This is a genomic window from Variovorax sp. GW821-FHT09B05, from assembly GCF_059418265.1.
In genome coordinates this window covers 1-113830 of sequence record NZ_JBWKPN010000010.1, presented here as the reverse complement: position 1 = coordinate 113830, position 113830 = coordinate 1, and the positions used below count along the sequence as shown (strand labels likewise).

The window sequence follows — 113830 nt, the reverse complement described above, 5'->3', positions numbered from 1 at the left end:
CTCTTTTATGGCTTGTTCGTGGCGCGTCGGCCCGATGTGATCTATGCCTACCATCCGCCGCTCACGGTAGGCGTCACGGCCGGGTTGCTGCGGCTTTTGCGCCGCATCCCGGTGGTCTATGACATCCAGGACATGTGGCCGGACACGCTGCGTGCCACAGGCATGGTCAACAATGCCCGGGCGCTGGGCATCGTGGCTGCGGTATGTCGCTGGGTGTATCGGCGAATGGACCACATCGCAGTGCTTTCACCGGGTTTCATGGGCCTGCTATTGCAGCGTGGTGTGCCCGAAAGCAAGGTGGACGTGATCTATAACTGGGCCGACGAAGTCGCGCTGGGGTCACCCCAAGGTCATCCTCCGGCGAGCTTCCCGGGTCCGGAGCGGCTCCGCATCCTTTTTGCAGGGAACATGGGCAAGGCTCAGGCGCTGGATACCGTGCTCGACGCGGCTGCTCTCCTGCAGGCGCGCAACGTCCAAGTGTGCTTCGTGCTGCTGGGCGGCGGCGTCGAGGTGGCTCGACTGAAGCAGCGGGCTATGGATTTGCAGCTACAGAACGCGATCTTCTTGCCACCCGTGCCCATGTCGGAAGTCGGCGCCTTGCTAAATGCGGCCGAGGTTTTGCTTGTTCATCTGCGCAAGGATCCGCTGTTCGAGATCACGATTCCTTCGAAGACGCAGGCTTACATGGCAGTGGGCAAACCGCTGCTGATGGCGGTCGATGGCGATGCGGCCAGGTTGGTTTCGCAGTCGGGCGGTGGTCTGGTGGTTGAATCCGAAAACACCCAAGCGCTCGCCGATGCGGCGGAAGCACTGGCGGCAATGCCGCGCGATGCCTTGGCTACCATGGGACGCCGGGCGCAGCGCTACTACCGTGAGCAACTGGCCTTGCAAGTCGGCGTGTCAAAGTTCGGTGCCATCTTCAAGCGACTGGCAGCGGGGTGATACCGAAATGAAGCGTCTTTTCGACATCGTGCTTGCCAGCCTTGCATTGCTACTCCTCAGTCTTCCGCTGCTGTTCTTGACTTGGCAGGTGCGTCGGAAGCTGGGCAAGCCCGCGTTCTTTCGCCAGATGCGGCCGGGCCTGGGTGGGCGGCCGTTTAACATGGTGAAGTTCCGCACGATGACTGATGCGCGCGACGCCAGTGGTGAATTGCTGTCCGACGCGGACAGGTTGACTTCCTTCGGCCGTTTCCTGCGTGCCAGCAGTCTCGACGAGTTGCCCGAACTGTGGAACGTGCTCAAGGGCGACATGAGCCTAGTCGGGCCGCGTCCCCTGTTGATGGACTACCTATCGCTGTACTCCGCGGAGCAGTCTCGCCGCCATGAAGTGCGCCCCGGCATCACGGGCTGGGCACAGATCAACGGGCGCAATGCGTTGAGCTGGGATGAGAAGTTTCAACTCGACGTCTGGTACGTCGACAATAGTTCGTTCTGGCTGGACATCAAGATCCTGTGGCTGACAGTGCGCAAGGTGCTCGTGCGCGATGGCATCAGTGCGACGGGCGAAGCAACAATGCCTCGATTCGTAGGCTCGCGAACTGGAGACAAAAAGTGACCCTTCCTCTTTTTGCTGTTTATGGTGCCAGCGGCTATGGCCGTGAAGTGATGCCGCTTGCGCGTGAACAAATATTGCGCCAGGGCGTACCAGCCAAGCAGTTGGTGTTTGTCGACGATCATTGCGAGATGCGCACGGTCAATGGTCAGCGAGTGCTCAGCTATGAAGAATTCGTGCTGGCCGAAGCCAGCGCGCGGCACGCGGTGCTGGCCATCGCCGACAGTAAGGTACGGGAACAGTTGGCCGCACGTTGTGCAGCAAACGAGGTGCTTCCATGGACGGTGGTTGCACCCAACGTTGTAATGCTCGACGACGCCGTCGTGGGAGAGGGCGCCATACTGAGTCCCTTTGCCATGCTCACGTCCAATCTTCGCATCGGGCGGCACTTTCACGCCAACATCTACAGCTACGTTGCGCACGACTGCGTAATCGGCGACTTCGTGACCTTTGCACCCGGTGTGAAATGCAATGGCAATGTCGTTGTTGAAGATCACGCCTATGTTGGAACCGGTGCGGTCATCAAGCAAGGAAAGCCCGGCCAGCCTTTAGTTATTGGTCGCGGGGCAGTGATTGGCATGGGCGCCGTCGTCACGCGCGATGTGCCTCCCGGCACCACCGTGGTTGGAAATCCCGCCAAACAGTTTCTCAAAGGTTGATCCTCTGTGTTGAACACTCCTTTCTCCCCCTGGCCTAGTTTCACCGTCGAAGAGGCCGATGCCGTGCAGCGCGTGCTCTTGTCCAACAGGGTCAATTATTGGACGGGGCAGGAATGCCGGATGTTTGAAAAGGAGTTCGCCGCTTGGGCGGGCACCAGGCATGCGCTGGCACTTGCCAACGGCACGCTGGCCCTGGATGTAATCCTCAAGGGCATGGGTATCGGCCCGGGCGATGAGGTGGTTGTTACACCGCGTACCTTCATCGCCAGCGTGTCTTGCGTTGTGAATGCAGGGGCGACGCCGGTGTTTGCCGACGTCGATGCGGAAAGCGGAAATCTTTCGGCCGAGACCATTGCGCAGGTTGTCACGTCCCGTACCAAAGCTGTCATTTGCGTACATCTGGCGGGCTGGCCCTGCGACATGGATCCGATCATGGTGCTGGCTGATAGGCACGGTTTCAAGGTGATCGAAGATTGTGCTCAGGCGCACGGTGCACGCTACAAAGGTCGTTCAGTCGGATCCATCGGCCATGCAAGTGCTTGGTCGTTCTGCCAAGACAAGGTAATGACCACCGGCGGCGAAGGTGGCATGGTTACCACCAACGATGATTTGCTGTGGCGCGCCATGTGGGAGTACAAGGATCATGGCAAGAGCTACGAGGCCGTATACGAGCGCGAGCACCCGCCAGGCTTTCGCTGGTTGCACGAGAGCTTCGGCACCAATTGGCGCATGCTCGAGATTCAAGCCGTTATTGGCCGTATCCAGCTGCAGCGAATGGCGGAATGGACGGCCATTCGCACGCGCCATGCGCAAGCATTGTGGAATGCGGCGCGTCCCTATGCCGCAGTTCGGACTCCCGATTTCGCGAGCCGCGCCGCGGCCGGGAGTGCTCATGCGCACTACAAGTGCTACCTGTATGTGCAACCAGAGCGGTTGGCGAAAAACTGGACGCGTGACCGTATCATCGATGCCATTCAGGAAAACGGCGTTCCCTGCTATCAGGGGTCGTGCTCCGAGGTGTACCTGGAACGCGCGTTCGAAGGCACAAATTGGCGGCCGTTGCAGCCGCTGCCCGTCGCACATGTCCTCGGTGAGACGAGCCTTATGTTCCTGGTGCATCCAACGTTGACATCCCTTGAGGTCGACAAGAGCTGCAGCGTGCTCTCGGAGGTGCTGGCGGAGGCGACGGCTTGAACGGTATGCTGGGCGCACGATTTTGAGGGAGCGATATCGATGCACGCATTGCGAAGCAGTTGCCCCGACCATTGTGTGGCTGGAGCCCGCTCGGAAGATGTCTTGTTGCTTGGAGCTATGGCAGCACAGCTTGTCAAGAGTTATACCGATCGAACACCTTGACAAGTCGATTTTGTCGAAGTCAGCGCATGACAGTGAACAACTAAAATGTAAAACAGGGACGCAAATTATTGTGGTTGATTCTTCAACGCGGCTGCGAGCCGCCCTCAAATCCGCAGGTTATCGCACGCCATGAGGTCCGTACTTGTCGTATGCATAGGCAATATCTGTCGTAGTCCGATGGGCGAAGCGCTGATTGCTGCCGCATTGCCGCACTTGAAGGTCGGATCTGCTGGTATTGGTGCGCTCGTAGGGCAGCCGGCGGATCCTTTGGCACGTGCCCTGATGGCTGAACGAGGCATCGATATCGAGGCGCACCGTGCGCGACAGTTGACCACCCTGATGTGCCAAGAAGCCGACTTGATTTTGGTCATGGACGAAGAGCAGCGTCTGCATGTCAATCAGCGTCATCCATTCGCCCGCGGTAAGTTATTTCGCTTGGGTGAGGTCGCCCGCGTAGATATCCCCGACCCCTATCGCTTGGGCCGACCGGCCTTCGATCAAGCCCTGCAACTCATCGAGGCCGGCGCGAACGCCTGGACCGAGCGCATAAAGAAACTTTCATGAACGCCTTCGTTACCTCATCTGCCTCTTCCGCTAGTGTTGCGGCGCCTTCGCACGACGACGACGACGCCATTCGCTTGTCAGAATATCTGGACATACTAATTGATCGCAGATGGCTGGTGGCGGGCATCACCGCTGTTGCCGTCGCGCTCGGTGTGGCATATGCATTGCTCTCCACGCCGGTCTATCAGTCCAACCTTTTGATTCAGGTTGAAGACTCTGCGCCAGATGCAAAGAACTTTCTTGGCGACACGGCCAATTTGTTCGATGTAAAAACACCTGCATCCGGTGAAATCCAAATTATTCGGTCACGCATGATCATGAGTGGCGCAGTGGAAGCCACGCGGCTTTATATACATGCACGCCCACGCTACATACCAATTATTGGGGAATGGCTTGCGCGACGCGCCAAGGGGGTCTCTGAGCCTGGATTTCTTGGGATGAGCGGATATGTTTCTGGAAAGGAGGTCATCAATATCGCAAAATTTGATGTGCCTCCGGTGTTTGAGGATCAAGCTCCTTTTACGATTACCGCTCAGTCTGACGACCAGTACACTCTCACGCATCCTGATCTTGATGAGCCAATAACCGGGAGCATTGGGAAGGTATTGACCCAGCAATTGCCCGGAGGGGTTCTCGAACTGCTCGTATCACAACTCGATGGCAAGCCTGGTGCGCAATTTCTTGTCTCGCGCGCGTCTTTGCTGGCGACCACGGAAGATTTGCAAAGGCGCGTACAACTCAATGAGCAGGGCAAGCAGTCCAATGTAATTAGCGCAACATTGGAAGACAGTGATCGCGATAGGCTGCGTCGCATTCTCGACGAAATTGGTACGCAGTATGTGCGCCAGAATGTAGATCGCAAGGCTGCGGAGGCAGAGAAAACTCTGCAATTTCTTGATAAGCAATTGCCTGACTTCAAAAAGCAACTCGAAAATTCGGAAGACGCGTATGCGGATTTTCGAAATAAAAACGGCACGATTGCTTTTGATGAAGAGGCCAAGGCGATTCTCGGTCAGGCCGTGCAGTTGCAATCCAAGCTGCTTGAGTCGGAGCAGCTTCGCCGCGACCTTCTTTCCCGTTTCACTGAAACGAACCCCAAGGTTCGGGTCATCGATGGTCAGATTGCGGCCTTCCGGCACGAGCTCGATGGTGTAGATCGCCGAGTGAGTGCAATGCCCGTACTTCAACGCGATGCACTGCGTCTTGAGAGAGATGTACGGGTTAACGGGGAGCTCTACAAGTCGCTTCTCAATAGTTCGCTTCAACTGCGGCTTGTGAAAGAGGGCAAGGTGGGTAATGTTCGCTTGCTTGACAAAGCAACTGAGCCCAAAAGGCCTGTGAAGCCGCAAAAGCCGCTTGTGGTCGCGTTGTCATTGGTGTTGGGGCTATTGTCCGGCATTGCGCTGGCGATTGTGCGCAGCAAGATGGCCAGTGGTATTCACAATCCGCAAGAGATCGAAGATCGTCTGGGGTTGAGCGTCTACTCGGTGGTACCGCAAGCACTCGAACAGGATGCCCTTCTGCAACTGATCGCCACTGGCGCCGGCGGAGCTCAGGTCCTGGCCGTGACCGCGCCTGAAAGCCTTGCCATTGAAAGTTTGAGAAATCTACGCATTTCTCTACAACTTGCGTTGATGGAGTCTGGAAGCAATCGAGTATTGGTAACCGGCGCAACGCCGGGAGTTGGCAAGAGCTTTGTTTCGAGCAACTACGCTGTCATCATGGCTCAGGCCGGCAAGCGGGTGCTGCTGATCGATGCGGACTTGCGCAAAGGTCATATCAACAAGTCCTTCGGTCTTTCGCGTCAGGGCGGTCTTGCAGATGTCTTGGCTGGAGACATGGCTTTTGAGCAGGCCATCCATCCGCAGGTGCTTCCGAACCTCGACGTTCTTACGACTGGAAATTACCCCTTCAACCCGGCCAACATGATGCTGTCGTCGGCCCTGGGAGACATCTTGGACGGAGCATCACAGCGGTACGATCTGGTTGTGATCGACAGCCCTCCTGTTCTTGTGGCTGCTGATGCGGCGGCAGTGTCTGCCCATGTTGGTGCCATCTTGCTGGTTGCTCGCGACGGATTGACTCAAATCGGTGAACTTAGCGAGAGCGTCAAGCGGTTGGCACACGCCAATCAACGCGTGAGCGGGGTTGTGTTCAACGGAATGGACCTTTCGCGCAGGCACTACGGCAGCTATGGATACAAGTACGGCGGCTACCGCTATACAGAATACAAGTACAAACAAGCGGATTGAAGTTGTTAGAGTGGTGAGCACTGGCTTCAGGCACGGGGCGCTTACCTCTCCCTCGTTGGGGAGCGAACCTCCTATGTCTTTTGAGGGGTCGTCTACAAACGTGGTAGTTAGTACACTTTCTAACAATCAAATTTCTTGAGGGTGAAGAGTGATATGCGGCATGAGGGGCACAATCCTCCGCAATGTCCGGGTGTGACTCGGGTAGGAGTTCCTGCGTGATCAATCGTCTGGCAGAGCAGTTGCTCGGGCTGCCTAGACCTGCCAAACGGTTACTGGCGTTGTGCGTGGACGCGCTCGTGTGCGTGCTGTGCGTCTGCTTTGCGTTGAGCCTTCGTTTTGAACAATGGATGCTCCCTCGCGGATCACAATGGTGGGCTGCGGCGATAGCGGCGCTGATTGCGCTCCCGTTGTTCACTGTGTTTGGTCTATACCGCGCGATATTCCGATATGCGGGCGCGCCTGCGGTCTTGGCTATCCTGCGAGCGTGTGCGTTGTTCGGGCTGGCCTATGCTGCGCTCTTCACGCTCGTCGGCATCAGCACCGTGCCGCGCACAGTCGGACTGGTGGTTCCGCTGCTGCTCTTCATGTGTATCGGCGGACTGCGCATGCTTGCGCGCTACTGGCTCGGTGGCATGTATATGAGTGCGGTCCAGCGCAAGTCATTGCCTCAGGTCGTCATCTATGGGGCTGGCGGTGCGGGGCTGCAACTCGCAGCTGCACTCGCGCAAAGTCGCGACATGCTGGTGCGAGCCTTCATCGATGATGCCAAGCACCTTCACGGCAGTACTCTCAACGGCGTCAGAATTCAACCGCCGGGCTGGTTGCGGGATAACGCCGCAATGCTCGGAATTTCGGATGTCTTGCTGGCAATGCCCTCCACGAGCAGGGCAAGGCGCGCGGAGATCCTGCATGATCTGTTGCCGCTTCATCTGCACGTGCGCACGCTGCCCGCGCTCGCAGATCTGGCCAATGGCCGCGTGCAGGTTCACGATCTGGTCGAAGTCGATATCGAGGATCTGCTGGGCCGTGATCCTGTCGCGCCGGTCGACGATCTGTTGCACAAGCACATACGGCATCAAGTGGTGCTGGTCACTGGCGCTGGCGGCTCGATCGGCAGCGAACTTTGCCGGCAGATCATCAAGCTTGCGCCCTCGAAGCTGCTATTGGTGGAGTTGACGGAATTCGCGCTTTACGCGATCCATCAAGAATTGGAGGCGATGTGCCCCGATGTCCAAGTGATTCCCCTCCTGGCTTCGGTGCGTGATCCGGCGCGTCTGCGCGAGATCATGCGCACTTGGCGGCCCGATACCGTCTATCACGCGGCCGCCTACAAGCATGTACCGCTCGTGGAGCACAACCCCGTTGAAGGGGTGCGAAACAATTCACTGGGTACGCTCATGGCGGCCCAAGTCGCGATGGAGTGTCAAGTTCGCCGATTCGTGCTGGTAAGTACCGACAAGGCGGTGCGGCCGACCAACATCATGGGAGCCAGCAAGCGCTTGGCCGAGCTTGCTTTGCAAGGATTGGCACAACAACCTTCGGGCACCTGCTTTTCGATGGTGCGCTTCGGCAATGTGCTGGGCTCCAGTGGTTCTGTGGTTCCGCTGTTCCGCCGGCAGATCGAGGCCGGTGGTCCGATTACCCTGACGCACGCTGACATCACCCGTTATTTCATGACGATCCCCGAGGCGGCGCAACTGGTGATCCAGGCTGGCGCCATGGCGCAAGGCGGAGACGTCTTCGTTCTCGACATGGGTGAGCCGGTTCGGATCATCGATTTGGCCCGAAGACTGGTGGAGCTTTCGGGGCGAACCGTTCGCGACGAGAACGCCCCTGACGGAGACATCGAACTTCGCATTACAGGCCTGCGACCAGGTGAAAAGCTTTATGAAGAACTTCTCATCGGGAACAACGCGATGCAGACCAGTCACTCTCGGGTGATGAAGGCCCACGAGCCTTGCCCACCGGCCGAGGAGCTATGGCGGCAGTTCGCAATGTTGGGAGCCATCCTCGATCGCAACGATGTGCCAGCACTCAAGCATGCGCTGGCGCAGATGCTGCCTGGATACCAACCGCATGCGGAGGTGGTCGACTGGGTGCATCTAGAAAGGCACTCGGCAAACGCGGTGCTGTTGCGTGACGTCGATGAAGATTCGAACATCGTTGGTGATGAGGTACTGCTGGATAGCTCGACTCGGGTTGCCGGAGCCGTTCTGGTGGCCTGAATCGGATTGCTTGATCCACTCAGGACGACTGACGGCAAGCGACAAGGCCGCCCATTGCATTAGCAATGGGCGGCCTTGTTTCTGATGTGAATACCTTCGAGCATGCTGCGGAGAGGACCACGGTGCTTTGCCTGCTCCTCAGCCTGAGGTAGCACATCTTCCGTCTCAGCGAGCACCCTCGAAGTTCAGAATATTGTCCCCCGCCCGCGGCGGATTGCTCTCCGGCGCCCCGACCGAGAAAGCCTTGGGATCCCTGATCGAAGTCATGTCGTACAGCGGATTGATCCGGCCCAGCTTCGCACCACCATCCCGAATGAGCGGCGACCAATTGAAGGCCGCGGTGAACTTGCTCGACTTCGGCAGGAAGGCGTCGAAAGGCACCGCCACGTAAATGCCCTTGTCGAAGCTGCCTTCGCCAAACTCTCGCGAAGACACGTTCGTCTTGGTTGCATAAGCACCGAGCACGACGCCGTTGTCGAAGCTTTTGCTGACGTTGAGCGTGACGCCCTTGTCGCCAGCGAGGTACTGGCCCACGCTGACGGTCGCGCGAACGCCGTTCCAGCCCGTGTCCCAGTACAGCGTGGCGTGGCCCGTGTTGACCTTGTAGTCGCGCAGGCCGAAGTCCTGGGCGAAGTCGCGCTGGCGTACATGATTGATGTCGATGCCGAAAGCGACACGGCTGCGTGACGGGCGATAGAGCCATTCGGCGCCGACGCCTGCAAACATGGGCTCGAGCGCGCCGCCGTAGACGCTGTAGTACTGATCCTCTGCCAGACGGCCCACATGCGTGAGCTGGAACACCGGCAGGGTGAGCCGTTTCGTCGTGGCGTACTCACGCTGGAAGGTCCGTACGCGCGGCAGATTGCTGGGCGCCGTATAGCTGAACTTGTCGAAGTTATCGAACATGCGCCAGTTGAGGGCGCCGTTGAACCAAGTGCTGTCGGTGAACCGGTACTCGAGAACTGCTTGAATGCCGATCTGGTAGAGCAGGAAGGCGTCTGGCCCACCGACGATCTGCGAGGTGCTGGGCGTGATGCCGAAGGTGTAGCGTTCGCGCTTGCGTTCCCATGGTGCCATCGGCGGCGTGGCCGTTGCAGCTGTGGTGGTGGCGACACCGGTCGGCGAGCCATTCCCCGCATTCTGCGGCGCATTGACGGATGCGCTTGCCGCCGTGGCAGCCACTGCTCGCAGCGGCTGCATGTCTTCGCTGCTGTCCACGTTGGGCGCGTATTCGCGCTGGCCGACAGCACGCTTCTCGCTCGGCGTCATTGCCCTATAGTGCTCGTTGACCCATTCGTCGCGATTGATCACTTGCGCATGCAGCGAGAGCCCGCGTTCGCGGTAGTGGAGGACGAAGTACTTGATCGACGCTGGCGCATCGCGATGCAGCAACGCGGTGATGGTCTCGACGCGCGCTTCGCGATAGACCGTCAGGCTCTCGCTGATCCAGACATGCAGCTTGTCGTCTTGCGGGGCGATGCGCTGCACGGTCCATTCGGTGCGGGCCTCGATGTCGGCTGCGGTGGTCGGCCAACCAGGTGGCGCCTTGGGTGCATCGGGCGTGAAGCGCGGCAGCGGCGCATCGGCCACTTTGGGAGACTGGAGTTTGGCGAGATTGGTCGAGAGCGATACGCCCAGCATGACCTTGTCGCCGCGCTCGAATCCCAGGGAGAACGACAGCCCGGGCGCGTAGCGGTACTCGAGCCCCACATTGAAAGGGGTGCGCTGGCGCTGATTGATGCCCGAAGGCTCGTGCTGATAGTCGTTGCCGTCGTATTCGAGCTTCAGGGTCAGCGGGTCCCAGGGAGTACGCCATTCGACGCCGCCGAAAAGCGCGGCAGGTCCGCGGAAGAAGCTGTTGAAGTTGGCCTGGCCGCCGGTAGTGGCTGTGCTGCCGGGGCGTGTTCTGAAGCGACTGCTGATGGCAATCAGCGGATTCTTGATGTTGCCGCTGCTGCCCATGTAGCCCCAGCCGATACCGAGGCTGAAATCGAAGTCGCCGTAGCGTTTGCTGGCGACGAGGTATTCGGATGAGAACAAGCCGGTACCGCCGAAGTCGCGGAATCCGAGAGCGAGCTCCGGCACGTAGGCCGACTCCTTGGCGAGCCGGACCTTGAAATCGATACTCTTGTCCTTGTTCGATTGGCCTGTGGTGCTCGCGGCGTAGGCCTGGTTGCTGATCGAGGTGTAGCGAAAGCCCGCTTCGAGCCAGTCCAGCGGCTGGAACATGAAGTTCAGCCGCGAGTAGGGATAGACATTGGTGAGCGAGAGCCGGAAGTCCCCGAGCTCGCCCATGCGGGCCGTGGGCGTTTGGAGCAGGCCGGTTTCGCCCCAATCGTTGGCGCTGGTCCTGAAGACCTTGGGCGTGGGCACCGGCTCGGGCAGCACCGAGCGCACGAGCGCGTAGTGGGTTGCGTCGACGCCTTTGCGTGCGTCGAGGGAGGTGGTCAGCGGCGTGTGCTTGTCGGCGGCGGGGACCAACGCAACAGCATCGAGCGCCGCGGCATCCAGCACCTGGGGCGAGGGGCCCTGGGTCGCCAGAAATTTGATCATCCCCTCCGACGCCGCGACCAGATCCGGCATCGCTCGCGGCGCAGCCCAGATCCAGGATCCAGGCGCGGGTTCGTCCGATGGTTGCGCATTCCAGGGCGCCACTGCGACGCGCGCAGTGCGACCATCGGGCTGCGCCACCCAGGCCCAATCGGCGGCGGGAAGATCGCAGGCCTTGGCATAGTCCCAGGCGCTGCGGCCGGCCTCATGGCGGACATGGCAGAGCTCGCCGTTGGGACGCACCAGGGCGATGGTCTTCAGTTCAGGCGGGCCCGGCACGAATTGCTGGCCGGCTGACAGGACGGGATCCTCCGCGGGATGCGTCTCGAGCCAGCGGGGATCGACGATGCCGAGGGCCACGCGGCCGGTCACGGGCAGGCCTTGCAGCCAAGTGATCAGCGCCAGCCGGTCGACCTGGTTCTCGCGCGGGGCGCGGCGAGCTTCCGCCTCGAGGCGGACCAGCAGAGTGTTCTTCAGAAACTGCTGGGCCAGCCGCTCCTCTGGAACGCGCCACGAAAGCCCCGGAGAGGCCGTCTCCGGCGGTTGCCGGAGCAACCATGTACTGAAGCGTTCGCCGGCGCGAACATCGGCGTCTGAGCGAGGGGCCTGGCCGCTTGACGGCGCCGGATTGGGTTGCTGCGCCCAGGCGCTGCAAGTGACGATCAGCGCGCATGCCGCCGCGATATGACGAGGCCAGTGGGAATGCCGGTGGTGCGGACCTCGCGAGGTCATGTCCCAGCGCTCGCCGGGGCGCCGGCTGCCGGCGTGGGGGGTGTCCAGCGCTCGAAGCTCATACACAGATTGTTGGAGATGCACTGCTCGGAATAGATGACAACAGGTGTGCCTGTCTTGTTCGAGATTCCGAACCGGGCGGCAGGAAGAGAGGCGTTCGCCGGGCGCGAGACGCTGCGCTCCTCATACCACTGCAGCGACTTCGGATCCGTGCCGGCAATCGCGCTGTCGCCGGGTGCCGGTATGGAGATGCGGGTGATTTCGTCGTTGATGCCGAAGCGATAGCCAGGCATGACGTCGCGCTCGCGTTCGTAGCGCTGCACGGGAGCGCTGCCGGCGTTCGAGGCTGTGGTGGGCCATGCGGGCCAGTCGGCAATGCGAACCGCGCGCCAGTCCGTGGAAAGCCCGGTGGTGCCGATCAGACGGCCATTCAACAGCCGAATGACTTCGCCGCCGCCGCTGTACCAGACTTCGACAGCGCCCTCGGGTCGCTGATCCAGGTAGCCAAGCACCATGTAAACGGTGCGGCCCGAGATGTTGGCGCGCAGGTAGGCGAAATTGGGGTTGAAAGTCGGCGGCGGGGCCGATGATTGCCCTCGATAGAGGGCGCGTGCTGTATCCAGCATCGCGGAAGAACCGGAAGAACAACCGCCAACGCCCAAAAAAAACGTTGCCAAAAGGCAACATTTTATAAGTCGCGTGGCGATACCGACGCGGGGACTTTTCAGCGAATGCCCTCCGTCAAGGAGGGCTCGCGGCATCAGCGCGTGGTGCCAGTCGTACCGGTGGTGCCGGTGCCGGGGATCAGGCCGAAGCCGCCGCCCGAATTGCCACCATTGCCGCTGACGGCAGCGACGAACAGAGCCGCGCCTGCACCGGCAGCGATCTTCTCTTCAGTCGTGAAGCTGCCTTGCGCATTGTTGGTGGCGTTGGTGCCGCCAGCAGGAGCGGTCTGAGCGAACACAGACGAAACCGCCAGGGCGGACAGAGCGACAGCTGCAACCAGTTGGTTGGTTTTCATAAGGGATCCTCTCAAAGATTTTTATGCAATCGATTCGAGAGTAGCAGCATTGAAAGTGGGTCGCAACCCGTTTGCACTCGGTTTCTTCTTTGTTACCCGGTGCGGGCCATGTCCGTGAAAAAGGTTACACATCTGATGTTACGTAGCGACAGGCGTGACGTCGGCCGTAACGAGGCCTCCGAAACGCCCGAAATCCACCGTGTTCCGGGGGCGGTTGAGCAAATCCTCCTGAAAAAAGACTAATGAAATCAACCGCTTAGTCGTCGTGAACTCCGGTTGCCGGCTGCGGCGATCCACGCAGGCATCGATCCTGCGTTTGCGTAAACCAACGTTAACTTTTTTCAGACCCGCAACCCAGTTGCCGCACCGGGAGACTCAAGGTGGAAATTCTGTTGGAAAAGACCGACGCCAGCGTGATGGCGAGGAATTCGAAGTTCCAGAGCGTGCTGATCGTCCATGACGATCTTCAGGTGGCCGAACGTCTGCGCAGCGTGGTGTCGGTGCTCGAGCCCCGAGCCCGCGTGCTGGTCGCCCGCTCCTGCGCCCAGGCCCGCGAGATCCTGGCGCGCAGTTCCTGCTCGCTGGCGCTGGTCGGCATGGACCTGCCCGAGGACGGCGGCGTCTCGACCATCCTGCATCTGCGCGAGGCGCATCCGCACATGGAGCGCATCGCCGTCTCGGCCCTGCCCGATACGCAGCGCGTGCGCGCCGCGGTCTCGGCCGGCGTGGCGGGCTACCTCCTCACCGATGCGCTCGATACCGAGCTGGTCTTCCTGCTGCGCTCGCTCGAGCGCGGCGGTGCGGCCATGGATCCCCGCGTCGCGCGCTGCGTGCTCGAGCGCATGTTCGGCACCGCGCGCCGCGCGCCGGCCACCAGCAGCACGCAAGTGCCGTCGGCCGCCGCCGAAACCGAGGCGCCGAAGTCGGTGCTCTCGGTCAGCGAGCTCAAGGTGCTGAACCTGATCGCGCAGGGCTGGAGCAATCGCCAGATCGCCGAGGCCTTCTATCTCTCGATCAACACGATCGAGTTCCACGCCAAGAGCATCTACCGCAAGCTCGCGGTCAAGTCGCGCACGCAAGCCGTTCGCGAAGCGATGCAGCACGGCCTGCTGAACTGAATCTCCCCTCGTGAAGCGCCCGCGGTCCCAAGCCGCGGGCGCTTTCGCGCGCGCTCGTTCCGTCCATCGACGAAGCGTCGATGACACGCGGACGGCGCCCCGCCGATGTCGGATCGGAGCGTCATTCGCGCGACCGCGCGGTCTTGCAACCGTTGAATTCGCACGTTGCGCCCCGCTACAATCGTCGGTTGACCCTGCTCCAGCGAAGAAGATAGAGGATCCCCATGAGTGACATGACCGCCGGCTCCCCCCGGATCGACACAAGCAAGCGGACCTGGTTGATCGCGTCCGGCTGTGCCGGTGCAGTGGGAGGCGTGGCCACCGCGATTCCCTTTGTCAGCACGTTCCAGCCCTCCGAAAAGGCCAAGGCCGCCGGCGCTGCCGTCGAGGTCGACATCTCCGGCCTGAAGGTCGGCGAGAAAGTCACCGTCGAGTGGCGCGGCAAGCCGGTCTGGATCCTCAAGCGCTCCCCGGAGCAGATCGCCGAGCTGCCGAAGCTCGATGCGCAGCTCGCGGACCCGCAGTCCAAGCGTCATCCCGACGAATTCACGCCCAAGTACGCCCAGAACGAGCACCGCTCGATCAAGCCCGACGTGCTGGTCGTGGTCGGCATCTGCACCCACCTCGGCTGCTCGCCGGTGGACCGCCTGCAGTCCGGCCCGCAGCCCTCGCTGCCCAACGACTGGGAAGGCGGCTTCCTCTGCCCTTGCCACGGTTCCACGTTCGACCTGGCCGGCCGCGTCTTCAAGAACAAGCCCGCGCCCGACAACCTGCCTGTGCCGCCGCACATGTACCTGTCGGACACCAAGCTCCTGATCGGTGAAGACTCCAAGAAGGCCTGAGGCAGAAGAAGAACATGGCTGAATTCCACGAAATCTCCCCCAACGCCCCGGCCAGCGCCAAGCTGTTGAACTGGGTCGACAACCGTTTCCCGCTGACCAAGCTCTGGAACGATCAGTGGGGCAAGTACTACGCGCCGAAGAACTTCAACTTCTGGTACATCTTCGGCTCGCTGGCGATGCTGGTCCTCGTGATCCAGATCGTCACCGGCATCTTCCTCGTCATGCACTACAAGCCCGACGCGAACCAGGCGTTCGCATCGGTCGAGTACATCATGCGCGACGTGCCATGGGGCTGGCTGATCCGCTACATCCACTCGACGGGGGCCTCCGCGTTCTTCGTGGTGGTCTACCTGCACATGTTCCGCGGCCTCATGTACGGCAGCTACCGCAAGCCGCGCGAGCTGATCTGGGTGTTCGGCTGCGCGATCTTCCTGTGCCTGATGGCCGAAGCCTTCATGGGCTACCTGCTGCCCTGGGGCCAGATGTCCTACTGGGGCGCCCAGGTGATCGTGAACCTGTTCGCCGCCATCCCGTTCATCGGTCCTGACCTGGCCCTGCTGATCCGTGGCGACTACGTGGTGAGCGACGCCACGCTGAACCGCTTCTTCAGCTTCCACGTGATCGCCGTGCCGCTGGTGCTGCTCGGTCTGGTGGTGGCCCACCTGATCGCGCTGCACGAAGTGGGTTCGAACAACCCCGATGGCATCGAGATCAAGGCCAAGCGCGGTCCCGACGGCCATCCGCTCGACGGCATCCCGTCGCACCCGTACTACACGGTGCACGACATCTTCGGCGTGGTGGTGTTCCTCACGATCTTCTCGGCGGTGATCTTCTTCGCCCCCGAAGCCGGTGGCTACTTCCTGGAGTACAACAACTTCATCCCGGCCGATTCGCTGAAGACGCCGAACCACATCGCGCCGGTCTGGTACTTCACGCCCTTCTATTCGATGCTGCGTGCGACCACCGACGACATGGTCAACGTGTTCGCGCTGATCATCGGCGCGGCCGCGATCTGGAACTTCGTCAAGGGCAAGTCGGGCGTGGCGCTCAAGGTCGCGATCATCGTCGTGGCCGCCGTGGCGATCTTTCTGCTCAAGACCTTCGATGCCAAGTTCTGGGGCGTGGTCGTGATGGGCGGCTCGGTCATCATCCTGTTCTTCCTGCCGTGGCTCGACCACAGCGAAGTCAAGTCGATCCGCTACCGTCCAAGCTGGCACAAGTACGTGTACGGCGTGTTCGTCTTCTTCTTCCTGATCCTGGGCTACCTCGGCATCCAGCCGCCCGGCGTCTGGGGCAACCTCGTGATCGGCTCGTTCGCGCTCGACATCGCGCAGACCATCTCGCAGATCGGCACGCTGTTCTATTTCGGTTTCTTCCTGCTGATGCCGTGGTGGAGCCGCAAGGGCGAGTTCAAGACCGTGCCCGACCGCGTGACCTTCGCCGCCCATTGAAAAGCGCAAGACAGCTCGAGAGACACACGATGAAGAAAAGCATTTCCGGCTGGCTCGCGGCCCTGGGCCTGGTCATCGGCCTGGCTTCTGGCCTGACCTTCTCCACAGCCGCTTCGGCCGAATCCGGCGGCCTCGCCTGGGACAAGGCCCCGAACAAGACCAACGACGTGGCCGCGCTGCAGAACGGCGCCAAGCTGTTCGTCAACTACTGCCTCAACTGCCACTCGGCCGCCTTCATGCGCTTCAATCGCCTGCAGGACATCGGCATCAGCGAGCAGCAGATCAAGGACAACCTTCTGTTCACGACCGAGAAGGTCGGCGAGACCATGAAGGCCAACATCGATGCGCGCCAGGCCAAGGAATGGTTCGGCACCACGCCGCCCGACCTGACGCTGGTGGCACGCTCGCGCGCCGGCCACGGCGGTACCGGTGCGGACTACCTCTACACCTACCTGCGCACCTACTACCGCGACGACACCAAGGCGACCGGCTGGAACAACCTCGCATTCCCGAGCGTGGCCATGCCCAATCCGCTGTGGGAGCTCCAGGGCGAGCGCCGTCCGATCCACGCCAAGGTCGAGCAGCATGGCCACGAGGCCGATGTGTTCACCGGCAAGTGGGAGCAGGTCACGCCCGGCACCATGACCCCGCTGCAGTTCGACACCGCCGTGGGCGACCTGGTGAGCTACATGCAGTGGATGGCCGAGCCCGCGCAGAACACGCGCATCCGCATCGGTGTCTGGGTGCTGCTGTTCCTGTCGATGTCGGTGATTTTCGTGTGGCGACTGAACGCCTCGTATTGGAAAGACGTCAAGTAGTTCCATCCTTGCCGACCGGAGCGTCAAGTGCGCCGGTCCCGTGGAGTGGGTTGCCAACGCAACCCACTCTTTTTGATTTTTAGGAGTCTTTCGCCATGATGGTGCTGTATTCAGGTACGACCTGCCCCTTTTCCCACCGCTGCCGCTTCGTGCTGTTCGAGAAGGGCATGGACTTCGAGATCCGCGATGTCGATCTCTACAACAAGCCTGAAGACATCAGCGTGATGAACCCGTACGGCCAGGTCCCGATCCTGGTCGAGCGCGACCTGATCCTGTACGAGTCGAACATCATCAACGAGTACATCGACGAGCGCTTCCCGCATCCGCAGCTGATGCCCGGCGACCCGGTCGACCGCGCGCGCGTGCGCCTGTTCCTGCTGAACTTCGAGAAGGAACTGTTCGTTCACGTGTCCACGCTCGAGAACCGCACCGCCAAGGGCAACGAGAAGGCGCTCGAGAAGGCACGCTCGCACATCCGCGACCGCCTCACGCAACTCGCCCCGGTGTTCCTCAAGAACAAGTACATGCTGGGCGACAACTTCTCCATGCTCGACGTGGCCATTGCGCCGCTGCTGTGGCGCCTGGACTACTATGGCATCGACCTCAGCAAGAACGCCGCGCCGCTGCTGAAGTACGCCGAACGCATCTTCTCGCGCCCGGCCTACATCGAAGCGCTGACCCCCTCCGAAAAGGTCATGCGCAAGTAATCCTCGCGCAGGTCCGTTTTCCGCTTCGCTTCATCGCCGTCCTTCATGATCAACGCGCTCGAGTCGTCTTCCACCCGCCCGTACCTCATCCGGGCGCTGTACGAATGGTGCACCGACAACGGGTTCACGCCCTATGTCGCGGTGCAGGTCGACGACACCGTCCAGGTGCCGCGCGAGTACGTGAAGAACGGCGAGATCGTGTTGAACATCAGTTTCGACGCGACCAGCTCGCTGAAGCTCGGCAACGACTTCATCGAGTTCAAGGCCCGTTTCGCGGGCACGGCGCGCGAGATCAGCGTGCCCGTGGGCCGCGTGATCGCGATCTATGCGCGCGAGAACGGCCAGGGCATGGCCTTTCCCGCACCGCCTCCCGCGGCCGACACCGGCATGGGACTCGACTCGCCGGCCGCCACGGGCGTGCCGGCGCCGGCGAGCCCGGTGCGTTCGGCGCTGCGCGATGCCTCGCGCGGCGGTGGCGAGAGCGAGGCCAACCGGGTCGTGCACCTGGTGACGGCCGATGATGCGGGCAGCGACGTGACCGACATCGGCGATGGCCCCGAGGCCGACCCGACCGACGAGCCGCCGCGTCCTCCGGCCGGCGGCGGCGCACGGCCTTCGCTCAAGCGCGTCAAGTAACCGGCCCAGGCCTGCAAGACGCACCCGCTTCCGGACCCTGGTGGGCACCCCACTAGAATCCGCTGCAGATTTTTCTTTTTCGGCCGCTTTAGCTCAGTTGGTAGAGCACCCGCCTTGTAAGCGGAAGGTCGTCCGTTCGATTCGGACAAGCGGCACCAAAACCCCCTCCAGTCCGGCGCCGGCCCGCTCAGCGCTTGGGCTGTTCGCGCAGCCGCAGCACGAAGGTCTTCGCGCTCGGCACGAGAAAGAAGCGCCGTGCCTGCCAGCGCGCCTGCCGATGCGCCTCGAGCCAAGCGGCCGCGTGCTCCAGCTCCGGTCCCTGCAGGTTCGCGGCGCCTTCGCGCTGCAGCCGGGTCCAGGCCTTGAAGCACTGGACCACCCGCGCCGAGGTGCCGAGTTGCGACTCGAGCTGGATGCGATAGGTGAAGCCGGCCACCATCGTGTCCTGTACGGTGACTTCCTCTCCCTGCACTTCGATGACATAGGGGCGCTCGCCGCCCACCGTTTCGACCGTCATGGGGGCCGAGTATGCCAACACGCCGTGGCGTCACGGCCGAATCTCGAGAATGGCCACTTCGCGGTGGCTCTGGTCGTCGCCATGCAGGTGCAGCGGATAGCGCCCGGCATGCAGCGCCGCGAGGCGCAGCGTGGCGGTCTGGCCCGCGGCCACGGGCACCATCTCCTGCATGTAGCCGTGGATCATCAGCTGGCCGGCCTGCACCGAGCTCACGGCGATCGAGACGATGTCGCCGCGCGTGACGGGCAGCACCGGCAGCGGCGTGCCCTCGGCCTCGGCGGCCGCGCCGATCCGCACCTCGAACTGCGTGCCGGTGCGCGCGGGGGCCGCGGCGGACGTGGCCGGGTCGGTCGACGGCCGCGCCGCGAGATAGCCGAGCGCCATCAGCGCGACGATGGCGAAGCCGCCGAAGGCGTAGACCAGTGAGGATTTCATGGCGGTTCCAGGGAAATGAAGAAGGACTCGGCGCCTATCCCGCCAGTGGCAGCGAAAGAATCCACAGCCCCACGGCCGTCAGCGCGACCATCAGCAGCAGCATCGGCACCTGGCTCGCGAGCGCGCGGCCCGTGTGCCGGAAGATCCGCAGCGCTTCCGAATGGGCCAGCACCACGCTGGCGATGTGCCCGGCCAGGATCAGCCCGACCTGGGTGTGCCAGACGATGTTGAGATCGATGATGCGCGGCGGCATCGCGGCGCCTGCGGTGCCGAACAGGTTCCAGCCCCGGCCCAGCGGATCGGACAGCAGCGGCAGCAGCTGCGCGCCCTGGGACCACAGCATCGTGTAGTAGTGCGTCGCGTGGTAGACGAAGGCGATCGGCACCAGCGTGAGTGCGAAGCGGCAGGCCAGCTCGCGCGTGGAGAGCTCGGAGGCCGCCACGCGCCGCGTGAGCGCGAGGAAGAACAGGTAGACGCCGTGATAGGCCCAGGGCGAGAGGCACAGCGCCAGCCATTGCCAGCCATGGAACAGGCTGGCCGCGGTCGCGTAGGGCTGGGCGCTGTGGGCCTTCACGGCCGGCTCGACCAGCGGATAGAGGGTCTTCCAGAACAGCCGGCTCCAGGGCCAGGTCTCGTGCGCGCCGTCGTAGGCGGTCGACGAGAGCATGAACAGGATGAACAGCACCAGGCTCACATGCGTCGGATGGCGCTCGAGCAGCCTGGACAGCGGCAGGCGCCAGCGCAGCGCGACGCCGCGGCAGCCGGCGCGCCGCCACGCGATCGGCGCCATGCGGCCCACGAGCGAGAGAAAGAGGCCGAAGAATTCGCCATAACGAAACCAGGCCGCGCTGCCGAAGAGCCAGGCCATCGCCACGGTCAGCAGCGTGTAGGCGGTGAGCATCAGCGCCAGTTGCCGCGGCGTGCTGTGGCCGAACAGCTCGATCCAGATGAAGGCGATGTAGAGCGCCAGCGCCGGGTAGTAGGCGAGCCACGCGGGATAGGCGATGCGTCCGCCGAAGTGCATGCCGCAACGCGCGCGCAGCAGCTCGCAGAGCGCGCGCCACGGGTTGCAGAACACGAACAGGTCGCCGACGACCGCGGTGGCATAGGTCATGCCCAGCACGAACACGATCCAGAACAGGGTCATGTTGAGGTTGCGGAACGGGTTGTCGGTGCCCACGAAGCCACAGGCGATGGTGAGCACGAGCAGGCCCACCGACAGGGCGCGCAGGCCCTGCACGACGAAGGCTGGGACGAAGGCATGCGTGCCCACGCGGCGCGCGTTCGGCGAGACCTCGCTCCGCGCGGGCGGCACGGCCGCGAAGATCCCCACGATCACGAACGACAACACCAGCGCCGCGGTCGCGCCATAGGCATACATCCAGAACGGCACCGGCAGCGTGTACTGCACGCCGAAGGAGTGGGCGAACGCGAGGCCCGGCACGGCCGTGGCGGCGAGAAGAAGGGTGGGGCGCCAGCGGACGAGCGAACGCATCAGCGAGAAGCCTTCCGCGGGTCGGCAACGCGGGCCGCGGCCGACAAGGCCAGGGGCGGTGCCTCCGCCCCGGGCACATGGCAGACCTGCGTCTCCACCAGGTAGAGAAAGCGCGCATCGCGGTCCGCGCGCTCCAGCCCGAGCGCGAGCAGGCCCGCCAGCGCGGCCCATCCAACGATCAGCATCAGCGCGACCGCATGCCGGCCGATCCATTGCACCGCATCCATCGTCATCAGTGGTCCCTCACGCCCTGCAGCGACACCACCGACCAGCGCCCCGCGCGGCGCTGCGCGACCAGCAGCAACTCGTCGTAGGGCGCGTGCCGCAGCTTCGCGATCGCGAGCATCCGGGGTTCGCCGTCCGCGAGCGCGGGCAGCGGCCGCACGATGTAGGGCAGCAGCGGCGGCGCATAGGACTCGATCGCCATCAGCGGGAAGAAGGCATCGGCCAGCCGCGGATAGCGCGCATAGGCAGAGCGGTCGCGTGCGAGCGCATCGACGCGCTGCAGCTGCGCGCGCGTGAGCGCGGACGGCGCATGCGCGAGCGCGGCCGCGGTGCCGTGATCGTGCAGGCGCCACAGGCGCAGCCGCGCCGCGAGATCGCGCTGCGCGGGCGTGCCTTCGCCCTTGGCCAGGCCCAGCGCGGCGGCAGGGTCGCCGTCGCCGAGCCAGGCCGCGAAGAAGTCGTCGAAGAAGCGGCGCACCTCCTCGGGCACGCCATGCTGCGTGGAGGCCGCCGCCTGCAGCCGCGGCAGCCGGCGTCCGGACCAGGTCGCGGTCCAGGGCTGCGCGCCATCGGGCAGGCTGATGCCTTCGAGAAAGCCCGTGTCCTCCATGCCGTGCTCGCGGAACCACGCGGCCTTCGCCGCCTTGGTGGAGGCCGTCACGAAGCCACCGAGCTGCGCCTCGACGCGCGGCCAGTCGGCGGCCACGCGCGCTGCGTCCGCGATCGGTGGATAGCGCTGCAGCCATTCGAAGCTCGCGCGCGCCATCGCGAGCGCGGCGGTCGGGCGCGCCGCGGTGAGGTCGGCGCGATGGGCTTGCTCGCCGCCCGATGCCGCGGTCAGCGGCGGCGGATCGCAAGGCAGTCCCGCGATGGCGGGCGCGCCGATCGCGGCCGCGTCCGCCCCTTCGTGGGCCGATGCATCCTGCAGCGGGTGCAGCGCCTCGCCGAACTTGAGCAGCAGCAATCCGGCCTTGGACCCCGCGTCGCGCAGCAGCGTGCGCAGTGCCTCGGTCGAAGCCTCGCCGCCGCCGGGGGCGTGCAGGCGCCGCGCCGCGCGTGCCGCCTCCGCGCGGCCCTCGGCATCGGCGCCGGTGCAGGCGTACTCGGTCACGAGCAGCATGGTCTCCATCGCGCCGAAGTCCACGCGCTGGTTGCCGGTCGCGATCGCCTCGGCCTGCGGCGCGCTGAAGCCCGCCTGCACCGCGAGCCAGCGCGTGAGGCCGAAATGCACGTCGGCTTCCCAGGCGGCGGCTGTCAGAGGCAGGCCGCTCGCCAGCATGGCGGCGGCGGCCGTCCATGCGCGCAGATGTCGATCCAGTGTTCGCGTCATCGTCAGTTCTGTAGCGTGGAAGGCGTGCTCTGCGCAAAGGGCCAGGTGTTCTGGGCGAACTTCAGCATCAGCAGGCCGTTGTCCTGGCACATGGTCGTCAACAGCTTGCGGTCGAAGTCGAAGTCCGCGCGCGAGGCGCACCAGTCGGGGCTGGCGACACCGGCCGCGCGCGGCTGGAGGTGGTTGGAGCCCGCGGGTGTGGTCGTCGTCCCCGCGGGGTTGAAGTACGCGATCTCCTTGGGCCGCGCGGGATTGCGGATATCGAACACGCGCATGCCCGAGTTGAAGTGCGAGCAGGCCAGCGCCGTGCCGTTGCTGCGGTTGTCGACCGAGCAGTAATGGCTGCCGTAGGTGAAGGTCGACAGGCCCGCGATATCGGGCAGCAGCTTGTCGCAGTTGGCGGGATCGTGCGTCTCGAGCATGAGCTTCGATACCAGCACGGGCTTGGTCTCGTCGCTGATGTCGTAGATGCGTGCCATCGGATAGGGAGGAAGCTTCGCCTCGCAGGCCAGCTTGACGTTGGCGGTCTCGCTCAGGCCTGCCGAGCCGCCTTCGTCGACCATCACCAGGTGCGGCTTGCCTCCGATGGTCACGGGAATGGTGTGCTGCGCCACGCTGCCGTCCTTGAAGGTCGTGGCCGAGATCACTTTCATCTGCGCATCGGGCAGGCGCGCCTGCACCTCGGAGGTGTCGAGGATCAGGAAGCCGTTGCGTGTCTGCGCATCGGGATCGAGCACCTCGCCGGGCTGGGGGGCGCCGACCGACACCACGTACGCGCGCTTGCCGTCCTCGCTCACCGACAAGCCGTGCGAGGTCACCGGGCCCGAGGGCGCCATGTCGAAGGAGGCCACCATGCGCGGCCGGGTCGAGTTCGTGATGTCGACCGCGTGGTAGCGCCGGGCCTCGATGTCGCCGATGTAGTAGGTCAGTCCGTCGGGCGAGACATTGCCCTCGTGTCCCTTCGGGCCCTGGGCCGGTTGGATGCCGCCGTCCTTGCCGGTGCCCACCTCCATGTTCGCGAGCAACTGCGGCGTGCGGCAGTCGGCCGAGAGGTCGTAGACATCGATCTCCGGGCCGCCGAGGCGACTGTTGCGGCCATTGCCGGCCAGCAGCAACTGGCGCCGCGCATTCACGCGCAGCGATTCCCAGGGATCGAGCATCGCGGCCGTGGCGAGCGACATCGAGCGCCAGGGCCTCGCCGGGTCGGTGATGTCGATCACCGGCACGCCGGGGTTCACGCGCCCGCGCGGTTTGCCATCGAAGCCCACGGGGTATGCGGTCGCGTGGTAGGCGCAGGTGCGGCCGCCGGGATCGCGAAACGAGGCCGAAGACCAGCTGCCGCCTTCGCCCTCGAACTGGCCCACCAGCTTCAGGTTGCAGGAGAAGCCCTTGAACCCGGCCTGCCGCATCGCGGCGGGCACCTGGCCCTGCAAGGCCGATTCGGGGGCATCGCCCTCGGCGCACACGGCTTTCGGCACCGTGAGCGGGGGCGGCGCTTCGGCGACCGGTGGTGGTGCCGGCGGTTCGCCGATGCCCGTGGGCAGCGACGGTGGCGGCGCAAACGCCAGCACCGCCGTGCCACCGTCCCCACCTCCGCAGGCCGCGAGGAATGCCGTGGCCACGACGGTGGCGACGGCAGGAAGTCGTCCCTGGAATCTCATGGTTTGTCTCCTTCGATGAGCCGGGCACTGCGTCTTCGAATGCGCATGAATTGGGAATCGCGCCCGGTTCCAGGGGAGTCTTGAGATCGGCACTTACTGCACTCTTACTGCGATAGCGAGCAGGAATAAGGGATGACGATGATGTTTCGGATTATTTGTTATTGAATTGCTAGCATTAATTAATGCGCGATATGTCTCGACACTCATCCCCGGCAGGCGCCGGGTCGATCCTGAAGTAACAGCCATACGCTGCCCCCGTGGCCTGGTCGTGGAGGAACAAGGTCGCACCGGTGTGCCCGCTGCAGCTGCCCGCCTCGACCACGAAGCGCACCGGCGTGTAGTGCTCGGGCGAATCCTCGAAGTGGATGACGTCGCCAGCCAGCCTGTAGCGGCCGAACGGCACCAGCTCGGTGTGCGCAGGCGTGGCCCGGAACAGGCGCCCGTCGCGCCTGTAGTCGTACACGACCCACTCGCCGTTGTCCTTCGTTCGTTTCCAGCGGCCGACAAGGCCCGCGTCGTCGGCCGGACCGGCCGATGTGGCGATCGAGAAGAGAAAGGGAATGGATGCAAGGAGGGCAAGGCGCGCTTTCTTCATGTCTGCAATGGAAGAGTCGAACAACGACTCATTGTCCATTGCGGAGAAATGCAATCACGAATGCGCGTGGCATTGCAATTCATCGAATTGCAATGGCCGCGCGCCATCCGTCGTCAGTTCTGCAAGGTCGAAGGCGTGCTCTGCGCGAAGGGCCAGGTGTTCTTCGCGAACTTCAGCACCAGCAGCCCGTTGTCCTGGCACATGGTCGTGAGCAGGCCGCGATCGAAATCGAAGTCCGCGCGCGACGCGCACCAGTCGGGCCCGCCGCTGCCGGCCACCGACAGCTGGCTGTGGAAGGAACCGGCGCGCGGCGTGGTCGCGCCCGCGGGGTTGTAGTAGGCGATCTCCTTGGGCCGCGCGGGTTCGCGGATGTCGAACACGCGCACGCCCGAGTTGAAGTACGAGCAGGCCAGTGCGGTGCCGTTGCTGCGGTTGTCGACCGAGCAATAGTGGCTGCCGTAGGTGAAGGTCGAGAGCCCCGCGATGTCGGGCAGCACCTTGTCGCAGTTCGCGGGATCGTGGGTCTCGAGCATGAGCTTGGACACCAGCACCGGCTTCTTCTCGTCGCTGATGTCGTAGATGCGCGCCATCGGGTAGGGCGCCATCTTCGCCTCGCAGGCGAGCTTGACGGCGGCCGTGTCGCTCAGGCCCGCGGCGCCGCCTTCATCGACCATCACCAGGTGGGGCTTGCCCGCGATGGTCACGGGGATGGTGTGCTGCGCCACGCTGCCGTCCTTGAAGGTGGTGGCCGAGATCAGCTTCATCTGCGCGTTGGGCACGCGTGCCTGCACCTCGGAGGTGTCGAGGATCAGGAAGCCGTTGCGCGTCTTCGCGTCGGGGTCCAGGAACTCGCTGGCCGTCGGGATGTTCGTCGACACCACGTAGGCGCGCTTGCCGTCCTCGCTGACCGAGAGCCCGTGCGTGCCGCCGAGGTCCACGCTCTTCATGTCGAACGAGGCCACCATGCGCGGCTTGGTCGAGTTCGTGATGTCGACGGCGTGGTAGCGGCTGGTCGCGATGTCGCCGATGTAGTAGGTCAGCCCGTCGGGCGACACATTGCCTTCGTGCCCCTTGGGACTTTCGGGCGGCACGATGCCGCCGTCCTTGCCCGTGCCCACCTCCATGCTCGCGAGCAGCTGTGGCGTGCGGCAGTCGGCGGACAGGTCGTAGATGTCGATCTCCGCGCCGCCGAAGCCGGCGAAGACGCTGCCGTTGTTGCCGTTGTCGGCCAGCAGCAGCTGGCGCCGCGCGTTCACGCGCAGCGATTCCCACGGGTCCAGCATCGCGGGCGTGGTGAGCGACATGCTGCGCCAGGGCTCGGCCGGGTCGGTGATGTCGATCACCGGCACGCCGGGGTTCACGCGCCCGCGCGGCTTGCCATCGAAGCCCACGGGGTACGCGGTCGCATGGTAGGCGCAGGTGCGCCCACCCGGATCGCGGAACGACGCCGCCGACCAGTTGCCGCCTTCGCCCTCGAACTGGCCCACCAGCTGCAGGTTGCACGAGAAGCCCTTGAAGCCCTGGCGCATCGCCGCGGGCACCTGGCCCTGCAGGGCCGATTCGGGTGTGCCGCCTTCGGTGCAGACGGCCTTCGCGACCGTGAGCGGCGGCGGCCCCGCGGGTGGCGGCGGTGCCGCGGGCGGCTCGGCCACGCTGCTGGGCGGCGGCAGGATGGGCAGCACCGCGCCCCCGCCGCTGCCGCCACCGCATGCCATGAGAAGTGCCGTCGCCGAGGCGGCGCCGCCGATGAGTCTTGCGCGTTTCATTCCTGCGTGTCTCCGTTGTTGTGATCCACGCACCGTTCGCTCGGCGCAGGCCGCCGCGCTTTGTTGCGTGTGGGAGAAGTATTCGCGGCAGGGCGTTTCGGCGCTTCCGGGGAATTGCAGGCGCATGCGCGCCGCGCCGGCCCCGCGCGGCGGCGGTGCGGCTTCCGGAAAATTGCAGCGGCGCGGCGTCGGCGACCCGTCAGCGCGCTGTAAGTCCGCTCGCAAACCATCGCCGCCCGGAGACAACATACAACCACAAGGACCAGGCCATGGGCGTTCGGCAGCGCGTGCAGGGCCGCGGCCAGCCGGTCGGCATCGACCGCGGCTGCGGCAGGCTTCTCTTCGAGGCCCGCTGGGAAGGCATGCTCCTCGAGCACGAGGAGGCCGACCCGATGGACAACGTCGAGGGCGGGCTGATCCGCCACTGCGTCTCGGTCAACCTCGGCGGCCCCACGCGCTTCGAGATGCGCCTGCACGACGAGCGCTTCTGGTCCGCGACCGCGCAGCCGCTGGGCATCAGCATCCTGCCAGCCGGCGCGCAGATCAAGGGACGCACCTGGGACCCGTGCGAGGCGCTCACGCTGAGCATCGATCCGCGCCACTTCCAGAATGCCGGCGAAAGCGATGGCGGCGATCGCGCGCTGGTGCCCTGCTGCAACGTGTCGAGCCCGCTGATCGCGCAACTGCTGCTCGCGCTGCATGCCGATGCGAAGACCGGCCAGCCCGAGGGGCCCGGCTATGGCGAGACGCTGCTGATCGCGCTGCTCGCGCACCTGCGGCAGACGCACACGGCCGCGGCGAGCGAGACGCAGGCCGAGGGCCTGCTGTCGAAGGCCGCGCTCGAGCGCGTCAAGGAGCACATCCGCGGCCGGCTCGAGATCGGCGTGTCGCTGACCGCGCTGGCCGCGCTGCTCGACATGGACCCGTATGCCTTCCTGCGCGCCTTCAAGCGCAGCACCGGCGTGACGCCGCACCAGTACCTGATCCGCGCGCGCATCGAGCATGCGAAGGAGATGCTGCACCTCACGCGGCTGCCGGTGACCGACATCGCGCTGCGCTGCGGCTTCGCGAGTCCCAGCCACTTCGCCGACACCTTCAAGAAGGTGGAGCGGCGCACGGCGCTCGAGTACCGCAACTGCTGCGCTGTCTAGCCCCTACTGCCCCACGCCCTGCATCCACAGGCTCAGCAGCGCGAGCTGGCTCACCAGCGCGCCGCGCTGCGCCGCGCGCAACTGGCCGAGCACGCCGCGCAGCAGCCTGGCGCTGCGCGCGAGTCCGGCCCGCTCGAGTTGCGCGGCCTGCGTCTCGGCGCGCGAGGCGGCGCCGCCGCCCTGGTGGCGCAGGCCCTGGCGCAGCCACAGCGCGAGCAGGTCGAGGGTGTCGGTGGCGAGCGCGTTGAGCGCGGGCGGCTCCTCGTGCTCGCCCTGCAGCGGCAGCGGTTGCGGCGCGGGCGCCTCGGCCTGCAGCACCACGGCGCGCTGCGCGGTCAGCAGGGCCGTCGGCTGCATCACGGGTTCGCCGTCCTGCAGCCGCACGCTGCCGGCCACGGCGCGCAGCGCGCCCCATTCGCCGGCGAGCGCGCGCGCGAGCGCATCGACGGCGCCGGGCGCGGCCGCGCGATGGGGCAGGGCGAGATGCAGCGGCGGGACTTCATCGGCAGGCGCGGCCGCTTCCGTGTCGTCCGCCGCGCGCCCGAGGCGCGCATGCAGCACCTGCGCCGCCGCATCCCAGTGGCTGGCCAGCACCGCCATGTGCTCGAAGGCCGCCACATGCAACTGGCCCGAGGCGCCCGCCGCGGCACCGCTCGCCGCCTGGCGCGGCCGCACGAAGTCGGGCGAGGTCTCGCGCAGGTGCGCGACCAGTGCCTGCACGCTCGGCTGCTTGAGCGGCGCGACGAGGTCGTCCCAAGACTTCGGCGACAGCGGCATCACGCCGGTCTGGCGCGCGCCCGGCGCGATGTCGATCTGGCCGTTGGCGCGCCGGGTCGCGGTCTTGGTGATGACCTGCCCGCTCGCGAGCTGCCGCAGCGGAAAGCCCGCGACGCGGCGACCCAGCAGGTTCGCGGGCGTGCCGCCGGCCGTGGCATCGTCGGCGCGCGACCACTGGCGCTCGAGCACCGTCACGGCCTGGGTGTCGGGGTCGGCGAACATCACGCTCGCGCCTTCGCCGCTCTCGTCGGACCAGAGCTCGGCGCCCAGCGACACCAGCCGCAGGTGGTCGAGCGCGACCTCGCCCTTCACGCCCACACCGAGGATCTGGCTCGCGGGCAGCGGCGGCGGTCCGGCCGCGCTGTCGGCATGGGCCGCCGCGCGCAGCCGCGCCCAGAGTTCCGCCATCACGTGCAGCAGGCGCCGCGGATCGAAGCGGCTGCTGCGCGCCTGCTGCGCCTGCAGCAGCAGCCAGAGCTCGTCGATGCCGTCCTCGACCCAGCGCCAGCCCAGCGCGCGCGCCTGCTCGCGCGCGGCCTCGAAGCGCGCCGCCAGCGCCATCAGCGGCTGGCTCGAGCCATCGAGCCAGAGCGAGAGGCTCAGCGCCTCGAGCTGCGCCTGCAGCGCGCGCGCGGCTTCGCCCTGCATCAGCGCCGCGGGGCGGTGGCCGTCGCCGGCCGCGTCGCCTTCGGCCGGCGCGCGCACCTCCACCATGCGCTCGGGCGAGCCCGCGGCCAGCGGCCCGGCCTGGCGGAAGGCCCACAGCGCCACCACCACGTGGGCGCAGCCGCTGCCCTGCTTGCAGTCGCAACGCGCATGCACCAGCGAGCTGCGCGAGAAGAAGCGCACGCTGCACATCGGCAGCTTGGCGATCGGTGGCGCGCTCGCGCTGCGCCAGGCCTGCACCGCGACCACGGGCCGCGCGGCGGCCAGGCGCTGGGCCTGCTCGATCACCGAGGGCACGAAGCTCGCGGCGAGCGCGGCATCGTCGAAATGAGACGGGCTCCATTCGCCGCCGGCGGCCGAGGCGTCGACCTCGTCCTCCGCCGGCGTGGCCGAGGGCGCGGGCGCGGCACTGGCCGCCTGCGCCTGGTAGGCCAGCACCAGCATCACGCGGTGCCGGCACATGCCGCTGGCCGGACAGCTGCACTGCGCATCGCGCAGGGTGCGGCCCGGCGGCAGGCTGGTGCGCACGCCGTCGTCGAAGCGCGCGCTCACCGTGCCGTCGTCCGCGGTCTCGAGCACCGGCAGCAGGCCGGCCGCCACGTCCTTCTGCGCGCGCTTCACGAAGCCCGCGTTGGCGAGCGCGGTCAGTGCCTCGGGCGTGAGTTCGAGCAGGTCGCCGCGCACCGCCGTCATGCCTGCACCTTCTCGGCCAGCCAGCCCGCGAGCTGGCCCGGCGTCATGGCGCCGATCTGCGCGCCCTCGCGCACCAGCCGCGCGGCCATCTCGCGGTCGTAGCTCGGCTCGGCCTTTGCGTCGAGCGCGGCCAGGCCCAGCACCTTGGCACCGGCCTCCACCAGCGCCTTCACGCGGCGCACCAGCTCGTAGGGGCTGCCGCCTTCGTAGAAGTCGCTGACCAGCACCACGATGGTCTTCGCGGGATTGGCCACCAGCGACTGCGCATAGGCCACGGCCTTGGCGATGTCGGTGCCGCCGCCGAGCTGCACCTTCATCAGCAGCTCGACCGGGTCCGACACGTCGGCCGTGAGGTCGACCACCGCGGTGTCGAAGGCCACCAGCCGCGTGCGCATGCCCGGCAGCTGCCAGAGGCAGGCGGCCATCACCGCGCTGTGGATCACCGAGTCGACCATCGAGCCGCTCTGGTCGATCAGCAGGATGATGTCCCAGGGTTCGGCATGGCGCTTGGTGCGGCTGATGAACACCGGTCGCTCGACGTAGAGCTTGCGCCGCTGCGGGTCGTAGCGGTGCAGGTTGGCCGCCAGCGTCTGCTTGAAGTCGAAGTTGCGCGCCACCTTCATGCGCGAACGCCGGCGCCGGTCGCGGCTGCCGCTGAAGGCCTGCCGCACCTCGGTCGCGAGCTTCTCCATGATGCGCCGCACCACTTCGGCCACCAGCTTGCGCGCGGCCGCGAGCACCTCGGGATTCATCAAGTGCTTGGTGTGCAGCACCGCGCGCAGCAGCGACTCCGAAGGCTCGATGCGCTCGAGCACCTCGAGGTTGGTCACCACCTCGTCGATGCCGTAGCGCTCCACCGCGTCCTGCTCGAGCCGCTCGATCACTTCCTTGGGAAACAGCGTGTGGATGGCGTTGATCCAGTCGGGCGTGCTGAGCGCCGAGGGCCCGAGGCCGGCGCTGCGTTCGCCGCGCTCCGCGCGATCGCCGTCGCGGCCGTAGAGCCAGTCGAGCGCGGCGTCGGCGGCCTGCGCCTCGGCGCTCAGGCCGCCGCAGGCCCGCTCGGCCGGATCGCCGAGCAGCAGGCGCCAGCGCTGCAGCGGATCGGGGATGTCGAGGCTCATGGCTGTTCTTCCGTATCGAGGCTCAGGCCCCAGCCCGCGAGCCGTGCGATCGCCGCGTCCTCGGCGGCGCGCGCCGCGGCCAGCGCCTCGGGCGCGGCCTCGCCTTCGTGCCGCGCCGTGAGCGCGCGGCGCGACAGGTGGGTGGCATCGTGCAGCGTCAGCACCTGGTCGGCGAGCCGGCCGCGCTCCTGCGGCGGCAGCCAGGCGAAGGCGGCGCGCAGGCTCGGCATGGCGCGCACGAAGTCGGCGTTGTCCAGCGCCTGCACGGTGCGGTCCATGCCGGCGGCGAAGGCGGGCTCGGACGACAGCGTCTCGCGCGCCAGCGCGAGCAGGCCCGTGAGCGCATCACCGAGCACCGGCGCGGGCATCGCGTGCAGCAGCTGCATCGCATCGGCCACGCCGGCCTGCGGGGCTTGCGGCACGCGGTGCGCGAGGCTCAGCGTCGCACCCAGCGCCGCGCCGCGGCTCAGCGGTGCCGCGCCGGCATCGGCCGCCTTGCGCTGCCACACGGCGAGCGCGCGCGCGGGTTCCACGTCGAGCGGCTCGGCCTGCGCGGCGTCCTCGCGGTCGGCCAGCACGTCGGCCACGATGCGGCGCAGCGCGAGATGGCCCTGCAGGTGCGCGTCGATGTCGGAAGGCGCGATCGCGGCGGGTGGCTCGAGCAGCCACAGCGCGCGGTCGAAGCCGGCCTCGATCGCCACCCGCAGCACCGGCGCGTCGGCCATGCCGAGCAGCTGGCCGTGGCGCAGCAGCGTGTGCATCACCGCCAGGGCAGGGCCCATGGCCTCGAAGCGCGGCTCCTGCGCCATCGCCTGCTGCAGCTCGCGCAGCAGCGCGCCGCTGAGCGCCGGCAAGCCGGCCCAGGCGGCCTGGTTGAGGCCCTCGGCCAGCGGGCCGATGCGGCCCTGCGCGTGGCGCAGCTCGTCCTCGAGCCGAGCGCGTGCCGCGTCGTGCAGGTTGGCGCCCCAGGCGCCGGCCTCGATCAGCGCGGCCTGCTGCTCGAAGGGCTGGCCCAGGGTCCAGACCTCGGTGCGTTCGCCCGACATCGCGAGCTTCGGCCCCTGGCTGCGCACCACGCCGGGCAGGCGCAGCAGCGCGAGCCGGTGCAGCACGCGGCTGCGCGCGCGGTCGGCGGCATCGAGCAGGTCGAGCTTGCGCTGGCCGCGCAGCTCGATGCCGTGCGCCGCGAGCTCGTCGCGCACCGACTTCACCAGCGGCGGCTGCGGCGTGCCGTCGGCGAGCTGGCCCGCGATGTCGCCGGCCAGCACGTCCATCGCCTGCACCAGCACCGGTGCGGTGCCGGGGCGCATCGGGCCGCGGTAGGTCCAGGGCAGCGGCGCGTCCAGCGCTTCCTTGACCAGCGCGCCGGCCAGCGCATCGAGCCAGTCGGAGCGCAGCGGCTTCTCGTGGCCGCGCAGCCGCGCCAGGCCCTGCGCGCGCAGGTGCACCGCCATCAGGTCGGCGGTGGAGGCCGGCAGTTTCCTGTCGCGCAGCCGCTGCATCACCTGCTGCAGCGCGCGGTGGGCGGCGCCCTCGGGGCCGAGTTCCCACATCCACTGGTAGTAGGCCGGCGAGGGCATGCCCGAGGCATAGCCCGCGAAGGCATCGAGCCGCTTGAAGGTGTAGGGCACGAGGTAGGAGCCGTAGCGCACCACGGTGGCCTGGTCGGCATCGGGCGCGTCCTCGACCTCGACCTCGACCTCGGGTTCGGGCGTCTCGGGCATCTGCGCCGGCAGCCCCGGCCACAAGCGCGCGAGCGCGGGCGCGTGGTAGCCGCCGCAGACCACCAGCACCGGCGCGCCGGCCTGCACCGCGGGCTGCGCCATGGCCCAGGCGATCCAGCGCGCCATCATGGTCTCGCGCGCCTGGTTGCCGAGCGAGCCCGGGTCCTCGCCGCGCAGGTGCTCGAAGTAGGTGGACAGCCGCTGCGCGAGTTCGGCGCTGTCGCAGCCGTCCTCGAACAGGTGGTCCCACAGCGCATCGCGGCCCTGCACCGAGAGCTGCTCGGTCAGCGCGCGCTCGTAGGCCGCGGCGCGTTCCTCGTGCTGGGTGTCGGCCACGTCGGCATAGCGGTTCTCCATGCGCGAGAAGGCGTCGTGCCAGGCCGGCAGGTCGATGAAGCGCACTTCGGCGCCGACCTCGCGGCCGGCCTGCAGCGCCTGCCATTCGGGCGAGTGCTCGGCGAACGGCGACCACGAGCCGTGGTGCGTCTCGCCGGCCGAGAGGTAGCTGTAGATCGCCACCGGCAGCCGGTGCGGCAGGTAGAGCTCCTCGAGCCGCGCGTTGAAGTCGGCCGGGCCTTCGATCAGCACATGGGCCGGGCGCAGCGCCCGGATGCGCTCGGCCACCAGTCGCGCGCAGGCGGGGCTGTGGTGGCGCACGCCGACGATGTGGGGCGCGTTCATCTCAGGGCAGGCGGTGGCGGGCCTCGTAGTAGGCGCGCCAGTGCTCGCCGCTGCGCTTGGCCGCCTTCTGCTCGAAGTAGCGGCGCAGCTTGGCGCGGTCGTCGGCGTTGTCCTTGACCACCGTGCCCGCGATGCAGTCGACCAGGTCGGCCGGCGAGCCCTCGCGCTGCTCGAGGAACCAGGCGCGCACGCCCACCGCATGCGCCACGTTGACCGCCTCGGCGGTCGACATCACGGCCGTGAGCCGGTCCATCGCGGCGTCGCTGCCGCCGCCGTTCTTCTCGGAGGAAGCGGGCGCGCCGCGCAGGTCGCGGAAGGTGGCCACCAGCAGTTCGAGCACCGGCTGCGGCACGGTCTTCGGAATGCCGCTCTGCGCGAGCAGCCGCGCCGACGATTCGCGCACCAGCGCGAGCTCGCGCTCGAAGTCGAGGATCGGGAACACGGTCTCGAAGTCGAAGCGACGCTTGAGCGCGGCGCTCATCTCGTTGACGCCGCGGTCGCGCGTGTTGGCGGTGGCGATGATGTTGAAGCCCTCGCGCGCATAGAGCATGCCGTGCTCGCCCGAGAGCTCGGGCACGGCCATCACGCGGTCGGACAGCATGCCCAGCAGGCAGTCCTGCACCTCGAGCGGCGCGCGCGTGATCTCCTCGAAGCGCACCACCTGGCCCTGCTGCATGCCGATGTACAGCGGCGCCGGCACCATCGCGCGCGGGCTCGGGCCCTCGTTGATCAGCAGCGCGTAGTTCCAGCCGTACTTGATCTGGTCCTCGGTGATCGAGGCGCCGCCCTGGATGGTCAGCGTGGACACGCCCGAGATCGCGGTCGCCAGCAGCTCCGAGAGCATCGACTTCGCGGTGCCGGGCTCGCCCACCAGCATCAGGCCGCGGCCGGTGGCCAGGGTGACCAGCATGCGCTCGATGCTCGCGACCGGCGCGACGATCTTCGGCGCGATGCCCAGTTGCGCATCGCCGAGGATGAAGGCGCGCGCGGCCTTCAGGCTCATGGCCCAGCCCGGCGGGCGCGGGTCCTTGTCCTGTGCCTGCAGCTGCGCGATCTGCGCGGCGTACTGGATCTCGGCGGGCGGGCGCTGCAGGGCAGGGGAACCAGTGGATGAGGTGTCTGTCGGCTTGCGGGAGGTGGCCATGGTCTGGATCGGTGTCGGATCTGAAAAGGGCGCGGGTCGTGCCCGCTCAAACATAGCAGAGCGGCGTAGCGCGCCTCAGCGCGCGCCCAGCGCGTCGATGTCGCGCACCGCCTCGCTGAAGACGATGGGATCGAGTTCGCCGAACGGGTGGCCGAGGTGCAGCACCTCGAGCGTCTGGTCCTCGCCCGCGCCGGCGTTGTAGAGGCCGGGCCCGAAGCGCAGCGCCAGCGTGCGGCCGCCGGGCAGCGCGCGCCACGCGTGGTCGTAGGCACCGCCGCCGCCGCGCCCGCGCAGCCAACCGCGCGATTCCAGCGCCCACAGCGGACCCGGCCGCGCGATGCGGCCCGACCAGCGCGCGAGCGCCGTCAGCGCGCGTTCGTCCTCGCGCGGCGCATGCACGGCGCGGTGCAGCTGCTCGAAGGGCTGGATCAGCTCGTAGTCGGCGAACTGCTGCGCGAAGGCCGCGATCTGCGCGGCGCTCAGCTGCAGCGGATGGGCCACGACGATGCGCGCGGCAGCACTGTCGTCGAGGCTCTGCGGCACCTCGTCGGCATCGACCCATTCACCCTCGGCGCTCACGCGGAAGGCGGCGCGCAGCAGCGTCAGCCCGCGCGCGTCGCGCCCGCCCTCGGTCACGCCCCACACCAGCCGCTCGGCCAGGTGGCGCATCAGCGGATGCCCGGCGATGAAGCGGCGGAAGTCTTCCACCGGCCAGCCGCGGCCCGTGCGCATCGCGCGTTCCAGCCGCAGCGGCTGCTGCGCCGCGACGGTGGCGGCATCCTGCTTGAGCGCCTTGAAGCGTTCCGCGGCCGCGGCCGCGCGTTCGGCATCGTCGCTCGCGCGCGGCCGCGGCGCCGTGGCCAGGCGCGCGCCCGGCCGGCCCTCGACCGATTCGCGCACGAAGGGCACCAGCGCCTCGTCGAAGCCGACATGGAACCGGCGCGGCCCGAAGTCCAGCAGCAGGCTGCCGCGTTCGTCCAGGCCGAGGTCGGGTGCGAGCCGGTCCTCGAGTTCGTCGCCGCTCAGGCCGCGTTCGGCCGCGGCCTGCGCCAGCTTCTCGGCGGCCGAATGGCGCACCGTGGCGATGCGGTTCTTGCGCGCGATCGCGTCGAGCTGCATCAGCGCGACGTCGCTGCCCAGCCGTGCCAGCGCCTCGAGCACCCAGCCGATGCGCGTGGCGGTGCCGCCCGCGCCGGGCGCGCTCCAGCGCCGCACGAGGGCGCCGAGCCGGCGCGCCGTGTCGTCGGTGCCGATGAGGCCGAGCGCGCGCAGCGCCCAGTTGCCCGGCGCGCCGGCGCCCGCGGCCTCCCACGATTCGCAGACGTCCCAGCCGAAGTCGGCCAGGCTCTGGGGCTCGCAGGCGGCGCGCACGGCGTCCAGGCCCGCATAGCCCTGCGGCAGGTCGGCCGCGAAGCTCAGCATCAGGCCCAGCGGCTGCAGCGCCTCGTCGGGCAGCGCGAGGCCGTCGTCGCGCAGCCGCGGCTTGCGCCAGCCGGCCGGTTGCCAGAAGGCCGGCAGCTTGCTGCGCGCGTTGATGCGCGACGGGAAGTCGCGCAGCGGGTCTTCGGCCAGCAGCGCATCGACGGCGGTCGCCACGGCCGGGTCGTCATGGCGGCGCGCAATGGCGCGCAGCGCCTCGGCCCGTTCCAGCGCGGCCATGGCGCGCAGCGCGGCGCGGGCCTGCTGGCGCGCCTCGCCCTCGGGGCCTAGCGCGGCGGGCAGCAGACCGGCGGCGGCATGCGACGCGAAGCGCACCAGCCACTGCCGTGCGTGCGCGCGGCGTGTCGGGCGGCGCGCGAGCGCCTGCGCCATGAAGGGCGCGAGCTGCGTGGCGCCGATGAAGCGTGCGACGAAATGCTCGTCGCCATCGTTGGCCAGCGCCTGCAGCAGGCCCGGCAGCGCGGCGGCGCCGAAGCGCGCCACGAAGCCGCCGGCGCGCGGCGCCTCCTTGCCGCTGCCGACGGCATTCCAGAACGCCAGCCCGGTGGCCGGCGGCAGGAACCAGGCGGCCTGCACCGCAATGAAGTTGCCGTACTGGCGGCGGTCGGGCGCGGCATCGTCGTGCGTGCGTTGCCAGTCGGCGATGAAGCGCTCCAGCTCCTGCGGCGGCTGCGTGTGCAGCGCGGCGACGCGCTCCGGCGTCCATTCGCGCAGCCGCTCGCCGATGGCGCGCTCGGCCTCCATCGGCTGGCGGTAGACATAGGGCGTGTCGCGGTCGATCCAGTCCTGGCGCACCTCGTCGCCCCAGTCCTCCTCGGGCGGCACCTCGAGCACGGGCAGGCCGGTCAGCACCAGCGGCGGCGCCGCGTCGGCGGCGCGCCGCGCCCAGGGCGGGTCGGCGAGCACCGCGGGCCAGCGCGCGCGTTCGGCGAAGGCTTCTGGTGCCGCGCCCGCCTGGTCGGCGACCGCGCCGAGCTGGCGCCGCACGGCAGCCGGCAGCGCCGGCAACAGCGCGGGCAAGCGCTCGCCGAGCGTGCCGGCCAGGGTCTTGAGCTGCGGCACCAGGCGCGCGGCGCCGGCCTTGGGCAGGCCGCCGTCCTCGAGCACCTTCGCGAGCGCGAGGAAGCAGCGCTCGGGCCGTTCGCCCGCGACCCAGCCCAGCGCCTTGGCGCAGGCGGCATCGGCGGCGGTCATGCGCGCCAGCGCCTCGGTGGCCTCGGGCGTGTCGAAGGCGGCCAGCGTCCAGGCCACGGCCACGCTGCGCTGGCGCGCGCCGAGGTCCAGCAGCAGCGGCAGCAGCGCCTCGCCGTGTTCGCGCAGCAGCAGCGCGAGCAGCGCGGGCTGGTCGAGCAGCCGCATGCCGTCGCCCGCCACCTCGGCCAGCGGCAGGCCGGCGGCCCAGCGCAGCCAGGGACCGCAGCGCTCGAGCTGCTCGGGCGTGGCTTGGTCCAACAGCTGCCGCGCGTGCGGGCGCCATTCGGGCAATGCGATCGCGAAGCGGGCGCGCGCGGCCAGCGGCAGCTGCGGGTCGAGCGCGCGCAGCCGCTCGATGCAGGCGGCGCGCGTCGCGGCGTCGGCCTCCATCCAGTGGCCGCGGAACTGCCACAGCGAACTCGCGGGCTGGCCCCAGAAGGAATGGGCGCCGTCGTCGGGCGGCGCATCCTGGCGCAGCGGCTTGTGGCCGATGCGTTCGCGGCGCCAGCGCGCCGCATGCAGCAGCGCGTCGAAGGCGGTGGCCAGGCCGTGCTGCAGCACCAGCCAGTGCACCAGCGCCTCGGCCGGCTCGTCGCGGCCGGTGTAGGCCTGCTCGCGGAAGCGCGCGATCATCAGGCCCAGCAGCCGCGTGTCGGCCCCGTCCATCGCGGCCTCGAGCCAGCCGCGCGTGGCGGGCGAGCGCACTTCGAAGGGCTCGGGCAGCAGCGCATCGACCGCGTAGTCGCCGCACTTGTCGAGCACGCGCTTGCGCAGCGTGAGCAGCGAGGCGGCCTTGGGCGGGGGCTTCGCGCCGGGCTCGCCGGGCGGCAGCGCGTTCTGGAGTTCGGGTGGCAGGGCGAAGCTGGAAACGGTCATCTGGAGGGCTGCTCGAGCAGCTGGTAGCGGCCGGGCGCGCCGGCCTCGATCGCGATGTCGGTGGTCTCGTGGGAATAGCTGTGGGTGCTGCGCAGCCGGATGCGCGGGCCCTCGAAGGTGCGGGCGCGCTCGTCGACGGCGAGCACGTTCATGCCGCCCGACAGCTCCTTGACCAGCACCCGCGCCACCCGGCGCGCCGGCCCGCGCTCGCCGCTCGCCAGCCATTCGAGCCACAGCCGCGAGTGCATGTGCTCGAAGCCCTGGTGGACGATCACGATGCGCAGCACGCCGCCGTCGCGCGCCGTGCGCCATTCGCCGCCGGTGGCCACGGTGTCGACCTGCGGCGGCACCTCGGGCGCCACGTCACGCGCGGCCGCGGGGGCCAGCGCCGCGAGCAGCAGGCCCGCGGCCAGCAGCCAGGACCTCGGCCGCGCGGCGGCCGCGCTCAAGCGCGCAGCCCTTCCATGTCGCGGATCAGCTCGCTGGCCGAGATCGGATCGAGCTGGTCCAGCGTCTCGGCGTTCTGCATGTTGCCCCAGCCCGAGGGCTTGCCGACCTGCACCTCGCCGAGCTTCTGCTCGGGGTACTCGTCGACCATGCCGACGATGATGCCGGGGTCGAGGTAGAGCTCGATCACGCGGCTCGGGCCCAGCGGCTTGGTGAAGTACCAGATGCCGCCGCCGTCCTGCGCCTCGCCGCGGCGCCAGCCCTTGTTGACCAGGCCCAGCACGCGGCCGGTGGGCACGGTGGCGTCCTTCCAGCGCTCGAGCTTCTGGCTCTTCTTCTCGTCCTCGGTCAGCACGTAGGTGTCGCGGCCGATCTGCGCGAAGGGCTGCAGCAGCTCGTAGTCGGCGAACACCTGGCCGAAGGCGCCGGCGTCGGTCGGCGAGAGCTCGAGCGCATGCGGCACGCCGATGCGGATGTCCTCGCCCGCGGGCAGTTCGAAGGGATCGTCCTCGGCGGTGCTGAAGCTGCCATCCTCGGCCACGCGGAAGCACGCCTGCAGTTCGCCGCCGTAGCTGGCCTCGCCCTGCACGCGGTAAACGCCCCAGATCAGCCGCTGCACCAGGTGGCGCACGAGCGGATGCTCGACCAGGAAGGTGCGGAACACCTCGGGCGTCCAGCGCCGGCGCACGCACATCGCGACCTCGAGCCGCAGCAGCTGCTGGCTCGCGATGGTGCGCACGTCCTTCTTGAGCAGCTTGAAGCGTTCGACCGCTTCCTTGCTCTTCTCGGCGTCGTCGGTCTTCTTGGGCTTGGGCAGGTCGGACAGGCGCGCGCCGTCGACGCCGTCGGCGCGCTCGCGCACATAGGGCTTGAGCGCCTCGTCGAAGCCGACCTTGAAGCTGCGCGGGCCGAAGTCCAGCAGCAGGGTGCCCTGCTCGTCGAGGCCGAGGTCGGGCGCGAGCCGGTCCTCGAGTTCCTCGGTCGAGAGGCCGCGTGCCTCGGCGATCGCGTCGATCTTCTCGCGCGCGCGGTCCTGCAGGCCCTTGAACTTCACCTTCTGCGCGATGCCGTTGAGCAGCATCAGCGCCACGTCGGAGCCGATGCCGGCCAGCACGTCGAGGCCGGTGACGGCGCGCGCATGCGCGGCCTCGCCGGGCCAGGCGCGGATGAAGGGCGTGAGCCGGCGCGCCGTGTCGTCGTTGCCGAGGAAGCCGAGCACCGTGAGCGCCCAGCCTTCCTTGCTCGGGCCGCCGGCCTCGAGCCAGGCGCTGAAGGCGTCCCAGGCGAAGTCGGCCAGCGACTCGGGCGCGCAGGCCTCCTTGACCACCGCGATGCCGCCGTAGACCTCCTCGTTGGTCGGGAAGGTGAACATCTGGCCCAGGTGGTCGAGCGCCTCGTCGGGCAGTGCCTTGCCGTTGCGCAGCACCGGCCGGCGCCAGCCGCGCGGCTGCCAGAACTCGGGCAGCTTGGCGCGCTTGGTGGGGAAGCGGTCGAGCGGGCTTTCCTCGAGCACGGCGCGCAGCGCCTGCACCGCCTCGTCCTTGCCGTAGCGGCCTGCCACTTCGAGCAGCAGTTCGGCATGGCCCTCGGCCTGCAGCAGGCGCAGCGCCGAACCCGCCGCGTCGCGCGCCTCGCCGGCCTTGCCGAGCGCGGGCGCGATCAGGCCGCAGGCCGCGTGCTCGGGGTACTTGAGCAGCCAGTCGCGGCCGGCTTGGCGCACGGTCTTGAGCTTGGCGAAGGCGCGCGCGGCCGGTGCCGCGAGTTCCACCGCGCCGTAGTTCAGCGCCAGCTGCAGGTTCTCGCCGGGCTTGGCGCGCACCACCGACAGCAGCCCCGGCAGCGCGGGCAGGCCGAAGTTCGCCATCACGAAGTCGGCGCCCTGGGTCTCGGCCTGGCCCGCCACCGCGTTCCAGAACGGCACGCCGAGCTCGGGCGGCAGCAGCGCCGCATAGCGCGCATCGAACCAGAAGAAGTAGTAGCGCTCCTGCTTGCGCGCGGCCAGCATGCCGCGCCAGGCGGCGATCAGCTTGCTCGCATCGCCGCTGCGGATGCCTTCGCGCGCGGTGTCGAGGATCGGGTCGCGCAGGCTCGCGAGCAGTTCCTTCTCGCGCGCCTCGCCGCGCTGGTGGATGTCCTGCAGCACCGCGGCATCGGGCATGTCCTCGGCCTCGTAGGCGGCCTGCATCAGCTTCACCTGCTCCTCGTGCGCGAGCTTGCTGGCCTTGCTCTCGAAGCCCAGTTCCTTGAGCATCACCTGCACGTCGGTGCGCGCGGTCGCGAAGCGGTTCACCTGCCACGAAGTGCCGGGCCGCTGCGCCTCCTCGCGCGCGCCCGGTGCCCATTGCTCGACGGGCGCCAGCGCGAGCGGCTCGAGCGCCAGCACGGCGGCCGCCTTCTTCTGCACCTTGGCGAGCCAGGGCGGCGCGGCCAGCACGCCCGGCAGCTCGCTCGCCTCGGCGACTTCGCTCGGGCCCGACAGCAGCGCGAGCTGGCGGTCGATCGCGCCCTGCGCGCCGGCATCGAGCCAGGGCCGCAGGCCGTCGACCACGCCGCCATGCGCGCGCAGCAGCCGCGTGAGGCTGGGCGTGAGCAGGCCCGCGTCCTTGCCGCCGGCGGCCACGAGCCGCGACAGCGCGACGATGGCGGCCTGCGGCCAGCGGTCCACCGCGAGCGACAGCCGCGCCAATGCCGCCTTCGAACCGCTCGCGACCTTGGCGAGCGCCGCCACCGCCTCGGGCGTGCCGATGGCCGCGAGCGTCTCGCCCGCGTGCTCCTCGGCCGCGCCGCGCTCGAGCAGCGCCACGGCCTCGGTGCCGCGTTCGAGCAGCGCGGTGGCCGTCATCTTGTAGTGGCCCCAGAAGCCGCTCGAATAGCTGAGCCGCACCTTCGCGGCCTGCGCGGCGGCGGCGGCATCGGTGATGGTCAGAAGCAGCCAGTGCAGCGTCTCGCCGCTGTCCTTCTCGCCGGCCAGCCGCAGCGCGAGCGCGTTCGAGAGTTCGGGGCGTTCGGGCAGCAGCAGCGCCGCCAGCGGCTGGCGGCTCGGATGCAGCGAGGGCAGCGCGGCCTCGATCAGGTCGGCGCACTGCTGCCACTCGGCCTCGGGTGCGGTCGAGAGCTGCTCGCGCAGCACTTCCTCGGCATCGCCCACGGCGCCATACCAGCCGTGGTTGACGGCCTGGCCGGGGTTGCCCGAGAAACGGCTGCGCCACTTCTTGGCCTGCTGGTCGTAGCTGCCTTCCACCTGCAGGCGCAGTGCCGACAGGTAGACCTCGATCGCGCCGGCCAGCCCGTACTGCGCGACCAGGTACTGGATCAGGAACACCACCGAGCCGGCCTTGTCGCGGCGCGTGTTGTGGTCCATGAAGGCCAGCAGCAGCGCATCGGCCTCGGCATCCGGGGCGGGCGTGGTGGGCTTGTCGCGCGCGAGCATGCGCTCGGCCGCGGGCCGCAGCGCGGCATCGGTCGCGGCCAGGTCCAGCGGCAGCTCGAGGTCGTTGCAGGCCCGGATCCAGGCCTGCGCCAGGTCGAGCACCGGACGGGTCGACGGAAAGCGCCGCGAGGCATAGGCGAACTCGCGCGTCTGCGCCGTGATGCGCAGCGGCGCGCCCTGCGCAAGCCAGGGCGGCGCGCCTTCGGTCACGGGCTGGGCGGGCGTCTCGCCGTGCGCGGCCACCGTGCGTTGCGCGAGCTCGCGCGCCGCATCCTGCGCCTTCTCGCGCACCTCGGCGGTGGTGCCCCAGCCCGACAGCAGGCCATGGGACTTGAGCTCCTCGAAGGCCATCGTGGCGCCTTGCTCGCTCACGCCGTACTGGCGCTTGAGCGCGGCGGCCGAGAACTTGTCGCCGGTCTTGACGCTGCCGTCCTCGATCGCGATGCGCACGGCCTCGACGACGCGCTCGCACTGGCTGTCGAGGCTTTCGCTCGCGACGGGCGGTGGTGCCGGCGTGGCGGGTGCGGGCGCGGATGCGGTGACCTTCGCCGCTGCCTCCACGGGTGAGGTCGCAGGTGCGGCGGCGGGTGCGGCAGCAGGCGTTTCCGCCTTGGGCTTGGCCTCGGTCTTGCCGATGCTCGCATCGGCGCTCACGCCGACTTCCTTGTAGCCCTTGCCAGTCTTCTCGCTCACCAGCTTGGTCAGCGCGGTGGCGGTCTTCGCGGCATCGGCGAAGGACTTGGTCTGGCTCTGGCCCGCGGTGCCGATGCGGCCCCAGCGGATGTTGAGATCGTTCTCCGCCTGTTCCACTTCCCAGAACTTGCTGGCGGTTCCCTCGATCAGTTCAAAACGGCGCATGGAAAGAAAATCCTCCTGGGGTTCGTCGATGAGCGGACATCAAGAAGCGTTGCCGTACGCAAGCCTGGAGGCAGGATAGGCGCGCCATGTGAACGCCGCGTGCAAGCGGCGCATCGAAGGGCGCGGGGGTTCAAGACGCAGGCGCCCGATGGGCACCCGGCAATCGCATGCTGTGCGCCGGAGCGATCGGGAAAGGACAACGCATGGGCGCGATCATGCCCGCGAGGCACGCTCGCGTGCACCTCCAAAAGTCGCAAGGCTACGTAGGGCGTCGGGAATGTACGAAGAAGGTTCTGACGTTCGCGCGTCGACGGTCCGGGACGGCTCAAGAAGGCGCGTGCGCGCTGCCCGGTTCCGCGATCCTGCGATGCTGCTCGGCCAGCGCGGGCGAGGGCATCACGCGCGACAGCGCCACCTGCATCTTGTTGCGCCAGCCCGCAATCACGCCGCTCTCGCCCTTCATCAGCGCCTCGAAACCTTCCCTCGCCACCTCGGCCGGATCGGCCTTGTCGGACTGCTGGCCCACGCGCGTGTCGAGCATGTCGGCGCGTGCGAAGAAGTGGGTGTCGGTCACGCCGGGCATCAGGCAGGTCACGGTCACGCCCGTGTCCTTGAGCTCGTTGCGCAACGCCATCGCGAAGGAATCGATGAAGGCCTTGGTGCCGTTGTAGACCGCCTGGAAGGCGCCGGGCTGGAAGCCCGCGATCGAGCCCGTGATGAGGATGCGGCCCTGGCCCCGATCGCGCATCGCGCGGCCCACGCGCTGCACGAGGTAGAGCGTGCCGGTCACGTTGGTGTTGATCACGTGCTGCACGTCGTGGAATTCCTGGTCGAGGAAACCATGGCCCAGGCCGTGGCCCGCGTTGGCGAACAGCACGTCGATCGGCCGGTCCTCGCAGGCCGCGAGCAGCGCGTCGACGCCGTCGCGCGTGGCGAAGTCCTCGCGCACCGCGAACACGCGCGCGCCCAGCGCGCGCAGGTCGGCCTCGGCCTGGGCCAGCGATTCGTCGGCGCCGATCAGCAGGTCGTAGCCATGTTCGGCCGCGCGCCGCGCGAGCTGGTAGCCGATGCCCGAGGAGGCGCCGGTCACCAGCGCGAGCGGGCGGCGTTCGGCGCCGGGGAACACGTCGGGGGAGGGTGTCTGCATGCCGGTCTCCTGCGTTGCACCGCGTGGACGCTGCCGGAAATCGGCCGTGGCGCGCCGTGCATGGAAGCCAGCGTAGAAGGCTCGCGCGCCTTCCTTGTAGGAATGTGTACCGACCGCGCGCCCGCCGTGGCGGGACAGCGCACGCAATTGCTTGCAGCGGAAACCCCGGCGTAACCTGTGGCCGGGGCTCGAACGCTTCAGATCTCCGCGCCCTCGACCAGGAAGCGCACGCGCCGCACGCCCTGCCATTCGTCGGCGTCGAGCCGGAATGCCAGCTTCACGCGCGGCGGCAGCGGGTCGGTGTGGCCGAACCAGATGCCGTCGATGGGCTGGCCCTGGTGGCGCAGCTTGAGCGCGAGATGCCGCTCGCCGACCAGCCGCTGCGACACCACCTCGACCTCCTCGCTGAAGGTGGGCGGCGCGAAGCCCTGGCCCCAGACCTCGCGGTGCAGGGTGTCGATCAGGTCCACGCGCAAATACTCGCGCGAGATCGGGCCGTCGGTGTCGATGCGGCGCGTGAGCGTGGCGGCATCGAGCCATTCGTCGGCCACCTGCGCGAGCGCCCGCTCGAAGGTCTGGAACTGCTCGCGCGCGACCGTGCAGCCGGCCGCCATCGCATGGCCGCCGAAGCGCAGCAGCACGCCCGGATGCCGCTTGGCGACGAGGTCCAGCGCATCGCGCAGGTGGAAGCCCGGGATCGAGCGGCCCGAGCCCTTGAGCTCGTGCTCCTTGCCGGGCGCGCCGCTGGCCGCGAACACGAAGGTGGGCCGGTGGAAGCGTTCCTTGATGCGCGAGGCCACGATGCCGACCACGCCCTCGTGGAAGTCGGCATCGAACACGCTGATGGCAGCGGGCACGGTCTCGGTGCCTTCGCCGTCGACGGTGAACAGCGACTCGGCCAAGAGCAGCGCCTGGTCGCGCATGCCGCCCTCGATGTCGCGCCGCTCGCGGTTGATGCCGTCGAGCAGGCGCGCGAGTTCGTCGGCGCGCGCGGCGTCCTCGGTCAGCAGGCATTCGATGCCCAGCGTCATGTCGGCCAGCCGGCCGGCCGCATTGATGCGCGGGCCGAGCGCGAAGCCGAAGTCGAAGGTGGTGGCCGCGGCGGCCACGCGGCCCGCGGCCTTGAACAGCGCCGACACGCCCGCGGGCATGGCACCGGCGCGGATGCGGCGCAGGCCCTGCGCCACCAGCCGGCGGTTGTTGGCGTCGAGCTTCACCACGTCGGCCACGGTGCCCAGCGCCACCAGCGGCAGCAGCGCGTCGAGCTTGGGCTGCGTCGCCACGTCGAACACGCCGCGCCGGCGCAGCTCGGAGCGCAGCGCGAGCAGCACGTAGAACATCACGCCGACGCCGGCGATGCACTTGCTCTCGAAGCCGCAGTCGGGATGGTTGGGATTCACCAGCACGTCGGCGATCGGCAGCTCGGGGCCGGGCAGGTGGTGGTCGGTCACCAGCACCTGCAGGCCGCGCGCCTTGGCCGCGGCCACGCCGTCGACGCTGGCGATGCCGTTGTCGACCGTGATCAGCATGTCGGCGCCGCTCGCGGCCACGCGCTCGGCGATCGGCGGCGTGAGGCCGTAGCCGTCGACCACGCGGTCGGGCACGAGGTAGCTCACGTTCTTCGCGCCCAGCAGGCGCAGGCCGCGCACGCCGACCGCGCAGGCGGTGGCACCGTCGCAGTCGTAGTCGGCCACGATGCACAGGCGCTTGTCGGCGGCCATCGCGTCGGCCAGCAGCACCGCGGCCTCCTGCGTGCCGCGCAGGGTGTCGGGCGGCAGCAGGCGCGCCAGGCCGTCGTCGAGCTCGTCCTTGGCGCTGACGCCGCGCGCGGCGAACAGCCGGGCCAGCAGCGGATGCACGCCGGCCTGTTCGAGGGCCCAGGCGCTGCGCGGGGGAATGTCGCGGGGGTGGATCTTCATCAGAGCGTCTCCAGCACGGCGGCGGCGCGCGGCCGCTCGAACAGGCTGCGCGCCCAGCCCACGAAGCCGCGCGGCTGGATCTCGTGGCGCTGCGCCGTGCGGTCGCCGCACAGCGTGATCGCGACCGGGGCGCCCGCGTTGTAGTGGTCGAGCAGCGCGGCGATCGGACCCGCGTCGAGCGCCTGCCAGGCCTCGGCCCAGCCGATGCCGTCGTCGTGCAGCGCGGCGGTGCGCAGCGAATCGTCGACCTGCGGTACGGGGCCTTCGGGGCTGATGGCACCGGCCGCGAGCGCGCCGGTGCCGCTGAGCCAGAAGGAATTGATCGGCGGCGCGCCGCGCGCGGCGCGGTCGTCGTTCACGCGCTGGGTGTAGAGCAGCATCTGCATCTCGTTCTGGAGCCGGCGCAGCGGTCGCGCGGCATCGGCCAGCGGCGACCACTGCGAGATCGGGTGGCCCACGGCGCGGTCGATGGCGGCGGTGGCGAGGTCCTGGAAGATCGGCGCGTGCGCGAGCCAGCGGCCGGGGCGCGCGGACGGATGCAGCGCGATGCCGTCCTCCTCGAAGAAGGGGCGCGCCGCGGCCAGCAGCGCGGCCGACTCCTCGGCGTCGATCTCGATCGCGGAGGGATCGCCGAGCACCACGTCGTCGATGCCGACCTGCCAGTGGCACAAAGTGACCAGGCCCCAGGCGCCGGTGTCGCTCGCTTCGGCGGCGCCGTTCTGACGTGCCTCGAGCGCGGCCCAGGGGATGCAGCCGTCGGCCGCGGCGATGCCGAGCGCGCGCGCCAGGGCGCGTTCGTGCGGCGGGGAGCGGGTGCTTTCGTCCTGCGTGTCGGTGGCCGTGACGGCGAGCCGGCCGAGCAGGGCCTCGAGCTTCGGCAACCTTAAGGTTGGGAGGGCTGCGCGGCAGGACGGGGAACCGCGGCCGGCAAAGGGAATCAGGAGATGACGGGCGGGAGCGGGTTCGGCCATGGGCCTATTGTCCGGGATGCCACAATTCCGCCCGCCTTCCTCTTCGCCTTCACCCTTTTTCCCATGAACCGACCCATGCCGTCGCCCCGAGCGCCGCAGGAGACCTGATGCGACTCCCCTACGAACTGCAGCTCGGCTGGCGCTACACGCGCGCGGGCCGGGCGACCCGGCGCAACGGCTTCATCTCGTTCATCTCGGGCGTCTCGATGCTCGGCATCGCGCTCGGCGTGGCCGCGCTGATCATCGTGCTGAGCGTGATGAACGGCTTCCAGAAGGAAGTGCGCGACCGCATGCTGGGCGTGGTCTCGCACATCGAGATCATCTCGCGCGACGGCCAGGCCCTGCCCGAGCTCGACACCATCATGGCGGCCGCGCGCAAGTACCCCGAGGTGGTCGGCGCGGCGCCCTTCATCGCGACCCAGGCGCTGATCGCGCGCGGCGAGGACATGAAGGGCACGCTGGTGCGCGGCATCGAGCCCAAGCTCGAGCCCGAGGTCACCGACATCGCGGCCGCCGCGCCCAAGGGCACGCTCGACAAGCTGGTGCCCGGCGAGTTCGGCATCGTGCTGGGCGGCGAGCTGGCGCGCTCGCTGTTCGTGCAGCCCGGCGACCAGGTCACGCTGGTGGCGCCGGGCGGCCAGGTCACGCCGGCCGGCGTGGTGCCGCGCCTCAAGCAGTTCACCGTGGTCGGCACCTTCGACTCGGGCCACTACGAATACGACTCGGCGCTGGCCCTGATCAACGAGCAGGACGCGGCGCGCGTGTTCCGGCTCGAGGGCCCGACCGGCATCCGCATCCGCCTGAAGGACCTCAACCAGGCGCGCGACGTGGCCGACGAGATGGCCGTCTCGCTGCCGGGCCAGTTCCTGATCCGCGACTGGACGCGCCAGAACAAGACCTGGTTCGCGGCCGTGCAGGTCGAGAAACGCATGATGTTCATCATCCTCACGCTGATCGTGGCGGTGGCCGCGTTCAACCTGGTGTCGACGCTGGTGATGACGGTGACCGACAAGCGCGCCGACATCGCGATCCTGCGCACCCTGGGCAGCTCGCCGCGCAGCATCATGGGCATCTTCGTGGTGCAGGGCGCGATGGTGGGCGTGATCGGCACCGTGGCCGGGCTGCTGCTGGGCCTGGGCATCGCCTACAACATCGACGTGATCGTGCCCTTCCTCGAGCAGCTGTTCCACGCGAGCTTCCTGCCCAAGGACATCTACCTGATCAGCAAGATGCCCAGCGACCCGCAGCGCAGCGACATCATGCCGATCGCGATCATCTCCCTGGTGCTGGCCTTCCTGGCCACGCTGTATCCGAGCTGGCGCGCCAGCCGCGTCAACCCCGCCGAGGCGCTGCGCTATGAGTGAAGTCGTATTGAAGGCGCGCGGTCTGACCAAGCGCTTCCACGAAGGGCGCCTCGACCTGACCGTGCTGCACGGCATCGACCTCGACGTGCATGCCGGCGAGACGCTGGCCATCGTCGGCGCCTCGGGCTCGGGCAAGAGCACGCTGCTGCACCTGATGGGCGGGCTCGATTCGCCGACCTCGGGCAATGTCGAGCTGCTCGGCAAGGACATCGCGCATGCCGACCCCGCCGAGCAGGGCCGGTTGCGCAACCTGCACCTGGGCTTCGTCTACCAGTTCCACCACCTGCTGCCCGAGTTCAGCGCGCTCGACAACGTGGCGATGCCGCTGAAGATCCGCCGCGTCGACCCGGCCACGGCCGCGCAGTCGGCGACGAAGATCCTCCAGAGCGTGGGCCTGGGCGAGCGGCTGCACCACCGGCCGGCCGAGCTGTCGGGCGGCGAGCGCCAGCGCGTGGCGATCGCGCGTGCGCTGGTCACGCAGCCGGCCTGCGTGCTGGCCGACGAGCCCACCGGCAACCTCGACCGCAGCACCGCCGACACCGTGTTCGAGCTGATGCTCGACCTCGCGCGCCGCCATGGCACGGCCTTCGTGATGGTCACGCACGACCAGGACCTGGCGCGGCGCTGCGACCGGGTGCTGCAGCTGGTGGCGGGGCGGCTGGCGGGCTGAGCCCGTCCTAGAGCGGCAGCGCTTCCGCTTCTTCCTGCGCTGCCTGCCGCGCCTCCAGCGGCAGCACGCACAACAGCTTCCCGCCCAGCGTCAGCACCAACCCGAGCCGACCGCCGATCTGCACCACCTGGCAGGCCGCGCGCGGCGAGCCCGAGGCCGGCGGTGGCGCGGCATGGGCCGACAGCCCGATCGCCCGTGCCGGCGGCTGGCGCAGCATCGCGAACAGCAGCCGCGCATCGGCATCTCGCAGCGCCTGCTGGTAGAGCGGGAAGACGGCGTCGCGTCCGGTGCTGTCGGGTGCCTTCTCGCGGGGCTCGCGCAGTCGCAGCAGCGCGCGGTGCATCTGCTGGCGCCAGGCGGCCTCGGTCCGGCCCGTGGCCTCGGCCAGTTCCTTGAAGCTGACCTCGAACACCTCGCGCAGCAGCACCGCGGCGCCATCGGCAGGGCTCAGCCGCTCGGCCAGCAGGCGCAGCGCCTGGCCTGTTTCTTCGGCGCGCACGGCCTCGGTTTCGGCCGATTCCGCCGTCTCCGGCGTGGAGCCGGCCTCGTCGAGCCAGCGCCGCATCCAGCCTTCGCGCCGCAGCCGGTCGATCGCGAGGTGCTGCATCACGGTCGTGAGCCAGGCCTGCGCGGTGCCGATGCCGGCGTGCTCGCCGGCCTCGAGCGCGCGCAGGTAGCTGTCCTGCACCAGGTCCTCGGCCTGCGCCGTGCCGCCGAGCAGCCGTGCTGCCGCGCGCACCAGTCGGCCGCGCAGGGCCGGGAATTGCGAGAGATAGCGTTCGTCGAGCATCGGCGCAGCTTGCCACGACCGGCGATGTCACGAAAGCGTGGGCTTGTTCGTCAAGACAGTTCGAACCGTCCAACCCGCAGGAGCTTTCCCATGACCGCCATGTTCGCTATGGAATCCGAAGACGACACCCGCCCGGCCGCCACCGCCGAGCCGCGCAATTCCTACCTCGAGGAGAAGGCCTTCCGTTCGCGCACCTTGCTGATCTTCGGCAGCATCACCGACGCCGTGGCCGCCGACGTCACGCGCCGGCTGATCGCGCTCGACGCCGACAGCGCCGACAAGCCCATCGACATCCTCGTGAGCTCGCCCGGCGGGCACCTCGAATCGGGCGATGCGATCCACGACGTGGTGCGCTTCATCGCCGCGCCGGTGCACATGATCGGCACCGGCTGGGTCGGCAGCGCCGCCACCCACCTGTTCCTGGCCGCGCCGCGCGAGCGCCGCGTGTGCCTGCCCAACACCCGTTTCCTGATCCACCAACCCTCGGGCGGGGCCGGCGGCCAGGCCACCGACATCGCGATCCAGGCCCAGGAGATCGTCAAGGCCCGCCAGCGCATCGCGCACGAGATCGCGCGCGAGACCGGCAAGCCCATCGAGGTGGTGCTGGCCGACATCGAGCGCGATCGCTGGCTGTCGGCCGAGGAGGCGGTCGACTACGGGCTGGTCTCGCGCATCGTGCAGCGCAAGAGCGAGCTGCGCGGCTGAGCGCCTCGATCCTGGTCCTGGTCCTGGCCGCTCAAGCCTTCGGCTTGTACGCCACCACGTCGATCTCGACCTTCGCATCGACCATCAGCCGCGCCTCGGTGGTCGAGCGCGCGGGCTTGTTCTCGCCGAAGTAGCTCATGTAGATGCGGTTGAAGGCGCCGAAGTCGCGCGCGTCGTCGAGCCAGCAGGTGGTCTTGCAGACGTCGTCGAGCGTGGCGCCGGCCAGCGCGAGCACGGTCTTCAGGTTCTCCATCACCTGGCGCGTCTGCGCCTCGATGCCGCCGGCCACGATCTCGCCCTGCGCATTGGCCGGCACCTGGCCCGACACGTAGATGAAGTCGCCCGCGCGCACGGCCGGCGAGAAGGGACGCACCTGGCGGTCGGAAGCGGTGGGCGGGGCGCCGAGGTATTCGAGAGGCATGGACGAGCTCCTGTCTGAAGAAGGGAAATGAAAGGGGAGGGGGTGAAAACGGCCGCCAGTATCGGCCGAAACTGAAAATCTATTTCAGTGATAACGCTGAATCAAGGGTTTTCACGGATGATTTGGCATAGATACTGCTTCAAAGTGCGGCCCGCAAAGAAAGTTTTTTTCACAAACGCGTCTCGCCCCATGAAGGAGAACTCCATGCCCCACGCCGGCTCTTTCCCGCGCCTGCCCATGCTGTCGAAGCGCACCCTTCTGGGTGCCACCCTGCTCGCGGCGCTGTATGCCGTGGCGCCGCTGAACGCCCAGGCGCAGGGTCCGCGCAACTTCGCCACGCTGGCGATGGTGGCCGAGCCGCAGACGCTCGATCCGATGGCCTCGACCGCCGACCTGGTCGGAACCATCATGCAGCACGTCTACGAGACGCTCTACACCTTCGACGCCAAGTGGAACGTGGTGCCGATGCTGGCCGAGGGCATGCCGAAGATCTCGGCCGACGGCAAGACCTACGCGATCGCGCTGCGCAAGGGCGTGATGCTGCACAGCGGCCGCGAGCTCACGGCCGACGACGTGGTCGCGAGCCTGCAGCGCTGGATGGACCAGTCGCCGCGCGGCAAGGCCGTGGGCAAGGAGATCGACAGCCTCAAGGCCAAGGGCCCGCTGGCGGTCGAGATCGTGCTCAAGGAGCCCTATGCGCCGCTGCTGTCGCAGCTCGCGCTGCCCAGCGGCATGGCCGCGATCATGGCCAAGGAATCGATCGCCTCGCCGCTCAAGGACTTCGTCGGCACCGGCCCCTACAAGTTCAAGGAACGCCGGCCCGACCAGTTCGTGCTGCTCACGCGCTTCGACAAGTACGCGGCGCGCAAGGAGCCCGCGAGCGGCTACGGCGGCAAGCGCGAGGCGGCGATCGAGGAACTGCGCTTCGTGCCGGTGCCCAATGCCAGCACGCGCGTCGAGGGCGCGCTGGCCGGCCAGTACGATTTCGCCGACCTGCTGCCGGTGGAGGCGCTGCCGCGCCTCGAGAAGTCGGGCGGCAAGACGGTGCCGATCATGACGCCCTCGTTCGGCTTCCCCTACCTGGTGCTCAACACCAAGGAAGGCGTGGCCGCGAGCCAGCCGGTGCGCCAGGCGATCCAGACCGCGCTCGGCGAGGGCGAGATGCTCGCGGCCGGCTTCGGCGACACGCGCTTCTTCGTGGCCGAGGCCAACCACTTCCCGAAGGGCTCGCCCTTCTATTCGACGGCCGGCGCCGACCAGTACAACCAGCGCAACGCCGCCAAGGCCAAGGAGGCCGCGGCCAAGGCCGGCTACAAGGGCGAGCCGATCCGCGTGCTCACGAGCCGCCAGTACGACTTCCACTACAACATGTCGCTCCTGATGGCCGAGCAGCTCAAGCGCGCCGGCTTCAAGGTCGACCTCAACGTGGTCGACTGGGCCACGCTGGTGCAGCGCCGCAACGACGCCAAGCTGTGGGACATCTACGTCACCCACTCGGGCCAGTTCCCCGAGCCCATGCTCTCGCCGCCGCAACTCGGCGACGGCGCGCCCGGCTGGTGGGACACGCCCGCCAAGAAGGCGGCGCTGCAGGCCTTCAACGTCGAGAGCGATCCGGCCAGGCGCGGCGCGCTGTGGGGCAAGGTGCAGCAGGTGGTCTACGAGGAGGTGCCGTACATCAACGTCGGCAAGTTCAACGGCCTGTCGGCCAGGAGCCCGGCGCTCGACAACTACCAGCCCGCGACCTGGCCGTTCTTCTGGAACGCGAAGATCAAGTAAGGCCACGAGGACTCCCGTCATGCCATCGCGTCGCCAGCTTCTGCAAGCCACCGCATGGGCCTCCGGTCTCGGAGCCCTGGGCCTCACGGCCTCTACCGTCCAGGCCGCCACGCCGGGGCCCGTGTACGCCTACGTCGGCACCTACAGCGACGGCGGCAAGCCGTGGCGCGGCGGGCGCGGCCTGGGCGTGCACCAGTTCGTGCTCGACGGCGCGACCGGCGCGCTCACGCCCATTCCCGGCGCGCCGCCCGCGGTGGCGAGCCAGGGCGAGGGCGCGAAGCTGCGCAACCCCGCCTCGCTCGCGCGCCATCCGAGCCTGCCGCTGCTCTATGCGGCCAACGAGTTCGAGGCCGGCTCGGTCTCGGCCTTCCGCATCGGCGCGAACGGCGCGCTGTCCTTCGTGGCCGAGATGCCCTGCGGCGGCAAGGACCCGGCGCACCTCAGCGTGCATCCCGAGGGCCGTTTCCTGTTCACCGCGAACTACGCGAGCGGCGACGTCAGCGTGATCGCGCTGCGCGCCGACGGCGGCTTCGAGGCCGACCGTGCCGCCGTCGTCTACCCGGACGCGGCCGCCTGCGGCGCCACGCCCTGCAAGCCCGGCGCCGACGTGGTGCCGGCGGCCGCGCGCGCGCACGAGGGCTTCGCCACCTCCGACCACGACGGCCCGCATGCGCACATGGTGCAGGCCGATCCCAAGGGCAACTTCGTGCTCGTGGCCGACCTGGGGCTCGACCGCGTCATCTCCTACCGCTTCGACCGCGCGACCGGCGTGCTCAGCCAGCCCGGCACGGTGGCCGTGTCGGAGAGCTCGGGCGCGCGCCACTTCGTGTTCCATCCGAACGGCCGCTGGTTCTACCTCGTGAACGAGGAGGCGTCGACCATCGCCTTCATGCGCTACGACGACACCACCGGCGTGCTCGCGCCCGTGAGCGAGACCTCGGCGCTGCCGAAGGGCTTCAAGGGCACCAGCTATGCCTCGGGCATCCGCATGCTGCCCGGCGGCCGGCACTTCGTGTCGCTCAACCGGCTGCACGATTCGATCTCGCTGTTCGCGATCGATGCCCGCACCGGTGCGCCCACGCTGGTGCGCGAGGAATGGACGCGCGGCAACTACCCGCGCAGCTGCACGCTCGACCCGAGCGGGCGCTTCCTCTACGTCTGCCACAACAAGCAGGGCGACAACGTCACGGTCTTCCGCGTGAAGAACGGCGACATCGCGTTCACCGGCCAGTACGTGGCGGTGGGCAGCGCGGCAGCGATCGAGTTCTCGGCATGAAGAAGAACGCCTCGCTTCGCTACATCGCCTCGCGCGCGGGCGGCATGCTCATCGTGCTCGCCATCGTGGCGGTGCTGGTGTTCGTGCTCACGCGCGCCGCCTCGGGCGACCCGGTCTCGGTGCTGCTGGGCGACCAGGCCACCGCGGCCGACATCGCGCGCGTGCAGAAGGAGTACGGCCTCGACAAGCCGCTGCCCGTGCAGTTCGGCTACTGGCTGCGCGAGGTGCTGCAAGGCAACCTCGGCACCTCGATCTTCCTGCAGCGCCCGGTCACGCAGGCGCTGTGGGAGCGCGCCGAGCCCACCGCGCTGCTCGCGCTGATGGCGGTGGCCATCGCCGCGCTGATCGGCGTGCCCTGCGGCATCGTCTCGGCCGTGTTCCGCGGCCGCGCGGTCGACCAGCTGTTCACCGGCATCGCGATGCTGGGCGCGAGCATCCCGAGCTTCTGGCTCGGCATCGTGCTGATCCAGATCTTCGCGGTCTCGTTCGGCTGGTTCCCGGTCTCGGGCTACGGCGCGCCCGACGCGGCGCTGGCCGAGCGGCTGCATTCGCTGGTGCTGCCGGCCGCGGTGCTGGGCCTCTTGAACTCCGCGCTCATCATCCGCTTCACGCGCGCCTCGATGCTCGACGTGCTCGGCGAGGACTACGTGCGCACCGCACGCTCCAAGGGCCTGAGCGAGACGGTGGTGGTGCTCAAGCATGCGCTGCGCAACGCGCTGGTGCCGATCGTCACGGTGATCGGCCTGACGGTGGCGCTGATGATCGGCGGCGCCGTCATCACCGAGACCGTGTTCGGCCTGCCGGGCGTGGGCAACCTCGTGGTCAGCGCGGTGCTGCGGCGCGACTACCCGGTGATCCAGGGCGCGCTGCTGGTGATCGCCGCGATCTACGTGCTCATCAATTTCGCTATCGACCTGCTGTATGCGGTGGTCGATCCGCGCGTGAAGGTCTGAGCCATGCAGATGCCAAGAATGCTGCGCCAACTGATGCACCGCCGCATCGTGATGCTGTCCGCGCTGGTGCTGCTGGCGATCGGCATCCTCGCCATCGGCGCGCCGCTGTTCGCCTCCATCGATCCCAACGACACGGCCGTGCTGCAGCGCCTGAAGGCGCCGAGCGCCGAGCACCTGCTGGGCACCGACGAGCTGGGCCGCGACCTCTACTCGCGCATCGTGCACGGCGCGCGCTACTCGCTGGCGATCGCGGCGCTAACCGCGCTGGGTGCGGTCGTCGCGGGCACCGTGCTGGGCCTGATGGCCGGCTTCTTCCGCCGGCTCGACGCGCCGCTGATGCGCGTGGTCGACGCGATGATGTCCTTCCCCGACATCCTGCTGGCGATCGCGCTGGTGGCGATCCTCGGGCCTTCGCTGATGAACACGGTGCTGGCGCTGGTGCTGGTCTACACGCCGCGCGTGGCGCGCGTGGTGCGGGCCTCCACGCTGGTGGTGCGCGAGCTGCTGTTCGTCGAGGCCGTGCGCGCGCTCGGCGTGCGCACCTCGCGCATCCTGTGGCGCCACATCCTGCCGAACCTGATGTCGCCGATCCTGGTGCAGGTCTCGTTCATCTTCGCCTATGCGATCCTGGCCGAGGCGGGGCTGTCCTTCCTCGGCGTCGGCGTGCCGCCCGAGATCCCGACCTGGGGCACCATGGTCGCGGGCAGCCAGCAGTACGCGCACCAGGCCTTCTGGGTGGTGCTGTTCCCGGGGCTCGCGATCATCTTCACGGCGCTGTCGCTGCAGCTGCTCGGCGATGGCGTGCGCGACCTGCTCGACCCCAAGCTCAAGAAGACCGCGTGATGACGACCGCCACATCCTCCCCACGCCTCGTGGTCGACAGCCTGAGCACCAGCTTCCCCACCGAGGACGGCCTGATCCGCTCGGTGGCCGACGTGAGTTTCGCGATCCAGCCCGGCAAGACCACCGCGCTGGTCGGCGAATCGGGCTCGGGCAAGTCGGTCACCAGCCTCACGCTGATGCGCCTCTTGCCCAGGACCGCCAACGCCCAGGTCAGCGGCAGCGCGCGCTTCGTGACGCGCGAAGGCAAGACCGTCGACCTGCTGACCCTGCCCGAGCGCGAGATGCGCGCGCTGCGCGGCAACCAGCTCTCGATGATCTTCCAGGAGCCGATGACCAGCCTGAACCCGGTGTTCACCATCGGCGAGCAGATCGCCGAGAGCGTGCGGCTGCACAAGGGGCTCGATCGCCAGGCCGCGCTGGCCCATGCGAAGCGCATGCTCGACCTGGTCGAGATCCCGGCCGCGGCGCAGCGCCTCCACGAGTACCCGCACCAGCTCTCGGGCGGCATGCGTCAGCGCGTGATGATCGCGCTGGCCATGGCCTGCGACCCGACGCTGCTGATCGCCGACGAACCCACCACCGCGCTCGACGTGACCATCCAGGCGCAGATCCTGGTGCTGATGCGCCGGCTGCAGGCCGAGACCGGCATGAGCATCCTGTTCATCACGCACAACCTCGGCGTGGTCGCGCACCATGCCGACGACGTGGTCGTGATGTACGCGGGCCGCGTGGTCGAGAGCGCGCCGGTGCGCCCGCTGTTCGCACAGCCCGAGCATCCCTACACCCAGGGCCTGCTGGCCTGCCTGCCGGGCAAGGCGCGCCAGCCGGGGCAGCCCAAGCCCAAGCGCCTGTTCGCGATCCGCGGCCAGGTGTCGAGCCCGCTGGCGCCGCCGCCGGGCTGCGCCTTCGAGCCGCGCTGCGACCAGGCGCAGGCCGGTTGCGCCACGGCGATGCCGCCGCTGATCGACATCCGCCTGGACCGCCAGGCCCGCTGCACCCGCGTGCAGCCCGACGCCCACTTCGCGAGGCTCGCATGAACGCCGTCGTTTCCCCCCTCATCGAAGTCCGCGGACTCAAGAAGTATTTCGGCAGCGGCGAACGCCCCGTGCGCGCGGTCGACGACGTGTCGTTCGCGATCCAGCCCGGCGAGACGCTGGGCCTGGTCGGCGAATCGGGCTCGGGCAAGAGCACCATCGGCCGCACCGTGCTGCGCCTGCTCGAGCGCACCGAGGGCCAGGTGCTCTACCGCGGCGACGACATCGGCGCGCTGTCGGGCGAGCGCATGCGCAAGCTGCGCAGCAAGCTGCAGATCATCTTCCAGGACCCGTACGCGAGCCTGAACCCGAAGATGCGCATCGGCGCGATCCTCGGCGAGGCGCTGGCCACGCACGGCCTGCACAAGGGCGCGGCCGCGCGCGACAGGCGCATCGCCGAGCTGCTCGAGACCGTGGGCCTGCGCGCCGAGCATGCGAGCCGCTTCCCGCACGAGTTCTCGGGCGGCCAGCGCCAGCGCATCGGCGTGGCGCGCGCGCTCGCGGTGGAGCCCGAGTTCATCGTGGCCGACGAGCCGCTGTCGGCGCTCGACGTGTCGATCCAGTCGCAGGTCATCAACCTGCTGGCCGACCTGCGCGAGCGCCTGGGCCTGACCATGCTGTTCATCTCGCACGACCTCGACGTGGTCGAGTACCTGTGCGACCGCGTGGTGGTGCTGTACCTGGGCAAGGTGATGGAGGTCGCGGAAACCGACGAACTCTTCGCGCGCCCCTCGCACCCCTACACCCAGGCGCTGCTGGCCGCGAGCCCGAAGCCCGATCCCGAGCTCGCCACCGAGCGCATCGCGCTCAAGGGCGACATCCCCAGTCCGATCTCGCCGCCCTCGGGCTGCGTGTTCCGCACGCGCTGCCCGCATGCCATCGAGGCCTGTGCGCAGACCGTGCCGCCGCTCGAGCAGGTTTCGAGCGGACACTACAGCGCCTGCATCCGCAAGGACCTGCTTTCCCCCATCGCCGCATGACCATGACCGACACCGCCGCTCCTTCCTTCGACGACCCGCTGCTGGGCAGCAGCTTCAAGGGCTATCCGCGCACTCAGGCGCCGCGCCGGCGCAGCGAGATCGGCGCCGCGGGCTGGAACGTGCTCGCGGGCGACCTGCCGCTGCCGCTGGCCGTGCTCAAGCGCGAGGCGCTCGAGCACAACCTGGCCTGGATGCAGGCGCGCGTGCGCGAATGGGGCATCGACCTCGCGCCGCACGGCAAGACCACCATGTCGCCGCAGCTGTTCCAGCGCCAGCTCGATGCCGGCGCCTGGGGCCTGACCTTCGCCACCGTGACTCAGCTCGCGGTGGGCGTGGCCGCCGGCGCGCGCCGCACGCTGATCGCCAACCAGGTGGTGAGCGACGAGGACCTGGCCGGCATCCAGCTGCTGTTGCGCGACCATGCGGGCCTGCGCATCGTGTTCCTGGTCGATTCGCTGGCGCAGCTCGCGCTGATCGAGGACTGGGCGCGCCGCCACCCGAACAGCGTGCCCTTCGAGGTCATGCTCGAGATCGGCGTGCAGGGCGCGCGCACCGGCTGCCGCACGCACGAGGAAGCGGTGGCGCTCGCCACGCGGCTGCGCGCGAGCGACGCGGTGCGGCTGGTGGGCATCGAGACCTACGAAGGGCAGGGCGCCACCGGCGCCAGCGAGCCCGACGCGGCCTATGCCGCGACCCTGATGGACCGTGTGGAAGCGGTGGCGCGCCATTGCGACACGCAGCAGTTGTTCGAGACCGACGAGGTGCTGGTCTCGGCCGGCGGCTCGGCGATCTTCGACCTCGTGGCCGGGCGGCTGAAGCCCGCGCTGGCGTCGCCGGTGCGCGGCCTGCTGCGCTCGGGCTGCTACGTCACGCACGACCATGGCTTCTACAAGCGCATGGTCAGCGCGGTCGACGAGCGCCTGGGCTGCGATTGCGGCGAGAGCCTGGTGCCCGCGATGGAGGTCTGGGCCACGGTGCAGTCGCGGCCCGAGCCCGGCCTCGCGATCCTGGCCGTGGGCAAGCGCGACATCTCCTTCGACCTCTCGCTGCCGGTGCCGATCGCGCGCGCGGCACGCGGCGTGCTGGCGCCCGAGGCCGTGCCCGCGGGCTGGAAGATCACCGCGCTCAACGACCAGCATGCCTACCTGCGCTGGGAGGCCGACGAGGAGGCGCGCGCGCCGGCCGTCGGCGACCGCGTGGGCCTGGGCATCTCGCATCCCTGCACCACCTTCGACAAGTGGCACTGGATGCCCGTGGTCGAGAACGACTACCGCGTGAGCGACGCGGTGGCGATGCACTTCTGACCGCGCGGCCGATGACTCCCTCGCTGCTCCAGAAGATCGCGCAGACCCGCGAGGGCGCGCCCGCCACGCGGCGCGCGATCCTCGACCTGATCCTCGAGGACCCCGACCGGGTGCTCGAGGAGAGCTTCGAATCGCTGGCCGAGCGCTCCGGCAGCTCGGTGCCGACCATCATGCGCACCTGCCGCGACCTCGGCTTCGCGGGCCTGCGCGAGTTCAAGCTCGCGCTGGCGCAGGAGCTCGCGCTCGGCGGCTCGCCGCTGCACCGCCGCGTCAACATCGAGGACGCCGCCGACGAGGTGGTGTCGAAGATCGCGCGCAGCGCGGCCGCCTCGGTCTCGGGCGTGCGCGGCCAGCTCGACATGCAGGTGCTCGACGGCGCCGTCTCGGCCATCGCGGCCGCGCCGCACGTCGACCTCTACGGCGCCGGCGCCACCTCGTGGTTCATGGCCAATGACCTGCAGGCGCGGCTGTTCCGGCTCGGCCTGTCGGCCAATGCCTGGGCCGACTACCACCTGCAGCAGGTGGCCGGCGCGGCGCAGCGCCCCGGTGGCGTGGTGATCGCGATCTCGCACGTGGGCGGCATGCCCTCGCTGCTCGACGCGGTCGACATCGCGCGCGGGCAGGGCGCCAAGGTGGTCGCGCTCACGCGGCCCGGCACCGCGCTCGCGGCCAAGGCCGATTTCCTGCTCGGGCTCTCGGTGCCCGACGACGCCGTGATGCACGTGGGCATCGATGCCTACCTGACGCACCTCACGGCGATCGAGATCCTCACGGTGCTGGTCGCGCAACGGCGCGGCGAGCCGGCGGTGCAGCGCCTGCAGCGCGCGCGCGAAGCCTTCCAGCGCCACGGCATCGACGCTACCACGCACCCGCTGCAGAGCTGGGACGGCGGCGGCATCAACGAGAAAGGACGCCGATCGTGAGCGCTCCCCAAGCCGTGCTGCTCGAGGCCGGCCTCGTGGTCGACGGCTCGGGCGGCCCCTCGTGGCCCGGCGACGTGCTGCTGCGCGGCGACCGCATCCTCGCGCTCGGCGAGGGCCTGCGCGCGCGCCTGCCCGAGGGCCTCGAATTGGCCGATGTCGAGGTCGTCGACTGCCGCGCCAAGGTGATCGCGCCGGGCTTCATCGACGCCCACACGCACGACGACGCGATCGTGCTGCGCGACCCGCTGTGCCTGCCCAAGGTGTCGCAGGGCATCACCACCGTGGTCACGGGCAACTGCGGCATCTCGCTCGCGCCCTACCGCACGCCGCAGTCGAAGCCACCGCTCACGCTGCTGGGCGCCGATTCGTTCCGTCACGCGAGCATGGCCGAGTACCGCGCCGCGGTCGACGCCACGCAGCCCGCGCTCAACGTGGCCGCGCTGGTGGGCCACACCACCCTGCGCTTCGCCGCCATGGAGGCGCTCGACCGGCCCGCGAACCCCGACGAGCTCGCGCGCATGGAAGCATTGCTCGATGCCTGCATGGCCGAGGGCGCGCACGGCATGTCCTCGGGCCTGTTCTATGAAGAAGCCTTCGCCGCGCCCGCCGAGGAGGTGACCGCGCTCGCGCGCGTGGTCGCGCGCCATGGCGGCGTCTACGCCACCCACCTGCGCAGCGAGATGCAGCAGATCGTCGAGGCGCTGCACGAGGCCGGCGACTCGGCCTTCGCCGCGGGCGTGCCGCTGGTGATCTCGCACCACAAGTGCGCCGGGCCCGCGAACTGGGGCCGCACGAAAGAGACGCTGCCGCTGATCGAGTCGCTCGCGCAGCGCCAGAAGATCGCGATGGACGTCTACCCTTACGTCGCCGGTTCCACCGTGCTGCGCGAGGACCTGGTCGACGGCGTGATCGACGTGCTGCTGACCTGGTCCGACCCGCACCCCGAGATGACCGGCCGGCTGGTGTCGGACATCGCGCGCGAATGGGGCGTGAGCGAGCAGGAGGCCTGTCTGCGGCTGAAGCCCGGCGGTGCCTGCTACTTCCAGATGCAGGAAGAGGACGTGGAACGCGTGATCGCGCATCCGCTGACCATGATCGGCAGCGACGGCCTGCCGCACGACCGCCATCCGCATCCGCGGCTGTGGGGCGCGTTCCCCCGCGTGTTCGCGCGCTACTGGCGCGAGCGCCGGCTGTTCACGCTCGAGCAGGCGGTGCACAAGATGACCGGCATGAGCGCGCGCAACCTGCGCATCGCCGAGCGCGGCCTGCTGCGCGCGGGCCACATGGCCGACGTGGTGGTGTTCGATCCCGAGACCATCGCCGACACCGCCACCTACGACCGGCCCAAGGGGCTGAGCCTGGGCATCGAGCGCGTGTTCGTCAACGGCGTGCTGGCCTACCGCGGCGGCGCGACGGTGGACGAGGCGCGCGTGCTGGCGCGCGTGGGGCGCATGCTGACGCGCGGCACCTGAGCGTGGCGGCCGCCCCGCGGCTGTCATCGGACTGTCACGAACCGTCATATTGCGTGGCTAGGATGTTCCTCGAACCCCGATGAAGGGGCCGAGGAGCAGCACCGTTGGAAATCCGCAAACTGATCGCGCCGGCGCTGGCCGTGGTTCTGCTGGCCGCGGTCGCGGGCGGCGTCTGGTATTCGAACCAGCGCGTGCGCGACGACACGACGGCCGGCAACGCCGCGCGGATCGAGCAGGCGCGCCATGTGGCGCTGCGCGGGCTGATCGGTTCCGAGAAGGAATCGTTCTTCGCCGACGAGCGCGTGCAGCAGGCGCTGGCCGCGCAGGGCATCACGGTCACGGTGGAGAAGGCCGGCTCGCGCGCCATCGCCGAGCGCTACGACGCCGCCAAGTTCGACTTCGGCTTTCCCTCGGGCGCGCCGGCGGCGCAGCGGCTCAAGGAGCTGGCGAAGGCGCCCAACGTCTACAACCCCTTCTACACGCCGATCGTGCTCGCGAGCTGGCGGCCGATCGCCGAGATCCTGATCGCCAACGGCGTGGCCGAGAAGCAGGGCGACTTCTACTACGTGGTCGACCTGCCCAAGCTGATGGCGATGATCGAGAAGGGCACGCGCTGGAAGGAGCTCAAGGCCAGCGCCGCGTTCTCCACCAGCAAGTCGCTGCTGATCAATTCGACCGACGTGCGCACCTCCAACTCGGCGGCGATGTACCTGGCACTGGCGAGCTACCTCGCGAACGGCCAGCAGATCGTGCAGAGCCAGCAGGACGTGGACCGCGTGCTGCCGACGGTGGCGCCGCTGTTCCTGCGCCAGGGCTTCCAGGAGCAGTCCTCGGCCGGCCCGTTCGAGGACTACCTCGCGCTCGGCATGGGCAAGGCGCCGCTGCTGGTGGCCTACGAATCGCAGCTGGTGGAGTTCTGGCTCAAGCATCCCGACCGGCTGCGCGGCGACATGGTGCTGCTCTATCCGCGGCCCACCGTCTATTCGAAGCATGTGCTGGTGCCCTACACGCCGGGCGGCGCGCGCCTGGGCGCGGCGCTGGAGAACGATCCCAAGCTGCGCGAGCTCGCGCACGAATACGGCTTTCGCACCGGTGGCGAGGCCAAGGGGCCGGAGAACTGGGCCGGCCGCGGCGTCAAGGTGCCCGACGTGCTGGTCGACGTGATCGACCCGCCCAGCTTCGAATGGCTCGAACGCATGACCACCGCCATCGAAGGCCGCTTCAAGTGAACCCGAGGAACCCATGAACACTTCCCGTCCCGAGTCCTCTCCCGCCACCGCGGTCGCCGTTGCAGCGCCCGACGTGCTGCAGCCGCCGCAGTCCTTCGTGCTCGAGCCGCCGGCGCCCGTCGCGCCGGTGCCGGTCGAATCCGCCAGCGGGCGGGTGCGGCTCAAGCCCGAGGAGGTCGGCGAGCTCGATGCGCAGGTCGATCGCTTCATCGACGACATCACCGCGCACGACAGCCAGCATCCGCAGTTCAAGGAAGCGGTGGCGCGCATCCACTCGATGGGCAGCAAGGAGATCGAAGCCTCGGCCTCGGTCTCCAACCGCATGCTCGAACGCCCGGTGGGCTCGCTGCGCAACGGGCTGTTCGGCCAGGGCTCGCAGATCGGCCAGTCGCTGATCGACCTGCGCCACCAGGTCGAGGACCTCGATCCCTCGAAGCAGGGCGACCTGTTCTCGGCGCGCAAGCTGCTGGGCCTGATCCCGCTGGGCAACAAGCTGGTCGCCTACTTCGAGCGCTACCAGTCCTCGCAGTCGCACCTCAACGCGATCATCGAGTCGCTCAAGCGCGGCAAGGACGAGCTGCTGCGCGACAACGCGGCCATCGAGCAGGAGAAGGTCAACCTCTGGACGCTGATGGAGCGGCTCGAGAAGTACGTGCACATCGGCAAGGCGCTCGACGCGCGCCTCGACGCCAAGGCGCGCGAGTTCGACGCCACCGATCCCGAGAAGGCGCGCGTGGTGCGCGAGGAGATGCTGTTCTACGCGCGCCAGAAGGTCACCGACCTGTTGACGCAGCTCGCGGTCAACATCCAGGGCTACCTGGCGCTCGACATGATCCGCAAGAACAACCTCGAGCTGACCAAGGGCGTGGACCGCGCCACCACCACCACGGTGTCGGCGCTGCGCACCGCGGTGATCGTGGCGCAGGCGCTGGCCAACCAGAAGCTGGTGCTCGACCAGATCGGCGCGCTCAATGCCACCACCGGCAACCTGATCGCCACCACCAGCGAGTTGCTGCGCGAGCAGACCGGCCAGATCCACCAGCAGGCGGCCTCGGGCACGATCGAGATCGCCAAGCTGCAGCAGGCCTTCGCCAACATCTACCAGACCATGGACGCGATCGCCGACTTCAAGCTCAAGGCGCTCGACTCGATGCAGACCACGGTCGACACGCTGAGCGACGAGGTGGCGCGCAGCCGCGGCTACCTCGACCGCGCGCGCCGCGAGACCTCGGCCGCCGCGCTGCGCGAGCCGTCCGCGGGCGGCGGGGTCGTGCTGTGAGCCTGGCGCCGGCGCGGCGCTTCGCGCTCGGTGCGCTGCTGGCGCTGGCCCTCGGGCTGGCCGGCTGCGGCCGCGAGGAGGCTGCCACGCCCACCGCCGCCGCGCCGCAGGCCACGCCGCCATCGGCCGCCTTCACCGTTCTCGCGGGCTCCGAGCTCAAGGACCTCGAGGCGCCGCTGGTCGAGGCCGCGCGTGCCGCCGGGGTGGAACTGCAGCTGTCGTACGCGGGCACGCTGGACATCGTGGAGCGCGTGAATGCCGGCGAGCGCTTCGATGCGATCCTGCCGCCCAACGGCGCTTATCCCGCGCTGGCGCTCGCCAAACCGGCGGTGGCGCGCGAGAAGCTCTTCTATTCGCGCATCGCGCTCGGCGTGAAGGCCGCCAAGGCCGCGCGGCTGGGCTGGGACAAGCGCGCGCCCGGCTGGGCCGACATCGCTCGGGCCGCGAGCACGGGCCAGCTGCGCTACGGCATGACCAACGCGACCAGTTCCAACACCGGCATGAGCGCGCTGTTCGCGGTCGCCTCGGCACTCGCAGGCAAGACCGAGGACCTGACGGCGCAGGACGTGGACGAGAAGACGCTCAAGGCCTTCCTCTCGGGCCAGAAGCTCACGGCCGGCAGCTCGGGCTGGCTGGCCGATGCCTACCTGGCCGATCCCGCGGCGATCGATGCGATGGTCAACTACGAGGCCGTGATCCTGCGCCTCAACGAGCGGCTACCCGCGGCCGACCGGCTGCTGCCGATCTATCCGCGCGACGGCATGATCTCGGCCGACTATCCGCTGATGCTGCTCGACGAGGCCCGGCGCGAGCCCTACAACCGGCTGGTGGCGGCCTGGAAGGGGGCCGCGTTCCAGCGCGACGCGCTGTCGGCCGCCTTCCTGCGCCCGGCCAATCCCGAGGTGCAGGCCGCGAGCGCGCTGCCCACGGCGGCGGTGTCGGAGCTGTCCTTCCCGAACCGGCTCGAGGTGATCGATGCCGTGCTCGGCACCTACCAGGCGCGCTGGCGCAAGCCCTCCACCTCGATCTTCGTGCTCGACCTCAGCGGCTCGATGCAGGGGCAGCGCCTGGAAGCCATGCGCGAGGCGCTCAAGCGGCTGTCGGGTGCCGAGGCCGGCGCCGCGGCGAGCGTGCGCTACAGCGCCTTCCAGAGCCGCGAGCGGGTGGTGCTGATTCCGTTCGCCACGCGCGTGTCGGAACCGGTGTGGGTGCGCTTCGAGCCCGAGCGCATCGGCGCCGCGCGCGAGGAGCTGCGCCGCCAGGCCGACGCGATGAAGGCCGACGGCGGCACCGCCATCTATTCCGCGCTGGCCGTGGCCGAGGACCTCGCGCGCGAGGAGCAGCGCAGCGATCCCGATCGCTTCGTGAGCATCGTGCTGCTGACCGACGGCCAGAACAACGCGGGCCTGAATCCCGAGGAGTTCCAGTCACGCTATGCGAACGGGCTGCCGGCGCGCATCTTCCCGATCCTGTTCGGCGAGGGCAACGCGGCCGAGATGCACCAGCTCGCGAAGTCCTCGGGCGGACGCGAGTTCGACGGCCGCCGGCTGGTGCTGGCGCAGGTGTTCAAGGAAATCCGGGGCTACCAGTGAGCCTGCGCAAAGGTCCGACGTGGCGCGGCATTCGCTGAAGCTGCGCGCGCTGCTGTTCCTCTACGGCAACGGCAACATCCTCGGCTGCGCGCTCGCGCTGGCCGGTCCGGCGCTGCTGTTCGCGGGCGTCATCGACCGCGGCTGGCTCGCCATCACCGCCGGCCTCTATGTCGGCGGCTGGCTGCTGGGCCGGCGCGCGCCCGAGCTCGAGCGCCGCATCGAGGACAGCCTGAGCCTGGAGGAGACGCTGCGGCGGCTCGAACAGGTGGTCGCGCGCGCCTCGCCGCACCTCACCGAGGACATGCGGCACAGCCTCGAGAGCGTGCGCGGCCTGGTGGTCGAGGTGCTGCCGCAACTGATGGATGCCGGCACCGGCGGCGACGACCTGTTCACCGTGCGCGAGACCGTGCTGCGCTACCTGCCCGAGACCCTGGCCAACTACGTGGCGCTGCCGCCGGCCTTTCGCGTCACGCAGCCGCTGAAGGACGGCAAGACCGCGCGCCAGCTGCTCGGCGAGCAGCTCGGATTGCTCGATGCCAAGCTGCGCGAGGTGGTCGCCAACCTGGCCGCGAGCGATGCCGCGGCGCTGGTGGCCAACGGCCAGTTCCTCGAGAAGAAGTTCAGGCAGCCCGATTTCCTCGAGGGCTGAGCCGCGCCGGCAAAGCCCTTGCAAACGTGGGGCCGCGCGCGGGCTTCGATAGACTGCGCGGGTGACTTCCTCCTCCGAGCCTCCCAGTCCGTCGCTGGCCTGCGCCAGCCTCCCGCTTCCTCGCCGCCGCTGTCCGCGCGTGCTGTCCCCGCCCCCGACACGGCCTCCGCCGCGTCCAACGGCTGCTTCTCTCCTCCCGAATCCCCCTTCATCGCCCGCCATGGTTCGCCCCATGCCGGGCCGCCTGCGCTCGCGCGCCACCTTCCATGATTGAACTGCTGTCCGACCCCGCCGTCTGGATCGGTCTCCTCACGCTCGTCGTGCTCGAGATCGTGCTGGGCATCGACAACCTGATCTTCATCGCGATCCTCGCGGAGAAGCTGCCGCCGCACCAGCGCGACCGCGCGCGGCTCATCGGCCTGAGCCTGGCGTTGCTGATGCGCCTGGGGCTGCTGTCCATCGTCTCGTGGCTGGTGACGCTGACCACGCCGCTGTTCAGCCTGTTCGGCCAGGGCTTCTCGGGGCGCGACCTGATCCTGCTGTTCGGCGGCCTGTTCCTGCTGTTCAAGGCCACGGCCGAGCTGCACGAGCGCATCGAGGGCGTGAGCCATGCCGTGACCGGCAGCGCGGCCTATGCGAGCTTCGGCGTGGTGGTGGCGCAGATCGTGGTGCTCGATGCCGTGTTCTCGCTCGACGCGGTGATCACGGCCGTCGGCATGGTCGACCACCTGCCGGTGATGATGGCCGCGGTGATCATCTCGATCGCGATCATGCTGTGGGCCTCGAAGCCGCTGACGCGCTTCGTCAACGCCCATCCCACGGTGGTGGTGCTGTGCCTGAGCTTCCTGCTGATGATCGGCCTGAGCCTGGTGGCCGAGGGCCTGGGCTTCCACATTCCCAAGGGCTACCTCTACGGCGCCATCGGCTTCTCGGTGCTGATCGAGGCGCTCAACCAGTGGGTGCGCCGCAATGCGCTGCGCCACGAGGCGCGCCGGCCGCTGCGCGAGCGCACGGCCGAGTCGGTGATCCGCATGCTCGGCGGCCGCACGCGCGGCGAGCCGGTGCCCGTGGGCAGCGATGCGGCCGATGCCGATGCGCCCGAGGCCGAGCCCGCCTTCGGCATCGAGGAACGCAACATGGTCAGCGGCGTGCTCTCGCTGGCCGAGCGCAACGTGCGCTCGGTGATGACGCCGCGCGCCGACGTTTCCTGGGTCGACCTCGACGACGATCCCGAGGCGCTGCGCGAGCAGCTGCTCGACACGCCGCACGGCATCTTCCCGGTGTGCCGCGGCTCGCTCGACCAGGTGGTGGGCGTGGCGCGCGCCAAGGACCTGCTGGGCCAGCTGCTGCGCCACGGCCGCATCGACGAGGGCCATGGCCTGCGCGCGCCGATCTACGTGGCCGAGTCGACGCGCGTGATCCGCCTGATCGACACCCTGCGCGGCGCGCGCGGCCAGCTCGCGCTGGTGGCCGACGAGCACGGCACCCTGACCGGCGTGGTCACGCCGATCGACGTGCTGGAGGCGATCGCGGGCGAGTTCCCCGACGAGGACGAGGCGCTCGAGATCCAGCAGACCGGCCCCGAGGCCTGGACCGTGGCCGGCAGCGCCGACCCGCACCTGCTCGAGCAGGCGTTGCAGACCAACGGCCTGGCGAGCGAGGACGACAGCTACACCTCGGTGGCGGGGCTGCTGCTCGACCGCTTCGGCGGGCTGCCCGCGGCCGAGGCGACCTGGGTGCACGACGGCTGGGAATTCGTCGTCACCGGCGTGGATGCGCAGCGCATCCGCGAGGTGGCGGTGCGGCGCGTGCCCGTGGCGTTGCCCGAGGCCTGAAGCGCGCAGGGCGCCGCTTTGATAGGCTGGCGCCTTCCGCTTTCCGATCCGCTCCGCGCATGACCTCCAACGCCGCCCATCGCCAGCCCGTTCCCCTCGCCAAGGCCTACCGCCTGCTCAACCACGGCCCCACGGTGCTGGTGAGCGCGGCCCATGCGGGCCGGCGCAACATCATGGCGGCGGCCTGGGCCATGCCGCTGGACTTCGATCCGCCAAAGGTGGCGGTGGTGCTCGACAAGAGCACCTGGACCCGCGTGCTGCTCGAGGGCGCGGGCAGCTTCGCGCTGCAGGTGCCGGTGCGCGCGCAGCTCGACCTGACCGAGGCGCTGGGCAGCAGCTCGGGCCGCGAGATGGTCGAGCGCGACGGCCGCGACAAGTTCGAGGCCTACGGGTTGCAGAGCTTCGCGGGCAGCGCCACCGAGGCGCCCCTGCTCGAGGGCTGCGCGGCCTGGCTCGAATGCCGGCTGCTGCCCGAGCCGCCGATCCAGCAGCGCTACGACCTGTTCCTCGGCGAGGTGATCGCGGCCCAGGCCGACGCGCGCGTGTTCTCGAACGGCCGCTGGCACTTCGAGGGCCACGACGAACTGCGCACGCTGCACCACGTGGCAGGCGGGCACTTCATCGTCGATGGCGAGGCGGTGGACGCGAAGCCGCTGCCGCAGGCCGGGCGCTGAATCAGCCGTCGCTGGTCCGCCCCGACGCCACCAGCAACTGCCGCAGCACCACCCCGCCGCACAGCGCGGCCGCGCCAGCCAGCAGCACGAAGCTCAGCACGCCGGCCGGCGAGGCGTCCTCGAGCCAGCCGGCCACCAGCAGCGTGGCGCTGTTGTAGGCCGCGTGCAGCGCGATGCACGGGATCAGCGAGCGCGTGCGCTCGTAGAGCCAGCCCAGCACCGCGCCCATCGCCACGCCGACCACGAACTGGTAGATGTTCATGTGGGCCGCGCCGAACAGCAGCGCCGACATGAAGATCGCCTGCCCGCGCCCGTAGCGCTGCAGGAAGCCGCGCAGCACGATGCCGCGGAACAGCATCTCCTCGAGCAGCGGCGCCATCACGCAGACCGCCAGCACCGCCGCCACGCTGCCGTCGGCCATGCGGCTGAACATCGCCTCCTCCCAGGCCGACAGCGGCAGCGCCAGCGTCAGCAGGTTGATCGCGCAGGTGATCGCCAGCATCAGCGCCGGCACCAGCAGCAGCGTGGGCGGCACCACCAGCATCAGCGTGGCGCGCATCGAGGCATTCGAGGGATGGAACAGCGCGCGCCAGCCGAGCTTCTGCTGCTGCATCACGACCGCGAACACCAGCCCGTTGCCCAGCACGGACGACAGCACGCCGATCTGCATGGTGCTCAGGCCGAACAGCCGGTTGCCGTCGCGCAGCGCGGCGCCCACGACCAGCTCGCAGAGGAACAGGGCGAGGTACAGCAGGACGGCCTGGGTCGCCGAGGGGAAGGCCGGGCGGTTCGGGGAGGGCATGGGCGCTGCGCAAAGGTGGCGGGCATGTTAGCCGCTGCCGCCGGCCCGGCGCCTCCCCCAACCGGGGGGCGGTGTCAGACCACGAAGGGCAGGAAGCGCTTCGTGCCGCGCATGTAGGCGCGGTAGGCGTCGCCGAAATGCGCGATGCATTCGCGCTCGTCGCTGAGCGCCGTCAGCACCAGCAGCACGGTGGCCGCGAGCGCCAGCGCGAGGCCGGGGCCGCCGATGTCCTTGAGGCAGGCGCCCCAGGCCAGCAGCATCAGCGCGGTGTACATCGGATGGCGGATGTAGCGGAAGGCGCCGTCGGTGACCAGCGAGTCGGTCTTCTCGAAGCCGAGCAGCGCGGGATCGTCGTCGCGCGCCGCGCCGGGCCGCACCGCGGCCTGCAGCCGGCGCCAGGCATGCACCGGCAGCCAGGCCGACAGCGCCAGCAGCAGCCACGACAGCAGCTGGTGCGGCGCCAGCGGATCCACGTGCCACACGGGCAGGTTCAGCAGGATCAGCGCCAGCATGCACTCCCAGGCGAAGAAGCGGTAGAAGCCGTGCGAGCCGCGCCGGCGCAGCGCGCCGCGCGAGACGTACAGCAGCGCGGCCGACACGGCGACGAAGAGGGCGATCTGGATCCAGGCGAAAGGCATGAGGCCCGAATCTACACGCCGGGCCGCGGCGCCCTCACAAGGTGTGAAGAAACCGTAGCGAGCGCCCCGAGGTCGCGCCGAGGACCGGAGCCGTACTCTGTACGGTGAGGACCGCAGGTGCGAGATCGGGGCGCGCAGTAGGTTTATTCACACCTTGTCAGCCCATCGTCGAGTAGCCGCCGTCCACCGGGATCGACACGCCGGTCACGTAGTCGGCCGCGGGGCTCGCGAGGAACACGGCCGTGCCCGCGATGTCGGCCGGCCGGCCCCAGCGGCCCGCCGCCGTGCGCGCGACCACGCGCTCGTAGAGGCCCGCGACCTGGGCGCGCGCGCCGTCGGTCATCTCGGTCTGGAACCAGCCCGGCAGGATCGCGTTGACCTGGATGTTGTCGGCCGCCCACGAGAGCGCGGTCGACTTGGTGAGCTGCACCACGCCGGCCTTGCTCGCGGCATAGGCGGGCGAGTAGGCGGCGCCGAAGATCGACATCATCGAGCCGACGTTGACGATCTTGCCGCCGCCCGCGCGCTGCATGTGCGGATGCGCCGCGCGGCTCACGAGGAAGGCGCTGGTGAGGTTGGTCTGGAGCACGAGGTTCCACTCGTCGAGCGTGAGCTGGTCGACCGGCTTGCGCACGGTGGTGCCGGCGTTGTTGACCAGGATGTCGAGCCGGCCGCAGCGCGCGGCCACGGCGTCGACCGCCTGCTGCACCGAGGCCTCGTCGGCCACGTCGATGGCGACCGCGAAGCTGTCGCTGCCGAGCGCCTTCAGCGTCTCGACCGCGGCGGCCGATTTCTCGGGGTTGCGCGCGGCGATCACCACGCGCGCGCCGGCCTGCGCCAGGCCCTGGGCCATGCCGAGGCCCAGGCCGCCGTTGCCGCCGGTGACCAGCGCGACCTTGCCGCCGAGGTCGAACATCAGGCCGCCGCCGCCGCCGCCGGCACCGGCTTCTTCGCGACCAGCGTCAGGATGTCGTAGCTCGCGACCAGCTCGCCGTCTTGGTTCGTCACCTCGACGTCCCAGGCCACCACGCCCTGGCCCTGGCCGTTGGCGTCCTTGCGGTTGCGGTCGATCTTGCGCTTGCAGGTCAGGCGCGCGCGGATGGTGTCGCCGATGCCCACGGGCTTGACGAAGCGCAGCGTGTCGAGGCCGTAGTTGGCCAGCACCGGGCCCGGCGCGGGCGAGACGAACAGGCCGGCGGCCGCCGACAGCACGAAGTAGCCGTGCGCGATGCGCTTGCCGAACGGCGACTCCTTGGCCGCGATCTCGTCGAAGTGCATGTAGAAGTAGTCGCCCGACAGGCCGCCGAAGGCCACGATGTCGGCCTCGCTCACGGTGCGGCGGTGCGTCAGCAGGGAGTCGCCGATGCGCAGGTCCTCGAAGTGGCTGCGGAACGGATGCACCTCGCTCTCGCGCACCTTGGCGCCGCGCACGTGCTCGCCGGTGACGGCCGCCAGCATGGTGGGCGAGCCCTGCAGCGCGGCGCGCTGCAGGTAGTGCTTGACGGCACGCAGGCCGCCGAGCTCCTCGCCGCCGCCCGCGCGTCCCGGGCCGCCGTGCTTGAGCGGCGGCAGCGGTGAGCCGTGGCCGGTCGATTCGGCGGCGGCCTCGCGGTCGAGCACCAGCAGCCGGCCGTGCCAGGCCGCGGCGACGGGAATCGCCTTGGCGGCGGTGGCGGGATCGCGCGTGACCAGCGTGCCGACCAGGCTGCCGCGGCCGCGCGCGGCCAGCGCCAGCGCCTCGTCGATGCCCTCGTAGGGCATCAGCGTGCTGACCGGGCCGAAGGCCTCGATGTCGTGCACCGCGTCGTGCTCGAGCGGCTTGCGGCTCAGCAGCAGCGTGGGCGCGAAGAAGGCGCCCTCGGCCGTGCCCTCGCCCACGGGCGAGAAGCCCTCGCCGCCGCCGTACACCAGCTCGGCGCCCTTGCGCAGCTCGGCCACGCGCTCGGCCACGTCGGCCTGTTGCGCATGCGAGGCCAGCGCGCCCATGCGCACGTCCTCGCGCGAGGGATCGCCCACCACCGTCTTGGCCAGCCGCGCGCGCAGGCGCTCGGCCACGGCGTCGAGATGCTGGCGCGGCACGATGGCGCGGCGGATGGCGGTGCACTTCTGGCCGGCCTTCACCGTCATCTCGCGCGCCACCTCCTTCACGAACAGGTCGAACTCCTCGTCGTCGGGCGTGACGTCGGGCGCGAGGATCGCGCAGTTGAGCGAGTCGGCCTCGGCGTTGAACGGGATCGACTGGCGCACCAGGTTCGGATGCACGCGCAGCTTGGCGGCGGTGTCGGCCGAGCCGGTGAAGGTCACGACGTCGGGGCCCTCGAGGCGGTCGAGCAGGTCGCCCGTGCCGCCGATGACCAGCTGCAGGCTGCCTTCGGGCAGGATGCCCGACTGCACGATCAGCCGCACCACCGCCTCGGTGAGGTAGCTGGTGGCGGTGGCCGGCTTGCCGATGCAGGGCATGCCCGCGAGGAAGCTGGGCGCGAACTTCTCGAGCAGGCCCCAGACCGGGAAGTTGAAGGCGTTGATGTGCACCGCCACGCCGCCGCGCGGCACCAGGATGTGGGTGCCCGCGAAGCCGCCCTTCTTGCCGAGCGGGAAGGCCGGGCCTTCGTGCACCAGGTTGCCCGAGGGCAGCTCGTTGCTGCCGATGCCCGCGTAGGCCGCGAGCGTGCCGGCGCCGCCCTCGATGTCGACCCAGCCGTCGGCGCGCGTCGCGCCGGTGTGGGCCGAGACGGCGTAGAGCGTTTCCTTGTGGGCGGCGATGTACTTGGCCAGTGCCTTGAGGCGTTCGGCGCGCTGCTGGAAGTCGAGCGCCATCAGCGCCGGGATGCCGACGCGGCGCGCATGGGCCAGCGCCTCGGCGAAGTCGATCGCCTCGGCGTGCGTGCTGGCGATGGCCTGGCCGTTGACGGCGCTGCGCAGCGACTGCGCGGCCTCGCGGCCGATCCAGCGGCCGGCGATGTAGCTTTGGAGGGTGGTGCTCATGGTGCTGGGTCCTTTGCTATCTCTGTGTTGGGCCTTCCCCTGCGGGGGAAGGTCGGGATGGGTGCAGCCCCGGAGCTCGGGGCTGCGCGGAGGTCGAGGCCGTCGTGCCCCACCCCGGCCCTCCCCCGGCGGGGGAGGGAGCATTCGTCAGTGGGCGTCGTCCTTCTTGCCGATGCCCAGGTAGGTATCGATGATCCGCTGGTCGTGCAGCAGCTCGCGCGCCGGGCCCTCGAGCGCCACGGCGCCCATCTCGAGCACGTAGGCACGGTCGGCCACCTGCAGCGCGGCGCGCGCGTTCTGCTCCACCAGCAGCACCGACACGCCGTGCTTGCGCAACTGCGCCACCACGCGCAGCACCTCGCGCACCACCAGCGGCGCGAGGCCCAGCGAGGGCTCGTCGAGCATCAGCAGGCGCGGGCGCGCCATCAGCGCGCGGCCGATCGCCAGCATCTGGCGTTCGCCGCCCGAGAGCGTGGAGGCCATCTGCGGCCGGCGCTCCTTCAGGCGCGGGAAGATCTCGAAGATCTCGTCCATGCGCGCGCGCTGGTCGCGCTTGCCCTTGCGCCACTGGTAGAAGCCGCCGAGCAGCAGGTTGTCCTCGACCGACATCTCGCCGAACAGCTCGCGCCGCTCGGGCACCAGCGCCACGCCGCGCGCCACCATGGCCTCGACGCCGGGGCGCGCGATGCGCTCGCCCTGCAGCGACAGGCTGCCGGTGGAGGGCAGCAGGCCCATCGCCGCGCACAGCAGCGTGGTCTTGCCGGCGCCGTTCGGGCCGATCACGGTGACGATCTCGCCTTCGTTCACGTGCAGGCGCACGCTGTGCACCGCCTCCACCTCGCGGTAGGCGACGCAGAAGCCGTCGAGTTGAAGCAGGGGTTGGCTCATCGCGATGCGTCCTCGAGCAGTTCGTCGTCGGCGCCGCCGAGGTAGGCCTCGAGCACGCGCGGGTTGGCCTGCACTTCGGCGGGCGAGCCGGTGGCGATCACGGTGCCGAACTCGAGCACGGTGATGCGGTCGGCGAGGTTCATCACGAACTCCATGTCGTGTTCCACCACCAGGATGCCGAGGCCTTCGGCGCGCAGCTGGCCGAGCAGCTCGGACAGCGCGCGCTTCTCGAGGTGGCGCAGGCCGGCCGCGGGCTCGTCGAGCAGCAGCACCGAGGGCTGGCCCGCGAGCGCGCGCGCGATCTCGACCACGCGCTGCTGGCCCAGCGAGAGCGAGGCCGCGGGCGTGTCGGCATGCGCGCCGAGGCCGCAGCGTTCGATCTGGCGCCGTGCCTCGGCCATCAGCGCGGCTTCCTCCGCGCGGTCCAGCCGCAGCATCGCCGACACCCAGCCGCGTCTGGCGCGCAGGTGGGCGCCGAGCGCCACGTTCTCGATCACGCTGCGCTGGCCGAGCAGGCGCACGTGCTGGAAGGTGCGGCCCAGGCCCAGCGCGGCGAAGGCGCGCGAGGGCTTGCCCGACATCGGCTGGCCGACCAGCCGCACCTCGCCGGTGGTGGGATCGTCCACGCCCGAGATCATGTTGAAGAAGGTGCTCTTGCCGGCGCCGTTGGGGCCGATCAGCGCATGCACCTCGCCGGCCTTGAGCGTCATCGAGATGTCGTTGTTGGCCACCAGCCCGCCGAAGCGCTTGCTCACGCCGTCGGCCTGCAGCAGCAGGCTGCCGGTGGCCGGCAGCGCGCGCTGCGCGAGCTGCTCGGTGCTCGAGACGGCCGGGCCGGCGCCGGCGGCGCGCGGCAGTTCGCGCACCCAGCGGCGCGACAGCCGCGCCAGCGTGGGCCACAGGCCGTCGGCGAAGCGCTGCAGCACGAACAGCATCAGCAGGCCGAACACCACCACCTCGAAGTTGCCGCTGGTGCCCAGCAGCGCGGGCAGGATGTCCTGCAGCTTTTCCTTCAGCAGCGTGATCAGCGTGGCGCCGAGCACCGCGCCCCAGAGATGGCCCGCGCCGCCGACCACCGCCATGAACAGCATCTCGATGCCGATGTTGAGGTTGAAGGGCGTGGGGTTCACGAAGCGCTGCATGTGGGCGTAGAGCCAGCCCGAGATCGCGGCCAGCAGCGCGGCCAGCACGAACAGCTTGATGCGGTGGCGCGCGGTGTCCACGCCCATCGACTCGGCCATCAGCCGGCCGCCCTTGAGCGCGCGGATGGCGCGGCCTTCGCGCGAGTCGAGCAGGTTGTGCATGGCCCACAGCGCGAGCAGCAGCACGGCCCAGATCACCACGCCGAGCATGCGCGGCGTGGCGAAGGAGAAGCCCGCGATCACCAGTGGCGGAATGCCGGTGATGCCGGTCTGGCCGCCGAGGAACTCCATGTTGCCGAGCAGGAAGTACAGGCTCAGGCCCCAGGCGATGGTGCACAGCGGCAGGTAGTGGCCCGAGAGCTTGAGCGTGACCGCGCCGAGCGCCCAGGCCAGCGCGAAGGTCAGCACCAGCCCGAGCAGCAGGCCGAGCCAGGGCACCAGCGCGGAACCCGCGAGGCCGCCGAGCCAGCCGGCTGCGGTCGGCGAGGTGCAGATCCAGGCCGTGGCATAGGCGCCCATGCCGACGAAGGCGGCCTGGCCGAAGGAGGTCATGCCGCCGACGCCGGTCAGCAGCACCAGGCCCACGGCCACCAGCGCATAGAGGCCGATGTTGCTGAGCACGGTGACGGTGAAGGGCGGCAGCCAGCCCCAGGCCAGCGCGAGCGCGACGATGAAGACGAGCGTGAGCACGCGCGGCGTGACGAGCGGACGGCCCTCGGGCACGGCGTTGGCGGAAGAAGAAGCCACAGGGGTCGATGAAGACGGGTTCATTCCTCGTCCTCCACGTGATGGCTGCGCAGCGAACGCCACCACAGCACCGGGATGATCAAAGTGAAGACCAGCACTTCCTTGTACGCGCTGGCCCAGAAGGAGGAGAAGGCCTCGAGCAGGCCCACCAGCAGCGCGCCCGCGAGCGCCAGCGGATAGCTCGCGAGCCCGCCGACGATGGCGGCCACGAAGCCCTTGAGGCCGATCAGGAAGCCGGTGTCGTAGTAGACCGTGGTGATCGGCGCGATCAGCAGGCCCGACACCGCGCCGATGACGGCCGCGAGCGCGAAGCTCAGGTCGCCCGAGAGCTCGGTGGGAATGCCCGACAGCCGTGCGCCCACGCGGTTGATGGCGGTGGCGCGCAGCGCCTTGCCGATCATCGAGCGGCCGAAGAACCAGAACATCGCGATCACCAGCACCAGCGTGACGCCGACCACCACCAGCGACTGGCCGGTGACGGGAATGCCGCCGAGGTCGAGGCGCAGCTCGGAGAACGCGCTGGTGCGCGAGCCCTCGGCGCCGAAGAAGAACAGCCCGAGGCCGATCAGCACGCCGTGCAGCGCGACCGAGACGATCAGGAGCATCAGCACGCTGGCATCGGCCAGCGGGCGGTAGGCGAGGCGGTAGAGCAGCGGGCCCAGCGGCGCGATCAGCACCAGCACGGTGAGCGCCTGCGTCGCGAGCGAGGTGGGCTTGAGCACCAGCACCAGCGCGGCGGCCACCGCGGGGAAGGCCACGCACCAGGTCAGCGCCGAGCGCCAGTCGACCGTGGCGCCGCGCTTCCAGCGCCAGGCCTCGATCGCCAGCACGGCCAGCGCCAGCGCCAGCAGCAGCCACAGCGTGGACGGCGCGCGGCCGCCCTGCAGCGCGGCCATCGACAGCGCGCCGAAGGCGACGAACTCGCCCTGCGGGATGAAGATCACGCGCGTGACCGAAAACACCAGCACCAACGCGAGCGCCATCAGTCCGTAGACCGCGCCGTTCACGATGCCGTCCTGCCCGAGCAGCAGGGCGATCTGCAAATCCATACGACCAACTTTCCTTCAGAAGACCAGGGGCGAGGGAAAAACCGTGCCCCTCTTGCAGGAACACCGCGGGCCGGTGGCGCCGGCCCGCGGTGTCCGTCGTTCAGCCCCGTGCGATCAGGGTTGGAATTTCCAGGCGCCGTTCTCGATCTTGACCATCACGCGCGCGCGTTGGTCGAGGCCCAGGTGGTCGCTCGCGCTCATGGTGAACACGCCGTGCGCGCCCGCCACGTCCTTGGTCTGCTCGAGCGCGTCGCGCAGCGCGGCGCGGAACTCGGGCGTGCCCGGCTGGGCCTTCTTGAGCGCGACCGGCACGGCCGAGCTCATCAGCAGGCCGGCGTCCCAGGCGTGCGCGCCGAAGGTCGAGACCGAGCCCTTGCCGTAGGCGGCTTCATAGGCGGCCACGTAGGCGAGCGCGGACTTCTTCACCGGGTGGCCGGCGGGCAGCTGGTCGGCCACCAGCACCGGGCCGGCCGGCAGGAAGGTGCCTTCCACGTCCTTGCCGCCCACGCGCAGGAAGTCGGCGTTGGCCACGCCGTGCGTCTGGTACATCTTGCCGGTGTAGCCGCGCTCCTTGAGCGTCTTCTGCGGCAGCGCGGCCGGCGTGCCCGAGCCGGCGACCAGCACCGCGTCGGGCTTGGCGGCCATGATCTTCAGCGCCTGGCCGGTGACCGAGGTGTCGGTGCGCGCATAGCGCTCGTTGGCCACGACCTTGATCTTCTTGAGCTCGGCGGCCTTGGCGAATTCCTGCGACCAGCCTTCGCCGTAGGCGTCGGAGAAGCCGATGAAGGCGACGCTCTTCACGCCGTTGGCGGCCATGTGCTCGGCGATGGCCAGCGACATCATGATGTCGTTCTGCGGCGTCTTGAAGACCCACTTCTTCTTGGCGTCCATCGGCTCGATGATGCGGGCCGAGGCGGCCACCGAGATCATCGGCGTCTGCGCCTCGCTGGCCACGTCGATCATCGCGAGCGAGGCCGGCGTGGTGGTCGAGCCCAGGATCACGTCGACCTTGTTCTCGGCGATCAGCTTGCGCGTGTTGTTGACGGCGGCCGTGGTGTCGGAGGCGTCGTCGAGCACGATGTAGTTGATCTTCTGGCCGCCGATGGTCTTGGGCATCAGCGAGATCGTGTTCTTCTCGGGGATGCCCAGCGAAGCCGCCGGGCCGGTGGCCGAGATGGTCACGCCGACGTTGACGTCGGCCCAGGCCGACAGGGCCGTGGCGCACAGGGCGGCGATCAGCAGGGGCTTGAAGAATTTCATGGTTGGCTTGTCTCCGGTTGAAAAAAGGTTGAGGCCTGAAGTATCTCAGCGCTCGTCGAACGAGAGCGTGACGCGTTCGGTAAGGGGGTGGGCCTGGCAGGTCAATACGAAGCCCGCGGCCACTTCATTCTTGTCGAGCGCGAAGTTTCTTTCCATGCGGACTTCCCCGTCCACGCACTTGGCGCGGCAGGTGCCGCACACGCCCGAGGTGCACGAGAACGGCACCTCGAGGCCGGCCGCCGAGGCCGCGTCGAGGATGCTGGGCTGGCCCTCGGTGTAGGTGATCTCGCGCTGCAGGCCGTCGCGCACGATGGTCACGCGCGCGCGCTTGGCGTCGCCGGGCAGCGCCTCGTGCACCACGGCGCCGACCTGGGCGGTCGAGCTCGCCGAGGGCAGCGCGACGCCGAAGCGCTCGATGTGGATGCGTTCCTCGGGCACGCCCGCGGCCAGCAGCGCGGCCTCGGCCTCGTCGTTCATCTGGAACGGACCGCAGATGTAGACGTGGTCGATGCTGCCCGCGGGCACCAGGCCCTGCAGGAACTCGCCGATCTTCTCGCGGTTCATCACGCCGAAGCCCAGCGGCGAGTCGGTGTGCTCGTCGGAGAACACGTGCTGCAGCACCAGGCGCGTCATGTAGCGGTTCTTCAGGTCCTCGATCTCTTCCTTGAACATCGTGGACTGGAGCTGGCGGTTGCCGTAGATCAGCGTGAAGCGGCTCTTCGGCTCGCGCGCCAGCACGGTCTTCATGATCGACAGGATCGGCGTGATGCCGCTGCCGCCCGCGATGCCGACGTGGTGGCGCGCGGACTCGCCCTCGATCGGCACGAAGAAGCGGCCTTGCGGCGCCATCACCTGGATCGAGTCGCCGGGCTTGAGGTGGGCGTTGATCCAGTTGGAGAACTGGCCGCCGCGCACCTTGCGCACGCCCACGCGCAGCTCGCCGTCGTCGACGCCGGCGCAGATCGAATAGGAACGGCGCAGGTCCTGGCCGTCGATCTCGTTGCGCAGGGTCAGGTACTGGCCCTGCGTGAAGCCGAAGACTTCGCGCAGCGTCTCGGGGACCTCGAAGGAGACGATGACGGCCTCGGGCGTGTCGGGCTCGATGGCCTTCACGCGCAGGGGGTGGAACAGGGTACTCATCGGCGTGGGGCCTAGATCGGCTTGAAATGTTCGAAGGGTTCGCGGCAGGCGAGGCAGCGGTACAGGGCCTTGCAGGCGGTGGAGCCGAAGGCCGACAGCCGCTCGGTGCGCTCGCTCGCGCAGCGCGGGCAGGCGATGCGCTCGCCGGCGAGGCGGCCGAACAGGCGGATCGGCACCGCGGTGCCGGCGGCCTGCTCGGGCGTGAGGTGGGCGGGCGGGGCGATGCCGTAGGCCTTGAGCTTGGCGCGGCCCTCGTCGCTGATCCAGTCGCTGGTCCAGGCCGGCGCGCGGCGCAGGGTGGCGCGCGCGGGGCCGAGGCCGGCGCGCTCGATCGCGGCCAGCACGTCGTGCTCGATGGCCTCGGTCGCGGGGCAGCCCGAATAGGTCGGCGTCAGCACCACCTCGAGGCCGTCGTCGTGCTCGATCACGTCGCGCACGATGCCGAGGTCGCAGACCGACACGGCCGGCACCTCGGGGTCGGGCACGGAGTGCAGCACCTCCCAGGCGGCGTCGATGCGCGAGGCGGCCATGGTGTCGGCAGTCACCACACGCCCCCGGGGAAGGCGCGTTGCAGGTGCTGCATCTCGGCCAGCACGAAGCCCATGTGCTCGCTGTGCACGCCCTGCTTGCCGGTGCTGCGGAACTTGGCCTCGGCCGGCGCGGCCAGGCCGGCGGCGTCGAGCACCTGCTGCATCTCGGCGAACCACGGCTCGCGCAGTTCGTTCCAGGCCGGGCCCAGGCCGCTGGCGCTGGCCTCGCGGTCGACGGCGTCGGCCTCGAACAGCTCGGGCATGTAGAGCCAGGCCTGCTTGAGCGCGGCCTCGGTGCGGCGGCGCGACTCCTCGGTGCCGTCGCCCAGGCGCACCACCCAGTCGGCCGAATGCTGCTGGTGGTAGCGCGCTTCCTTCAGCGCCTTGCCGGCGATGGCGGCCACTTCCTCGTCGCTCGAGCTCGCCAGCCGTTGCCACAGCAGCTTGAGCAGGGTGGCGATCATGGTGTTGCGCACCACCGAGAAGGCGAAGTCGCCACGCGGCAGCTCGACCAGCGTGAGGTTGAAGTAGTCGCGCTCCTCGCGCAGGTAGGCGAGCTGGTCCTCGTCGTGCTCGCGGCCGGCGCCTTCCAGCTTGCCGGCGTGGGTGAGCAGCGCGCGCGCCTGGCCCACGAGGTCGAGCGCGATGTTGGCCATCGCGATGTCCTCCTCGAGCACGGGCGCGTGGCCGCACCATTCGCCCAGGCGCTGGGCCAGCACCAGGCAGGTGTCGCCGATGCGCAGCAGGTACTGCACGGCGGGCGTGCGGTTCAGTTCGATCGATGCTTGCATGGCCGGCCGCTCACATGTGGTCGACGGACTTGGGCAGCGCGTAGAAGGTCGGGTGGCGGTAGACCTTGTCCTCGGCGGGATCGAAGTACATGTCCTTGTCGCCCGGATCGCTCGCGACGATCTGCTCGGAGCGCACCACCCAGATGCTGCAGCCTTCCTGGCGCCGCGTGTAGACGTCGCGCGCCATCTGGATCGCCATCTTCGAGTCGGCGGCATGCAGGCTGCCGCAATGCTTGTGGTCCAGGCCGGCCTTGCTGCGCACGAACACTTCCCACAGGGGCCATTCTTGTTTCTGTTCGACGGTCATGCCGCCTCCTTCATCGGTTGCTTGTTGGCATGGGCGAGTGCGGCTTCGCGCACCCAGGCGCCGTCGTCCCAGGCGTCGACACGGGCCTGCAGGCGTTCGCGGTTGCAGGGGCCGTCGCCGCCGATCACGCGCCAGAACTCGCTCCAGTCGATGGTGCCGAAGTCGTGCGCCTGGCGTTCCTCGTTCCACTTGAGGTCGGGATCGGGCAGGGTCACGCCGAGGATGGCCGCCTGCTCGACGGTGGCGTCGATGAACTTCTGGCGCAGCTCGTCGTTGCTGAAGCGCTTGATGCCCCAGCGCATCGACTGCGCCGAGTTGGGCGACTGGTCGTCGGGCGGGCCGAACATCATGATCGAGGGCCACCACCAGCGGTTGACCGCATCCTGCACCATCGCCTTCTGCGCGTCGGTGCCGTGGGTCATCATGGTCAGCAGCGCCTCGTAGCCCTGGCGCTGGTGGAAGCTCTCCTCGCGGCAGATGCGGATCATGGCGCGCGCATAGGGCGCGTAGGAGCAGCGGCAGATCGGTACCTGGTTCATGATGGCCGCGCCATCGACCAGCCAGCCGATGGTGCCCATGTCGGCCCAGGTCAGCGTGGGGTAGTTGAAGATCGAGCTGTACTTGGCCTTGCCGGTGTGCAGCGCGTCGAACATCTGGTCGCGCGAGGTGCCCAGCGTCTCGGCGGCCGCATAGAGATAGAGGCCGTGGCCGCCCTCGTCCTGCACCTTGGCCAGCAGGATCGCCTTGCGCTTGAGCGTGGGCGCGCGGCTGATCCAGTTGCCCTCGGGCAGCATGCCGACGATCTCCGAGTGCGCATGCTGGCTGATTTGGCGCACCAGCGTCTTGCGGTAGTGATCGGGCATCCAGTCCTTGGCCTCGATGAAGTCGCCGGCGTCGATGCGCGCGTCGAAGCGTTCCTCGAGCCGCAACTCGTCGGCCGAGCGCAGGGCCTTCTTGCCGTCGCCGGCGTCCTTGCCCATGGTGTCCATGGCTTGTGTGTACATCGCGGTTCTCCTTGAGAGGTGAAGAGGTCGTCGATCGGTGGTCAGTAGCTCAGCTGCTTCGTGGACTGCGCCCGGCGGTCCACCTCGGCCGGTGTCAGGGCCTCGCTCTTGCAGCCGAAATCCTTGAACAGCGCCATCTGGTCGGCGTAATGGGGCGACTTGCGGCCGTCGGGTGCCACGAAGCCGCTCTGGCCCGGCGGGGCGGCGGTGCACAGCACGACGCCCTTGGCGCCGAGCACCACCTTGTCGTTCTGCGTGCCGCGGTTCATGTAGCTCGGCAGGCTCAGCAGCTCGTCGGCCCCGGCCTGCGGCGCGCCGATGAAGTTGCTGGTGAGGAAGACATGCTTCGTCACCGGCGTGCGCCACTTGGTGGTGTCGCTGCCGAAGCGCTGGTCGAGCTCGGCCACGGCCTGCGCGAGCGTGGCGCGCAGCACCGCATTCTTGTCCTCGCCGTTGAAGAAGTCGTAGCGCTGCGGCACGCCGGCCTTCGGGCCGAGCAGCGCGTTGTAGACCAGCTTCAGGCCGTTGCCCGGGCGGATGCTGGCCACCTGCGTGTCGCCGGCATAGCCGGTGCCCGCATAGGCCGCGAACACCTCGGGCGGCAGGTCGTCGGCCAGCACCTTGCGGTAGAGGATCGGCAGCCACGCCGTCATGAGCGTGGTGGCCGGGCTGTCGTAGACGCCGCGCTCGGCCGGGTCCTCGTTGAGCATGTTCCAGTCCGCCAGCACCTGGGCCGCGCGGCGCGCCGGGTCGGCGGCCGGCAGGCCGCGCGTCGCCTCGAGGGCGAAGGGCACGAGGTAGCGCGCATTGGTGTCGGCGTAGGCGGTGGTGCGGTTGAGCGCCCAGAGTTCGTCGGGCGTGAGCCGGGGCTTGGCCTCGAGCCGCGCCGTGAACTCGTGCACCCGGTCGACCACCGAGTAGTTGCCGCCGTCGCTGACCGCGCCCGGCGCCGACTGGTTGTTCCAGTTGGCGACGTAGCCCTGCGCCGGGTTGAAGGTCTTCGGGTCCTCGCTGAAGGGGCGGATGCCGAGCCATTCCATCGAGCCGTCGCCCACGGCGGGCAGGCGGATGTCCTGCGTGGCCGGGCGGATCGGCAGCCGGCCCGGCGAGACGTAGCCGATGTTGCCGGCGGTGTCGGCGTAGTACCAGTTGATGGTGATGGCCACGCGCGAGGCCTGCGCCAGCCACTGCTCCCAGTTCTGCGCGCGCATCGCGTGGATCCAGCCCAGCAGCGACTCGAGCTCGTAGCCGTCCCAGCTGCGCTTCATCGAATACGCGGTGCCGTTGGGCAGGTCGAAGTTGGTCACGGTGCCGTGCACGGTGGCGTAGACGTCCAGGCTCTGGTCGGGCTGGCCCTTGACCTTGATGAGCTCGGTGCGCTTGCCCATCGCGCGCATCGCGCCGTTGAACAGGTAGCGGTACTGGTTGGCCGGGTCCAGCTTCTCCTGGTACATGTCGTTCACGTCGAGCGGGCCGGCGGTGGCGCCCCAGGCGATCTTGCCGTTGGTGCCGAACAGCACCACGGGATGCGCGAACGGCGTGTTGCCGGTCACGTCGAAGCCGGCGCCGTGCAGGCCGATGCCGAACACGTACGAGGGATTGAACCAGTTGAACTGCGGACCGTTGATGAAGACGGTGCTGCCGTCGGTGGTCTTGTTCGGGCCGGCGATCCAGAGGTTGCTGGCGATCGGGCGGGTCCAGGGCTCGGCCACGCCGCGCTGCGCGGCATCGATCTCGTTGCGCGCGACCAGCAGCTCGGGCGAGACCGGCGCCAGCGCCGCGCGATGAGCGGCGTGCGCGTCGTCGGCGGCGCCTCGGGCCACGGCCTTGGGACGCGGCACGGTGGTGGGCGCGAGCGGGTCTTCCACCCAGCGGATCTGGTCGAACAGCTGGCGGCCGGCCTCGTCGCCGCGCGCCTTGCGCAGCTGCTCGAGCAGGCGCAGGTTGGCGAGCTCGCTGCTCACGTTGGAGTAGCGGTTGGCCATGGTGCCGACCCAGATCATCGCCACGTCGTAGCCGCTCCAGTCGGCCTTCGGGCGGAAGCCGGCATCGGCGAACTGCTTGGGCAGCAGCGTGGCCGGCGCGGCCAGCACTTCGTTCACGCGCGCATTGAAGCCGGCGGCATAGCCGTCGAAGATGGCCTTGTCGTCGCTCGACAGGCGCGCCATCTGCGCGCGGATCGAGGCGGGATCGAAGCTGGCGCGGCTGCCCTTGTCGAGCGCGACATAGGCCGGGCCCATCACTTCGGCGACGGTGCCCAGCACCGCGCGGCGCGCCATCTCCATCTGGAACAGGCGGTCTTCCGCGACGGCGTAGCCGAAGCCGTGGAACAGGCCGCGCACGTCGTTGGCATAGACGTGCGGCACGCCGTAGTCGTCGCGCTTGATCGTGACCTTGCCGGCCGGGGGCATGGCCGCGCCGGTGGCCGGGGCGGTGGAGTTGGCGGCGCAGCCGGCCAGCGCCACCAGGGCGCAGGCGAGGGCGATCGATCGGAAATTCAGTGTCATTGGTGGCGGTTCGGGGGAAAGCGGCGGCGCTTCAGCGCGGGCGGTTGTCGACCACGCGACGGGCCTTGCCGGTCTGCGTGCGTTCCATCTCGTTCGGGGCATGCACCACCACGCGGGTGGAGATGCCGACCAGCGTCTTCACGCGGTGCTGCACCCAGCCGGCGATGGCCGCGCGGTCGGCCGCGGCGGCTTCGTTCGGCGCGAGCTCGCAGTGCACCTCGACCTGGTCGAGCAGGCCTTCGCGGCTCACGTGCACCTGGTAGAGGCCGGTGAGGGCGCCGTGCGCGAGCACGATCTCCTCCACCTGGGTGGGGAACACGTTCACGCCGCGGATGATCATCATGTCGTCGCTGCGCCCGACGATCTTGCCCATGCGGCGGAAGGCGCGCGAGGTGGGCGGCAACAGGCGCGTGAGGTCGCGCGTGCGGTAGCGGATGATCGGCATCGCTTCCTTGCTCAGCGAGGTGAAGACCAGTTCGCCTTCCTCGCCGTCGGCCTTCAGCTCGCCGGTCTCGGGATCGATGATCTCGGGATAGAAGTGGTCCTCCCAGATCACCGGGCCGTCCTTGCTTTCGACGCATTCGCTGGCCACGCCCGGGCCCATGACTTCGCTCAGGCCGTAGATGTCGACCGCGTCGATGCCGGCCTTGGCCTCGATGTCGCGGCGCATGGCCTCGGTCCAGGGCTCGGCGCCGAAGATGCCGATGCGCAGCGAGCTGTCCTTGGCGTCCAGGCCCAGGCGCTCGAACTGCTCGATGATCACCTGCATGTAGCTCGGCGTGACCATGATGATGTCGGGCCGGAAGTCCTGGATCAGCTGCACCTGCTTCTCGGTCTGGCCGCCCGACATCGGAACCACGGTGCAGCCCGCGCGCTCGGCGCCGTAGTGCGCGCCCAGGCCGCCGGTGAACAGGCCGTAGCCGTAGGCGATGTGGATCAGGTCGCCGGCGCGGCCGCCCGCGGCGCGGATCGAGCGCGCGACCAGGTCGGCCCAGGTGTCGATGTCCTTCTTCGTGTAGCCGACCACGGTCGGCTTGCCGGTGGTGCCCGACGAGGCGTGGATGCGCGCCACCTGCTGGCGCGGCACCGCGAACATGCCGAAGGGGTAGTTGTCGCGCAGGTCGCTCTTGACCGTGAACGGGAATTTCGCGAGGTCGGCCAGCGTCTTGAGGTCGCCCGGCTGCACGCCCTTGGCGTCGAAGGCCTGGCGGTAGTGCGGCACGTTGTCGTAGGCGCGCTGCAGCGTGTCGCGCAGGCGCTGCACCTGCAGCGCGGTGATCTCGTCGCGGCTCGCGGTCTCGATCGGTTCGAGATCGCCGGGGGCGGGGCGGGGTGCTGGCATGACGGGTCCTCGGTTCTTTTGCGTTCGGTTCAGGCCGCGACGGCGGGGCGGCCCTTGGCGGTGTAGGAGCGGCCGCGGAAGATCGCGACGCGCTCGCCGCGCTGGTTGGTGATCTCGGTGTCGTAGACGCCGGTGCGGCCGGCCTTCGAGACCTCGAAGCAGCGCGCGGTCAGCAGGTCGCCTTCGCGCGCGGGAGCGATGAAGTCGATCGCGAAGCCCGAGGCCACGGTCAGCTCGTTGTAGGAGTTGCAGGCGAAGGCGAAGGTGGAATCGGCCAGCGTGGCCATGAAGCCGCCGTGGCAGATCGCATGGCCGTTGAGCATGTCGGGGCGCACGCGCATCTCGATCGTGGCCTGGCCGGGGCCGACCTCCACGATGCGCATGCCCAGGCCCTTGGAGGCGTTGTCGTTGGCGAACATGCCGTCGCGCACGTATTCGGCGGTCTGTTGCGGGGTGCGTTCGGTGCTCATGACTCAGCGGTCCTTGAAGACGGGGGCGCGCTTGGCGCGGAAGGCCTCGACACCTTCGCGGTAGTCATTGGCGGCGCCGAGGTCGCGCTGCAGGCGGGCCTCCTCGGCCAGTGCGGTGTCGAGGTCCATGGTCTGGGCGGCATTCATCGCGGCGCGCGTGGCGACCAGCGCGCGCGAGGGCATGGCGGCGAGCCGGCCCGCGAGCGCGGCGGCGGTGTCGGCCAGCGCGGCGTCGTCCACCACCTGCCAGATCAGGCCGATGCGCGCGGCTTCCTCGGCCGGCAGCTTGTCGCCGAGCATCGCGATGCCCAGTGCGCGCGCCGGGCCCACGAGCCGCGGCAGCAGCCAGGTGCCGCCGGTGTCGGGCACCAGGCCGATCTTGGTGAAGGCCTGGATGAAGCTGGCCGAGCGCGCGGCGAGCACGAGGTCGCAGCACAGCGCGAGGTTGGCGCCGGCGCCGGCCGCAACGCCATTGACCGCGGCGACCACGGGCACGGGCATGCTGCGGATGCGCTGGACCAGCGGGCCGTAGAGCTTCTCGATGACATGGCCCAGGTCCTTGGGCGCGGCGCCGGGCGTGGTGTCGGGCGCGACCATCGGGTCGGCGAGGTCCTGGCCGGCGCAGAAGGCGCGACCGGCACCGGTCAGCACCACGCAGCGCACGTCGGCATCGGCCGCGGCCGCTTCGAGCGCCGCCAGCAGTTCGGCGTGCAGTTCGCTCGTGAAGCTGTTGAGCGCCGCGGGGCGGTTGAGGCTCAGTGTGCGGACGGCGCCGGCATTGCCGACGAGGACCAGGGGTTCCGACATGGGCTTGTCTCTCATCTGTGGGGGGATGACTTCGGGTCAATTACTATTGACCGACCGTTCGGTAGATTTTAGGATGGCGAACGAATCCGGCACAAGTCCAAAGCATTCAGGGAAAACCCTGAATTGCGAGACGAAGGACCGGCACCCCACAGGAGACCGCACCCATGCCCAGCTACGCCATCGACGGCGTGATCCCCGTCGTCGACCCCACCGCCTACGTGCATCCGTCCGCCGTGCTGATCGGCGACGTGATCGTGGGCCCGAACTGCTATGTCGGCCCCTGCGCCAGCCTGCGCGGCGATTTCGGCCGCATCGTGCTCGAGGAGGGCTCGAACCTGCAGGACAACTGCTGCGTGCACGGCTTTCCCGACAACGACACGGTGATCGAGGTCAACGGCCACATCGGCCATGGCGCGATCCTGCACAGCTGCGTGGTGCGGCGCGACGCCATGGTGGGCATGAACGCGGTGGTGATGGACGAGGCCGAGATCGGCGAGAAGGCCATCGTGGCCGCCAGCGCCTTCGTGCCGGCCGGCATGAAGGTGCCGCCGCGCACGCTGGTGGCGGGCATGCCCGCGCGCGTGAAAAGAGAACTGAGCGAGGCCGAGATCGCCTGGAAGCTCGAGGGCACGCAGGTCTACCAGGCGCTCGCGGTGCGCAGCCTCGCGACGATGCGCGAGGTCGAGCCGCTGGCGCAGGTCGAGGCCGGGCGGCCGCGGCTGCCGGCGATCGACGTCAAGCCGCTGATCGCGACCAGGCGCAGCTAGGATCGCGCGCTGCCCGCCACACCCTCTCAACGCCAGAACAGAAAGAACACCGATGCCCAGAGGAAGATCCGCCAGCTACGACGACCAGCGCGAGCTCATCCTCGAGCGGGCCGCGCGGCTGTTCGCGCGCCAGGGCTACCCGGCCACCTCGATGAACCAGGTGGCCGAGGCCTGCAATCTCTCGAAGGCCACGCTCTACCACTACTACAAGGACAAGCGCAGCCTGCTGATCAGCATCGCCGAGACGCACGTCTCCAAGCTGGCGGCGCTGGTGGCCGAGGAGGAGGCCTCGACGCACACCGACGAGGAGCGGCTGCGGCGCTTCATCTACCGCATCGTCGAGGAGTACGCGGGCGCGCAGGACGCGCACCGCGTGCTGACCGACGACGTGCGCTTCCTCGAGGAGGAGGACCGCGAGCGCGTGCTCGACAAGGAGCGCGAGGTGGTCGCGGGCTTCGCGCGCGCGGTGGCCGCGCTGCGCCCGGGCACGCCGAGCGACGACCTCGCCAAGCCACTGACCATGCTGCTGTTCGGCATGATCAACTGGATGTTCACCTGGATGAAGCCCGGCGGCCAGCTCGACCATGCCTCGATCGCGCCGGTGGTGGCCGACCTGTTCCTCGGCGGCATCGGCGCCGTGAAGGCGCCGCCGGCACGCGCGAAGAAGAAGCCGAAGCCGGCGGCCTGAGGGCGCGGCCCTTCAGCGCGCCGCGCTGGCGTAGCGCGTGGCCGGCGTGCCGTTCTGCGAGGCGCCGAAGAGTTGGGCGCGCGCGTCGTCGTAGGCCGCGAACAGCGGTGCGTAGTCGTCCACCGAGGGCATGGTGATCGGCTCGCCGAGGTCGAGGCCGGCGATGGCGGCATCGACGCAGTGCTCGGCCGTCATCACGTGCGCGGGATCGAGGTTCGTGACCGGCACGCCCGACAGCTCCCAGATGTCGGTGGCGGTGGCCGCGGGCAGCACCAGCTGCACGCGCACGCCGCTGCCCGCCACTTCCTCCTGCAGGCCGCGCGTGAAGTTCAGCACGAAGCCCTTGGTGCCGCTGTAGATGCTGCTGATCGGCAGCGTGTGGAAGCCCAGCACCGAGCCGATGTTGATCAGCGTGCCGCGGTCGCGCGCCTTGAAGCCCGCGAGCGCCACCAGGCTCAGCCGCGCCAGCGCGGTGACGTTGACGTCGATCATCGACTGCGCCGAGGCGGGCGCGGTCGCGAGCACCGGCGCCAGCGTGGAGGTGCCGGCGTTGTTGACCAGCAGCGTGATCGAGGCATCGGCGGCGATGGCCTGCGCCACGCGCTCGAGGTCGGCGGCGGCGCCGAGGTCGGCCACCAGGGTGTTCACCGTCACGCCGTACTGGCTGCGCAGCGCCTTGGCGGCTTCGTCGAGGCGGTCGCCGCGGCGCGCCACCAGCAGCAGGTCGTGGCCGCGGCGCGCCAGCCGGTCGGCGAAGAGCCGGCCCAGGCCGGCGGAGGCGCCGGTCACCACCGCGGTGCCGGGGTGGGCGGAGGTGTTGTTCGTTTGATTGCTCATGTCGTTCTCCAGAAAGAAATCGGGGTGCCCGCGCGGTCGGCGACCGCTTCCAAAGGCCCTTCGTCGTTAAGCATGATGGTGATCATGTTTGACGGTGCGAAGCATGATGCCTATCATGAATAGCGTCAACCAGGGTCTGGAAGTACCCGGAAAGAGGATGAGGTCACATGCGATACCCCGCAGCGGAAACCGCCGAAAAGCATCAGAAGATCCTGGGCGAGGCCTCGCGCCTGTTCCGCGAGCGCGGCTTCGGCGGCGTGAGCGTGAGCGAGATCATGAAGGCCACGGGCCTCACGCACGGCCCGTTCTACAACCACTTCGACTCGAAGGAAGCGCTGATGGCCGAGTGCGTCGACCATGCGTCGGCGCATTCGCTCGCCGACCTCGACGCCGCCACCCAGCTGCCCAACGGCATGGTCGACTACGTGCGCGCCTACCTCAGCGTGTCGCACCGCGATGCGCCCGGCGATGGCTGCCTGCTCGCGGCCTTCTCGGCCCAGACGGCGCAGAAGCAGGTCACCGCGCCTTCGCTCACCGCGCACATGAAGGCGAGCATCGAGCGCTTCGCGAAGTTCTTTCCCTGGCGCGCACGCAAGAACGCGGATGCGCGCGGCGACGCGATCCGCGCGGTGGCGGCGATGACCGGCGGGTTGGTGCTGGCGCGCGCGATGAACGACGAGGCGCTGTCCGAGGAGATCCTGCGCGAGGTGCTCGCGGGGATCGAGGGAATGGCGAAGGCCTGAGAGGGCGTCGCCCTAGAGGATCCGGTTGAACCAGAGCAGCGAGAGCCCGGCCGACAGCAGCGTGAGCACCGCGGCGCCGAGCGCGAACAGCGCCGAGATCTCGGTTTCCTTCTTCTCGACCGTGAGCCGCGAGCTCAGCGTCTCGTAGACCTTCTTGAGGTCGGCGGCGGTGCCGGCATAGAAGTAGTCGGCCTGGGTCTTGCTGGCGACGGCCTTGAGGGTTTCCTCGTCGAGCCGTACGCGCATCGACCAGCCTTCGAAGCCGATGGTCTCGCCGTCGACCGTGCCGATGCCCACGGTGTAGATGCGCACGCCGCGGTCGGCCGCCGCCTTGGCCGCGTCGAGCGGATCGACGCCGGTGGTGCGCTGGCCGTCGGTCAGCATGATGATCGCGGCCGAGGTGAAGGAGCCCGGCGCGACCGGCGTGAATTCCTTGGCCGGCTTGTCGGCCTGGTCGATGGCCACGCCGCGCTGGCGGCTCGGCGCGCTGAACTGCGAGACGTCGATGCCGGCCTCGGGGAACAGCGTGGCGAGCGACACCACGATGGCATTGCCGGTGGCCGTGGCGCGCTGCAGCTGGAAGCTGTCGATCGCGGTCACGAGGTCGTCGTGGTTGGTGGTGGGCAGCTGCGCCACCTGCGCGCTGCCCGCGAAGGCGACGATGCCGACCTTCACGTTGCGCGGCAGGTCCTTGATGAAGCTCTTGGCGGCATCCTGCGCCGCCACCAGCCGGTTGGGCTGCACGTCGGCGGCACGCATGCTGCCCGAGACGTCCATCGCGAGGATGATGGTCTGCTGGTTCGACGGCAGCATCACCACCGCCATCGGCCGCGCGGCGGCCACCAGCATCGCGGCCAGCGCGAGCAGGAACAGGAACGGCGGCACGTGGCGCCGGATGCTCTGGCCGGTGCCCATCGCCTCGCGCACGATCGACAGGCTGGCATAGCGCACCGCGAGCTTCTTCTTGCGGCGCAGCAGCCAGAGGTAGAGCAGCACCAGCAGCGGAAGCGCCAGCAGCAGCCAGAGGAATTGGGGCCAGAGGAAGGTCACGGCGAAATCCTCGCGCTCGTCGTCGCCAACGTCAACTCGATATACCCGATGGTCGTCATGCAGCCACCGCCTTTACAGGACGCGAGGCACCCGAAGTGCGCACGCGCCGCTTGCGCATGTCGGCGAAGCGCACGATCGCCTCGACCAGGTCGTCGGCGGTCGACAGCTCCAGCGTGTCGACGCCGGCACGGGCCAGCGCGCCGCGCAGCGCATCCTCGCGCTCGCGGGCGATGCGCGCGAAGCGGCGGCGAAAGCCCGCATCGTGGGTGTCGACCCAGAGCTGCTCGCCGGTCTCGGCGTCGCGCAGCGGCACCAGGCCCAGGTCGGGCATGTCGAGCTCGAGCGGATCGAACAGGCGCACGGCCACCACCTCGTGGCGCTGCACCAGCTGGCCCAGCGGCTTCTCCCAGCCGGGCTCGCTCAGGAAGTCGGACACCACGAACACGGTCGAGCGGCGCGGCATCAGGGTGGCGGCCGACTTCAGCAGGTCGTCGAGCCGGGTCATGCCCTTCTGCGGCGGCGCCTTGTCGGCCTGGTCGGCGCGGCGCTCCATCGCATGCAGCAGGTGCAGCACATGGCGCCGGCCGCTGCGCGGCGGGATCACGGCCTCGAGGTCGTGGCCGTAGACCAGCGCGCCGACGCGGTTGCCGTGGCGCGTGAGCAGGCGCGCCAGCACGCCGACGAAGCCGGCCGAGATCTCGCGCTTGGCCTTCAGGCCCGAGCCGAAGTCGACCGAGCGGCTGAGGTCGAGCACGAACCAGGCCGACATCTCGCGGTCCTCGGTGAAGACGCGCACGTGCGGCGTCTGCAGCCGCGCCGTGACGTTCCAGTCGATGTGGCGCACGTCGTCATGCAATTGATATTCGCGCAGGTCGGCCAGGTCGAGGCCGGTGCCGCGCATCAGCGTGCGGTAGTCGCCCTGCAGCAGGCCGTCGAGGCGGCGGATCACGGTCCATTCGAGGCGGCGCAGCGCGCGCTCGGCGCCGCCGGCCTCGAGCGCGGGGCGTTCGTCGTTCGCGGCGGCCTCGGGGGCCTTGCGCCACCAGCTTTTCTTCATGGCGGGTCGTGTGGGGTGATCCGGGTTCAGGCGGCGAGCTTCTCGTGCTCGAGCGGCTTCGGCGGTGCGGGCACCGCGCGCATGATCTTCTCGATCAGGCCGTCGGGCGTCAGCCCCTCGGACAGGCCTTCGTAGGACAGCGTCACGCGATGGCGCAGCACGTCGGGCACCAGCGCCGTCATGTCCTCGGGCAGCGCATAGCTGCGCCCGCGCAGCAGCGCCAGGGCGCGCGCGCCCTCGGTCAGGCTGATGCTCGCGCGCGGGCTGGCGCCGAAGGTGATGAAGCGGCCCATGTCCTTGAGCCCGTGCTTGTCGGGCGTGCGCGTGGCCGAGACCAGCTTCACCGCGTACTGGATCAGCGAGGGATCGACGTACACGCGCCGCGCCTCGGCCTGCAGCGCCGCGAGTTGCTCGGTGGTGGCGACGGGCACGGCCTCGACCGGCGGGCCGATCACGCGCTGCACGATCACGAACTCCTCCTCGTCGGTCGGGTAGTCGACCAGCACCTTCATCATGAAGCGGTCGACCTGGGCCTCGGGCAGCGGATAGGTGCCCTCGGTCTCGATCGGGTTCTGCGTCGCCATCACGAGGAAGGGGCGCGGCACCTTGTGCGTTTCGCCCGCGATCGTGACCTGGCGCTCCTGCATCACCTCGAGCAGCGCGCTCTGCACCTTGGCCGGCGCGCGGTTGATTTCGTCGGCCAGCAGCAGGTTGGCGAACACCGGGCCCAGCGAGGTGCTGAAGTCGCCGGTCTTCTGGTTGTAGATGCGCGTGCCCACGAGGTCGGAGGGCACCAGGTCGGGCGTGAACTGGATGCGCTTGAACTGGCCTTGCACGGTGTCGGCCAGCGTCTTCACGGTCAGCGTCTTCGCGAGGCCCGGCACGCCTTCGACCAGCAGGTGGCCGCCCGCGAGCATCGCGACCATCACGCGCTCGAGGAAGCGGTCCTGGCCCACCACCACGCGCTTCACCTGGTAGAGGATCTGCTCCATCAGCTCGGCGGTGCTGGCGGGCGTGGCGAAGGAGGAGGTCTCGGTGCTGCTCATTCGGGGCTCTTTCTGGGTCGAAAAAAGGAAGAGGGGGTCAGAACGGTGGCGAACCGGCCGCCGAGGCCGCGTTCTCTATCGGCACCGCGAAGCCGATGCCGATGAAGGTGCGCTGCTGCGTGGGATTGAGGATGGCGGTGACGATGCCGAGCACCTCGCCGTCCATGTTGACCAGCGGGCCGCCCGAATTGCCGGGGTTGGCGGCTGCGTCGAACTGGATCAGGTTGCCGAGCTCCTGCTTGCCCTCGGGCGAGCGGAACGAGCGCTTGAGGCCCGACACCACGCCGGCCGACACCGAGGGGCCGATGCCGAAGGGGAAGCCCACCGCGGCCACCTGGTCGCCGGGGCGCAGGTCGGCGGTCGAGCGCATCACGGCCGGGATCAGGTCGTCGGGAATCTTCTGCGCCTGCAGCACCGCGAGGTCGTTCTCGGGCTGCACGCCGGTGATGACGGCCGGCGCCTCCAGGCCGTCGGCGAAGGTCACCTTGATGGTCTCGGAGCCCGCGACCACGTGCAGGTTGGTGAGGATCACGCCCTTGTCGACGATCACCACGCCGGTGCCCACGCCGCGCTCGACCTGGCCCGGCGGGCCGTCGTCGGCCGGTGCCTCGGGCGACTTGCCCTTGGCCATGTTGCGGCCGCGCTTCTGCGTCTTGGCCTCGGGCGTGGCCTTCTCGGGGCCGTAGCCGACCACGCGCACCACCGAGGGCCGCACGATGTCGGCGGCCTTGGCGGCGGGCGAGGGGAGGGTGTTGGTCTGCAGCGTGCGCAGCACGGCCGCGTCGATGTCCTTCTGCGTGAGCTGGCGCGCATTGCCGCGCTGCCACCAGGCCGCGCCGCCGGCCGCGAGGGCCGCGCACAGCGCGAGGCTCAGCAATGCGAAGCTGCGGCGGCCGGGCTGCCAGCCCTGGCGCGCGGGAGGCGCTGCCTGCGCCTCGGCCACAGCGGGATCGACGACCGCCGGCGCGGGGGACCCGTCATCGGACGCGTTCGGCGTGCGTGGCGAGCGGCTGTACATGGCGGGCCTGCGCATGGGGTGGACCTCCGGCAAAAGGGGTGTCGCGTGATGAAAGCCACAGTAGCACGCTTTCTTCTGCCTTGCATCCCTTCGGGCATCATCGCGCGATGGCTCGTTTCGTCGACACCCACTGCCACCTCGATGCGCCCGAATTCGGTGCGGAGATGCCCGCGATCCGGACCCGCGCGGCCGAGCGCGGCGTCGCGCTGTGCGTGATCCCGGCCGTGGCGGCCTTCAATTTCGCGACCGTGCGCGAGCTCGCGGAGCGCCAGGGCGACGCCTATGCGCTGGGCATCCATCCGCTGTGCACGGGCGATGCCAAGGAGGAGGACCTGGCCCTGCTTGACGCCGAGCTGGGCGCGCGGCGCGGCGACCCGCGGCTGGTGGCGGTCGGCGAGATCGGGCTCGACTACTTCGTCGAGCACCTCGACGACGACAAGCAACAGCACTTCTTTCACACTCAGTTGCAATTGGCGCGCAAGCACGGGCTGCCGGTGCTGATCCATGTGCGGCGTTCGGTCGACAAGGTGCTCAAGCACCTGCGGCAGACCGCCGGCGGGCAGCCCTGGCGCGGCATCGCGCATGCCTTCAACGGCAGCGAGCAGCAGGCGCAAGCCTGCATCGCGCTCGGGCTCAAGCTGGGCTTCGGCGGCGCCGTGACCTTCGAGCGCGCGCTGCAACTGCGCCGGCTCGCGGCCACCTTGCCGATCGAGGCGCTGGTGATGGAAACCGACGCGCCCGACATCCAGCCGCACTGGCTCTACCGCACGCAGGCGCAGCGCGACGCGGGCGAGGCGCAGGGCCGCAACGAGCCCGGCGAGCTGCCGCGCATCGCCGACGTGGTGGCGCAACTGCGTGGCATCGGGGTGGACGAACTGGCCGAAAAAACCACGCGAAATGCCATCGAAGCGATGCCGAAGCTCCAAAGTCTGCTGGACCTGTCGGAGGGGTCCTTACCCAGGTCGTAGGCCAATGCCTTGACTTGGGTCGAAGTGCTTTCCGGGCCCGCATTTGCTGTCATCCTTGAACCGTGGAGCTTCGTTGGACAGGGGTGACGACCTTCGTCACCGATGTCGAACGACACCGGCTCCCAGCATTTCATCCAAGAAAAGGAGTTCATCCATGAAAGCAACTTTCGCTCGCACCCTTCCCGTCGTGCTCGCACTGGCATTCGGTGCCGTGGGCATCTCCGCCGTGGCACAGACCACCGCCCCGGCAACGGCCGAACCCACGACCACCGAGAAGGTGAAGGAAGCCGGCAAGGACGCCTACGACGCGACCAAGGACACCACCAAGCGCGCCGTGAACGCGACCGAGCGCGGCGCCGAGAAGGCCTGGGACGCGACCAAGCGCACGACCAAGAAGGCCGCCAACGCGACCGAGTCGGGCGCCGAAAAGACCTGGGACGCGACCAAGAAAACCACCAAGAAGGCGACCCACGCCACCAAGAAGGCCGCCACCAAGACCGGTGAAGTGGTCGAGAACGCCGGCCACAAGACGGCCGACGGCATGCGCAGCACGGGTCACGCCATCGGCGAGAAGATCCCGGGCACGGCCGAGAACGAAGCCGCCAAGAAGTAAGCAAGCAGGCCGTCGCGCCGCGACCGCAACGAAAACCCGCCTCGGCGGGTTTTCTTTTGGGCCCGCTCAGGCCGGCTTGGGTGCCGTGTCCGGCGCCGTGCGATGCAGCACCGGCGTCTCGGGCGTCGGGTAGCCGGCCGCGCCGAAGGTCTTCACGATCGCCTTGTGGGTGTCGAAGTAGACCTGCCAGTAGTGGTCGGTGTGGGTGTAGGGCCGCACCGCCAGCAGCGGGCCCTCGGGCGTGAACTGCAGGATCTCCACGTCGGGCGGCGGCTGCGTCGCCACGTTGGGGATGGCCTGCACGGCCTGGCGCAGCAGCTCGATGGCCTGGTTCACGTCGACGCCGTTGGCCACCTTGGCCGTGGTGTCGACGCGTCGGAAGGCGAGGGTGCTGAAGTTCTGGATGGTGTCGGAGAGCACCTTGTTGTTGCCCACCGTGGCGGTCACGTTGTCGGGCGTGATCAGCGTGGTGCCGAACAGCCCGAGCTCCTGCACCGTGCCGTTCACGCCGCCGATGGTCACGTAGTCGCCCACCTTGTACGGCCGCAGCACCTGCAGGAACACGCCGGCCGCGAAGTGGGTGAGCAGCCCGCCCCAGGCGGTGCCGATCGCCAGCCCCGCGCCGGCGAGCAGCGCCGCGAAGGAGGTGGTCTTGACGCCGAACATGTCGAGGATCGCGAGGATCAGCACGATGTTCAGCAGCACGCTGAGGATCGACACCAGGTAGTGGCTCAGCGTCGGATCGACGCGCCGGCCGCGCTCGAGGCCGACGCGCACGAAGCGCAGCGCGAACCCGATCAACCAGCGGCCCACGAGCCAGGCGGCGATCGCGCCGAGCACCTTGAGGCCAAAATCGGCGCCTTGCGTACTGAGAAAAGTCCAGACGGCTTCCGTGTTCATGAATCTCCATCCTCCGGTACAGGCGCGGTGACTCGATCCAAACCCCAAAAACCTTCGACCCGGTCCGACCGCGCCCCCATTCACAAACGAGCAGCGGCGGAACCCGCCGTTGCGGCAGCGGGCGCCGTGCTCACGGGGCTGGCACCGATCGTCTCGCCCGCCACCGTGGTGTTGATCCTCGGCAGCTTTCCGGGCGTGAGATCGCTGGAACAGCGGCAGTATTATGCGCACCCGCAAAACCAGTTCTGGAAAATCTTGCAAGCCCTGTGGCCCCACGACCCGCTCCCCACGGGAGTCGATAGCTATCAAAAGCGTAGCGATTGGCTGCTGGCGCACGGCCTCGGCGTGTGGGACGTCTATGCGGCCTGCGAGCGCGAGGGCAGCCTCGACTCGGCGATCCGCGCGGCCGTGCCCAACGACATCGCGGGGCTGCACCTGCCGAAGCTGGCGGCCGTGGCCCACAACGGCGGCGAGAGCTTCAAGCACGCCCGGCACACCCGAACCCTGGGCGTGCCGGTTTACCCACTGCCTTCCACCAGCCCGGCCAATGCGTCGTGGAGCTTCGAGCGCAAGCTCGCCGCATGGCGCGAGGTCTTCTCTGTCCATGGACTGGTCTGATGGCCGCACGCAAGCAATCCACTTCCCGCCTTCCCGCCGAACTGCCCGAGGTCAACTTCTCCGACTGGGGCGACATCCGCTACCTGCACCTGGGCACCGAATGGGTCCAGGGCTCGATGAAGCTGGACGCGCCCTACGAGATCGAGCTCGAGTACGTGCAGCGCATGATGGCCTGGCTGCTGTTCGTCGACGGCACCGGGATCGGCAACCGCCATGCGATGCAGCTCGGGCTGGGCGCGGCCACGCTCACCAAGTTCTGCCGCAAGACCTTGCGCATGCGCACCACCGCGGTCGAGCTCAACCCGCAGGTGGTGTCGGCCTGCCGCGGCTGGTTCAAGCTGCCGCCCGACGACGCCAAGCTGCGCGTGGTGATCGCCGACGCGGCCGAGGAGATCCGCCGGCCCGAATGGCAGGGCACGGTCGATGCGCTGCAGGTCGACCTCTACGACCACGAGGCCGCGGCGCCGGTGCTCGACAGCGAGGACTTCTATGCCGACTGCCGCGCGCTGCTCACCGAGGTCGGCGCGATGACGGTCAACCTCTTCGGCCGCTCGTCGAGCTACGAACGCAGCCTCGAGAAGATCCAGGCCGCCTTCGGCGCCGACGCGGTCTGGGCCTTCAAGCCGACGCGCGAGGGCAACACGGTGGTGCTCGCGCAGCGCCAGCCCAGCCGGCCCAAGCGCGAGGCGCTTGCCGAGCGTGCCCAAACCATCCAGACTCGCTGGGGCCTGCCCGCGCCCAAGTGGCTGCGGGTCTTCAAGCCGGTCCTTTCCATCTGAATCCATGAGCGCCGTTCCCGCTTCCGCCGCACCGGCCACCCGCCCCGAAGGGCCGCTCGAGCTGCGTCGCCTGATCGAATGGCTGGCCGCCGACGGTGTGATCTCGCCGATGGAAGCCAAGCGCACCATCGCGCGCTGCGCCCAGGCCGAGAGCCGCCAGCATCCGCTGGTGCGGCTGGCCAATGTCGCGATGACGCGCGAGAGCGACAACAAGCCGCTCGACCTCGAGATGCTCGCGCAGTGGCTCGCGGGCCGCGCGGGCCTGTCCTATCTGCGCATCGATCCGCTCAAGGTCGACGTGGGCAAGGTGGCCGACACCATGAGCGCGGCCTATGCCGAGCGCCACAAGGTGCTGCCGGTGCAGGTGCTGCCCAACGAGGTGGTGGTGGCCACGGCCGAGCCCTTCCTCACCGACTGGATCTCCGAGGTCGAGCGCCAGTCGCGGCGCACGGTGCGGCGCGTGGTCGCGAACCCGGCCGAGATCCAGCGCTACACGGCCGAGTTCTTCGCGCTCGCGAAGTCGGTGCGCGCGGCGCAGAAGGCCGGCGGCAACACCGGCGGCGCGAGCTTCGAGCAACTGGTCGAGCTCGGCAAGAGCAACAAGCAGCTCGATGCCAACGACCAGAGCGTGGTGCAGGTGGTCGACTGGCTGTGGCAGTACGCCTTCGACCAGCGCGCGAGCGACATCCACCTCGAGCCGCGCCGCGACCAGGGCGTGATCCGCTTCCGCATCGACGGCGTGCTGCATCCGGCCTACCAGATGCCGATGGGCGTGATGAACGCGATGGTCGCGCGCATCAAGCTGCTGGGCCGCATGGACGTGGTGGAGAAGCGCCGTCCGCTCGACGGCCGCATCAAGACCCGCAACATGCGCGGCGAAGAGGTCGAGATGCGGCTGTCGACCCTGCCCACTGCCTTCGGCGAGAAGATGGTGATGCGGATCTTCGACCCCGACACCGCGGTCAAGGACCTCGATGCGCTCGGCTTCGCGCAGCACGATGCGCAGCGCTGGGAGCAGCTCGTCACGCGGCCCAACGGCATCATCCTCGTGACCGGCCCCACGGGCTCGGGCAAGACCACCACGCTGTACTCCACGCTCAAGCGCGTGGCGACCGAGGAGGTCAACGTCAGCACCGTCGAGGACCCGATCGAGATGATCGAGCCCGCGTTCAACCAGACGCAGGTGCAACCGCAACTCGATTTCGGTTTCACCGAGGGCCTGCGCGCGCTGATGCGGCAGGACCCGGACATCATCATGGTCGGCGAGATCCGCGACCTCGCCACCGCCGAGATGGCGGTGCAGGCCGCGCTGACCGGCCACCTCGTGTTCAGCACCCTGCACACCAACGACGCGCCCAGCGCCATCACGCGGCTGATGGAGCTCGGCGTGCCCTCGTACCTCATCAACGCCGTGATGCTGGGCGTGCTCGCGCAGCGGCTGGTGCGCACCCTGTGCCCGCACTGCAAGCAGCCCGACGACGGCATCACGCGCGAGAAGCTCGAGGCCATCGTCCAGCCGTGGCAGATCACGGGCTCGGTGCGTGCCTACAAGCCGGTGGGTTGCGTCGACTGCCGCATGACCGGCTACATGGGGCGCATGGGCCTGTACGAACTGCTGAGCATCAGCGAGACCTTCCGCTCCGAGGTCACGAAGGAGCCGAACCTCTCGGCGCTGCGGCGCCAGGCCGTGGTCGACGGCATGCGGCCGCTGCGCCTCGCGGGCGCGCTGCGCGTGGCCGAGGGCCTGACCACGATCGAGGAAGTGCTGAACGCGACCCCGCCGCTCGACGCTTGAACCGTCCCCGGCGCAGCCCTGCGCCGAATACGAACCACCTACATCCGAGGCGCCTCGTGCACCGGGGTTATCCCTAAGTTCTCGGTAGGTGGAACCCACATGGGGCTGACTTCCACCTGACTCCACAATCCCGCATCGAAATTTGTTCGAGGAGACTGTTCGTGAAAATCAAAAGTCAGAAAGACTTTTTCTCGGGACTGATGTTCACCGTGGTCGGGGTCGCCTTCGCTTGGGGCGCCACCAACTACAGCGTGGGCACCGGTGCTCGCATGGGTCCCGGCTACTTCCCGCTGGTGCTCGGTATCCTGATGGCGGTGATCGGCCTGGGCATCATGTTCAGCGGCATGACCGTCGAAACCACCACGGGCGACAAGATCGGCAAGTGGGCCTGGCGGCAGGTGGTGCTGATCCTCGGCGCCAACCTCGTGTTCGGCATCCTGCTGGGCGGCCTGCCGAGCTTCGGCGTGCCGGCCATGGGCCTGATCATCGCGATCTACGCGCTGGTGATCATCGCCAGCCTCGCGGGCCACGAGTTCAAGTTGCCCAGCGTGCTGATCCTGGCCACCGTGCTGGCGGTCGGCAGCTACATCGCCTTCATCTGGGCGCTCAAGCTCCAGATCCAGGTCTGGCCGACCTTCATCGGCTGAGGACGCAAGCACCATGGAACTCTTTCAAAACCTCTCGACCGGCTTCGGCGTCGCGTTCACTTTCACGAACCTGCTGTACTGCCTGGTCGGCTGCATCCTGGGCACGCTGATCGGCGTGCTGCCCGGCATCGGCCCCGTCGCGACCATCGCGATGCTGCTGCCCGCGACCTACGCGCTGCCCCCGGTGTCGGCCCTGATCATGCTGGCCGGCATCTACTACGGCGCGCAGTACGGCGGGTCGACCACCGCCATCCTGGTGAACCTGCCAGGGGAGTCATCCTCGGTGGTGACAGTGATCGACGGCTACCAGATGGCGCGCAAGGGCCGGGCGGGACCGGCACTCGCCGCGGCGGGCCTGGGCTCGTTCTTCGCGGGCTGCGTCGGCACGCTGATCCTGGCCGCCTTCGCGCCGCCGCTGACCGAGCTGGCCTTCAAGTTCGGCCCGGCCGAATACTTCTCGCTGATGATCCTGGGCCTGATCGGCGCCGTGGTGCTGGCTTCGGGTTCGCTGCTCAAGGCGATCGCGATGATCGTGCTGGGCCTGCTGCTGGGCCTGGTGGGCACCGACGTGAACTCGGGCGTGGCGCGCTTCAGCTTCGACATTCCCGAACTGACCGACGGCATCGGCTTCGTGGCCATCGCCATGGGCGTGTTCGGCTACGGCGAAATCATCGCGAACCTCTCGCGTCCCGATGAAGAGCGCGAAGTGTTCACCGCCAAGGTGAAGGGCCTGTTCCCGACCAAGGAAGACTTCAAGCGCATGGTGCCCGCGGTGCTGCGCGGCACGGCCCTCGGTTCGGCCCTGGGCATCCTGCCCGGCGGCGGCGCGCTGCTGGCGGCCTTCGCGGCCTACACCATCGAGAAGAAGACCAAGCTGAAGCCGGGCGAAGTGCCCTTCGGCAAGGGCAACATCCGCGGCGTGGCGGCTCCCGAGTCGGCCAACAACGCCGGTGCGCAGACCTCCTTCATTCCGCTGCTGACGCTGGGCATTCCGCCCAACGCCGTGATGGCGCTGATGGTGGGCGCGATGACGATCCACAACATCCAGCCGGGCCCGCAGGTGATGACCAGCAACCCCGAGCTGTTCTGGGGCCTGATCGCCTCGATGTGGATCGGCAACGCGATGCTGATCATCCTGAACCTGCCGCTGATCGGCATGTGGATCAAGCTGCTGTCGGTGCCCTACAAGTACCTGTTCCCGGCGATCGTGCTGTTCTGCGCGATCGGCGTGTACTCGACCAACAACAACACCTTCGACATCTGGATGGTGGGCATCTTCGGCTTCGTGGGCTACACCTTCTTCAAGCTCGGCTGCGAACCCGCGCCGCTGCTGCTGGGCTTCATCCTGGGCCCGATGATGGAAGAGAACCTGCGCCGCTCGCTGCTGCTGTCGCGCGGTGACTGGACCGTGTTCATCACGCGCCCGATCTCCGCCGGCCTGCTGGCCGCCGCCTTGCTGCTGCTCGTCATCGTGCTGCTGCCGGCCGTGAAGTCGAAGCGCGAGGAAGCCTTCGTCGAGGAGTGATCGACGACCGCCCGGCACGCGTGCCGGGCTCGTTCCAATGAACGGCGCCTGCGGGCGCCGTTTGTTTTTGGCGAAGGCCGTTCAACTCTTCGCCGTGCGCGGCTTCAGGTGCTGCCGCGCGATGTCGAGGAAAGCCATCGCGGCCGGGCTCAGCGGATGCTTGGCCAGCCGCACCGCCACCAGCGGGTACTCGAGCACCGGCCGCGTGACTGCGAGCGCACGCAGGTTCGGTGGCATCAGCACCTCGACGTAGCGCGGCAGCAGCGCCACGCCCGCGCCGGCCTGGATCAGGCCGAAGGCGGTGGAAAGCATCGACACGTGGTGCGCCACCTGCGGATAGACGTTGGCCACGCTCGAGAGCTGGCGGCTCACAGCGCGCCAGACGTTGGCGTCGGGGTTGACGTGGATGAAGGGCAGGGCGTCGAGCTGCCGCGCCTCGATGCTGCTGCGCTGCGCGAGCGGATGGTCCTCGCGCACGAACAGCGCCATGCGCTCGACGAACAGCGGCTCGGTCGCGAGCTCCGAATGCGCCTGGCCGATGTCGGAACCGAAGCCCAGGTCGGCCTCCTGCGAGAGGATGCGCGAGATCATCTGCTCGGCGGTGCTGTCGAGCAGCGTGGTGGCCAGCTTGGGGTGCTTGTGCGCGAAGCGCCCGAGCAGCGGCGGCATCAGCGCGCCGGCCGTGAGATGGCCCACCGCCAGCACCACGCGGCCCTCGCGCAACTGCGCCTGCGAGCGGCAGGCATTGACCGACTCATCGATCAGCCGCAGCGCGCGCACGGCCGTGTCGACCATCATCTGGCCGGCATCGGTCATGCGGATGCGGCGCCCGCGCACCACCAGCGGCTGGCCCAGGTCCTCCTCCATGCGCTTGACCAGGTGGCTGATGGCCGGCTGGGTCAGTTGCAGGCTCTCGGCGGCGAGCGTGAAGCTGCCCGTTTCGGCCACCGCCGCGAGCGCGCGAAGCTGCTGCAGCGAAACCTCCTCGGCGGCGATCCGTGCCATAAATTGTGCTCATAGTTGAATAAGCGGGATTATCTGGCTTGATGCGTCCGTGCTGCTTAGCATCGAATGTTCGCCATCTTGCGAAGGGAATCCAGCACCATGCAACGCCACCAGTTTCTCCACGGCCTCGCGGCCGCCTTCGCCGCGCTGTGCCTGGCCGCGCCGGCCACCGGCTTCGCGCAGGGCTACCCGAACAAGCCGATCCGCCTGGTCGTGCCCTTTCCCGCGGCCGGCGCCACCGACCTGTTCGCGCGCACGCTGGGCCAGAAGATGGGCGAGAAGCTGGGCACCACGCTGGTGGTCGACAACAAGCCCGGCGCCGGCGGCGCCATCGGCTCGGACCTCGCGGCCAAGGCCGCGCCCGACGGCTACACGCTGCTGCTGGCCACCACCAGCACGCACTCGATCGGCCCGGCCATCACCAGCCGCCTGCCCTACGACACGGTGCGCGACTTCACGCCGATCGCGCACGTGGGCGACGCGCCGAGCATCATGCTGGTGCCCGTGAACTCGCCCGCGAAGACGGTGCGCGAGTGGATCGACTACGCGAAGAAGAACCCCGGCAAGCTCAACTACGCCTCGAGCGGCAACGGCACCATCGTGCAGCTCACGGCCGAGCTGTTCAAGGCGCAGGCCGGCGTGTTCGTCACCCACATTCCCTACAAGGGCACGGCGCTCGCGATCCCCGACCTGATCAGCGGCAAGGTCGAGGTGCTGTTCGACTCGCTGCCCACCGGCATGCCGCACGTGCGCGACGGCCGGCTGCGCGCACTCGGCGTGACCACGCTCAAGCGCAGCCCGCTCGCACCCGAACTGCCGCCGATCGCCGACACGCTGCCGGGCTTCGAATCGAACACCTGGTTCGGCTTCTACGGTCCCAAGGGCCTGCCGCCCGACATCGTGGCGCGCGTGAACAAGGCCGCCAACGAGGCGTTGGCCGACCCCGAGGTCAAGGACAAGCTGTCGCGCCTGGGCATCGAGCCCGCCACCGCCGGCACGCCCGAACAGTTCGCGAAGATGGTGGCCGTCGACGCCGCCAAGTGGAAGAAGATCGTCGTCGAACGCAAGATCACCAACGACTGAAGACACGAGAGCACGACCGCCATGACCGCCCTGAACTTCGATTTCGGCAACCCCTACACCTCCACCCGCATCCCGGTGTTCGCGCGCAACGTGGTGTCGACCTCGCACCCGCTGGCCGCGCAGGCCGGCCTGCGCATCCTGCAGCAGGGCGGCAACGCGGTCGACGCGGCCGTCGCCACCGCGGCCGTCATGACGCTGGTCGAGCCGGTGAGCAACGGCCTGGGCAGCGATGCCTTCTGCATCCTGTGGGACGGCAAGGCACTGCACGGCCTCAATGCCTCGGGCCCCGCGCCCAAGGCCTGGACGCCCGAGTACTTCAAGGCCAAGTACGGCGCCGATGCCGCCACGCCGCCGATGCGCGGCATCGACTCGGTCACCGTGCCGGGCGCGGTGCGCGGCTGGGCCGCGCTCAGCGAGCGCTTCGGCAAGCTGCCCTTCGCCGACCTGATGGCGCCGGCCATCGACATCGCCGAGCGCGGCTACCTGGTGCCGCCGGTGGTGCAGGGCAAGTGGCTCGCGGCCACGCCGCTGCTGCAATCGCAGCCGGGCTTCGCCCAGGCCTTCCTGCCCTGGGGCCGCGCGCCCGAGGTCGGCGAGCTGTTCCGCTTCGCCGCCGCCGCGCGCGCGCTCAAGGCCATCGCCCGCACCAGGGGCGAGGCCTACTACACGGGCGAGATCGCCGAGGCGCTCGCGAAGTTCTCCCAAGAGCAGGGCGGCGCGCTCACCGTGGCCGACCTCGCGGCCTACCAGCCCGAGTGGGTCACGCCGATCTCGCGCGACTACCGCGGCCACACGCTGCACGAGATCCCGCCCAACGGCCAGGGCATCGCGGCGCTGATCGCGCTGGGCATCCTCGAGAAGTTCGACATCGCCTCGCTGCCGGTCGACTCGGTGGAGTCGCAGCATCTGCAGATCGAGGCCATGAAGCTGGCCTTCGCCGACGTCTACCGCTACGTGTCGGAGCGCAAGACCATGGAGGTCACGACCGAGCAGATGCTCGACGATGCCTACCTGGCCTCGCGCGCGCGGCTGATCGACCGCAACAAGGCGCAGGACTTCAAGGCCGGCAACCCCGTCAAGGGCGGCACCATCTATCTCACCGCGGCCGACGAGAGCGGCATGATGGTGAGCTTCATCCAGAGCAACTACATGGGCTTCGGCTCGGGCTGCGTCGAGCCCGAATTCGGCATCAGCCTGCAGAACCGCGGCCACGGCTTCAGCCTCAAGGCCGAGAGCCCGAACGTGGTGGCGCCGGGCAAGCGTCCGTTCCACACCATCATCCCGGCCTTCCTCACCAAGGACGGCCAACCGGTGATGAGCTTCGGCGTGATGGGCGGCAACATGCAGCCCCAGGGCCACATGCAGACCCTGGTGCGCATGCTCGACTACAAGCAGAACCCGCAGGCCGCCTGCGACGCGCCGCGCTGGCGCTTCAACGCGGGCATGGAGATCAACGTCGAGGCCGCGATGAACCCGGCCACCGTGCAGGGCCTGCGCGGGCTGGGCCATCACCTCGAGGTCATCAACGACTCCTACCAGGACTTCGGTGCCGGCCAGTTCATCTGGCGCGCGGGCGATCCTTCGGTCGAGGGCTACGTGGCCGCCAGCGATCCGCGCCGAGACGGAGCGGCAGCAGGGTATTGAGCTTTCACGCGATGATCGGGGGATGACCAAGACGGCCGCGAGCACCGGCATTCCCCTTCCAGACAGCGCGAAGCGCATCGCGCCCGGCCTCGTCCTCGCCTCACTGGGCGCGATCGCGTTCAGCGGCAAGGCGATCATCGTCAAGCTGGCCTATCGCCACGGCGTCGATGCCGTGACGCTGATCATGCTGCGCATGCTGTTCGCGCTGCCGCTGTTCGCGCTCATGGCCTGGTGGGCCGGGCGCGGCAAGCCCGCCCTGAGCTTTCGCGACTGGCTCGGCGTGATCGGGCTGGGCTTCTCGGGCTACTACCTCGCGAGCTTCCTCGACTTCGCCGGGCTGGCCTACATCTCGGCCAGCTTCGAGCGGCTGATCCTCTATCTCAATCCCACGCTGGTGCTGTTCTTCGGCTGGGTGCTCTATCGCCGCCGCGTCACGCGGCCGCAGCTCGTCGGCATGGTCATCAGCTACGCGGGCGTGCTGCTGGTGTTCGGCCACGAGCTGCTGGCCGGCGAGAGCAAGGGCGGCGGCCTCGCGGCGGCCTGGGGCGCGTTCCTGGTGTTCCTCAGCGCGGTGAGCTATGCGGGCTACCTGGTCTACAGCGGCGAATTCGTGCAGCGCCTCGGATCGCTGCGGCTGGTGGGCCTCGCGACCACGGTGGCCTGCCTGTTCTGCCTCGCGCAGTTCGCGCTGCTGCGCCCGGTCGACGCGGCGCTGCAGGTGGCGCCCGAGGTGATCTGGCTGTCGGTGCTCAACGCCACCTTGTGCACGGCGGTGCCGGTGCTGATGGTGATGATGGCCATCGAGCGCATCGGGCCGGCCATCGCCGCCCAGACCGGCATGATCGGGCCCCTGTCGACCATCCTCATGGGCGTGGTCATACTCGGCGAGCCGTTCACCGCCTGGATCGCCGCCGGCACGGCGCTGGTGATCGCGGGCATCTTCGTTTTCACGCGCAAGGGTCGCTGAGGCCGTCGCGCTTTTCTTCTTTCTCTTCTGGAGTCGAACAAATGGATCTGGGCATTGCAGGCAAGACCGCGCTGGTGTGCGGCGCGAGCAAGGGGTTGGGCTACGGCTGCGCCGAGGCGCTGGTGCGCGAGGGCGTCAACGTGGTGATCGTGGCGCGCGGCGCCGAGGCGCTCGAGGCGGCCGCCAAGCAGCTGGCCGGCGCGGCCACGGCGGCGGGCACGCCGGCTCCCTTCGTCAAGGCCGTGGCGGCCGACATCACGACCGAGGCCGGCCGCGCCGCGGTGTTCGCGCTGGGCCACGCCTTCGACATCGTGGTCACCAATGCCGGCGGCCCGCCGCCCGGCGACTTCCGCAACTGGGAGCGCGAGGACTGGATCAAGGCGGTCGATGCCAACATGCTCACGCCGATCGAGCTCATCAAGGCCACGGTCGACGGCATGGCCGAGCGCGGCTTCGGGCGCATCGTCAACATCACCTCGAGCTCGGTGAAGTCGCCGATCGAGGTGCTGGGCCTGTCGAACGGCGCGCGCAGCGGCCTCACGGGCTTCGTGGCCGGCGTGGCGCGCAGCGGCGTCGCGGCCAAGGGCGTGACCATCAACAACCTGCTGCCCGGTTCCTTCGAGACCGATCGCCTCAAGGGCACGATGAGCGGCGCGGCGCAGAAGTCGGGCCTGGACTTCGACACCGTGTGGGAGAACCGCAAGAAGTCCGTGCCCGCGCGCCGCTTCGGCACGCCGGCCGAGTTCGGCGCCATCTGCGCGTTCCTGTGCAGCGTGCAGGCCGGCTACATGACCGGCCAGAACGTGCTGGCCGATGGCGGTGCCTACCCGGGCACCTACTGAGCCGGACCGGGCATCACGCGAAACGAAGAATTCGCGGGGCAAGAAGAAGATGAGCAGGGAGTCGTTTGAGAAGATCACGCTGGTGTCCGTCACCGGCCTGCCGGACGCGCGCGGCGCCGCCATGGCGCTCGAGCTGAGCCTGGCGCAGATGCCCGGCGCGCGCGCGCTGCTGTGCAGCCCGCAGGCGCCGGCCGATCTGGGCCGCGGCATCGCGCACCGCGCGATCGCGCCGCTCAACTACCACGAGTACAGCTGGTTCGTCATGTTCGCGCTCTGGCGCGTGGTGCAGACCGAGTTCGTGCTGATCGTGCAGGAAGACGGCTGGGTGCTCGACGCGGCCAACTGGAACGAGGCCTTCCTCGACCACGACTGCATCGGCGCGCCGATCCACCTCGCGCGCATCGAGCCGCCGCAGGGGCCGGCGTACTGGCGCACCCGCTTCGAATGGGCCGACGAGTACGCGCGGCCCGACCACCGCGTCACGCCGGTGCTCAATGGCGGCTTCAGCCTGCGCAGCCGGCGCTTCCTGCGCGCGCTGGTCGACCATCCGCAGATCCGCGTCGAGATTCCGCCGCCCGATGCGCTCGAGGGCGAGCCGCTGCGGATGCACTGGCATCACGACCCCTTGCTGGAGGACGTGCAACTGACCGGCGTGCTGCGGCCCGCGCTCGAGGCCCGGGGCCTGCGCTTCGCGCCGGTCGAGCTGGCGCGCGAGTTCGCGATCGAGCACGCGGGCCCGCAGCTGCACCATGGCTTCGATGCGCTGAGGATCTTCGGCCATCACTCGAAGGTGCGCCGGCTGGTCTCGCTGTCGCCGCCCACGGTGCGTTCGCTGGTGCCGCTGTCCGAGCTCGACGGCTGGTACGGCGAGCGCGACCTGCTGACGATGTTCGAGCGCCGCGGCTACCGCATCGAGTTCCCGCCCGAGGCGCAGGCCGTGGCCGTGTCGCCGGGGCCCACGCGCAAGGTCTACGACTGCTTCACCTACAACGGCGAGGCCGACATCCTCGCGGCGCGGCTGCACGAGCTCGACGAGGTGGTCGACTGCTTCGTCGTGGTCGAGGCCGACCGCAGCTTCACCGGCGTGCCCAAGCCGTTGCGCTTCGATGCCGCCGATCCGCGCATCGCGGCCTTCCTGCCGCGCATCCGCCATGTGGCGGTGCACGACATGCCCGAGGTCGACGCGGCCGCCGATGCGATGGCCGTGCCCGGCGACTGGCATGCCGACACGCCGAAATCGGGCTTCTGGATCCGCGAGAAATTCCAGCGCAACCAGATCCTGCGCGGCCTGCACGACGCGGCGCCGCACGACCTGGTGATGATCTCCGACGCCGACGAGATACCGCGCGCCGACACCGTGCGCGCCATGCGCGACGACCGCCGCCACGAGGTCTTCGGGCTGCGCCAGGCCTTCTATTACTTCTATGCCAACTACCGCAACGTGCGGGGCCCCGAGGCCGCGTCGGTCTGGACCGTGGCGGCCACGCGCGCGCGGCTCGACGGCCTCACGCCCGACCAGCTGCGCCTGCGCGTGCGCAACGGCGCCCAGCCCGCGCGGCTGATCGACGACGCGGGCTGGCACCTGTCGTACCTCGCGATGGACGAGGAGGCGGTGCGCGCCAAGATCCGCGGCTTCGCGCACCAGGAATACAACCGGCCCGAGCTGCTCGATGCGCTCGACATCCCCGCGCTGCTGGCCTCGGGGCGCGACCTCTATGACCGGCCCGGCTATGCGTGGCAGCTGGTGGGTCGCGAGGAGGCGCCGCGCTGGCTGGCGAGCCAACCGGAACTGGCGCACCTGTTCGCGCCCGCCACGCCGCCGCTGGTGCGCTATGCCAAGGAGTCGTACCTCACGGTCGAGCCGAGCCCGTTCGGCTTCTGGGAGCGGCATGCGAACCGCCGCATCCTGCAGGCCTATGCGCCCTTCATCCAGGGCCGCGTGCTCGACATCGGCTGCAACCACGGCGCGAGCACCTACTGGCTGCGCGAGAACCCGCGGGTGAGCGAAGTGGTCGGCGTGGACCTCAACGAACAGGCGCTGTCGTTGGCGCGCGAACTCTTCGAGGCCGTGCCGCTGGCCAGCCTGTTCGTCGAGCACGACCTCACGGCCGACGGCCCGATCGTTCCGCCGGCCGACACCGTCGTGAGCTTCCATACGCTGGAGCACATCTACGCCGACGACGTGGCGGACTTCCTCTCGTCGGCGTGCCGGTCGCTGGTGCCGGGCGGCTACTTCGTGATCTCGATGCCCTACGACCGCGCCTATCCCGATCCCTGCCACGTGGGCTTCTACACCGAGGCCAGCCTGGCGCAGGCGATGGAAGCGGCGGGACTGGAAACCATCGAGTGCTTCAAGGACGACCGCTTCGACGAGAAGGACCTGCTGACGGGGCTGTTCCGCAAGCCCTGAGCAGCGCGCGCGAGCGCTCGTTCAGCGCCGCGTCGACACCACGATCCCGCCCACGATCAGCACGAAGGCCGCGCCGTGGTACCAGTGCGGCGCCTCGCGCAGGAAGGCCGCCGACATCACGGCCGCGAACAGCGGCGTGAGGTTCATGAAGATGCCGGCCACCTGCGGCCCCGCGCGCTGCACGCCGGTGCCCCAGCAGCGGTAGGCCAGCACGGCCGGGCCGATGCCGATGAAGGCCATGGCGGCGACCAGCGGCCAGCCCAGGTCGAGATGGGCCGGCGTCAGCGTCCACTCGCCGGCCGCCAGCGCGCCCGACCAGGCGATGCCGAACACCAGCTGCGCCATCAGGAAGGCGGCCCAGTCGCGCCGCAGCGCGGCGGGCTCGTGCGTGCGCGCGAGCAGCCAGCTGTAGAAGGCCCATGCGATGGTGCCCAGGATCATGTAGAGGTCGCCCGGCACCAGCCGCAGCGCCAGCAGCTGGCGCCACTCGCCGCGGCTGAGCACCAGCAGCACGCCGAGCATCGACAGCAGCGCGCCGCCGATCGCGCGCCCATGCGGGCGGGCACCGAAGAACAGGCTGCCCACCGCCAGCATCCACAGCGGCAGGCTCGAGCCCACCAGCGTCACGTTGATCGGCGTGGAGGTCTGCAGCGCCAGGTACTGGAAGGCGTTGTACAGGCCGATGCCCAGCAGGCCCAGCAGCGCATAGCGCTTCCAGTGCGCCCACAGCGGGCTCGCGGGCCGCAGCACCGGGGCCGCGAGCGGCAGTAGCAGCACGAAGGCGATGACCCAGCGCACGAAGTTCAGCGTGAGCGGCGACACCAGCTCGCGCACCAGCCGGCCGACCACCGCGTTGCCGGCCCACAGCAGCGGCGGCACGACGAGCAGGAGGATGGTCAGGGGCGTGAGGCGCTGTGGCGATGGCATGGGCGCCGACTCTAGCGGTTGGCGGCAATGACCCGTGTCGCCGCGGAAACCCCAAACATGGCAGGATGCGCCTCTTCTTTTTTCGCGCGTGGAGACAGCACCGATGTTGAGCAAAGCCGTTCGTATCGACCGCCATGGCGGTCCCGAGGAACTGAAGATCGTCGAGGTCGAGGTCGGCGAGCCCGGCCCCGGCGAGATCCGCATCCGCCACAAGGCCGTGGGCCTGAACTTCATCGACACCTACCAGCGCAGCGGGCTCTATCCGTTCCAGATGCCGCTGCAGCTCGGCATGGAGGCCGCGGGCGTGGTCGAGGCGGTGGGCGAGGGCGTGACGCACCTGAAGGCCGGCGACCGCGCCGCCTATGCGAGCCAGCCGCCCGGCGCCTACAGCGAGCTGCGCGTGATGCCCGCCAAGTGCGTCTGCAAGCTGCCCGACGACATCTCCTTCGAGACCGGCGCGGCCATGATGCTCAAGGGCCTGACCACGCAGTACCTGCTGAAGAAGACGCTGCCGGCCGAAGGCCTGCAGCCCGGCGACTTCGTGCTGTTCCATGCCGCGGCCGGCGGCGTCGGCCTGATCGCCTGCCAGTGGGCCAAGGCGCTGGGCCTGCAGCTGATCGGCACCGCCGGCAGCGACGCCAAGTGCCAGCTCGCGCTGGACCACGGCGCGGCGCACGCCATCAACTACAGCAGCGAGAACTTCGCCGCCCGCGTCAAGGAGATCACCGGCGGCAAGGGCGTGAAGGTGGTCTACGACTCGGTCGGCAAGGACACCTTCGAAGGCTCGATCGACTGCCTGCGTCCCTTCGGCCTGCTGGCCGTGTTCGGCAACGGCTCGGGCCCGGTGCCGCCGGTGAACCTCGGCGTGCTGGCCTCGAAGGGCTCGCTGTACCTGACGCGCCCCACGCTGTTCTCGCACCTGGCCACGCGCGACAGCACGCAGGCGGCGGCCGACGACCTGTTCGCCATCGTGCAAAGCGGCGCGGTGAAGATCCCGATCGTGCAGCGCTATGCGCTGGACGACGTGCAGCAGGCGCACCGCGACCTCGAGGCACGCAAGACCACGGGCTGCACGATCTTCACGCTCTGAGCGGCCCCGTAGCCGGGCGTGGCGGCACCCCGGCCTTGTCCTACCTGGGCAGGGGTGTCATGCCTGCGTCTTGTGGCGGGTGCACTTTGTAGCCTCGTTGCCAACAAAGTCCAGCCAGCCGTTCTTTATCGGGCCGAAGCGGATGCCTCGCTTCGTCGTCCGCAGGGATGGCCGCATGCCGCCATGAGCACCGTCCGCACCTTCATCGTCGAAGACAACCCCACCATCCGCGAGAACCTCGTGGGCACCTTGCGCGAGGTGGCGCGGGTCGATCCGGTCGGCCTGGCCGATACCGAGGCCGAGAGCACGCGCTGGCTGACGCTCAACATGGCGCTGTGGGACCTGGCGATCGTCGACCTGTTCCTCAAGGACGGCACCGGCCTCAGCGTGCTGCAGGCCTGCCGCCACCGCGATCCGGCCCAGAAGATGGTGGTGCTGAGCAACCACGCCACGCCCGACATGCGCCGCCGCTGCCTGCAGCTCGGCGCCGACGCCGTGTTCGACAAGGCCACCGAGGTCGACGACCTGATCGACTACTGCCTGCGCCGCCGGCAGGCGCGCTTCACGACGACCGCCGCGAGCTATCCCCCACCGTCCGCGTCGCCTTCTTCGCGCCCCGCCGCCTCGACGGCGCACTAGCGCGAAAATACGGGTAATCCCTTATTCGAGCGATCGTCCCTGCACAGGGGCCGGTCGCGCTTTGCCTTTCCATGTCCCGTTCCCGTCTCCTGCCCGACAATTTCACCCTCGCCCTGCTGTCGGTCGTCACCCTCGCGAGCCTGCTTCCCGCCAGCGGCCGTCCCGCCCAGTTCTTCGAGGGCCTGACCACGGTGGCCATCGGCCTGCTGTTCTTCCTGCACGGCGCCAAGCTCTCGCGCGAGGCGATCCTCGAGGGCATCACCCACTGGCGGCTGCACCTGCTGGTGTTCGCGAGCACCTTCGTGCTGTTCCCGCTGCTCGGGCTGGCGTTGAAGCCGGTGCTGGTGCCGCTGGTCACGCCCGAGCTCTACACCGGCGTGCTGTACCTGTGCGTGCTGCCGGCCACCGTGCAGTCGGCGATCGCCTTCACCGCGATGGCGCGCGGCAACATGCCGGCGGCGATCTGCAGCGCCTCGGCCTCGACATTGCTGGGGGTGTTCGTGACGCCGGTGCTGGTGGGGCTGGTGGTGTTGCCGCACGGCGGGCATGCGGCTTCGTCGTCGCTCGATGCGATCGGGCGGATCCTGCTGCAGCTGATGGTGCCGTTCGCGGCGGGGCATCTGCTGCGGCCCTGGATCGGGGGCTGGGTGAAGCGGCGTGCCTCGGTGCTGAAGTTCGTGGACCAGGGGTCGATCCTGCTGGTCGTCTATACGGCGTTCAGTGCGGCGGTGATCGAGGGGTTGTGGCGGCAGGTGCCGGGGCATGCGCTGGTGGGGTTGCTTGTGGTGTGTGCCGTGATCCTGGCTTTGGCGTTGAGCCTGACTACCTTGTTGGCGCGCAAGCTTGGCTTCGATACTGAAGACGAGATCACGATCGTGTTCTGTGGGTCGAAGAAGAGTCTGGCCAGTGGGATTCCGATGGCGAAGGTTCTGTTTGCTTCGCATGCGGTTGGCGCCATCGTTTTGCCGCTGATGTTGTTTCATCAGATGCAGTTGATGGTTTGTGCTGTGCTGGCGCAGAGGTATGCGCGGCGGCAGGTGCGTGTTGCTGTTGAGCCTGCTGCATTGGGGGCTGCTTCTTCTAAATAGCGGTTTGCTTTTGCTGAGGCAGGAGCCGGGAATTCCGCCCGGCGGCGGACCTACTTTCTTTTGCTTCGCCAAAAGAAAGTAGGCAAAGAAAAGGCGACCCCACTGTCTGCGACCCTTCGCTTCGCTACGGGCAACCTGCGGTGCTCGCGTTTCGCGGGGT

98 protein-coding genes and 1 tRNA gene (1 of these 99 cut by a window edge) are annotated in these 113830 nt (G+C 69.0%); 51 read left to right on the top strand and 48 right to left on the bottom strand.

Going from position 1 to position 113830, the window contains the following annotated elements:
* The 7 genes from AC07RM_RS24905 to AC07RM_RS24875 form a co-directional block, all read left to right on the top strand.
* On the top strand, positions 1-942 hold the 3' portion of the coding sequence (locus AC07RM_RS24905; RefSeq protein WP_495336269.1) for a glycosyltransferase family 4 protein. Its footprint begins 282 nt before the window's first position; 942 of the gene's 1224 nt are visible here — the last part of the coding sequence; its start codon lies off the left edge, out of view; its stop codon occupies positions 940-942.
* A 7-nt stretch (positions 943-949) separates the two neighbouring features.
* Positions 950-1555, top strand: a complete 606-nt coding sequence (locus tag AC07RM_RS24900; protein ID WP_495336268.1) for a sugar transferase — start codon at positions 950-952, stop codon at positions 1553-1555.
* Positions 1552-2211, top strand: a complete 660-nt coding sequence (locus AC07RM_RS24895) for an acetyltransferase (RefSeq protein ID WP_495336267.1) — start codon at positions 1552-1554, stop codon at positions 2209-2211. Before AC07RM_RS24900 ends, AC07RM_RS24895 begins: the two co-directional genes overlap by 4 nt.
* A gap of 6 nt (positions 2212-2217) precedes the next feature.
* Entirely contained in the window at positions 2218-3405 is a 1188-nt protein-coding gene (locus tag AC07RM_RS24890) for a DegT/DnrJ/EryC1/StrS family aminotransferase (protein ID WP_495336266.1), read from the top strand.
* Between the two features lie 291 nt (positions 3406-3696).
* A complete protein-coding gene (locus tag AC07RM_RS24885; protein ID WP_495336265.1) occupies positions 3697-4131 on the top strand; it encodes a low molecular weight protein-tyrosine-phosphatase in 435 nt (144 codons plus the stop codon).
* Complete coding sequence (locus AC07RM_RS24880) at positions 4128-6383, top strand: polysaccharide biosynthesis tyrosine autokinase (protein ID WP_495336264.1); 2256 nt, start codon at positions 4128-4130, stop codon at positions 6381-6383. Before AC07RM_RS24885 ends, AC07RM_RS24880 begins: the two co-directional genes overlap by 4 nt.
* A gap of 215 nt (positions 6384-6598) precedes the next feature.
* Positions 6599-8608 (top strand): polysaccharide biosynthesis protein, encoded by a 2010-nt coding sequence (locus AC07RM_RS24875; RefSeq protein ID WP_495336263.1) that lies wholly within the window; start codon positions 6599-6601, stop codon positions 8606-8608.
* Positions 8609-8773: 165 nt separating this feature from the next.
* Here the strand turns inward: AC07RM_RS24875 and AC07RM_RS24870 are convergent, their stop codons facing one another.
* The 3 genes from AC07RM_RS24870 to AC07RM_RS24860 form a co-directional block, all read right to left on the bottom strand.
* A complete protein-coding gene (locus AC07RM_RS24870) occupies positions 8774-11890 on the bottom strand; it encodes a YjbH domain-containing protein (protein WP_495336262.1) in 3117 nt (1038 codons plus the stop codon).
* Positions 11887-12516, bottom strand: coding sequence for a YjbF family lipoprotein (locus tag AC07RM_RS24865; RefSeq protein WP_495336261.1), 630 nt, complete (start codon positions 12514-12516; stop codon positions 11887-11889). Before AC07RM_RS24865 ends, AC07RM_RS24870 begins: the two co-directional genes overlap by 4 nt.
* Before the next feature lie 134 nt (positions 12517-12650).
* Entirely contained in the window at positions 12651-12911 is a 261-nt protein-coding gene (locus AC07RM_RS24860; protein WP_490875227.1) for a hypothetical protein, read from the bottom strand.
* Between the two features lie 392 nt (positions 12912-13303).
* Here AC07RM_RS24860 and AC07RM_RS24855 point away from each other — a divergent pair, with 392 nt between their 5' ends.
* The 7 genes from AC07RM_RS24855 to AC07RM_RS24825 all read left to right on the top strand — a co-directional run bounded on the left by AC07RM_RS24855 (position 13304) and on the right by AC07RM_RS24825 (position 18641).
* Positions 13304-14029, top strand: coding sequence for a LuxR C-terminal-related transcriptional regulator (locus AC07RM_RS24855; RefSeq protein WP_495336260.1), 726 nt, complete (start codon positions 13304-13306; stop codon positions 14027-14029).
* Between the two features lie 224 nt (positions 14030-14253).
* Entirely contained in the window at positions 14254-14871 is a 618-nt protein-coding gene (gene petA, locus AC07RM_RS24850) for a ubiquinol-cytochrome c reductase iron-sulfur subunit (protein WP_093351864.1), read from the top strand.
* Between the two features lie 14 nt (positions 14872-14885).
* A complete protein-coding gene (locus tag AC07RM_RS24845) occupies positions 14886-16322 on the top strand; it encodes a cytochrome b (RefSeq protein ID WP_093351863.1) in 1437 nt (478 codons plus the stop codon).
* A 29-nt stretch (positions 16323-16351) separates the two neighbouring features.
* Entirely contained in the window at positions 16352-17140 is a 789-nt protein-coding gene (locus AC07RM_RS24840; RefSeq protein ID WP_057596960.1) for a cytochrome c1, read from the top strand.
* 95 nt (positions 17141-17235) lie between these two features.
* Positions 17236-17847, top strand: a complete 612-nt coding sequence (locus tag AC07RM_RS24835) for a glutathione S-transferase N-terminal domain-containing protein (protein ID WP_057596959.1) — start codon at positions 17236-17238, stop codon at positions 17845-17847.
* Positions 17848-17892: 45 nt separating this feature from the next.
* On the top strand, positions 17893-18483 hold the full coding sequence (locus AC07RM_RS24830; protein ID WP_208511607.1) for a ClpXP protease specificity-enhancing factor: 591 nt from the start codon (positions 17893-17895) through the stop codon (positions 18481-18483).
* Between the two features lie 82 nt (positions 18484-18565).
* Positions 18566-18641 (top strand) — tRNA-Thr (locus tag AC07RM_RS24825).
* 29 nt (positions 18642-18670) lie between these two features.
* Here AC07RM_RS24825 and AC07RM_RS24820 read toward each other — a convergent pair.
* The 8 genes from AC07RM_RS24820 to AC07RM_RS24785 form a co-directional block, all read right to left on the bottom strand.
* On the bottom strand, positions 18671-19000 hold the full coding sequence (locus AC07RM_RS24820) for a hypothetical protein (protein ID WP_093351860.1): 330 nt from the start codon (positions 18998-19000) through the stop codon (positions 18671-18673).
* Between the two features lie 30 nt (positions 19001-19030).
* Complete coding sequence (locus tag AC07RM_RS24815) at positions 19031-19435, bottom strand: hypothetical protein (protein WP_398493998.1); 405 nt, start codon at positions 19433-19435, stop codon at positions 19031-19033.
* A 34-nt stretch (positions 19436-19469) separates the two neighbouring features.
* Positions 19470-20930, bottom strand: a complete 1461-nt coding sequence (locus tag AC07RM_RS24810) for a hypothetical protein (RefSeq protein ID WP_495336259.1) — start codon at positions 20928-20930, stop codon at positions 19470-19472.
* A complete protein-coding gene (locus AC07RM_RS24805; protein ID WP_495336258.1) occupies positions 20930-21163 on the bottom strand; it encodes a hypothetical protein in 234 nt (77 codons plus the stop codon). Before AC07RM_RS24805 ends, AC07RM_RS24810 begins: the two co-directional genes overlap by 1 nt.
* Positions 21163-22485 (bottom strand): hypothetical protein, encoded by a 1323-nt coding sequence (locus AC07RM_RS24800; protein ID WP_495336257.1) that lies wholly within the window; start codon positions 22483-22485, stop codon positions 21163-21165. The genes AC07RM_RS24805 and AC07RM_RS24800 overlap by 1 nt, the downstream gene beginning before the upstream one ends.
* Before the next feature lie 2 nt (positions 22486-22487).
* Positions 22488-24146, bottom strand: a complete 1659-nt coding sequence (locus tag AC07RM_RS24795) for an LVIVD repeat-containing protein (RefSeq protein WP_495336256.1) — start codon at positions 24144-24146, stop codon at positions 22488-22490.
* 175 nt (positions 24147-24321) lie between these two features.
* Entirely contained in the window at positions 24322-24780 is a 459-nt protein-coding gene (locus tag AC07RM_RS24790) for a hypothetical protein (RefSeq protein WP_495336255.1), read from the bottom strand.
* 74 nt (positions 24781-24854) lie between these two features.
* Positions 24855-26507 (bottom strand): LVIVD repeat-containing protein, encoded by a 1653-nt coding sequence (locus AC07RM_RS24785; protein ID WP_495336254.1) that lies wholly within the window; start codon positions 26505-26507, stop codon positions 24855-24857.
* Positions 26508-26776: 269 nt separating this feature from the next.
* Between AC07RM_RS24785 and AC07RM_RS24780 the strand changes: the two genes are divergently transcribed.
* Complete coding sequence (locus AC07RM_RS24780) at positions 26777-27658, top strand: helix-turn-helix transcriptional regulator (protein ID WP_431511799.1); 882 nt, start codon at positions 26777-26779, stop codon at positions 27656-27658.
* Between the two features lie 3 nt (positions 27659-27661).
* Here the strand turns inward: AC07RM_RS24780 and AC07RM_RS24775 are convergent, their stop codons facing one another.
* From AC07RM_RS24775 to AC07RM_RS24730, 10 genes are all read right to left on the bottom strand, one after another.
* Positions 27662-29794: a YehQ family protein gene (locus AC07RM_RS24775; RefSeq protein WP_495336253.1), complete on the bottom strand. Its 2133-nt coding sequence runs from the start codon at positions 29792-29794 to the stop codon at positions 27662-27664.
* Entirely contained in the window at positions 29791-30915 is a 1125-nt protein-coding gene (locus tag AC07RM_RS24770) for a VWA domain-containing protein (RefSeq protein WP_057596088.1), read from the bottom strand. The genes AC07RM_RS24775 and AC07RM_RS24770 overlap by 4 nt, the downstream gene beginning before the upstream one ends.
* Complete coding sequence (locus tag AC07RM_RS24765) at positions 30912-33320, bottom strand: DUF5682 family protein (protein WP_495336252.1); 2409 nt, start codon at positions 33318-33320, stop codon at positions 30912-30914. Before AC07RM_RS24765 ends, AC07RM_RS24770 begins: the two co-directional genes overlap by 4 nt.
* 1 nt (position 33321) lies before the next feature.
* Complete coding sequence (locus tag AC07RM_RS24760) at positions 33322-34464, bottom strand: ATP-binding protein (RefSeq protein WP_493214076.1); 1143 nt, start codon at positions 34462-34464, stop codon at positions 33322-33324.
* Positions 34465-34539: 75 nt separating this feature from the next.
* A complete protein-coding gene (locus AC07RM_RS24755; RefSeq protein ID WP_495336251.1) occupies positions 34540-37974 on the bottom strand; it encodes a DUF4132 domain-containing protein in 3435 nt (1144 codons plus the stop codon).
* On the bottom strand, positions 37971-38423 hold the full coding sequence (locus tag AC07RM_RS24750) for a hypothetical protein (RefSeq protein WP_495336250.1): 453 nt from the start codon (positions 38421-38423) through the stop codon (positions 37971-37973). The genes AC07RM_RS24755 and AC07RM_RS24750 overlap by 4 nt, the downstream gene beginning before the upstream one ends.
* Positions 38420-42709: a DUF4132 domain-containing protein gene (locus AC07RM_RS24745; protein ID WP_495336249.1), complete on the bottom strand. Its 4290-nt coding sequence runs from the start codon at positions 42707-42709 to the stop codon at positions 38420-38422. The genes AC07RM_RS24750 and AC07RM_RS24745 overlap by 4 nt, the downstream gene beginning before the upstream one ends.
* 325 nt (positions 42710-43034) lie before the next feature.
* A complete protein-coding gene (locus AC07RM_RS24740) occupies positions 43035-43856 on the bottom strand; it encodes an SDR family NAD(P)-dependent oxidoreductase (RefSeq protein ID WP_495336248.1) in 822 nt (273 codons plus the stop codon).
* A 197-nt stretch (positions 43857-44053) separates the two neighbouring features.
* Positions 44054-45775 carry a single-stranded-DNA-specific exonuclease RecJ gene (recJ, locus tag AC07RM_RS24735; RefSeq protein WP_495336247.1) on the bottom strand — a complete coding sequence of 574 codons (1722 nt, stop codon included), beginning with the start codon at positions 45773-45775 and terminating at the stop codon, positions 44054-44056.
* Positions 45775-46656, bottom strand: coding sequence for a hypothetical protein (locus AC07RM_RS24730; protein ID WP_495336246.1), 882 nt, complete (start codon positions 46654-46656; stop codon positions 45775-45777). Before AC07RM_RS24730 ends, recJ begins: the two co-directional genes overlap by 1 nt.
* A 197-nt stretch (positions 46657-46853) precedes the next feature.
* Here AC07RM_RS24730 and AC07RM_RS24725 point away from each other — a divergent pair, with 197 nt between their 5' ends.
* Positions 46854-48110, top strand: coding sequence for a lipoprotein-releasing ABC transporter permease subunit (locus tag AC07RM_RS24725; protein WP_093351829.1), 1257 nt, complete (start codon positions 46854-46856; stop codon positions 48108-48110).
* Positions 48103-48780 carry a lipoprotein-releasing ABC transporter ATP-binding protein LolD gene (lolD, locus tag AC07RM_RS24720; RefSeq protein ID WP_296738152.1) on the top strand — a complete coding sequence of 226 codons (678 nt, stop codon included), beginning with the start codon at positions 48103-48105 and terminating at the stop codon, positions 48778-48780. The genes AC07RM_RS24725 and lolD overlap by 8 nt, the downstream gene beginning before the upstream one ends.
* A 7-nt stretch (positions 48781-48787) precedes the next feature.
* Here the strand turns inward: lolD and AC07RM_RS24715 are convergent, their stop codons facing one another.
* Entirely contained in the window at positions 48788-49570 is a 783-nt protein-coding gene (locus AC07RM_RS24715) for a sigma-70 family RNA polymerase sigma factor (RefSeq protein WP_495336245.1), read from the bottom strand.
* Positions 49571-49660: 90 nt separating this feature from the next.
* On the opposite strand from AC07RM_RS24715, the gene AC07RM_RS24710 reads away from it, so the two are divergent.
* The gene (locus tag AC07RM_RS24710; RefSeq protein ID WP_371268941.1) at positions 49661-50275 is read left to right on the top strand and encodes an ATP-dependent Clp protease proteolytic subunit; all 615 of its coding nucleotides are present in this window, start codon (positions 49661-49663) and stop codon (positions 50273-50275) included.
* A gap of 31 nt (positions 50276-50306) precedes the next feature.
* Here the strand turns inward: AC07RM_RS24710 and AC07RM_RS24705 are convergent, their stop codons facing one another.
* Entirely contained in the window at positions 50307-50696 is a 390-nt protein-coding gene (locus AC07RM_RS24705; RefSeq protein WP_057597741.1) for a RidA family protein, read from the bottom strand.
* 204 nt (positions 50697-50900) lie between these two features.
* Here AC07RM_RS24705 and AC07RM_RS24700 point away from each other — a divergent pair, with 204 nt between their 5' ends.
* The 15 genes from AC07RM_RS24700 (at position 50901) to AC07RM_RS24630 (ending at position 68515) form a co-directional block, all read left to right on the top strand.
* Positions 50901-52472, top strand: coding sequence for an ABC transporter substrate-binding protein (locus AC07RM_RS24700; protein ID WP_296791779.1), 1572 nt, complete (start codon positions 50901-50903; stop codon positions 52470-52472).
* Between the two features lie 19 nt (positions 52473-52491).
* Positions 52492-53748: a lactonase family protein gene (locus tag AC07RM_RS24695; RefSeq protein WP_495336244.1), complete on the top strand. Its 1257-nt coding sequence runs from the start codon at positions 52492-52494 to the stop codon at positions 53746-53748.
* Positions 53745-54701 (top strand): ABC transporter permease, encoded by a 957-nt coding sequence (locus tag AC07RM_RS24690; RefSeq protein ID WP_395348616.1) that lies wholly within the window; start codon positions 53745-53747, stop codon positions 54699-54701. Before AC07RM_RS24695 ends, AC07RM_RS24690 begins: the two co-directional genes overlap by 4 nt.
* A gap of 3 nt (positions 54702-54704) precedes the next feature.
* On the top strand, positions 54705-55544 hold the full coding sequence (locus tag AC07RM_RS24685) for an ABC transporter permease (RefSeq protein ID WP_495336243.1): 840 nt from the start codon (positions 54705-54707) through the stop codon (positions 55542-55544).
* On the top strand, positions 55544-56581 hold the full coding sequence (locus AC07RM_RS24680; RefSeq protein ID WP_495336242.1) for an ABC transporter ATP-binding protein: 1038 nt from the start codon (positions 55544-55546) through the stop codon (positions 56579-56581). Before AC07RM_RS24685 ends, AC07RM_RS24680 begins: the two co-directional genes overlap by 1 nt.
* Entirely contained in the window at positions 56578-57558 is a 981-nt protein-coding gene (locus AC07RM_RS24675) for an ABC transporter ATP-binding protein (protein ID WP_495336241.1), read from the top strand. Before AC07RM_RS24680 ends, AC07RM_RS24675 begins: the two co-directional genes overlap by 4 nt.
* Positions 57559-57560: 2 nt before the next feature.
* Entirely contained in the window at positions 57561-58862 is a 1302-nt protein-coding gene (locus AC07RM_RS24670) for an amino acid deaminase (RefSeq protein ID WP_495336395.1), read from the top strand.
* A gap of 11 nt (positions 58863-58873) precedes the next feature.
* Positions 58874-59785 (top strand): MurR/RpiR family transcriptional regulator, encoded by a 912-nt coding sequence (locus AC07RM_RS24665; RefSeq protein WP_495321799.1) that lies wholly within the window; start codon positions 58874-58876, stop codon positions 59783-59785.
* A complete protein-coding gene (locus AC07RM_RS24660) occupies positions 59782-61257 on the top strand; it encodes an N-acyl-D-amino-acid deacylase family protein (RefSeq protein WP_495336240.1) in 1476 nt (491 codons plus the stop codon). The genes AC07RM_RS24665 and AC07RM_RS24660 overlap by 4 nt, the downstream gene beginning before the upstream one ends.
* 104 nt (positions 61258-61361) lie before the next feature.
* Positions 61362-62486 (top strand): hypothetical protein, encoded by a 1125-nt coding sequence (locus AC07RM_RS24655; RefSeq protein WP_495336239.1) that lies wholly within the window; start codon positions 61362-61364, stop codon positions 62484-62486.
* Positions 62487-62499: 13 nt separating this feature from the next.
* Positions 62500-63765, top strand: coding sequence for a toxic anion resistance protein (locus tag AC07RM_RS24650; RefSeq protein WP_296781397.1), 1266 nt, complete (start codon positions 62500-62502; stop codon positions 63763-63765).
* Positions 63762-65357, top strand: a complete 1596-nt coding sequence (locus tag AC07RM_RS24645; RefSeq protein ID WP_495336238.1) for a vWA domain-containing protein — start codon at positions 63762-63764, stop codon at positions 65355-65357. Before AC07RM_RS24650 ends, AC07RM_RS24645 begins: the two co-directional genes overlap by 4 nt.
* A 19-nt stretch (positions 65358-65376) precedes the next feature.
* The gene (locus AC07RM_RS24640) at positions 65377-66006 is read left to right on the top strand and encodes a hypothetical protein (RefSeq protein WP_296791758.1); all 630 of its coding nucleotides are present in this window, start codon (positions 65377-65379) and stop codon (positions 66004-66006) included.
* 269 nt (positions 66007-66275) lie between these two features.
* The gene (locus tag AC07RM_RS24635; protein ID WP_495336394.1) at positions 66276-67841 is read left to right on the top strand and encodes a TerC family protein; all 1566 of its coding nucleotides are present in this window, start codon (positions 66276-66278) and stop codon (positions 67839-67841) included.
* 59 nt (positions 67842-67900) lie between these two features.
* Positions 67901-68515 (top strand): flavin reductase family protein, encoded by a 615-nt coding sequence (locus AC07RM_RS24630; protein ID WP_495336237.1) that lies wholly within the window; start codon positions 67901-67903, stop codon positions 68513-68515.
* Position 68516: 1 nt separating this feature from the next.
* Here the strand turns inward: AC07RM_RS24630 and AC07RM_RS24625 are convergent, their stop codons facing one another.
* From AC07RM_RS24625 to AC07RM_RS24545, 17 genes are all read right to left on the bottom strand, one after another.
* Positions 68517-69317 (bottom strand): CPBP family intramembrane glutamic endopeptidase, encoded by an 801-nt coding sequence (locus AC07RM_RS24625; RefSeq protein ID WP_093351788.1) that lies wholly within the window; start codon positions 69315-69317, stop codon positions 68517-68519.
* Positions 69318-69391: 74 nt separating this feature from the next.
* Positions 69392-69955 (bottom strand): methyltransferase family protein, encoded by a 564-nt coding sequence (locus tag AC07RM_RS24620; protein WP_093351785.1) that lies wholly within the window; start codon positions 69953-69955, stop codon positions 69392-69394.
* Positions 69956-70112: 157 nt separating this feature from the next.
* Positions 70113-70871 carry a glucose 1-dehydrogenase gene (locus AC07RM_RS24615; protein ID WP_209544575.1) on the bottom strand — a complete coding sequence of 253 codons (759 nt, stop codon included), beginning with the start codon at positions 70869-70871 and terminating at the stop codon, positions 70113-70115.
* Positions 70871-72940, bottom strand: coding sequence for a phenylacetic acid degradation bifunctional protein PaaZ (gene paaZ, locus AC07RM_RS24610; RefSeq protein WP_495336236.1), 2070 nt, complete (start codon positions 72938-72940; stop codon positions 70871-70873). Before paaZ ends, AC07RM_RS24615 begins: the two co-directional genes overlap by 1 nt.
* A gap of 147 nt (positions 72941-73087) precedes the next feature.
* Complete coding sequence (locus tag AC07RM_RS24605) at positions 73088-73828, bottom strand: ABC transporter ATP-binding protein (RefSeq protein ID WP_208510732.1); 741 nt, start codon at positions 73826-73828, stop codon at positions 73088-73090.
* Positions 73825-75741, bottom strand: a complete 1917-nt coding sequence (locus AC07RM_RS24600) for a branched-chain amino acid ABC transporter ATP-binding protein/permease (protein ID WP_495336235.1) — start codon at positions 75739-75741, stop codon at positions 73825-73827. The genes AC07RM_RS24605 and AC07RM_RS24600 overlap by 4 nt, the downstream gene beginning before the upstream one ends.
* Positions 75738-76766 carry a branched-chain amino acid ABC transporter permease gene (locus AC07RM_RS24595; protein WP_093351772.1) on the bottom strand — a complete coding sequence of 343 codons (1029 nt, stop codon included), beginning with the start codon at positions 76764-76766 and terminating at the stop codon, positions 75738-75740. The genes AC07RM_RS24600 and AC07RM_RS24595 overlap by 4 nt, the downstream gene beginning before the upstream one ends.
* A gap of 114 nt (positions 76767-76880) precedes the next feature.
* Complete coding sequence (locus tag AC07RM_RS24590; RefSeq protein ID WP_093351770.1) at positions 76881-78026, bottom strand: ABC transporter substrate-binding protein; 1146 nt, start codon at positions 78024-78026, stop codon at positions 76881-76883.
* Positions 78027-78071: 45 nt separating this feature from the next.
* Positions 78072-79166, bottom strand: coding sequence for a 1,2-phenylacetyl-CoA epoxidase subunit PaaE (gene paaE / locus AC07RM_RS24585; RefSeq protein WP_093351767.1), 1095 nt, complete (start codon positions 79164-79166; stop codon positions 78072-78074).
* A gap of 11 nt (positions 79167-79177) precedes the next feature.
* A complete protein-coding gene (gene paaD, locus AC07RM_RS24580) occupies positions 79178-79696 on the bottom strand; it encodes a 1,2-phenylacetyl-CoA epoxidase subunit PaaD (protein ID WP_093352182.1) in 519 nt (172 codons plus the stop codon).
* An 11-nt stretch (positions 79697-79707) separates the two neighbouring features.
* Positions 79708-80487, bottom strand: a complete 780-nt coding sequence (gene paaC, locus AC07RM_RS24575; protein ID WP_093351765.1) for a 1,2-phenylacetyl-CoA epoxidase subunit PaaC — start codon at positions 80485-80487, stop codon at positions 79708-79710.
* A gap of 10 nt (positions 80488-80497) precedes the next feature.
* Positions 80498-80794 (bottom strand): 1,2-phenylacetyl-CoA epoxidase subunit PaaB, encoded by a 297-nt coding sequence (gene paaB, locus AC07RM_RS24570; protein ID WP_057593738.1) that lies wholly within the window; start codon positions 80792-80794, stop codon positions 80498-80500.
* A complete protein-coding gene (gene paaA / locus AC07RM_RS24565) occupies positions 80791-81798 on the bottom strand; it encodes a 1,2-phenylacetyl-CoA epoxidase subunit PaaA (protein ID WP_203204698.1) in 1008 nt (335 codons plus the stop codon). Before paaA ends, paaB begins: the two co-directional genes overlap by 4 nt.
* Positions 81799-81839: 41 nt before the next feature.
* Positions 81840-84305 carry a penicillin acylase family protein gene (locus tag AC07RM_RS24560; protein WP_495336234.1) on the bottom strand — a complete coding sequence of 822 codons (2466 nt, stop codon included), beginning with the start codon at positions 84303-84305 and terminating at the stop codon, positions 81840-81842.
* A gap of 31 nt (positions 84306-84336) precedes the next feature.
* Positions 84337-85647, bottom strand: coding sequence for a phenylacetate--CoA ligase PaaK (paaK, locus tag AC07RM_RS24555; protein ID WP_093351760.1), 1311 nt, complete (start codon positions 85645-85647; stop codon positions 84337-84339).
* A 29-nt stretch (positions 85648-85676) separates the two neighbouring features.
* Positions 85677-86117, bottom strand: coding sequence for a hydroxyphenylacetyl-CoA thioesterase PaaI (gene paaI / locus AC07RM_RS24550; protein ID WP_057593742.1), 441 nt, complete (start codon positions 86115-86117; stop codon positions 85677-85679).
* Positions 86118-86120: 3 nt separating this feature from the next.
* Positions 86121-86924 (bottom strand): enoyl-CoA hydratase-related protein, encoded by an 804-nt coding sequence (locus tag AC07RM_RS24545; protein WP_495336233.1) that lies wholly within the window; start codon positions 86922-86924, stop codon positions 86121-86123.
* A gap of 164 nt (positions 86925-87088) precedes the next feature.
* Between AC07RM_RS24545 and AC07RM_RS24540 the strand changes: the two genes are divergently transcribed.
* Both AC07RM_RS24540 and AC07RM_RS24535 read left to right on the top strand, forming a co-directional pair.
* Positions 87089-87691, top strand: coding sequence for a phenylacetic acid degradation protein PaaY (locus tag AC07RM_RS24540; protein WP_261210036.1), 603 nt, complete (start codon positions 87089-87091; stop codon positions 87689-87691).
* 52 nt (positions 87692-87743) lie between these two features.
* Positions 87744-88379 carry a TetR/AcrR family transcriptional regulator gene (locus tag AC07RM_RS24535; protein ID WP_296791717.1) on the top strand — a complete coding sequence of 212 codons (636 nt, stop codon included), beginning with the start codon at positions 87744-87746 and terminating at the stop codon, positions 88377-88379.
* A gap of 12 nt (positions 88380-88391) precedes the next feature.
* On the opposite strand, the gene AC07RM_RS24530 is transcribed toward AC07RM_RS24535, so the two are convergent.
* Positions 88392-89216 (bottom strand): SDR family NAD(P)-dependent oxidoreductase, encoded by an 825-nt coding sequence (locus AC07RM_RS24530; protein ID WP_495336232.1) that lies wholly within the window; start codon positions 89214-89216, stop codon positions 88392-88394.
* A 167-nt stretch (positions 89217-89383) separates the two neighbouring features.
* Between AC07RM_RS24530 and AC07RM_RS24525 the strand changes: the two genes are divergently transcribed.
* On the top strand, positions 89384-89959 hold the full coding sequence (locus tag AC07RM_RS24525; protein WP_296781384.1) for a TetR/AcrR family transcriptional regulator: 576 nt from the start codon (positions 89384-89386) through the stop codon (positions 89957-89959).
* 12 nt (positions 89960-89971) lie between these two features.
* Here AC07RM_RS24525 and AC07RM_RS24520 read toward each other — a convergent pair whose 3' ends face one another.
* Genes AC07RM_RS24520 through AC07RM_RS24505 form a run of 4 tightly spaced genes read right to left on the bottom strand, consistent with a single transcriptional unit; the run spans position 89972 to position 94145 of the window.
* Positions 89972-91009: a VWA domain-containing protein gene (locus AC07RM_RS24520; protein ID WP_057593746.1), complete on the bottom strand. Its 1038-nt coding sequence runs from the start codon at positions 91007-91009 to the stop codon at positions 89972-89974.
* A 55-nt stretch (positions 91010-91064) separates the two neighbouring features.
* Positions 91065-92066 (bottom strand): DUF58 domain-containing protein, encoded by a 1002-nt coding sequence (locus tag AC07RM_RS24515; RefSeq protein WP_203204706.1) that lies wholly within the window; start codon positions 92064-92066, stop codon positions 91065-91067.
* 26 nt (positions 92067-92092) lie between these two features.
* Positions 92093-93112: an AAA family ATPase gene (locus tag AC07RM_RS24510; protein WP_208509177.1), complete on the bottom strand. Its 1020-nt coding sequence runs from the start codon at positions 93110-93112 to the stop codon at positions 92093-92095.
* 37 nt (positions 93113-93149) lie between these two features.
* Positions 93150-94145, bottom strand: coding sequence for a S1C family serine protease (locus AC07RM_RS24505; protein ID WP_093351737.1), 996 nt, complete (start codon positions 94143-94145; stop codon positions 93150-93152).
* Positions 94146-94237: 92 nt separating this feature from the next.
* Between AC07RM_RS24505 and AC07RM_RS24500 the strand changes: the two genes are divergently transcribed.
* Together AC07RM_RS24500 and AC07RM_RS24495 are read left to right on the top strand one after the other, a co-directional pair.
* Positions 94238-95098: a TatD family hydrolase gene (locus AC07RM_RS24500; RefSeq protein WP_495336231.1), complete on the top strand. Its 861-nt coding sequence runs from the start codon at positions 94238-94240 to the stop codon at positions 95096-95098.
* Positions 95099-95252: 154 nt separating this feature from the next.
* On the top strand, positions 95253-95711 hold the full coding sequence (locus tag AC07RM_RS24495; RefSeq protein ID WP_296781380.1) for a hypothetical protein: 459 nt from the start codon (positions 95253-95255) through the stop codon (positions 95709-95711).
* A gap of 66 nt (positions 95712-95777) precedes the next feature.
* Here AC07RM_RS24495 and AC07RM_RS24490 read toward each other — a convergent pair whose 3' ends face one another.
* Entirely contained in the window at positions 95778-96611 is an 834-nt protein-coding gene (locus tag AC07RM_RS24490; RefSeq protein WP_093351727.1) for a mechanosensitive ion channel family protein, read from the bottom strand.
* A gap of 126 nt (positions 96612-96737) precedes the next feature.
* Between AC07RM_RS24490 and AC07RM_RS24485 the strand changes: the two genes are divergently transcribed.
* The 5 genes from AC07RM_RS24485 (at position 96738) to AC07RM_RS24465 (ending at position 101975) form a co-directional block, all read left to right on the top strand.
* Positions 96738-97229: a DNA-deoxyinosine glycosylase gene (locus AC07RM_RS24485; protein WP_495336230.1), complete on the top strand. Its 492-nt coding sequence runs from the start codon at positions 96738-96740 to the stop codon at positions 97227-97229.
* Positions 97229-98008: a class I SAM-dependent methyltransferase gene (locus AC07RM_RS24480; RefSeq protein WP_495336229.1), complete on the top strand. Its 780-nt coding sequence runs from the start codon at positions 97229-97231 to the stop codon at positions 98006-98008. The genes AC07RM_RS24485 and AC07RM_RS24480 overlap by 1 nt, the downstream gene beginning before the upstream one ends.
* 4 nt (positions 98009-98012) lie before the next feature.
* Positions 98013-99803 carry a type IV pilus assembly ATPase TfpB gene (gene tfpB / locus AC07RM_RS24475; RefSeq protein WP_495336228.1) on the top strand — a complete coding sequence of 597 codons (1791 nt, stop codon included), beginning with the start codon at positions 98013-98015 and terminating at the stop codon, positions 99801-99803.
* 161 nt (positions 99804-99964) lie between these two features.
* Positions 99965-100450, top strand: a complete 486-nt coding sequence (locus AC07RM_RS24470) for a tripartite tricarboxylate transporter TctB family protein (protein ID WP_093351719.1) — start codon at positions 99965-99967, stop codon at positions 100448-100450.
* Between the two features lie 13 nt (positions 100451-100463).
* Complete coding sequence (locus AC07RM_RS24465; RefSeq protein ID WP_093351715.1) at positions 100464-101975, top strand: tripartite tricarboxylate transporter permease; 1512 nt, start codon at positions 100464-100466, stop codon at positions 101973-101975.
* Between the two features lie 81 nt (positions 101976-102056).
* Here the strand turns inward: AC07RM_RS24465 and AC07RM_RS24460 are convergent, their stop codons facing one another.
* Complete coding sequence (locus AC07RM_RS24460; RefSeq protein ID WP_490877340.1) at positions 102057-102980, bottom strand: LysR family transcriptional regulator; 924 nt, start codon at positions 102978-102980, stop codon at positions 102057-102059.
* 99 nt (positions 102981-103079) lie between these two features.
* Here AC07RM_RS24460 and AC07RM_RS24455 point away from each other — a divergent pair, with 99 nt between their 5' ends.
* Genes AC07RM_RS24455 through AC07RM_RS24435 form a run of 5 tightly spaced genes read left to right on the top strand, consistent with a single transcriptional unit; the run spans position 103080 to position 109926 of the window.
* The gene (locus AC07RM_RS24455) at positions 103080-104063 is read left to right on the top strand and encodes a Bug family tripartite tricarboxylate transporter substrate binding protein (RefSeq protein WP_495336227.1); all 984 of its coding nucleotides are present in this window, start codon (positions 103080-103082) and stop codon (positions 104061-104063) included.
* A 30-nt stretch (positions 104064-104093) separates the two neighbouring features.
* Positions 104094-105707 (top strand): gamma-glutamyltransferase family protein, encoded by a 1614-nt coding sequence (locus tag AC07RM_RS24450; RefSeq protein WP_495336393.1) that lies wholly within the window; start codon positions 104094-104096, stop codon positions 105705-105707.
* Between the two features lie 22 nt (positions 105708-105729).
* Positions 105730-106674: a DMT family transporter gene (locus AC07RM_RS24445; RefSeq protein ID WP_495336226.1), complete on the top strand. Its 945-nt coding sequence runs from the start codon at positions 105730-105732 to the stop codon at positions 106672-106674.
* A gap of 41 nt (positions 106675-106715) precedes the next feature.
* On the top strand, positions 106716-107516 hold the full coding sequence (locus AC07RM_RS24440; protein WP_495336225.1) for an SDR family oxidoreductase: 801 nt from the start codon (positions 106716-106718) through the stop codon (positions 107514-107516).
* A gap of 49 nt (positions 107517-107565) precedes the next feature.
* Positions 107566-109926, top strand: coding sequence for a DUF5672 family protein (locus AC07RM_RS24435; RefSeq protein ID WP_495336224.1), 2361 nt, complete (start codon positions 107566-107568; stop codon positions 109924-109926).
* A gap of 21 nt (positions 109927-109947) precedes the next feature.
* Here AC07RM_RS24435 and AC07RM_RS24430 read toward each other — a convergent pair whose 3' ends face one another.
* Positions 109948-110853, bottom strand: coding sequence for a DMT family transporter (locus tag AC07RM_RS24430; RefSeq protein WP_209544550.1), 906 nt, complete (start codon positions 110851-110853; stop codon positions 109948-109950).
* A 103-nt stretch (positions 110854-110956) separates the two neighbouring features.
* Here AC07RM_RS24430 and AC07RM_RS24425 point away from each other — a divergent pair, with 103 nt between their 5' ends.
* The 3 genes from AC07RM_RS24425 (at position 110957) to AC07RM_RS24415 (ending at position 113670) form a co-directional block, all read left to right on the top strand.
* Positions 110957-111943 carry a quinone oxidoreductase family protein gene (locus tag AC07RM_RS24425; protein ID WP_093351699.1) on the top strand — a complete coding sequence of 329 codons (987 nt, stop codon included), beginning with the start codon at positions 110957-110959 and terminating at the stop codon, positions 111941-111943.
* 183 nt (positions 111944-112126) lie between these two features.
* The gene (locus AC07RM_RS24420; protein ID WP_495336223.1) at positions 112127-112582 is read left to right on the top strand and encodes a response regulator; all 456 of its coding nucleotides are present in this window, start codon (positions 112127-112129) and stop codon (positions 112580-112582) included.
* 71 nt (positions 112583-112653) lie between these two features.
* Entirely contained in the window at positions 112654-113670 is a 1017-nt protein-coding gene (locus tag AC07RM_RS24415) for a bile acid:sodium symporter family protein (RefSeq protein ID WP_296781373.1), read from the top strand.
* The last annotated feature ends 160 nt before the right edge of the window (positions 113671-113830 follow it).

Excerpts from the sequence above, each read along its gene's own strand:
- AC07RM_RS24900 (WP_495336268.1), top strand. The coding sequence starts at position 950 with ATGAAGCGTCTTTTCGACATCGTGCTTGCCAGCCTTGCATTGCTACTC.
- AC07RM_RS24885 (WP_495336265.1), top strand. The coding sequence starts at position 3,697 with ATGAGGTCCGTACTTGTCGTATGCATAGGCAATATCTGTCGTAGTCCG.
- AC07RM_RS24880 (WP_495336264.1), top strand. The coding sequence starts at position 4,128 with ATGAACGCCTTCGTTACCTCATCTGCCTCTTCCGCTAGTGTTGCGGCG.
- AC07RM_RS24870 (WP_495336262.1), bottom strand. The coding sequence starts at position 11,890 with ATGACCTCGCGAGGTCCGCACCACCGGCATTCCCACTGGCCTCGTCAT.
- AC07RM_RS24865 (WP_495336261.1), bottom strand. The coding sequence starts at position 12,516 with ATGCTGGATACAGCACGCGCCCTCTATCGAGGGCAATCATCGGCCCCG.
- AC07RM_RS24860 (WP_490875227.1), bottom strand. The coding sequence starts at position 12,911 with ATGAAAACCAACCAACTGGTTGCAGCTGTCGCTCTGTCCGCCCTGGCG.
- petA (WP_093351864.1), top strand. The coding sequence starts at position 14,254 with ATGAGTGACATGACCGCCGGCTCCCCCCGGATCGACACAAGCAAGCGG.
- AC07RM_RS24845 (WP_093351863.1), top strand. The coding sequence starts at position 14,886 with ATGGCTGAATTCCACGAAATCTCCCCCAACGCCCCGGCCAGCGCCAAG.
- AC07RM_RS24840 (WP_057596960.1), top strand. The coding sequence starts at position 16,352 with ATGAAGAAAAGCATTTCCGGCTGGCTCGCGGCCCTGGGCCTGGTCATC.
- AC07RM_RS24835 (WP_057596959.1), top strand. The coding sequence starts at position 17,236 with ATGATGGTGCTGTATTCAGGTACGACCTGCCCCTTTTCCCACCGCTGC.
- AC07RM_RS24830 (WP_208511607.1), top strand. The coding sequence starts at position 17,893 with ATGATCAACGCGCTCGAGTCGTCTTCCACCCGCCCGTACCTCATCCGG.
- AC07RM_RS24820 (WP_093351860.1), bottom strand. The coding sequence starts at position 19,000 with ATGACGGTCGAAACGGTGGGCGGCGAGCGCCCCTATGTCATCGAAGTG.
- AC07RM_RS24815 (WP_398493998.1), bottom strand. The coding sequence starts at position 19,435 with ATGAAATCCTCACTGGTCTACGCCTTCGGCGGCTTCGCCATCGTCGCG.
- AC07RM_RS24810 (WP_495336259.1), bottom strand. The coding sequence starts at position 20,930 with ATGCGTTCGCTCGTCCGCTGGCGCCCCACCCTTCTTCTCGCCGCCACG.
- AC07RM_RS24805 (WP_495336258.1), bottom strand. The coding sequence starts at position 21,163 with ATGACGATGGATGCGGTGCAATGGATCGGCCGGCATGCGGTCGCGCTG.
- AC07RM_RS24800 (WP_495336257.1), bottom strand. The coding sequence starts at position 22,485 with ATGACGCGAACACTGGATCGACATCTGCGCGCATGGACGGCCGCCGCC.
- AC07RM_RS24795 (WP_495336256.1), bottom strand. The coding sequence starts at position 24,146 with ATGAGATTCCAGGGACGACTTCCTGCCGTCGCCACCGTCGTGGCCACG.
- AC07RM_RS24790 (WP_495336255.1), bottom strand. The coding sequence starts at position 24,780 with ATGGACAATGAGTCGTTGTTCGACTCTTCCATTGCAGACATGAAGAAA.
- AC07RM_RS24785 (WP_495336254.1), bottom strand. The coding sequence starts at position 26,507 with ATGAAACGCGCAAGACTCATCGGCGGCGCCGCCTCGGCGACGGCACTT.
- AC07RM_RS24780 (WP_431511799.1), top strand. The coding sequence starts at position 26,777 with ATGGGCGTTCGGCAGCGCGTGCAGGGCCGCGGCCAGCCGGTCGGCATC.
- AC07RM_RS24775 (WP_495336253.1), bottom strand. The coding sequence starts at position 29,794 with ATGACGGCGGTGCGCGGCGACCTGCTCGAACTCACGCCCGAGGCACTG.
- AC07RM_RS24770 (WP_057596088.1), bottom strand. The coding sequence starts at position 30,915 with ATGAGCCTCGACATCCCCGATCCGCTGCAGCGCTGGCGCCTGCTGCTC.
- AC07RM_RS24765 (WP_495336252.1), bottom strand. The coding sequence starts at position 33,320 with ATGAACGCGCCCCACATCGTCGGCGTGCGCCACCACAGCCCCGCCTGC.
- AC07RM_RS24760 (WP_493214076.1), bottom strand. The coding sequence starts at position 34,464 with ATGGCCACCTCCCGCAAGCCGACAGACACCTCATCCACTGGTTCCCCT.
- AC07RM_RS24755 (WP_495336251.1), bottom strand. The coding sequence starts at position 37,974 with ATGACCGTTTCCAGCTTCGCCCTGCCACCCGAACTCCAGAACGCGCTG.
- AC07RM_RS24745 (WP_495336249.1), bottom strand. The coding sequence starts at position 42,709 with ATGCGCCGTTTTGAACTGATCGAGGGAACCGCCAGCAAGTTCTGGGAA.
- AC07RM_RS24740 (WP_495336248.1), bottom strand. The coding sequence starts at position 43,856 with ATGCAGACACCCTCCCCCGACGTGTTCCCCGGCGCCGAACGCCGCCCG.
- recJ (WP_495336247.1), bottom strand. The coding sequence starts at position 45,775 with ATGAAGATCCACCCCCGCGACATTCCCCCGCGCAGCGCCTGGGCCCTC.
- AC07RM_RS24725 (WP_093351829.1), top strand. The coding sequence starts at position 46,854 with ATGCGACTCCCCTACGAACTGCAGCTCGGCTGGCGCTACACGCGCGCG.
- lolD (WP_296738152.1), top strand. The coding sequence starts at position 48,103 with ATGAGTGAAGTCGTATTGAAGGCGCGCGGTCTGACCAAGCGCTTCCAC.
- AC07RM_RS24715 (WP_495336245.1), bottom strand. The coding sequence starts at position 49,570 with ATGCTCGACGAACGCTATCTCTCGCAATTCCCGGCCCTGCGCGGCCGA.
- AC07RM_RS24710 (WP_371268941.1), top strand. The coding sequence starts at position 49,661 with ATGACCGCCATGTTCGCTATGGAATCCGAAGACGACACCCGCCCGGCC.
- AC07RM_RS24705 (WP_057597741.1), bottom strand. The coding sequence starts at position 50,696 with ATGCCTCTCGAATACCTCGGCGCCCCGCCCACCGCTTCCGACCGCCAG.
- AC07RM_RS24700 (WP_296791779.1), top strand. The coding sequence starts at position 50,901 with ATGCCCCACGCCGGCTCTTTCCCGCGCCTGCCCATGCTGTCGAAGCGC.
- AC07RM_RS24695 (WP_495336244.1), top strand. The coding sequence starts at position 52,492 with ATGCCATCGCGTCGCCAGCTTCTGCAAGCCACCGCATGGGCCTCCGGT.
- AC07RM_RS24690 (WP_395348616.1), top strand. The coding sequence starts at position 53,745 with ATGAAGAAGAACGCCTCGCTTCGCTACATCGCCTCGCGCGCGGGCGGC.
- AC07RM_RS24685 (WP_495336243.1), top strand. The coding sequence starts at position 54,705 with ATGCAGATGCCAAGAATGCTGCGCCAACTGATGCACCGCCGCATCGTG.
- AC07RM_RS24680 (WP_495336242.1), top strand. The coding sequence starts at position 55,544 with ATGACGACCGCCACATCCTCCCCACGCCTCGTGGTCGACAGCCTGAGC.
- AC07RM_RS24675 (WP_495336241.1), top strand. The coding sequence starts at position 56,578 with ATGAACGCCGTCGTTTCCCCCCTCATCGAAGTCCGCGGACTCAAGAAG.
- AC07RM_RS24670 (WP_495336395.1), top strand. The coding sequence starts at position 57,561 with ATGACCGACACCGCCGCTCCTTCCTTCGACGACCCGCTGCTGGGCAGC.
- AC07RM_RS24665 (WP_495321799.1), top strand. The coding sequence starts at position 58,874 with ATGACTCCCTCGCTGCTCCAGAAGATCGCGCAGACCCGCGAGGGCGCG.
- AC07RM_RS24650 (WP_296781397.1), top strand. The coding sequence starts at position 62,500 with ATGAACACTTCCCGTCCCGAGTCCTCTCCCGCCACCGCGGTCGCCGTT.
- AC07RM_RS24630 (WP_495336237.1), top strand. The coding sequence starts at position 67,901 with ATGACCTCCAACGCCGCCCATCGCCAGCCCGTTCCCCTCGCCAAGGCC.
- AC07RM_RS24625 (WP_093351788.1), bottom strand. The coding sequence starts at position 69,317 with ATGCCCTCCCCGAACCGCCCGGCCTTCCCCTCGGCGACCCAGGCCGTC.
- AC07RM_RS24620 (WP_093351785.1), bottom strand. The coding sequence starts at position 69,955 with ATGCCTTTCGCCTGGATCCAGATCGCCCTCTTCGTCGCCGTGTCGGCC.
- AC07RM_RS24615 (WP_209544575.1), bottom strand. The coding sequence starts at position 70,871 with ATGTTCGACCTCGGCGGCAAGGTCGCGCTGGTCACCGGCGGCAACGGC.
- paaZ (WP_495336236.1), bottom strand. The coding sequence starts at position 72,940 with ATGAGCACCACCCTCCAAAGCTACATCGCCGGCCGCTGGATCGGCCGC.
- AC07RM_RS24605 (WP_208510732.1), bottom strand. The coding sequence starts at position 73,828 with ATGAGCCAACCCCTGCTTCAACTCGACGGCTTCTGCGTCGCCTACCGC.
- AC07RM_RS24600 (WP_495336235.1), bottom strand. The coding sequence starts at position 75,741 with ATGAACCCGTCTTCATCGACCCCTGTGGCTTCTTCTTCCGCCAACGCC.
- AC07RM_RS24595 (WP_093351772.1), bottom strand. The coding sequence starts at position 76,766 with ATGGATTTGCAGATCGCCCTGCTGCTCGGGCAGGACGGCATCGTGAAC.
- AC07RM_RS24590 (WP_093351770.1), bottom strand. The coding sequence starts at position 78,026 with ATGAAATTCTTCAAGCCCCTGCTGATCGCCGCCCTGTGCGCCACGGCC.
- paaE (WP_093351767.1), bottom strand. The coding sequence starts at position 79,166 with ATGAGTACCCTGTTCCACCCCCTGCGCGTGAAGGCCATCGAGCCCGAC.
- paaD (WP_093352182.1), bottom strand. The coding sequence starts at position 79,696 with ATGGCCGCCTCGCGCATCGACGCCGCCTGGGAGGTGCTGCACTCCGTG.
- paaC (WP_093351765.1), bottom strand. The coding sequence starts at position 80,487 with ATGCAAGCATCGATCGAACTGAACCGCACGCCCGCCGTGCAGTACCTG.
- paaB (WP_057593738.1), bottom strand. The coding sequence starts at position 80,794 with ATGACCGTCGAACAGAAACAAGAATGGCCCCTGTGGGAAGTGTTCGTG.
- paaA (WP_203204698.1), bottom strand. The coding sequence starts at position 81,798 with ATGTACACACAAGCCATGGACACCATGGGCAAGGACGCCGGCGACGGC.
- AC07RM_RS24560 (WP_495336234.1), bottom strand. The coding sequence starts at position 84,305 with ATGACACTGAATTTCCGATCGATCGCCCTCGCCTGCGCCCTGGTGGCG.
- paaK (WP_093351760.1), bottom strand. The coding sequence starts at position 85,647 with ATGCCAGCACCCCGCCCCGCCCCCGGCGATCTCGAACCGATCGAGACC.
- paaI (WP_057593742.1), bottom strand. The coding sequence starts at position 86,117 with ATGAGCACCGAACGCACCCCGCAACAGACCGCCGAATACGTGCGCGAC.
- AC07RM_RS24545 (WP_495336233.1), bottom strand. The coding sequence starts at position 86,924 with ATGTCGGAACCCCTGGTCCTCGTCGGCAATGCCGGCGCCGTCCGCACA.
- AC07RM_RS24540 (WP_261210036.1), top strand. The coding sequence starts at position 87,089 with ATGCCCAGCTACGCCATCGACGGCGTGATCCCCGTCGTCGACCCCACC.
- AC07RM_RS24535 (WP_296791717.1), top strand. The coding sequence starts at position 87,744 with ATGCCCAGAGGAAGATCCGCCAGCTACGACGACCAGCGCGAGCTCATC.
- AC07RM_RS24530 (WP_495336232.1), bottom strand. The coding sequence starts at position 89,216 with ATGAGCAATCAAACGAACAACACCTCCGCCCACCCCGGCACCGCGGTG.
- AC07RM_RS24525 (WP_296781384.1), top strand. The coding sequence starts at position 89,384 with ATGCGATACCCCGCAGCGGAAACCGCCGAAAAGCATCAGAAGATCCTG.
- AC07RM_RS24515 (WP_203204706.1), bottom strand. The coding sequence starts at position 92,066 with ATGAAGAAAAGCTGGTGGCGCAAGGCCCCCGAGGCCGCCGCGAACGAC.
- AC07RM_RS24510 (WP_208509177.1), bottom strand. The coding sequence starts at position 93,112 with ATGAGCAGCACCGAGACCTCCTCCTTCGCCACGCCCGCCAGCACCGCC.
- AC07RM_RS24505 (WP_093351737.1), bottom strand. The coding sequence starts at position 94,145 with ATGCGCAGGCCCGCCATGTACAGCCGCTCGCCACGCACGCCGAACGCG.
- AC07RM_RS24500 (WP_495336231.1), top strand. The coding sequence starts at position 94,238 with ATGGCTCGTTTCGTCGACACCCACTGCCACCTCGATGCGCCCGAATTC.
- AC07RM_RS24495 (WP_296781380.1), top strand. The coding sequence starts at position 95,253 with ATGAAAGCAACTTTCGCTCGCACCCTTCCCGTCGTGCTCGCACTGGCA.
- AC07RM_RS24490 (WP_093351727.1), bottom strand. The coding sequence starts at position 96,611 with ATGAACACGGAAGCCGTCTGGACTTTTCTCAGTACGCAAGGCGCCGAT.
- AC07RM_RS24480 (WP_495336229.1), top strand. The coding sequence starts at position 97,229 with ATGGCCGCACGCAAGCAATCCACTTCCCGCCTTCCCGCCGAACTGCCC.
- tfpB (WP_495336228.1), top strand. The coding sequence starts at position 98,013 with ATGAGCGCCGTTCCCGCTTCCGCCGCACCGGCCACCCGCCCCGAAGGG.
- AC07RM_RS24465 (WP_093351715.1), top strand. The coding sequence starts at position 100,464 with ATGGAACTCTTTCAAAACCTCTCGACCGGCTTCGGCGTCGCGTTCACT.
- AC07RM_RS24460 (WP_490877340.1), bottom strand. The coding sequence starts at position 102,980 with ATGGCACGGATCGCCGCCGAGGAGGTTTCGCTGCAGCAGCTTCGCGCG.
- AC07RM_RS24455 (WP_495336227.1), top strand. The coding sequence starts at position 103,080 with ATGCAACGCCACCAGTTTCTCCACGGCCTCGCGGCCGCCTTCGCCGCG.
- AC07RM_RS24445 (WP_495336226.1), top strand. The coding sequence starts at position 105,730 with ATGACCAAGACGGCCGCGAGCACCGGCATTCCCCTTCCAGACAGCGCG.
- AC07RM_RS24440 (WP_495336225.1), top strand. The coding sequence starts at position 106,716 with ATGGATCTGGGCATTGCAGGCAAGACCGCGCTGGTGTGCGGCGCGAGC.
- AC07RM_RS24435 (WP_495336224.1), top strand. The coding sequence starts at position 107,566 with ATGAGCAGGGAGTCGTTTGAGAAGATCACGCTGGTGTCCGTCACCGGC.
- AC07RM_RS24430 (WP_209544550.1), bottom strand. The coding sequence starts at position 110,853 with ATGCCATCGCCACAGCGCCTCACGCCCCTGACCATCCTCCTGCTCGTC.
- AC07RM_RS24425 (WP_093351699.1), top strand. The coding sequence starts at position 110,957 with ATGTTGAGCAAAGCCGTTCGTATCGACCGCCATGGCGGTCCCGAGGAA.
- AC07RM_RS24420 (WP_495336223.1), top strand. The coding sequence starts at position 112,127 with ATGAGCACCGTCCGCACCTTCATCGTCGAAGACAACCCCACCATCCGC.
- AC07RM_RS24415 (WP_296781373.1), top strand. The coding sequence starts at position 112,654 with ATGTCCCGTTCCCGTCTCCTGCCCGACAATTTCACCCTCGCCCTGCTG.